Genomic DNA, 109,783 nt, shown 5'->3' with positions numbered 1-109,783 from the left:
CGATGCGCTTCGTCGCCGAGTACTTCCGCGAGCCCGACGACTTCCTCGGCCTGCTGGCGCTCGACATGAGCATGGGCCAGTGGCTGTGCGTGCCGATGATCGCCTTCGGCATCTGGCTGTACGCGAGCGCGCCGCGGCGGCGCACGACGACGGCGGCCGGCTCAGGCGACGGCTCGGCGCTCCCGCTCGGCCGCTAGCCAGGCGGCGAGGGCGTCGCCGTCCATGGGACGCGCGAAGTGGAAGCCCTGGAGTTCGTCGCAGCGCGCCTCGCGCAGGACCTGCGCCGCCTGCGCCGACTCCACGCCCTCGGCCACCACGCGCAGCCCCAGCGTGTGGCCCAGCCCGACGACCGCGCGCACGATGGCCAGGTGCGTCGGATCGTCGAGCATCCGGTGCACGAACGAGCGGTCGATCTTGAGCATGTCGATCGGAAAGCGGTGCAGGTAGGCGAGGCTCGAATAGCCGGTGCCGAAGTCGTCGATCGACAGCCGCACGCCCAGGTCCTTGAGCGCGCGCAGGGGCGCCAGGGTGCGCTCGGACGTGTCCATCAGGGTCGACTCGGTCAGTTCGACCTCCAGCTGCGCCGGGGCGACGCCATGGCGCCGCAGCGCGCCTCGCAGCAGGTCGATCAGATCGGGGTCGCGCAGCTGCAGCGCCGACACGTTGATCGACACCGGCACCTCGCCCAGGCCCTCGCGGCGCCACGCCGCGTGCTGGGCGCAGGCCTGCTCGATGACCCAGGCACCGATGCCCACGATCTGCCCGGACTCTTCCGCCACGGCGACGAACTCGGCCGGCGGCACGGCGCCGAGCTCGCCGTCGTGCCAGCGCAGCAGCGCCTCCACGCCCACCGCCCGGCCGGTGACGGCGTCGACGCGCGGCTGGAACGCCAGGCGCAGGGCCCCGCGCTCGACGGCGTGGCGCAGGTTCGCCTCGATGCGCTGGCGCCGCCGCGCGCGCTCGTTCATCTCCGGCGTGAAGAAGCGCGACATGTCGCGCCCGCCGGCTTTGCTCTGGTACATGGCGACGTCGGCGTGGCGCATCAATTCGTCGATGTCGCCGCCGTCCTCCGGATAGAGCGCGATGCCCACGCTGCACGAGACGTTCAGCTCGACGCCGTCGACGTCGTGCGCGCGGCGCACCGCCGGCACCAGCCGCTCGACCAGCGCCAGCACCTCGTCGCCGTCGGCGACGTCGCGCAGCACGACCACGAACTCGTCGCCGCCCAGGCGGCTGACCGTGTCGTCCGGCCGCACGGATTCCAGCAGCCGGCGCGCCACCGACTTGAGCAGCGCGTCGCCCACGTGATGGCCCAGCGAGTCGTTGATGACCTTGAAGCGGTCCAGGTCCAGGAACAGCACGCCCACGCGCCGCCCGGCGTGCCGCGCCTCGCGGATCGCGCGGCCCAGGCGCTCGATGCACAGGTAGCGGTTGGGCAGCTCGGTGAGCACGTCGTGCAGCGCGAGGTAGCGGATGCGTTCCTCGCTGCGCTTCCGGTCGCTGATGTCGATCGACGTGAAGATGTAGTGCGAGACGCGGTCCGGTCCGTCGCGCACCACGCTGGCCACCACCCAGGCGGGGTAGGTCGTGCCGTTGCGGCGGCGCACGTCGGCCTCGCCCTGCCAGGCGCCGCGCCGGTCGAGCGTGCGCCAGAAGCCGGGGTCGTCGAGCGTGGCGTCGGCCAGCAGGTGGTCCGGCGTGGCGCCGACGAGCTCGCGCGCCTCGTGGCCGGTGTGACGGGTCAGGGCCCGGTTCACGGTCAGGATGGCGTGCCGCGCGTCGATGATCATGATGCCTTCGGATGAGGCCTCGAACACCTTGGCCCACAGCTCCAGGCGCTGCTCCAGCTGCTTGAGATGGTTGATCGGCGTGAAGGCGGTCAGCACCGCGTCGCGGCCCTGGTAGGTGAAGCGGCGCGCCGACAGCACCGCCCACGACGGCTCCCGGCCGCCGTTCCAGCGCACCTCGAACTCGTCAACGGCGTCGCGGTCGGCCAGCTGCTGGAAGAAGCGGGCGCGCACCGCGGGCTCCAGGCCCCCGGCCCACGGGTCGCCCTCGCGCCCGCCGAGCCAGGCCCGCGCGGGCGGGTTGGCGTCGAGCACCTCGTGGCCGGGGACGGCCGTGACCACGATCGGGATCGGGATGGCGGCGACGAAGTCGCGCTGCGCCTCGGCCGCCCGCGCGCTGGCGGCGAGCTCCTGCTGGATGCGGCGCTCGCGGTCGAGCTGCGCGAGCATGTCGTTGAAGCCCACCACCAGCCGGCCGATCTCGTCGCCGCTGTCCCAGTGCGCGCGCAGACCGTGGTCGCCGGTGCGGCGCACGGTGTCGACCACGCCGGAGAGGTGCGCGAGCGGCCGCGCGATCTGCCGCGCGACGTGGTAGACCGCGCTCAGGATCAGCAGCAGCAGGAACAGGGCGGTGCCCAGGTGCAGCCACATCCGCATGAAGAAGCCGCGTTCGCGCGTCGCGAGCAGCACGTCGAGGTCGGCGCTGGCGTCGGCCCAGGCGCGGTCGAGGTCGCCCAGGAGCGACTGGCGCGCCGCCTCGAAGCCGCCCGCGCGAGGGCCGTCGCGATCGTCGAGCGCCGTCCGCGCGGCCCGCACGAAGCCCGCGATGCCCGTGCGCAGGCGTTCGCGCGAGCCCTCCAGGTGTTCCCGCAGGGGGCCGGCGGTGGCGGCGAAGGCTTCGGCGTAGTCGCTCTGGATGGCCGCGGCGACGGCGTCGACGCGGCCTTCGAGGACGAAGTAGCGCATGCGCGATTCGGCCTCGTCGGCGGACGTGCCGGGCGACCGGTCCAGGTGCGCGTCCAGTGCCGAGACCAGCTCCAGCAGCTCCGGGAATCGCAGCAGCACCAGCGACATCGTGTAGTAGCTGTCGAGGTCGGGGTCGAGGATCAGGTTGGACTGGTTGCCCACGCGCGTGACCAGGGCGCGCCCGCGCTCCAGCGCGGCGCGCTCGAGCGCCGTGCGTTCCGGACCGGTCGCGTCCGACCGCGCCACGCGCTCGACGGCCTGGCGGAACGCCGCGCTGGGTCCGGCGCTGCGCAGGTCGACGCCGTGGCGGCGCTCCGTCTCGTCGAGCCGTGCGTCCGAGGCCGGTGCCGCCCCTTGCCAGCCCGCGAGCGCGAGCAGCGAGGGCCGCAGTTCGTCGATGTAGGCGATGCCCGCCATCTCCTTGCGACCGAAATCGATGGCGATAAACTTTTCGTTGATCAGGATGCCGCTGATGAAGATGACGGCACTCAGGTCCAGCAGGTAGATGACGAGCAGCTTGCGGCCGACGCTGAGCCGGCCGAGCCGGCGGGTGAGGAAGTTCGACATGCGCTTGGGGTGGGTCCGCCCTCGTCCAAGCAAGCGTCGTGCCTTCATCGATGACGCATGTAAACCTAAAGTACGCCTAAATGTTTTTATTTGAGGTCTTGAGGCGTTATTTCTCAATCTCGAGGCCGTCTTGAGTTCGGACGTCGCGTCGGTGTGGACGGCTTGGTCCGATGGCAGCGCGTTGCCCAATCCCGGCCGCATGGGCTGGGGCGCGGTGCTCGCCGGCCCGGACGGCGAGCGCCGCACGCTGTCGCTGTCGGGCGGTGCGGCGTCGGGATGCAACAACGAGGCCGAATTGCGCGGCGTGATGGCCGCGCTGGCCGAATTGCGCACGCTCGGCGCGCGGGCGGCGCGGGTGCATTGCGACAACAGCGTCGTGGTGGCCCAGCTCGGGTCCGTCGACGGCGGGGCGGTCCGGCCGATCGTCCGGCTGGCGGCCTTGTTCGACGAGGCGCGCGCGCTGCTGCGCGCGTTCGACGATGTCCGCGTGGTCTGGGTGCCGGCGCATCGCAACGCGGAGGCCGATGCGCTGGCGCGCGCGGCGCTGGGCCTGGTGGCGCCGCGCCGGGTCGCGCCGCCGGGCGGAAAAAGGAAGAGGCGCTGAACCGGCCCCCGACTCAGCCGGCTAAGCCGACGTACACGTTCTGCACGTCGTCGTTGGCGTCGATGGCGGCCAGGAAGGTCTCGACCTCCTCCAGGTCCTCGGCGCTCAGCGAGGCCGGATCGATTGGGTTCTTCGCCCGGTAGCCCAGCTTGGAGGCGACGACGCGGAAGCCGTGCGCCGGCAGGGCGCGGCCGACCAGGTCGAGGTCGGCCGGCGCGGTCAGGAAGCGCGCGACGCCCTCGTCGTCGCCGGGCTCGAAGTCCTGCGCGCCGGCCTCGATGGCGGCGAGCTCGGCATCGGCGCCGGGGGCCGACGGCTCGGCCTCGATCAGGCCCAGGTGGTCGAAGTCCCAGGACACCGAGCCGGAGGTGCCGAGCTGGCCCTTGCGGAACAGCACGCGCATCTCGGGCGCGGTGCGGTTCACGTTGTCGGTCAGGCACTCGACCATCACCGGCACGCGGTGCGGCGCGAAGCCTTCGTAGATCACGTGCTCGAAGTGCACCGCCTCGCCGCCGAGGCCGGCGCCCTTGCGGATGGCGCGGTCGAGCGTGTCCTTGGGCATCGACACCTTGCGCGCCTGCTCGACCACCAGCCGCAGCCGGGCGTTGGAGGCCGGGTCGGCGCCGCCGCGCGCGGCCACCATGATTTCCTTGGCCAGTTTGCCGAACAGCCGGCCCTTGGCGTTGGCGGCCACGTCCTTGTGCTTTGCTTTCCACTGCGCGCCCATGTCGATTGGTCCTTGGTGTCGTTTCGAAGGTGGGTGGTTATAAGCCCTGGACGTCGTCGTCGAGCGAGCGGCGGCTGCGGAACTCGCGCGCCTCGCCCGTCACCGGGTCGGTGAAGGCGAGCGAGCGGGCCAGCAGCCGCAGGGGTCGCGCGAAGTCCTCGCGGTCGGTCTCGGGCCGCAGCACCGGGTAGATCGGGTCGTCCACGATCGGGATGCCGAGCGCGGCGCAGTGCACGCGCAGCTGGTGGCGGCGGCCCGTGACCGGAGACAGGCGCAGCCGCGCGACGGTGGCGCCCGGCCGCGGGACGGAGGGGTCGGCCAGGGAGGGCGTCGCCAAGGCGAGGGCGCCGGCCGATGCGGGAGAGCGCGCGAGGTCGATCGTTTCGATCAGCTCGAAGTGCGTCTCCGAATTCGGCTCGCCGTCGACCTCGCGCGTCTTCATGAAGGCCCGGTCGTCCACCGCCAGACGGCTGCGCCGCACGGCCGGCAGCACCGTGCCGTCCGGCCAATGGACGAGCGCCTCGTAGGTCTTGCGCACGCGGCGTTCGGCGAACAGGCCCTGGTAGGCCCCGCGCGTGGCCGGGTCGACGGCGAACAGCACCAGTCCGGCGGTGCCGCGGTCGATGCGGTGGACGGGCACCAGGTCGTCGAGGCCCAGGCTTCGCTTGAGGCGCACCAGCAAGGTCTCCCGCAGGTACTTGCCGGTCGGGGCCACGGGCAGGAAATGCGGCTTGTCGACGACCAGCAGCCGCTCGTCGCGCCACAGCACCGCGTGCTCGAAGGGCACGCGCGGCTCGTCGGGGAGCGAGCGGTAGTAGTAGACGCGCCGGTGCGGCGCGTAGGGGCGGTCGGCCGTCACGCGGTGGCCGTGCTCGTCGACGACCTCGGCGGCCTCGAAGCGCGCCAGCCAGGTCTCGCGCGCGACGCCGGGGAAGCGGTGGAGGAAGAAGTCGAGGAAGGTCGGCCAGTCGCCCGCCGGCAGGCCGACGCAACTGGGGCCGACGCCGTCGCGGGTGGGCAGGGGGAGGGGCGGGCGCAGCGGCGGTGAAGGGGCGGTCGGAGCGGCCAAGGACGAGATCGGGAAGGAGGGCGGGGCCGTCGAATCTACTCCGCACGCGAGACGGCGCGACGCCCTCTTTTTCCTCTCCCTCCGGAAGAGGGCAGGGTGAGGGCCGCGGCGGTCGCTCAGGCAGGAGGGTGATTCGAGGCCCGGACCCTCACCCCCGCCCTCTCCCGGAAGGAGAGGGAGCGAGACCGGGAGCGCCGCGTCCTGCCGGGGAAAACGACGCGACTCAATCGTGCAGCGACGACAGGAACTGCTTCAGTTCCGCCGTCTGCGGATTGCCGAACAGCTCGGCGGGCGGGCCCATCTCGTGGACGCGGCCCTGGTGCATGAAGATCACGCGGTCGCCGACCTTGCGCGCGAAGCTCATCTCGTGCGTGACCATCAGCAGCGTCATGCCTTCGTCGGCCAGCGACTCGACCACGCGCAGCACCTCGCCGACCAGTTCGGGGTCGAGCGCCGAGGTGATCTCGTCGCACAGCAGCACGGCCGGCTCCATCGCCAATGCGCGCGCGATGGCCACGCGCTGCTGCTGGCCGCCGGAGAGCTGGTCGGGCATGGCGTCGAACTTCTCGGCCAGGCCCACGCGCGTGAGCAGCCGGCGCGCCTGCGAGGCGGCCTCGGCCTGCGCCCGGCGCTTGACCAGGGTCGGCGCCAGCATCACGTTCTTGCCGACCGTCAGGTGCGGGAAGAGGTTGAAGCCCTGGAAGATCATCCCCACGCGCTGGCGCAGCTCGCGCATGGCCATCGCGCTCTCGTGCAGCAGCGGCTTGCCGTCGACCGTGAGCGCGCCTTCCTGGAACGCCTCCAGGCCGTTGATGCAGCGCAGCAGCGTGCTCTTGCCCGAGCCGCTCTTGCCGATGATGGCGATGACCTCGCCGCGCTTGACGGTCAGGTCGATGCCCTTCAGCACCTCGTGAGTGCCGTAGGACTTGCGCAGCGCGGTGATCTGGACGATAGGCGCGCCCGAGGCGGTCTGGCGGGTCGGGTGGACGACCGGGGTGGATTCAGCGACGGTTGACATGGGTTCTTCTCTCCAGATGTTTGGCAAACAGGCTGATCGGGAAACACAGGGCGAAGTACAGCAGCGCGACGCAGCTGAAGACGACGAAGGGCTTGAAGGTGGCGTTGGAGATCATTCCGCCGGCCTTCGTGAGTTCGACGAATCCGATGACCGATGCAAGGGCCGTGCCCTTGACCACCTGGACCAGGAAACCGACGGTCGGGGCGGTGGCGATCTTCACGGCCTGCGGCAGGACGACGTGGCGCATCTGCTCGCCGAAGCTCAGGGCCAGGCTGGCGGACGCTTCCCACTGGCCCTTGGGGATGGAGGCCACGCAGCCGCGCCAGATCTCGGCGAGGAAGGCGCTGGTGTAGAGCGTGAGCGCCACGCTCGCGGCGGTCCAGGCCGAGACGTCGATGCCGAACAGCGCGATGCCGAAGTAGGCCAGGAACAGCTGCATGAGCAGCGGCGTGCCCTGGAACAGCTGCACGTACGCGCCGATGGCGCGCTGCACGCCGCGCCCGCCGCGCAGTCGCGCCATCAGCAGCAGGCCGCCGACCACGCCGCCGCCGACGAAGGCGATGGCCGACAGCGCCACCGTCCAGCGCAATGCGAGCAGCAGGTTGCGCAGGATGTCCCACAGGGAGAACTCGACCATGTGCGGCTTTCTTTCTTCTTTGGATGGCTTCTTGGGAGAGCGGGGATCAGCGGCCGAAGAAGTACTTCGGCCCGGCCCAGTCGAGCAGCCGCCGCAGCATCAGCGACAGCGCCAGGTAGATCAGCGTGGCGACGATGAAGGACTCGAAGGCGCGGAAGTTGCGGCTCTGGATCAGGTTGGCCGCGTAGCTGAGTTCTTCCGTGGAGATCTGGCCGCAGACCGCCGAGCCGAGCATCACGATGACGATCTGGCTGACCATCGAGGGCCACACCTTCTTGAGCGCCGGTGGCAGCACGACGCGGAAGAAGACCTGGACGCGGTCGAGCGCCAGGCTCACGGCGGCCTCGATCTGGCCCCTGGGCGTGGCCTCGATGCCGGCGCGGATGATCTCGGTCGCGTAGGCGCCCAGGTTGAGCGTCATGGCGATGACCGAGGCCATCTCGGCCGACAGCTTGAAGCCCGCCGCCGGCAAGCCGAAGAAGATGAAGAACAGCTGCACGATGAAGGGCGTGTTGCGGATCAGCTCCACGTAGGCGCCGACCACCCAGCGCAGCCACGTCGGGCCGCTGGCGCGCGCCCAGGCGCAGAAGGTGCCCACCGCCATGCCGACGACGGTGGCGATCGCGGTGAGCCCGACGGTCCACGCCACGCCCTTGAGCAGCAGCGGCCACTGGACGAGGACCGCCAGGAAATCGAAGGTGATGCGCATGGCCGGGGCGTTCCGTCGGGTTCGGCGCGATCAGCTCGGCAGGTCGCCGGACGGGCGACCGAGCCACTTCTTCGACAGGGCGTCGAGCTCGCCGGCCTTCTTGGCCTCGGCCAGGATGTCGTTGACCTTCAGGCGCAGCTTGTCCTCGCCCTTGGCCACACCGATGAAGTTGGGGCTGTCCTTGAGCAGCAGCTTGAACTCGGCGCCCACGCCGGGGTTCTTGGCCATCATGTTGCCCGCGACCGAGGCGCTGGTGGCGACCAGCTGCGTCTGGCCGGCGACGAAGGCGGCGATGGTGGCGTTGTTGTCCTCGAAACGCTTGACGTCCACGCCCGCGGGCGCGACCTTGGCCAGTTCCTGGTCCTCCATCGCGCCGCGCGTGACGGCCACGCTCTTGCCGGCGAGGTCGCCCCAGCCCTTGATCGCCATCGTCTTGGGCGCGAACACGGCCTGGAAGAAGGGCGAATAGGCGCTGGTGAAGTCGATGACCTTCTCGCGGTCGGGGTTCTTGCCGAGCGTGGAGACGACCAGGTCGGCCTTGCGCGTCTGCAGGTAGGGCACGCGGTTGGCGCTGGTCACGGGCACCAGTTCGACCTTCACGCCGAGCTTGGCGGCGATCAGCTTCGCCACGTCGACGTCCAGGCCCTGGGGCGCCATGTCGGTGCCGACGAAGCCGTAGGGCGGGTAGTCGGTCGGGATGGCGATCTTGATCGACTTGGCCTTCATGACGTCGTCGAGCGCGGTCTGCGCCTGGACGCCGGCCGAGGCGAGGAGGGTGGCGGCCGCGAGGCCGAGCGCGAAGGCGCGTTTGGTGATGATGAAGGTCATAGCAGGGCTCCCAGGTAGGTGGATGAATCGTCGAAGGCGGGGTCGCCGATGGCGGCGGTGGTCGTCGGTGCGGCGGCGCCGGCCGCGGCGCTGGCGCCGGGCACGGGCGCCAGCGCGTCGCGCAGCTGCGCCAGCGGGTCGTGGCTGGCCTGCGCGCGCAGGGTGGAATGCACGGCGCCGATGTGCTCGGCCATCAGCGCCTCGGCGGCGGCGGCGTCGCCGCGCGCGAGGGCGTCGACGATGCGCACGTGGTCGGCGCACGACTGCGCGGCGTCGTGGGTGGATTGGTAGAGCATGGCGATCAGCGTGGTGCGCGCGGTGAAGTCGCGCAGCGTGTCGGCCAGCAGCGAGTTGCCCAGGCACTCGGCCAGGCAGACGTGGAAGTCGCCCAGCAGGAAGCTGCGCGTGCCGACGTCGGTGTCGGCGACGGCGGCCTGCTCGCGCGCCAAGTGGGCGCGCAGGCGGCCGAGCGCCGGCGCGCCGATGCCGCCGGCCGCGCCGACGCTGCGGATCAGGCCGACCTCGATCACGCGGCGCGCCTCGAAGGCCTCGCGCGCCTCGTCCTGCGAGGGCTCGATGACGAACCAGCCGCGCCGGGCGCTGACGGTGACGATGCCGCGCGCGGCCAGCCGGGTCAGCGCCTCGCGCACGATGGTGCGGCTGCAGCCGAACAGCATCGCGAGCTGCTGCTCGCCCAGCCGCGAGCCGGGCGCGAGCTTGCGCGCCATCACGGCTTCGATGATGCGGGCACTGATTTCGGCGGCGGAGATCGACATGTTGCAGTGCATCAGCAGCTTCCGTGCCAACTGGTATGCAAGATGTGCGCACCAGGACGGCGCAGAAATGCAGTTCTTTCGCGCTACTTTTGGGCGATAGACTTTTCCTGCCCACCCATTCCGACGCCCTCCGCCCGCATGACCGACACCCCACCGCCTTCCACGTCGCCACCGCCCCGCACCCTGACCGAGCGCCTCGGCGTCACGCTGCGCCGCCACGGCGAGGCGATGGCGCCGCGCACGCTGCGCCGGGTCCTGGGCGAGCTGCAGGCGGTGGTCGATCCGAGCCTGAGCGAGGTCGAGGCCGCCCGCCACGCGCGGGCCGTGATGGACGACTACGCGGCGCGCGACGCGGCCGAGCGCCGGGACGTCTGGCTGCTGCTGAGCGAGCGTTTCGGCCCCGACGCCCAGGCCCTGCGCGCCGCCCGCGCGCGCCACGAGGCGGCCGCGGGCACGCCCGACGAGGGCCCGGCCGAGGCGCAGCTGCGCCGGGCGCTGGCCTCGCCGCGCGCGCGGCTGCTCCAGCGCGTCACCATCGATCCCGACGGCATGCGCTTCCTGGTCGACCTGCGCGCCGAGCTGCTGCCGCACGTGCGCGGCGACCATCGCCTGGTGCCGCTCGACGCCGAACTGGAGCACCTGTTCTCGACCTGGTTCGACGTCGCCTTCCTGGAGCTGCGCCGCATCGACTGGGACTCGCCGGCCTCGCTGATCGAGAAGCTCATCGCCTACGAGGCGGTGCACGACATCCAGGGCTGGGCCGACGTCAAGAACCGGCTCGACAGCGACCGGCGCTGCTACGGCTTCTTCCACCCGCGCCTGCCGGGCGTGCCGCTGATCTTCGTCGAGGTGGCGCTGGTCGAGCGCATCAGCGCCGGCATCGAGCCGCTGCTCGACGAGGCCGCCGCCCCGCTGGCCGCGGCGAAGGCGACGACGGCGATCTTCTATTCCATCAGCAACACGCAGGACGGCCTGCGCGGCGTGAGCTTCGGCGACTCGCTCATCAAGCGCGTGGTGGAGACGCTGCAGGCGGAGTTCCCGCGCCTGAAGACCTTCGCGACCCTCTCGCCGATGCCGGGCTTCCGCGCCTGGCTCGGGCGCAACGCGGGCGAGCTGCTCGACCGCCTCGACGCGCGCTCGGCCGCCGCGCTCGGCCACGCGCTCGGCTCGCTGCCGCCGACGCCCGAGCGCCTGCTCGCCGCGGCCGACGCGGGGCCCTCGCTCGACCCGAAGTCGCCGGTGCGGCAGGTGCTGATGCGGTGCGCGGCGGAGTACCTCGGCCGCGCGACGCACGACGGCCGGCCGGTCGATCCGGTGGCGCGCTTCCACCTGGGCAACGGCGCGCGCGTGGAGCGGCTGAACTGGGCCGGCGACCCGTCGCCGAAAGGCATGAGGCAATCCTTCGGAGTCATGGTCAACTATCTCTACGATCCGAGGCGGCTCGACCGGCATCGCGCGCTCCTGGCGCAGGGGCAGGTGGCCGTCTCGGGCGAGGTCGACCGGCTGTTCCTGAACGACTGAGACATCGCGCGACCGGCCGGGACCACGGGACGAAGAAGACGACAACGACGACGACTGGAGACGACCCATGAACCGAGACTTCCACCGGCGCGACCTGCTGCGCCTGGCCACCACCACGGCCGCCACCGCCGCCACGGCGACCACCTTCGGCCTGCTCGGCGCGCCGTCCCCGGCCCGCGCGCAGACGCCGGCGGCCTGGCCGACGCGGCCGGTGACGATGGTCGTGCCGTTCCCGGCCGGCGGCGGCACCGACGCCTTCGCCCGGCCGTTCTCGGCCCAGTTCGCGCGCGCGACCGGCCAGACGCTGGTGATCGACAACCGGGGCGGCGCCGGCGGCACGCTCGGCGCCAGCATCGCCGCCAAGGCCCAGCCCGACGGCTACACGCTCTTCATGGGCGCCGTGCATCACGCCATCGCGCCGGCGGTCTACCCGCGCCTGGACTACGACATCGAGCGCGACTTCGTCCCCCTCATGCTGCTGGCCGACGTGCCGCAGGTGCTGGTGGTCAATCCCCAGCGCGTGAAGGCCGCGAACTACCGCGAGTTCCTGGAGCTGGCGAAGAAGAACCCCGGCCGGCTCAACTACGCCTCGGCCGGCGCCGGCACCTCGCACCACCTGGCCGGCGAACTGTTCAAGCTGCAGACCGGCGTCTTCATCACCCACATCCCCTACCGCGGCGCCGGACCGGCGCTGCAGGACCTCATCGCCGGCAACGTCGACCTCATGTTCGACGGCCTGGGCTCGTCGGCCCAGCACATCAAGGCCGGGCGCATCAAGGCGCTGATGGTCTCGGGCGCCAAGCGCAATCCCGCCTTCCCCGACGTGCCCTGCGCCGCCGAGGTGGGCCTGCCCGACTACACCGTGACCACCTGGTACGGCCTGTGGGCGCCCAAGGGCGCGCCGGCCGAGGTGCAGACGCGCGTCATCGAGAGCGCGAGGAAGGCGCTCGCGGCCGACGACCTGCGCGCCATCTGGGCGGCCAACGGCTCGGAGATCCCGGACGTCACGACGGCGGCGTTCGGCCGCTTCGTGAACGCCGAGGTCCGGCGCTGGGCCGCCGTGGTCAAGGCCTCCGGCACCAAGCTCGACTGATACCCGATGCCCGGCGAGATCCGCATCGAGCACCCGGCCGGACACGGTGGCCGCGTCGCCCTCGTCACGCTCGCGCATCCGGGGCGGCTCAACGCCATGTCGCGCGGCATGTGGGGCGCCCTGCGTGCGGCCTTCGGAAGCCTCGGCGCCGACCCGGCGCTGCGTTGCGTCGTCGTGCGCGGGGAGGGCGGCGCCTTCTGCGCCGGCGGCGACATCTCCGAGTACCCGGCCTTCCGCTTCGAGCCGGAGAGCCTGCGCGACTTCCACGAGAACGACGTCTGGGGCGGCCTGGGCGCGATGCTCGACTGCGAGGTGCCGCTGGTGGCGCAGATCGAGGGCCCGTGCATGGGCGCCGGCCTGGAGATCGCGAGCTGCTGCGACATCCGCCTGGCCGGCGCCTCGGCGAGCTTCGGCGCGCCGATCGCGAAGCTGGGTTTTCCGATGGCGCCGCGCGAGGCCGCGCTGGTGCACGGCGCGGTCGGCGACACCCTCGCGCGCGACATGCTGCTGGCCGCCGGCGTACACGGCGCGCAGCGCCTGTGCGAGGCGGGCTTCCTGCTGCGCGTCGTGGCCGACGACGCCGTGGCCGACGCGGCGCTGGCGCACGCCGCGCGCATCGCCGCGCTGGCGCCGGGCGCGGCGCGGCTGAACAAGCGCATGCTGGCGGGCCTGCGGCGCGACGCCGTGCCCGACGCCGCGACCTACGACCATGCCGGCGCCGCCGAGCACCGGGAAGGCATCGCCGCCTTCATCGCCCGGCGCGCGCCGGTCTTCTGATGCGACGGATCCGACGTCCGCCATCGATTCCGTCCCTTTCCCCTTCCATTTCCTCGAACGTCCCTTTCCCCCTCCGGGCCTTCTCCGCCAGACGAACCATGAACGCTCCATCGACTTCCTCGCCCGCCGTCAACGCCAATCTCTTCGTGACGCTGCGCGCGGGCTTCCCGGCCGACCTCGACGCCATCGCCATCGAGACCGACGGGGGCCCGACCTGCTCGTGGCGCGACCTCGACCGGGCCAGCGCGCGCATCGCCAACGTGCTCGACGCGCTGGCGCTACCACCGGGCTCGCGCATCGCCGTGCAGGTCGAGAAATCGGTCGAGGCCGTGGCGCTGTACCTGGCGACCTTGCGCGCCGGCCATGTCTTCCTGCCGCTGAACACCGCCTACCGCAGCGCCGAGATCGCCTACTTCATCGGCAACGCCGAGCCCGCCGTGATGGTGTGCAGCAGCGCCAACGCCGACTGGGTGGCGCCGATCGCCGTGGCAGCCGGCACGCGCCACGTCTTCACGCTCGACGACGACCGCAGCGGCAGCCTGCTCGACGTCGCCGCGCAGTGCCCGGACCGGCACGCGCCGGCGCACAAGGCCGACGACGACCTCGCCGCCATCCTCTACACCAGCGGCACCACCGGGCGCAGCAAGGGCGCGATGCTCACGCACCGCAACCTGCGCTCCAACGCCGAGGTGCTCAAGGACTACTGGGGCTGGGTCGAGGGCGACGTGCTGATCCACGCGCTGCCGATCTTCCACGTCCACGGCCTGTTCGTCGCCCTGCACGGCGCCCTGCTCAACGGCAGCCGGATGATCTGGTTCGACCGCTTCGACCCGAAGCGGGCGGTGGCGCGCCTGGCCGACGCCACCGTCTTCATGGGCGTGCCGACGCTCTACGTGCGCATGCTGGTCGAGTCCGGCCTGACGCGGGAGGCCTGCGCGCGCATGCGGCTGTTCATCTCCGGCTCGGCGCCGCTGCTCATCGAGACCTTCGAGACCTGGCGCGAGCGCACCGGCCACACCATCCTGGAGCGCTACGGCATGAGCGAGACGGCGATGCTGACCTCCAACCCCTACCGCCCGGTGCAGGGCGAGCGGCGCGGCGGCACGGTGGGCTTTCCCCTGCCGGGCGTGAGCCTGCGGGTGCGCACGGCCGACGACGGCGGCGGCGGCGAGTTCCGCGACTGCGTCACCGACGAGATCGGCGGCATCGAGGTGGCCGGACCCAACGTCTTCGCCGGCTACTGGCGCATGCCGGAGAAGACGCGCGAGGAGTTCACGGCCGACGGCTTCTTCAAGACCGGCGACGTCGGCCGCATCGACGGCCTGGGCTACGTCACCATCGTCGGACGCAGCAAGGACCTCATCATCAGCGGCGGCTACAACGTCTATCCGGCCGAGATCGAGGGCGCCATCAACGAGCTGCCGGGCGTGGCCGAGAGCGCCATCGTCGGCGTGCCGCATCCGGACTTCGGCGAGGTGGGCGTGGCGCTGGTGGTGGGCCGCCAGGGCGAGCGGCCCGACGCGGAGGCGATCCTGGCGGCGCTGAGCAAGCAGCTGGCGAACTTCAAGATCCCCAAGCGCTGCTTCGTGGTCGACGAGCTGCCGCGCAACACCATGGGCAAGGTGCAGAAGGCCGCGTTGCGCGAGCAGCACAAGGGCCTGTTCGCCGGCAGCACGGCGGCCGCCGGCGCGGGCAACGCCCGCTCCGAGCCGATCAGGCCGGCAACGAGGTGAGCGTGTTCGGTTCGTCCACCGACACGCCGTTGGCGTTGCTGCGGAACTGCGCCGCCATGTCGTAGACCGCCTTGCGCACGCGCATGATCGAGCCGATCGGGCGGTGCGCGGCCAGCGCGTGCCAGGGCGAGAACGACATGCCGTCGTCCACCGCCGCCGAGCGCGCCGGGCTCCAGGCGACCTGCGGCTGCGCGCTCAGGCGGGCCACGGTGACGAAGGGGCTGCGGTCCTCCGGCCATTCGACCGAGGCGTCCTCGATCGGCATGGCCTCGATGTCGGTGCACAGCTGCACGCGCAGTTCCCACTCGCCGCCGTTGTGGGCGAAGTGCCGCAGCACGGCCTCGCGGATGACGTCGGGTCCGTCGCCGAGGTCCAGCAGCGTGCCCGTCAGCGCCACCAGTTCGGCCGACACCGGCGCCAGCGACAGCTTGGCCATGTAGGGGCCGTGGAGCAGCGGCACCTGCGTGTAGAAGGTCTCGCCGAGGATGTGGGTCGCCGGATGGCCGCCCATGGTCTTGAACGTGGCGACCTCGCCGCCGGCCTTCTCGACCAGCGTCTCCAGTCCGCGCAGGGCGGCCGACAGCACCTTCTTCAAACCCGGCGCCTTGTCGGTGGTCGCGGCCAGCAGCTTGAGCGGACGCAGGAAGGCCTTGGCCGTGGGCGCGCTGAACACCGGGCCGTTGACCAGCACGAAGTCCTGCGTGACGTCGCCCTCGGAGCCCGAGACGCGGTCGCCCTCGACGCCGACGACCTTCAGCGCGACCCCGCGCGGCGTGGAGACGGCGTCGTCGAGCAGGTCGCCCGGCGTGGTGGAGAAGCGCATGGCCACGGGATAGGTGCCGGGCTTGGCGAACAGGCCCTGCGCCAACCGTTCCGGCAGGCCGTCGAGCACCTTCAATTCGGCCAGCAGCAGGCCGTGGCTCTTGGCGTGCACGCTGCGGTAGGCATGGCCCTCGTCCCTGTGCACGATCTCGCTGATCCGGTGCAGCGCCTCCTTGAGTTCCTGCGTGGTCTTCGATTCGTCGTCCTCGAGCGATTCGTGGGACGGCTGGTAGCGCAGCGGCTCGGCGGCGTGGGGCAGGGGAGCGGACATGGTGTTGTTTTCCTTCGTGGGTGGACGCGGCGCGGACGGCCTTCGGGCGGCGCGGCCCGCGGGGGCGCCGGTCAGTATTCGAAGGAGGGGAAGCGGGAATCGTCAGCGGCGCCGACGAGGCCGTGTCGGACGACGTGGCGTCGACCGGAAGGGAAGAAGGTGTCTGCGAATGTGCACCGGACCCGCATCCTGAACCAGGGTTCAGGTGGGCGAGGGCAGCCACGACTTCGGGTTCATCTGACGCGAGATGATCACGCCCGTCGAGCGATGTACCAAGCCCGGCTCCGGAGAGCATTGGAACAAGGAAATATTAAGCCCGGCGCGCACCGCAGACGGGGACGATTCTATGCGCCGGAGTCCGGCGTACGTGCCGGTTCAAGGCAAATGAGGGTCGCCGGCAAGGGCTTGATCGAGGCGCTTGACGAGGTCGTCGAGACGGTCCCGCGGCGCGGCCGGAGGGGATGGCGGCGGCAGCGCCGCCCGGCGTGCCTCGGCGTCGGCCTGCGCGCGGGCCGCGGCCTCGGCCTGCAGCCGGGCGTCGGCCTCCGCGCGGGCGCGCGCCATGGCGGCGGCCTCGATGTCCGCCTTGAGGCGGGCCGCCGCGGCCGCTTCGAGCTGGGCGTGGGCCTGGGCGGCGAGGTGGGCGGCGGCGGTGGCCTCCGCCGCGCTCGCCTCGGCCGCGGCCGTCTGCTGCCCGAGGTCGTAGGCCAGGTGGAGCGAGGCCAGCACGGCGATGCGGTCGCGCGCGCGCACCTTGCCGGCATCGCGGATGCGGCACATGGTGAGGTCGACGCGCTCGACGGCGTCGCGCAGTCGCGCCTCCCCGCCCTCGGGGCAGCCGAGCAGGTAGCTCTGGCCCATGATCTGGACTTCGATCTGCTTCATCGAACGGCCGCGAAGGCGGCGGGGGAAGGGGGAGCGGGCGGTGCCGGCGTGGTGGCGCCGTCGTGCGACGGGTCGGCCGGCAGGCGCTGCAGCACGGCGTCCAGGCGCACGCGGGCTTCGGCGAAGCGGGCGAGGAGCGCATCGCGCTCGTGCGCCAGGGCGGCCACCTGGTCCTGCAGCTGCGCGTTGGCGCGCAGGACTTCCTCGTGGCGCGCCAGCAGGCGCTCGACGCGCTCGGCGATCTGGTCGATGGGGCTCGGGTCGGACATGGAAACGATTGTATGAGCGCGATTCCGAAAAGGGCCTCCCGTAGAATCCGCCGCGTTGGTGCTCGCGCCGCGGTTCACGCGGCGCAGTTCAACGGGAAGCAGGAGCCACACGCCCCCCGGGCCGCGGCCAGCCTGCGCTGCCCCCGCAACGGTCCAGCAGACGGCGTCCTCACCGGCGCCACCTCCGCCAAGTCGCCACTGGGCGCCCTGAAACAGGTGCCTGGGAAGGCGGTGGAGGATGCGCTGCAAGCCCGGATACCGGCCAACGAGGTGACGGCGCCCTGTGCGCCGTCGTGACACCCAGACGTCCGGCGGGGAAGCCGGACAGGGTCTTGATTCCGAGCCTTCCGTTCCATGACGAATCCCGTTTTCCCCGCCGGCGCGCGCCGGTCCGCACCCGCACGTCCCCTGCCCCTGGCGCTGGCGCTCGCCGCCGCCTGGCCCGTCCTCGCGACGGCCCAGGCCCTGCCCGCCGACGCCACGCTGCGCGAGACCGTGGTCACCGCCACGCGCGTCGAGCAGCCGCTGGCCGACCTGGTGGGCGACGTCTCCATCGTCGACCGCGCCGCCATCGAGCGCAGCGGCGCGACCGGCGTGGCCGACGTGCTCGCGCGCCTGCCGGGCATCGAGATCGCGCGCAACGGCGGCATCGCCGGCACGAGCAGCGTCTTCGTCCGCGGTGCCGAGTCGCGCTTCACGGCGGTCTACCTCGACGGCGTGCGCATCGACTCGCAGTCCACCGGCGGCGCCGCGTGGGAGGCGATCCCGCTGGCGCAGATCGACCGCATCGAGGTGCTGCGCGGTCCGGCGGCGGCGGTCTACGGCTCCGACGCCATCGGCGGCGTGGTGCAGCTCTTCACCCGGCGCGGCGAGGGCGCGGCCCGGCCCTACGTGGGCGTGGGCATCGGCAGCCACGACCTGCGCCGTATCGAGGCCGGCGTGAGCGGCTCGGCCGGCGTCGACGGCGCGGTCGACTATTCGCTCGGCGCCGCCCGCGAGCGCAGCCGGGGCTTCGACGTGCAGCCGCTCGCGCTGCGCGTGCCGTCCGCCGACGGCTTCACCAGCCCGGACCGCGACGGCTATCGCATCGACTCGGCCAACGCGCGGCTGGGCCTTCGCATCAGCCCGACGCAGCGCATCGAGGCCACGCTGCTGGCCAGCGAGAACCGCGCCAGGTACGACGATCCGGCCTTCGCCGCGCGCGCGCCGGCCGCGTTCGACGACGACGTCAGCACCACCCGGCTGCGCACCGTCGGCGCGGCCTGGATCGCCCGCTGGAGCGACAGCTACAGCACGCGCGTGCAGGTCACCGACAGCCGCAGCACCTACGAGACGCAGCCCTCGTTCTACCGCACCGAGACGCGGCTGCGCGGCTACCTGTTCCAGAACGAGCTGCGCCTCGGCGCGCACCGGGTGACGGCCGCGCTGGAGCGGCGCGAGGACGCGCTCGACAACGCCGCGACGGCCTTCGGCGCGCGCCTCGCGGGCGACCGCGCGCAGAACGCACTGGCGCTGGGCTACGGCTTCGTGCAGGGGCCGCACTCGGTGCAGCTGCATGCGCGCCACGACGACGACAGCGAGTTCGGCGGCAAGTCCACCGGCAGCGCCGCCTACGGCTTCGCGATCACGCCGCAGTGGCGGGCCACCGCCTCGGTGGGCAGCTCGTTCCGCGCGCCGACGCTCTATCAGCGCTTCAGCCAGTACGGCGTCGCCGGCCTGCAGCCGGAAGAAGGAAAGAACGTCGAGGTCGGCCTGCGCTACACGCAGGGCGCGACCACCGCCGGCGTCGTCGCCTACCGCAACCGGATCACCAACCTGATCGCCTTCGGCGCGCCGGGACCGTGCCTGGACGACTTCGGCTGCTACGGCAACACGGCGCGCGCGCGGTACGAGGGCGTGACGCTGTCGGCCGGCCACCGCATCGGCGACGTGACGCTGCGCGCCTCGGCCGACTTCCAGGACCCGCGCGACCTCGACACCGACCGCCAGCTCGCGCGCCGCTCGCGCCGCCACGCGACGGTGGGCGCCGACTGGCGCCTGGCCGGTTGGACCCTGGGCGCCGAGGTGCAGGCCTCGGCCCTGCGCTACGACGACGCCGCCAACACGCGCTCCTTGGGCGGCTACGCGCTGCTGAACCTGTCGGCGACGACGCAGCTCACGCGCGAACTCGGCCTGGTCGCGCGCATCGACAACGTCGGCGACAAGGACTACCAGCTGGCCCGCACCTACGCGACGGGTGGCCGCCGCGGCTACGTCGGTGTGAAGTGGACGCCGCAGTAGGCGTGACGACGGTGCCGGCGCCGGGGGCGGACGGCGTGATCCGTCGCGCCGCCGTGCTGGTGGCCGCGCCGGCCTCGGGCCAGGGCAAGACGACCGTCGCGGCGGCGCTGGCGCGGCTGCACGCGCGCGCCGGGCGGCGCGTGCGGGTCTTCAAGTGCGGGCCGGACTTCCTCGATCCGCAGTGGCTGGCGCTGGCCTCCGGCGCGCCGGTGCATTCGCTGGACCTGTGGATCAACGGCGAGGCCGACTGCCGCGCGCGCCTGCACGCGGCCGCCATGTCGGCCGACCTGCTGATCGTCGAGGGCGTGATGGGGCTGTTCGACGGCCGTCCGTGCGCGGCCGACCTGGCCGAACGCTTCGGCCTGCCGGTGCTGGCGGTGATCGACGCGCGGGCGATGGCCGGCACCTTCGGCGCGCTGGCCTTCGGCCTGCGGAACTTCCGCCCCGGCCTGCCGTGGCTGGGCGTGCTGGCCAATCGCGTCGCGGGCGAGCGCCACGCCGACATGCTGCGCGAGGCGCTGCGGGAACCGGCGCAGTGGCTGGGCGGACTGCCGCGCGGCCCGGCGTTCACGCTGCCGGAACGCCACCTGGGCCTGGTGACGACCTGCGACACCGCCGACGCGCTCGCGCGCCTGGACGCCGCCGCCGATGCGCTGGCCGCGACGCCGCTGGGGGCGCTGCCGGTCGAGGCGCTGCCTCGGGTGCGCTTCGACGCGCCGCGTCCTGCCGAACCGGCGACGGCGACGACAACCGCGGCCGCGACCGCCCGCCCGCTGGCCGGCCGCACCGTCGCGGTGGCGCGCGACGCGGCCTTCGCCTTCATCTATCCGGCCAACGTCGACGTGCTGGAAATGCTCGGCGCGCGGGTCGTCTTCTTCGCGCCGCTGGCGGGCGACACGCTGCCGGCCTGCGACGCCGTCTGGTTGCCGGGCGGCTATCCGGAGCTGCACGCCGCCGCGCTCTCGGCCTGCGCGCCGCTGCGCAAGGCGCTGGCCGCGCACGCCGCCGCCGGCAAACCGGTGTGGGCCGAATGCGGCGGGATGATGGCGCTGTTCGACACCCTGGTCGCAGCCGACGGCACCGCGCACGCGATGTGGGGCCTGCTGCCGGGTGCCTCGACGATGGGGAAGCGCCTCGCCGGGCTCGGCCCGCAGGTGCTGCGCCTGGCCGACGGCGGCACGTTGCGCGGCCATACCTTCCACTATTCGACCAGCGACACGCCATGCCCGGCGGCGGCGCGCACGTCGCCGCCGCCGGGCCAGCCCGGGGCGACGGCGCGGTCCGGCGAGGCCGTCCTCGTGCACGGGGGCGTGCGGGCGAGCTACTTCCACGCCTGGTTCGCTTCCGACCCGCGCGCGACGGCGCGGCTCTTCGACGCCGCGCCGATCGCCTTCGCGGAAGATGCCGCCACCGCCACCGCTGCCGCCACCGCCACCGCCGACGTGATCGACGCGGCATTCCACGGACCCTCGCGCGATGCCTGAACGCGAACTCATCCTCGGCGGCCAGAAGAGCGGCAAGTCGCGCCGTGCCGAACTGCGGGCGAAGGCCTGGCTGGACGGCGATCCGGCGCGCCGGGCGGTGCTGATCGCCACCGCGCAGCCCTGGGACGACGAGATGCGCGCGCGCATCGCGCGCCACCGCCGCGAGCGCGCCGCGCGCGTGCCGGGCCTGCGCACGGTGGAGGAACCGCTGCGGCTGGCCGAGGCCGTCGCCGCCCACGGCGCGCCCGAGACGCTGGTGCTGGTCGACTGCCTGACGCTGTGGCTGACCGCGCACCTGATGCCGATGACGCCCACGGACCGCGATGCCGGCATCGCGATCCGCGACCTGCTCGCCGCCATCGGCGCCGCGCGCGGCCCGCTGGTGCTGGTGGGCAACGAGATCGGCCTGGGCGTGATCCCGCTGGGGCGCGAGGTGCGCGCCTTCGTCGACGCGCTCGGCCGCCTCAACCAGGACGTGGCCGCCGTCTGCGACCGCGTCACGCTGATGGCGGCCGGACTGCCGCTGACCCTGAAGGACCCCGCATGACACGCACCGCGATCCGGCGCCCGATCGCCCTCGCCATGGCGGTGGCGGCCGCGCTGGCCGGGCCGGCCACGGGCGCCCGCGCCGCCGAGGTGCGCGACGAGCGCGGCGCGACCGTGTCACTGCCGAGTCCGCCACGGCGCATCGTCAGCCTGCTGCCGTCGCTGACCGAATCGGTCTGCGCGCTGGGCGCCTGCGACCGGCTGGTGGGGGTCGACCGCTACTCGAACTCGCCGGCGTCGGTGCGCGCGCTGCCGCAGTTGGGCGGCGGGCTGGACCCGAACGTCGAGGCCATCGTCGCGCTGCGGCCGGACGTGGTGCTGCTGTCGCAGGCCTCGCGCGTGACGCAGCGGCTGGAGGCGCTGGGCGTGAAGGTGATCGCGCTGGAGCCGCGCACCAGCGCCGACGTGCGCCGCGTGCTCGACACCCTGGGCACCGTGCTGGGCGTGGACGACGCGCAGCGCGTCTGGCGCGCGATCGACGCCGGCGTGGCGGCGGCGGCGCAGTCGCTGCCGGCCGCCGCGCGCGGGACACGGGTGTACTTCGAGGTCAACAACGCGCCCTACGCGGCCGGCGAGACCTCGTTCATCGGCGAGACGCTGATCCGCCTGGGCGCGCGCAACGTCGTGCCGGCGGCGCTGGGGCCGTTCCCCAAGCTCAATCCCGAGTACGTGGTGCGCGCCGATCCCGAGCTGATCATGGTCGGCGCGCGCAGCGCCGCCGGGCTGGAGCAGCGCCCGGGCTGGGGCGGCATCCGCGCCGTGCGCGCGCAGCGCATCTGCCGCTTCACGGCCGAGGAGTCCGACGTGCTGGTGCGCCCGGGTCCGCGCATGGCCGAGGCGGCGCGGCTGATGGCGCGCTGCCTGGCGGAGAAGGCGCCCGGCGCCGGCGTCTCCGCGACGGCCGGTGGTGCCGGCACGTCCGCCGCCGCGGCGTCTCCTGCCGCCGGTGCCGCGCCGGCGAAGGCCACGCCATGAGCGATCCGCGGCGGCGGCGCGTGCTCGTCGTCGGCGGCGTGCTGATGGGCCTGGGGCTCGCGTCGCTCGTCGTCGGCCTGGGCATCGGCAGCACCGGCTTCACGAGCGTCTTCTCGCTGCGGGACGATCCGGTCGCGCTGCAGATCGTCCGCGACATCCGCCTGCCGCGCACGCTGGGCGCCTGGCTCGCGGGCGCGCTGCTGGGCCTCTCCGGCGCGGTGGCGCAGGGACTGTTCCGCAACCCGCTGGCCGATCCGTACCTGCTGGGCAGCGCCTCGGGCGCCCTGCTGGGCGTGGCGTTCGCGCTGCTGCTGTTCGGCGGCGACGCGGCCGGCGCGTCGGTGGGGGCGCAGTGGGCATTGCGCCTCGGGCTGACCGGCGCGGCCTTCGTCGGCGCGACGGCGGCGGTGCTGCTGACGCTGGCGCTGGCGCGCGGGGTGCAGCAGACCCTGCGCCTGCTGCTGGCCGGCGTGATCGTCGGCGTGGTGCTGGGGGCGACGAAGGACCTGGTCACCCTGCAGCAGGCCGACATCCTGGTCGCGCTGACGGGCTTCATGCTCGGCAACACCGGGCTGGTCGGCTGGAGCGCCTGCGCGACGATGGCCGGCTGCGCGCTGGTCTGCGTCGTGGCCGGCCGGGTGCTGGCGCCGGTGCTCGACGGCCTGGCGCTGGGCGAGGCGACGGCCGCCAGCCTGGGCCTGCCGCTGCCCGCGATGCGCGCGGCGCTGGTCGCGGTGCTGGCCCTGGCCACCGGGGCGGCCGTGGCGCAGACCGGGCTGATCGCCTTCGTCGGGCTGGCCGCGCCGCACCTGGTGCGCTCGGTGGTCAAGACCACGCACGCCGGGTTGATCGTGCTGTCGGCGGCGATGGGCGGATTGCTGCTGATGGCGGCCGACCTGCTGGCGCGCTGGCTGATCGCGCCGCAGGAGCTGCCCGTGGGCGTGCTGACGGCGCTGCTCGGCGGCGGCTACCTGCTGTGGCTGATGCGCGGCGGCACGCTGCGCGGGGGCGCGCGGTGACGGCGCGGCGCGACGGACCGGTGGGGGCGGCCGGCATCGATGCCGGCGCCGGCGCCCGGGTCGGCGGCGGCGCCGTGGCGATCGAGGCGCGCGGCGTCGGCGTCGCGCTGGGCGGCGTCGAGGTGCTGCACGACGTCGACCTGGCCTTGGCGGCGGGCCGCTGGAGCGCCGTCGTCGGGCCCAACGGCGCGGGCAAGTCGACCCTGCTGCGGGTGCTGGCGGGGCTGCAGGCCGGCCATCGCGGCGAGGTGCGGCTCGGCGGCGCGCCGCTGGCCGCGCTGCCGGGCCGCGAGCGGGCGCGGCGCCTGTCGTGGCTGGGGCAGGGCGGGGCGGGCGACGCCGGCGCCGACGACCTGCGCGTGCACGACGTCGCCATGCTCGGCCGCCTGCCGCACCAGCGCTGGCTGGCCGCGCCGAACGATGCCGACCGCGCGGCCGTCGAGCGCGCCCTGCGCGAGACCCAGGCCTGGGACTGGCGCGACCGGCCCTTGGGCGAACTCTCCGGCGGCGAGCGCCAGCGCGTGCTGCTCGCGCGCGCGCTGGCGGTCGAGGCCGAGGTCGTGCTGATGGACGAGCCGCTGACCAACCTTGACCCGCCGCACCAGGCCGACTGGATGCGCACCGCGCGCGCCCTGGCCGGCCGGGGCCGCACGGTGGTCAGCGTGCTGCACGAGCTGTCGGTGGCGCTGGCGGCCGACGACCTGGTGGTCATGGCCGCCGGCCGCGTCGTGCACCACGGCGGCTGCGACGACCCGGCCACGCACGCCGCGCTGGAGGCGGTGTTCGACCGGCGCGTCGCCGTGCACCGCGTGGCCGGCCAGTGGATCGCGCTGCCGCGATGACGACGACCGCCGTCCCGGCTCGGTCAGCTCAGTCCGGTCACCGGCAGCGCCGCGCCGTGGATGGCGCGCGCCGCCTTCGAGGCCAGGAACACGATCGCCTCGGCCAGGTCGGCCGGCGCGACCCAGCGCGCCGGATCGGCATCGGGCATGGCGGCGCGGTTCTCGGGCGTGTCGATGACGGTGGGCAGCACGCAGTTGACGTTGACGCCGCGCTCGCGCAGCTCGGCCGCCATCGATTCGGTCAGGCGGATCACGGCGCTCTTGGCCGCGACGTAGGCGCCCATCTGCGCCACGCCCTTCTGCGCCGCGAAGGCGCCGACGTTGACGATGCGCCCGCCGCCGGCCGCCAGCATGCCGGGCACCACGGCGTGTGCCATGTGCAGCACCGTGCGCGCGTTGAGGTCCAGCAGGAAGTCCCAGGTCCGCGCCGAGGTCTCGTGCACCGCCTCGCCCATGCGGAAGCCGCCGGCGAGGTTGCACAGCACGTCGATGCGCCCGAAGCGTTCGACGGCGCGCGCGGCCGCCGCGTCGGCCTCGGCCGGTTGCAGCAGGTCGGCGGCGACGTACAGGCGATCGTCGCCGGCGTCGCCGAAGGTCCGCTGCAGTGCGGCCTCGTTCAGGTCCAGCAGCGCCAGCCGGGCGCCGCGCGCCGCGAAGGCTCGCGCGACGGCGGCGCCGAGGTTGCCGGCCGCGCCGGTGATCAGCACCGTGGTGCCGTCGAAATCCTGGGTCGTGTCCATGTCCCGTGTCCTCGAAGAAGCGATTCGGAGTCCGAAGCCTAACCCCCCCCATGCCCATGCAGATCGAAACACCTCCCGCCGTCAAGCCCTACGAGAAACCCGAGGGCGAGCGCCGCGGCCTCGTCATCGTCCACACCGGCGAGGGCAAGGGCAAGAGCACGGCCGCCTTCGGCCTCGCCCTGCGCGCCCACGGCCGCCACCACATCCACGGCAGGACCGTGAAGATCTGGCGCTTCACGCCGGCGCCGGCCGCGCGCCTGGGCGAGCAGCGGTTGTTCGAGCGGATCGGCATCGCGATCGAGGACGTGGGCGACGGCGGCATCGGCCTCGCGCGCGACGGCTGGGCACGCGCCCGGGCGTCGATCCTGTCGGGCGCGCATTTCCTGGTGGTGCTCGACGGGATCGCCGATTCGCTGGCCGAGGACCGGCTGCCGCTGGACGACGTGCTGGCCACCCTGCGCGCGCGGCCGTCGGACGCGCACGTGGTGCTGACCGGCCGGCGCTGCCCGCCGGCGTTGATCGAACTGGCCGACACGGTCACCAAGATGACCGTGCTCAAGCAGGCCGCCGGCGCCGGCGCTCCCGCCCGGCCCGGCAGCGGGGAATGACGCGCCGATGACCGCATGGCAGACGGCGCTGGCGATCGGCATCGCGCTGGGCGTTGACCGGGTCTTCGGCGAGCCGCCGGCGCGCTGGCACCCGGTGGTGGGGATGGGGCGCTACCTGGGCGCGACGGGGCGGCGGATCGCGCCGTGGGCGTCGGAGGGGTCGCCGGCGCGCTGGCGGCCGTTCGGGCTCGGCGCGGCGGCGTGGTGCCTGGGCGCGGCCGGCGTCGGCGCCGTCGCATTGGGGCTGCAATGGGCCGTGGGGCAGGGGCCGGCGTGGCTGGCGGCGGCGCTGCTGGGCCTGCTGCTCAAGCCGCTGCTGGCTTGGCGGATGCTGCGCGACGAGGTGCTGGCGGTGGAGGCGGCGCTGGGCGAATCGCTCGACGCCGGCCGCGCGCGCCTCTCGCGCCTGGTGAGCCGCGACGTCGCGATGCTCGACGCGACCGGGGTGCGCGAGAGCGCCATCGAATCGCTGGCGGAGAACCTCAACGACTCGGTGGTGGCGCCGCTGTTCTGGTTCGCCGTCGCGGGGCTGCCCGGCGCGGCGGTCTATCGCTTCGCCAACACGGCCGACGCCATGTGGGGCTACCTCGGAGAACGCAACGGCCGCGACTGGACCTGGGCCGGCAAGTGGGCCGCGCGGGCCGACGACGTGCTGTCGTGGCTGCCCGCGCGCGCGACGGCGCTGCTGCTGCACGGCCATTTCGCCGGTCGTCGTGGCGACGCGGGTTCGGTCTCGGCGTCGGTCGGAGGAGCTGCGCCCCGCGCCACCCTGGCGGCCCTGCGCCGCGAGGCCGGCCGCACGCCGTCGCCCAACAGCGGCTGGCCGATGGCGGCGATGGCGCTCGGCCTGGGCGTGCGGCTGGGCAAGCCGGGTGTCTACGCGCTCCACGCGTCGGCACCGGCGCCGCTCGCGGGCGACGTGGCGCGGGCGGCGCGGGCGGGCGCGCGCGCGGTGCGGCTGCTGGTCGTCGGCGCCGCGCTGATGGCGCTCGTGCCGACGCTCGCGGCGAGGTTCGCATGACCGACGACGCGGCGTTCCTGCACGGCGGCCCGGACGACGGCGCGCCGGTGCGCCACGACTTCTCCACCAACGCCAACGCCTGCGGGCCGTGCCCCGAGGTCCTGGCCGCCGTGCGGCGGGCCGACGCGGCGCGCTATCCCGATCCGCGCTATACCGCCTTGCGCGAGCGGCTGGCCGGCTTCCACGGCGTGGAGGCAGAGCGCATCGTGATCGCCGCCAGCGCCAGTGAATTCATCTTCCGCATCACGGCGGCCGTCGCGCGTCGCGGTGGTCGCGGCGTGGCGCTGCCGACGCACGGCTACGGCGACTACGCGCGCGCGGCCCAGGTCTGGGGGCTCGCCGCCATCGGAGCGTCCGACGGTCGCGACGCCGCCGGTCCCGCCGGCGACCCGCCGGCCCTGGTCTGGCATTGCGACCCGTCGAGTCCGCTCGGCCAAGCGGTGCCGGGGCTGGGCGGACGCATCGACGCCCTCGCGCCGTCGACGACCGGCGTGCTCGACCTGGCCTACGAGCCGCTCCGGCTGGACGGCGGCCTCGGTCTGACACGCACGCAGGCGGACCGCGTCTGGCGCCTCTGGACGCCGAACAAGGCCCTGGGACTGACGGGGGTGCGGGCGGCCTATGCGATCGCGCCGTCGGACGGATCGGAACTCGCGGACGACCTGCAGCGCATGGCCCCTTCGTGGGCCGCGGGGTCGCACGGCGTGGCGATGCTCGACGGCTGGTGCGCCGCCGCCGTGCAGGACTGGCTGGCATCGAGCCGGGACGTGCTGCGTGGATGGAGGAAACGCCAGCGAGCGCTTTGCGACGACCTGGGTTGGCGGATGCGGGCCACCGCCACGAACTTCCTGTGCGTCGATCCCGGCGTGGACGACCTGGCGGGCTGGGTCGCGGCCTTGCGCGTCGAGGGGATCAAGGTGCGGGACGCGGCGTCCTTCGGCCTGCCCGGCCATTGCCGCGTCGCGGTGCTGCCTCCGGTCGCGCAGGAGGCCCTGCGCGACGCGGTGCTCAGGCCTTCTTTTCCTCGCCGGGCTTCTCTTCCAGCTTGTCGTTCGAGACCTCTTTCATGAGCTTCTCTCCCTCGACATCGCGGCCGTCGTTCGGCACCGCCTCTTCCTGGGTGATCTCGGGTTCCTCGTGGGTCTTGCCGGCGGGGTGGGAGGTGGAATCGTTGGCCTGGGTCACGGTGTGCTCCTTGTTGAAAGAGGCTTCACCATGAAGCGCGAGCCCGGGCTTGCGATGCGGGGAATCGCCCCTGCGGTCGTCAGCCGATCTCCACAGTCAGGCGCAGCGCTCGATGTCGGTGGCCGCCGTGGCGGTCTCCACCGTCCGGCGCAGCTCGGCCATGCCCAGCACCATCGCATCCCAGTAGGTGGACTGCGGAGTCGCGGCCGTCCGCAGGACCCGGTAGTGGAAGACGTCCGAGCCCTGCATCTCGCAGGCCTCCAGCAGGACCCAGCGGAATTCGCCCGCCGCCCGTTCTTCGACCTTCAAGGCCAGTTCTCGTCTCGATGCCATCGTGTGTCTTTGTCGGAAGGAATCCGCCCAACGGCTTTGCATGACGATGTGATGACAGGGTGTCCGGGTGTTTCATCTGCTTGCCAGTCTTTCGCTTTCCGTCTCAGTACAAACCCCGAAAGGAGCTTCCGTCGATGAATCCTTCGTCTACAGGGCGGCCGCCCGCCGCGCGCTGCGTCATGGTCCTGGGCACCACCAGCGGCGCCGGCAAGAGCTGGCTGGCGACGGCCCTGTGCCGCTGGTACGCACGCCAGGGGCTGCGGGTGGCGCCGTTCAAGGCGCAGAACATGAGCAACAACGCGCGCGTCGTCGCCGGCGGCGAGATCGGCAGCGCGCAGTACTTCCAGGCCCTGGCCGCGCGCGCCGAGCCGGAGGTGCGCATGAACCCGCTGCTGCTCAAGCCCGAGCGCGACACCCACAGCCAGGTCGTGCTGATGGGCCGGGTGAGCCCGGAACTCACCGCGCTGCCGTGGCGCGGTCGCAGCGAGCGTGTCTGGCCGCAGATAGCCGCCGCGCTCGACGGACTGCGCGCGGAGAACGACATCGTCGTCGTCGAGGGCGCGGGCTCGCCGGCCGAGATCAACCTGATGGCCAGCGACATCGTCAACCTGCGCGTCGCGCGCCATGCCGACGCGCGCTGCATGCTGGTGAGCGACATCGACCGCGGCGGCGCCTTCGCGCACCTCTACGGCACCTGGGCGCTGCTGCCCGAGGCCGACCGCGCACTGCTGCGCGGCTTCGTGCTCAACCGCTTCCGGGGCGACGCGTCGCTGCTCGCGCCCGCGCCCGAGCGCCTGCGGGAACTGACCGGCGTGCCCACCGTGGCGACGTTGCCGATGTGGTGGCAGCACGGCCTGCCGGAGGAGGACGGCGTGTTCGACGCCCGCGCCACGTCGGCCGGCGAGGTGCGCCTGACCGTCGCCGTGATCGCGACGCCGCGCATCAGCAACCTCGACGAGTTCCAGCCGCTGAAGAACCTCGACGGCGTGCGGCTGCGCTGGGTGCGCGGTCCGGCTGAGCTGGCCGACCTGGCGCCCGCCGACTGGATCGTGCTGCCCGGCTCCAAGCACACCAGCGGCGACCTCGCCTGGCTGCGCGCGCAGGGCCTGGACCGCGCCGTGACGGCGCACGCCGCGCGGGGCGGGGCGGTGCTGGGCGTCTGCGGCGGCCTGCAGATGCTGGGGGAGGCATTGATCGACCCGCACGGCATCGACGGCAACGCGCCCGGCCTGGGCCTGCTGCCGCTGGTCACGGTGTTCGAGCCCGAGAAGACGGTGCGGCAGCGCGAGGCCGCCTTCGGCGCGATCGACGGCGGGCCGTGGCGCGCGCTGTCGGGGCTGGACGTGCGCGGCTACGAGATCCATCACGGCGCCACCGCCGAGCATCCCGCCATGGCCGCCGCCGGCGAGCGCGCGCACGCAGTGCTGCCCGACGGACTGGGCTGGCGCAACGCGGCGGGCAACGTGCTCGGCGTCTACCTCCACGGCCTGTTCGAGGACCCCGGCGTGCTGCGCGCGCTGTTCGGCGCCGCCGCGCCGACGCTGGACTCGGTCTTCGACGGCCTGGCCGATTTCATCGACGCGCACTTCCAGCCGGGCGTGCTGCGGTCCCTCATCGACTGACTTCCTTCGACACCTTCCATGAACTCCTTTCCTTCTTCTGCTAACGGCCTCGCGGACACGTCCGGAACAGCCGTCCCCAAGGCCGGATGCGCCAGCGCCATCGACAACGCCGAGACCCGCGCCATCGTCGACATCGCCGATCCCGCGCTCGCGCGCCGCCTGCAGGCCGCGCTCGACGACAAGACCAAGCCGTTGGGCGCGCTCGGCCGCATCGAGGGCCTGGCGCTGCGCATCGGCGGCATCCTGGGCACCGAGACGCCCGTGCTGGACCGGCCGCAGATGCTGGTCTGCGCCGCCGACCACGGCCTGGCCGCGCGGGGCGTGTCGGCCTATCCGAGCGAGGTGACGCGGCAGATGGTCGAGAACTTCCTCGGCGGCGGGGCGGCCGTCAGCGTGCTCGCGCGCCAGCACGGGCTGGCGCTCACGGTGGTCGACTGCGGCGTGCGCGGCGAGATCACGCCGCGTCCGGGCCTGGTGACGCGCAAGGTCGCGCACGGCACCGCCGACGCCTCGGCCGGCCCGGCGATGAACGCGGCGCAGTGCGCGCAGGCCATCGCCGACGGACGCGGCGTGGTGCGCGCCTTGCCCGGCAACGCGTTGCTGCTCGGCGAGATGGGCATCGGCAACACCTCGGCGGCGTCGATGCTGCTGGCGCGCCTGGCCGGGCACGACATCGAGGCCTGCACCGGCGCCGGTACCGGCCTCGACGCGGCCGGGCGCGTGCGCAAGGCCCGGGTGCTGGGCGAGGTGCTGGCCCTGCATGCCGATGCCGTGGCGCCGCTCGACGCGCTGGCGGCCTTCGGCGGCTTCGAGATCGCGACGCTGGTGGGTGCCGTGCTGCAGGCGGCCGCGGAGCGGCGCGTGATCGTGCTCGACGGCTTCATCGCCAGCGCGGCGGTGCTGGTGGCGCAGGCGCTGGCGCCGCACGTCGCGCAGCGCTGCGTGGCGGCGCACGTCTCGGCCGAGCCGGGGCACGCGCTGCTGCTGGCGCGGCTGGGCCTGGAGCCCTTGCTGGCGCTCGACCTGCGCCTGGGCGAGGGCTCGGGCGCGGCGCTGGCGTGGCCGCTGCTCGAATCGGCCTGCCGCATCCTGCGCGAGATGGCGAGCTTCGAGGCCGCCGGCGTCTCGCGCGGCGACGCCGTCGCCGCCTGACGCGGGCCGTTCCATGCCGTCGAAGACCGTCGCGTCCGGCGTGCGCCACTTCCTGCTGGCGATCCAGTTCTTCACGCGCATCCCCGTGACCGGCCGGCTCGCGCGGTGGGTCGGCTACAGCCCGGCGATGCTGCGCGCGAGCGCGGCGCACTTCCCGGCGGTGGGGTGGGTGGTCGGGGCGATCGGCGCGCTGGCGTTCGCGCTCGCGTCGGCGCCCTGGCCGCCGGCCGTGGCGGCGGTGTTGGCCACGGTCGCCACGGTGCTCGCGACCGGCGCCTTCCACGAGGACGGCCTGGCCGACGTCGCCGACGGCCTGGGCGGCACGCAGGACCGGGCGCGGGCGCTGGAGATCATGCGCGACTCGCGCATCGGCGCGTTCGGCGCCCTCGCAGTGGTGCTGGCGCTGGGGCTGAAGCTCGCGCTGCTGGCGACGCTGGGCGCGGTGGGCACCGCATCGGCCTGTGCGGCGCTGGCCGGGGCGCACGTGCTCTCGCGCCTGATGCCGCTCGCGCCGATGCGCTGGCTGCCGCACGTGAGCGGCGAGGCCGCCAAGTCCAAGCCGCTGGCCGACGCGGTGGGCGGTCGCGCGCTGGGCGTCGCGCTGCTGTGGTCGGCACCGGCCGCGCTGGGGCTGGCCTTCGTGTTCGGCGTGCCGGCGGCGCTCGGCGCGCTGGCGGCGGCGGGGCTGCTCACCTTCGCACTGGCGCGCTGGTTCCGGCGCCGTCTCGGCGGCTTCACGGGCGACTGCCTGGGCGCGACGCAGCAGGTCGCCGAGATCGCGATCTACCTCGCGCTGGCGGCGCGGTGGTGAGGCCGTCGCCGATGCCGACGCCTGTTCCTGTGTCATCGGAGAGGCCTGACGCGCCGAGGCTCTGGCTGCTGCGCCACGCGGCGGTGGAGGGCGCGCCGGGCCTGTGCTACGGCGCGAGCGACCTGGCGGCCCAGCCGGCGGCGACGCGCGCGGCGGCGGACGCTTTCGCGCGGCGATGGCCGACCGCGATGGAATCGTACGGAACGGCCGCCTCCCGGGCCGCAGACGACATCCGGCTCTGGTGTTCACCCCTGCGGCGCTGCACGGCGCTGGCGTCGGCGGTCGTCGAACGAATGCCGCGACTCGGCCCGGTCCGCATCGACCCGCGGCTGGCCGAGATGGATTTCGGCGCCTGGGAGGGCCGGCCGTGGGACGCCATCGGCCGCGACGCCTTCGACGCCTGGACGGCCGACTTCGCCGATGCGCGCGCGGGCGAACACGGCGAGAGCACGCGGATGTTCATGGCCCGCGTCGGCGCGGCCTGGGACGCGTGGCGTGCATCGGGGCGCGATGCCGTGTGGGTCACGCACGCGGGAGTGATGCGGGCGGTGATGCTGCTGCAGCGGGACATCCGCTGTCCCGTAGAAGCATCCGAATGGCCGCAGCGATCGATTTCGTTCGGGGCGTGGATCTGCGTCAAGGCTTCCATTTGACAAGCAATCTGTATTTTTGCTTGTCCGTCAAGCACGGACTCGGGAAATTCAGTTGCTCTTGGGAAGCATGGCCCAACCGCCGCCCTTTTTAGGGCAAAAGACAGGAGCTAATGCAAAGACCGGATCCTTGGCGTCACGCCATATCCACTCTTCCTCTTCCAGAAAATAACACTCGTCTCCGACTTCCAGCTGGAAAATCTTGATCATTTTCTCGATCGACTCGTAGACGGCAAGATCCGAAGCATTGGATGCTCCCGATTTTCTTATCTCCATCTTTTTCCAATGAAAAGAGCCCTGGAAGCGAGGTGAATTTTTCGACATCGTATGAAAGAGAAGAATGATGGCTACAACGCAAAAAATCGCGATTACCGTTTTTCTAAACGTCATGGTGATTTTGAGTAGTGGTTCCTTTTCGTCATCCTCTTGGATCGAGAAACGACGATCAGAATTTCTTTGGGAGACACCAGGTCGGTCGATTTGGGGTCCATTTTGAAACGAGGGTCGTGAGAAAGTATCCCGATGCTTTCCAGTACATCTGCAATGTTCGTCGAACAGCTGTTATTGACGATGCTGTAGGGAGCATCGATTTCGACTCGGCGTTGGAGTTCGTTTTCGATCTTGGTTTTTTCTGTTTGAGAAACGCGAAGGACCAATCCTTCGAAATCCCGGATTTTCAGATTGGACTGACGGTAGCTCGCGCCATCGAGAATGCGGGCATATTTGCTGTGTGCTCTGCTATAAATAACGCCGTCGATGGCCACATGGCCAAATTGAGAACCCATCGCGGGCCAGTTCGGCGAGGTCTGTTTTGCTGATCTTCCTAAAAAATTCTTGATACGCAAGTCAAACGCATGTCTCTCGCTTTCCCTTTGTGCAGTCTTCAAGCACCGGGCGCCGGCGTCTTCGGCCTGAAGTCGCAATACGCCGCCACCGCGCACTCCCAGCACTTCGGCTTGCGCGCCACGCAGACGTAGCGTCCGTGGAGGATCAGCCAGTGGTGCGCGTGCAGGCGGTAGGCCGGCGGCACGCGCTTCTCCAGCTTGAGTTCGACCTCCAGGGGCGTCTTGCCGGGCGCCAGGCCGGTGCGGTTGCCGACGCGGAAGATGTGCGTGTCGACCGCCATCGTCGGTTCGCCGAAGGCGACGTTGAGCACCACGTTGGCGGTCTTGCGGCCCACGCCCGGCAAGGCTTCCAGCTCGGCGCGCGTGCGCGGCACCTCGCCGCCGTGCCGGTCGACCAGCATCCGGCAGGTCGCCATCAGGTGCTTCGCCTTGCTGCGGTAGAGGCCGATGGTCCTGATGTGGTCCTCCAGTTTCTCCAGCCCGAGGTCGAGGATGGCCTGCGGCGTGTTCGCCACCGGGTAGAGCCGGCGCGTCGCCTTGTTGACGCTGACGTCGGTGGCCTGCGCCGACAACAGCACGGCGGCCAGCAGCTCGAAGGGCGAGTCGTAGAGCAGCTCGGTCTCGGGCGTCGGGTTGGCCGCCTGCAGCGCGGCGAAGAAGGCTTCGATGGATTCTTTTTTCATGGCGTGGCTTGGGAGGGGTGCGATGTCGAGGTCGATGTCGATCGGCCGGCGTCGTGCAGCCGCGGCGCCAGGGTCCTGATGCCGCCCAGGACGGCATCGGCCAGCGGCGCCGGGAAGTCCGGCGGCAGTTCGGCCTCGACCCGGCGCAGCACGTCGGGCAGCCGGTCGGCGACCTCGTCGCGCAGCGCGCGGGCATCAACGAGGCCGGCCAGCCGGGCGACGTCGTCCCAGTGCCGGGCGCCGATGTCGCTCAGGCCCCAGTGCGCGCTCTTCTCGCGCAAGGCCAGCGCGAGCCGGGTCTTCTTCTGCAGCTCGATCGCGCGGAGCCCGCCGCCGCCGACGACCGGCCAGGCCGACTGCACGTCGTAGAAGGGCGCAAGGCGGTGGCCGCCGCCGGGCGCCAGGAGGATCGAGTGGTTCTTGGCATGGCCGCCGGTCGCGGCCAGCAGCCAGAAGACCATCTGCGCCTTCACCAGCGCGGCCTTGTCGGCGGCAGCGTTGGTGCCGGCGTCGAGCACGCGCAGGAGGTCGCGCAGGCCGGGGCCGCCGTCGGCCTCGTAGCGCCGCGCGCCCGGCACGCCGAGCGCCTGGCACAGGTCCTCCTGCGGCCGGCGGACGATGCGGTCGCCGTCGGCATCGGCGCCGGCCTGGAAGGCGCGGTCGAAGCGCTCGACCACCAGCGCTTCATGACGGCCGAAGCGGGCGATGTCGCACGCCGCCACGTCCAGGCCGAAGGCGGCCATCACGCGCGAACACAGCCATTCGTTCGATACCGCATCGCCCGGGTCGCCCTGCGGCGGGCCAGTGCGCCCGAGCGGCAGCTTGAGCAGGTGCGTGGTCGGTGTGGCGCCGCGCGGACGGAACCACCGGCCGTCGCGCCGCAGCAGGGCGATCTTCTCCTGCGCGCCGGGCAGGGCGACGGGGACGAAGCCGTCCCCGTCGTCGTCGCGCCGGCGCCGGCCGCCCGCCAGCGCGGCGTCGATGGCGCGCTCGACACCGGCCTCGTCGAGCGGGGTGGCGTCGATGCGGTCGAAATCCTCGGGCGACGCGCCCGGCGGCAGCAGCTGCACCGCGCCGACGCAGTCGCGGCCGAGCGCGCCCAGCAGGTCGAAGGCATCGGCGGCGCCGAGGTCGAGCCGTCCGCTCAGGCGGGGACGGATCGCGTCGCCGTCGGGCAGCAGGTTGTCGAACCAGTCGCCCACGACCGCGCCGCGCAGGGCAGCGTGGTCGGGCGGGAAGGGCAGCGACAGGGAGAGCGGGCACGCGTCCGGGTCGGCGACCCACGCCTCGTCGTAGCGGAAGCGGTGCTCGCCTTCGCGAACCGACCATTCGCCGACGACCCGGCCGTGCATCCACGCCACCAGCGGCGCCGGGTGGCGCGGGCCGCGACCGCGTTTCTTGACGGCCGCCATCACGACGGGATGCCGGCGATGGCGATCGATGCGCCGGCGACGCGCCGTGGCGCGGTCCGATCCCGGCATGGCGCGGATGGCGTGGCGCCCGAGGTTCGGCGGGTCTCGCGGCGGGTGTCGGGAAGGGCGTGCGTGGAGGCGGGCATGGGTGGTCGTTCGGCGGTCGTGGGGTTGGCGGATGGAGCCCGGTGGGGTCCGGCCGGCTTCGCTCGACAATAACGCCCCCAGAAAGGTCCAAGGTCCATCGCCATGCAATTCGCCTCCCGCCTCGACAACGTCGAAACCTCCGCCATCCGCGAACTCTTCAAGCTGCTGGGCACGCCCGGCATCATCAGCTTCGCGGGCGGCTTCCCGGACAGCGCCATGTTCGACGTCGAGGGACTGAAGGCGGCCAGCGCGCGCGCGCTCGACGAGGAGCCCGGCGGCGCGCTGCAGTACGGCGCCACCGAGGGTTACGAATCCCTGCGCGCGCAGCTCTCGGCCTTCATGGGGACCAAGGGCGTGGCGGTCGACCCGAGCGGCCTGATCGTCACCACCGGCAGCCAGCAGGCGCTCGACCTGCTGGGCAAGACCCTGATCTCGCCCGGCGACAAGGTGATCGTCGAGGGGCCGACCTTCCTCGCCACCATCCAGTGCTTCCGGCTCTACGGCGCGCAGCTCATCAGCGCGCCGGTCGACGCCCACGGCGTCGACACCGAGGCACTGGAGGCGCTCATCGCCGAGCACCGGCCCAAGTTCGTCTACCTGATCCCGACCTTCGGCAACCCCAGCGGCGCGCTGCTGCCGCTGGAGCGTCGCCGCAAGGTGCTGGAACTGGCCGTCGAGTACCGGACGCCGATCGTCGAGGACGACCCGTACGGCGACCTGTACTTCGGCGAGGCCCCGCCGCCGTCGATCCTGGCCCTGTCGCCGGAGGTGCCCGGCAGCCGCGAGCTGATCGTCCATTGCGGCAGCCTGAGCAAGGTGCTCAGCCCGGGCCTGCGCATCGGCTGGATGATCGCGCCGCCGGAACTGCTGGCCAAGGCGACGATGTGCAAGCAGTTCAGCGACGCCCACACCAGCACTTTCGCCCAGGCCACCGCCGCGCAGTACCTGAGGAGCGGCCGGATGCCCGCGACGCTCGCCAACGTGCGCCGCGTCTACGGCGAGCGCGCCCGGGCGATGGGCGCGGCCCTGCAGCGCGAGCTGGGCGACGCCATCGAATTCACGCAGCCGCAGGGCGGCCTGTTCTTCTGGGCCCGCCTGACGGGTGCGAACGGCAGGCTCGCCGACGCCAACGTGCTGGCCAAACGCGCCATCGAGCAGCTGGTGGCCTTCGTCCCCGGCGCACCGTTCTTCGCCGAGCACCCCGACCTCGCGACCCTGCGCCTGAGCTTCGCCACCGCCAACGTCGAAAAGATCGAGGAAGGCATCGCCCGCCTCGCGAAGGCGCTCTGACTCAGGGGGATCGGTGCAGGCGCGGCGACGACAGGGCGGCCAGGCTGTCGTCGATCGCCGAGTCCAGGTCCTTCCACTTGCCCGACAGGCGCGAGAGCGTCATCACGGTCTTGAGCGCCGTCAGGTCCTTGACGCTCGGCGCGACCTTGATCTGCGCGATGGCCGCCGCCCGGTTGCCGCCGTTCACCAGGGCCATCACCTTGCCCGTCCAGTCGTTCGCGCGTGCCATTCGTTCACCTCGTCGTCGTTGAGGGGCGCACTGTAGACGACGCGCCTTTTCCTTGCGGCGCCAACAATTTCACGCTTTCTACAATCACCCATGAACAATCACCCCCACGCTCCTCATCTCGTGCATCGCTGCCCTCCGAAGGGGCCGCTTTTCATCTCGGGAGCGGCCCAGCGATGAAGAAGACATTTCCCCTCCACGTCGAGGGCAAGCACCCCGACCGCCTCCTCGAAGCCACCAAGCACGAGATCCGCAAGTACATCCGGCGCGAGCGCCGGCGCGAACTGCCCAAGGGCGCCGACCGTTGGGAATTCGACTGCCGCTTCGGCGCCAGCGAGGCCACCGCGGTGCCGGTGGAAGAGTCCGCGTTGACGGCCTCGATCGACGCCGTCGTCGCGGCCGCCGGCACGCAGTTCTACGTCGAGATCCTGGCCAAGCCGGGCCAGCGCGGAGCACGCCCGCCGAGGACCGGCGACGCCGGCACCGAGGGCACGCCGACGCCGACCGCATGATCGGCCCGCCGGATCCCACCGGCGGACGCGCCGCGTCGCACGGCCACGGCCGGTTCGCCGTGCGGGTGCTGATCGCCGTGGGCATCGCCGCCCTGGCGCTGGCGGCCTGGGAGCTGTCGTCGGTGCTGATGCTGGTGTTCGGCGCGTTGATCGTGTCGACCCTGCTGCGCGCCGTGGCCGGTGCCCTGGAGCGCTGGGCACGCGTGCCCCCGGCCTGGGCGCCGGCGCTGGCGGTGGTGGCCATCGCGATGCTGCTGGGACTGGCCGGCTGGCTGATCGGCGACCGGCTGGCACGACAGTTCGCCGACCTGCGCGAGACCTTGCCCTCGGCCCTGGCGGCGGCCGAGCGCTGGCTCGACGGCCACGCGCTCGGCGCCCAGGTCTTCGACGCCATCCAGCGCCTGCAAGACGACGGCATGCCGTGGTCGCGCCTCGCCGGCATCGCCGGCAGCACGGTCAGCGCATTGGGCAACACCGTGCTGGTGATCCTGATGGGCATCTACCTGGCGCTCAATCCCGGGCTGTACCGGCGCGGGCTGCTGCGGCTGGTGCCGCTGCGCCAGCGCCAGCCGGTCTCCGAGGCGCTGGCCGCCGCGGGCGAGGGCCTGTCGCGCTGGCTGATGGGGCAGGGCCTGTCGATGCTGTTCGTCGGCCTGGCCACGGGCATCGGCCTGTGGGCGCTGGGCCTGCCGATGGCCCTGACGCTGGGCGTCATCGCCGCGCTGCTGGACTTCGTGCCGCTGCTCGGCCCGATCGCCGCCGGCGTGCTGGCCGTGCTGTTCGCCTTCCTGCACGGGCCGGAGCAGGCGCTCTACGTCGCCATCCTGTGCTTCGCCATCCAGCAGGTCGAGAGCTACGTGCTGATGCCGGTGCTCCAGCGCTGGGCGGTGTCGCTGCCGCCGATGCTGGGGCTGGTGGCGGTGGTGGTCTTCGGCCTGCTGTTCGGTGTCGCCGGCATCGTCTTCGCCACGCCGCTCATCGTGGTGCTGATGGTGCTGGTGCGGAAGCTCTACGTCGAAGGCGTGATCGAGCGGGACATCGACGGGGACAGCGGCGACGGCCCGATCGGCTGAACGGGGGCGTCGCGCGACGCCCCGGCCTCAGCGCAGCACTTCCAGCAGCCGGTCGAGTCCGCCCGAATCGATCGCCACCATGGCCTGCTCGCGCACCTTCGGCTTGGCGTGGAAGGCGACCGACAGGCCGGCCGCGCCCATCATCGGCAGGTCGTTGGCGCCGTCGCCCACGGCGATGGTCCGCTCGGGCGGCAGGCCCAGCAGCGAGGCCACCTCCAGCAGCGTGCGGCGCTTCTCGGCGCCGTCGCAGATGTCGCCCCAGCATTGCGGCACCACGCGGCCGGTGAGATGGCCGTCGGCCTCCTCCAGCAGGTTGGAACGCGCGAAGTCGATGCCCAGGCGCGCCTTCACACGGTCGGCGAAGAAGGTGAAGCCGCCCGAGACCAGCAGCACCTTCAGGCCGGCCGCCCGGCAGGCCGCGACCAGCGTCTCGGCGCCCGGGTTGAGGTGCAGCCGCTCGTCGTGGACCCGCTGCAGCGCCGCCACCGGCACGCCCTCGAGCAGCGCCACGCGGCGCGTCAGGCTCTCCTTGAAGTCCTTGATCTCGCCGCGCATCGTGGCCTCGGTGATGGCCGCGACCTCGGCCTTCTTGCCCACCGCGTCGGCGATCTCGTCGATGCACTCGATGTCGATGAGGGTCGAGTCCATGTCGAAGGCGATCAGGCCGAAGTCGGCCAGGCGCAGGGGCGGGGTGAAGCGTTGGAGGACGAGGCCGGGGGCGAAGGCGGAAGAGGTCATGCGGGAAGGGCTTCCTGTGTGCGGGGTTGTCCGAGGCTGCGCAGCACGTCGCGCACCATCTGCGCGCGGTCCTTGGGCTCCTTGAGTTCGCGCTCGATGCGCAGCTTCTCGTTGCCCGCGAGCTTGATGTGCCGGTTCTTCTGGATCAGGTGGATGATCGCCATCGAGTCGATCGGCGGGTCCTTCCTGAAGGTGATGTTGATGACGCCCGGGGCGGCGTCGACCTTCACCACGCCGTAGGGCCGGGCCAGCACGCGCAGGCGGTGCACGTCGATCAGGGTCTGGGCCTGCGGCGGCAGCTTGCCGAAGCGGTCGACGATCTCCTCGAGCAGGTGGTCGATCTGGTCGGATGTCTTCGCCGTGGCGAGCTTCTTGTAGAACGACAGGCGCAGGTGCACGTCGCCGCAGTAGTCGTCGGGCAGCAGGGCGGGGGCGTGCAGGTTGATCTCGGTGGTGACCGACAGCGGCGCGAGCAGGTCGGGCTCCTGGCCGGCCTTGAGCGCGCGCACGGCCTCGCCGAGCATCTCGTTGTAGAGCTGGAAGCCGATCTCCATCATGTTGCCGCTCTGGTTCTCGCCCAGCACCTCGCCGGTGCCGCGGATCTCCAGGTCGTGCATCGCCAGGTAGAAGCCGCTGCCGAGTTCCTCCATCTGCTGGATGGCCTCCAGCCGCTGGGAGGCGTGCTTGGTCAGGCCCTCGATGTCCGGCACCATGAGGTAGGCGTAGGCCTGGTGGTGGCTGCGCCCGACGCGTCCGCGCAGCTGGTGCAGCTGCGCCAGGCCGAACTTGTCGGCGCGGCTCATGACGATGGTGTTGGCCGTGGGCACGTCGATGCCGGTCTCGATGATGGTCGAGCACAGCAACATGTTGTAGCGCTGGGCCACGAAGTCGCGCATCACGCGCTCGAGCTCGCGCTCGGGCATCTGGCCGTGCGCCACGGCGATGCGCGCCTCCGGCAGGATCTCCTCGAGCTTCTGGCGCCGGTTCTGGATCGTCTCGACCTCGTTGTGCAGGAAGTAGACCTGCCCGCCGCGCTTGAGCTCGCGCAGCACGGCCTCGCGGATGACGCCGTTGCCCTCGGTGCGCACGAAGGTCTTGATCGCCAGGCGCCGCTGCGGCGCTGTGGCGATGACGCTCAGGTCGCGCAGGCCTTCCAGCGCCATGCCCAGCGTGCGCGGGATCGGCGTGGCGGTCAGCGTGAGCACGTCGACCTCGGCGCGCATCGCCTTCATGGCCTCCTTGTGGCGCACGCCGAAGCGATGCTCCTCGTCGATGATGAGCAGGCCCAGGTTCTTGAACTGCACCGTCTGCGACAGCAGCTTGTGCGTGCCCACGACGATGTCGATGGTGCCGTCGGCCAGCCCCCTGGCGGCGGCCGCGATCTCCTTGGCCGAGCGGAAGCGGCTCATCTCGGCCACGCGCACCGGCCACTTGGCGAAGCGGTCGACCAGCGTCTGGTAGTGCTGCTCGGCCAGCAGCGTGGTGGGCGCCAGGAAGGCGACCTGCTTGCCGCCCGTCACGGCGATGAAGGCGGCGCGCAGGGCGACCTCGGTCTTGCCGAAGCCGACGTCGCCGCACACCAGCCGGTCCATCGGCTGGGGCGAGATCATGTCCTGCACCACGGCGTGGATGGCCGCCTTCTGGTCGGGCGTCTCCTGGAAGCCGAAGTCGTTGGCGAAGACCTCGTAGTCGGCGCCGGAATAGCGGAAGGCGTGGCCCTCGCGCGCCGCGCGCCGGGCGTAGATGTTCAGCAGCTCGGCGGCCGAGTCGCGCACCTGCTCGGCGGCCTTGCGCTTGGCCTTGTCCCACTGGCCCGAGCCCAGCTTGTGCAGCGGCGCCTCGTCCGCGCTCACGCCGGTGTAGCGGCTGATCTGGTGCAGCTGGCTGACCGGCACGTAGAGCGTGGCCTTGTCGGCGTACTCCAGGTGCAGCATCTCCTGCATCAGCGGCTTGCCCTCGGCGTCGGTGCCCTGGCCGAGGTCCATGTTGACCAGCCCGCGGTAGCGGCCGATGCCGTGCGCGGTGTGCACCACCGGGTCGCCGATGTTGAGTTCGGCGAGGTCCTTGATCAGCGCCTCGACGTCGCTGACCTGCTCCTGGCGCTTGTTGCGCCGGCGCGTGGTCGGCGCGGCGGCGAACAGCTCGGTCTCGGTGACGAAGTCGATGCCGCGTTCGCCCCAGGCGAAGCCCGAGGCCAGCGCCGCCGTGGCGATGCCGATCTTCTCGCCCTCGTCGGCCTCGAAGCCGGCGAGCGAGTCGAACACCGGCGGACCGACCCCGCTCGCGCGCAGGAAGTCCAGCAGGCTCTCGCGCCGGCCGTCGCTCTCGGCGAGCAGCAGCACGCGGTGCGGCGTCGTGCGGATGTGTTCCTTCAGGCGCAGCAGGGGGTCGTCGGCGCCGCGCACCACGGCGAAGGCCGGCAGGGGCTCGAACTCGGCGTAGGCGGGCGTGCCAGACTCGGCCTCGCCGCGCAGGGCGAGCTGCGGATGCGGCTTGGCGCGCTGGTAGAACTGCTCGGCGCCGAGGAACAGCGCCTCGGGCGGCAGGGCCGGGCGCTCGGGGTCGCCGCGCACCAGGCGGTAGCGCTCGGCCGTGTCCTGCCAGAAGTGCTGGAAGGCCGGCTCCAGGTCGCCGTGCAGCACCACCGTGGCGTCGTCGCCCAGGTAGTCGAAGACGGTCGCCGTCTCCTCGAAGAACAGCGGCAGGTAGTACTCGATGCCGGCGGTGGCGACGCCGTTGCCCATGTCCTTGTAGATACGGCTCTTGGTCGGGTCGCCTTCGAGCAGTTCGCGCCAGCGGCCGCGGAAGCGCGCGCGGGCGTCGTCGTCCATCGGGAACTCGCGCCCGGGCAGCAGGCGCACCTCGGGCACGGGGTAGAGGCTGCGCTGGGTGTCGGGGTCGAAGGTGCGGATCGAGTCGATCTCGTCGTCGAACAGGTCGACGCGGAAGGGCACCGGCGAGCCCATCGGGAACAGGTCGATCAGGCCGCCGCGCACCGCGTACTCGCCCGGGCTGACCACCTGCGTCACGTGGCTGTAGCCCGCCAGCGTGAGCTGCGCCTTGAGCTTGGACTCCTCCAGCTTCTGCCGGGTCTTGAAGTGGAAGGTGTAGCCGGCCAGGAAGGACGGCGGCGCCAGCCGGTAGAGCGCGGTGGTGGCCGGCACCAGGATCACGTCGGCCTCGCGCCGGCCACCGTGCGGCAGGATGCGCCAGAGCGTCGCCAGCCGTTCGCTGATCAGGTCCTGGTGCGGCGAGAAGCTGTCGTAGGGCAGCGTCTCCCAGTCGGGGAAGAGGGCGCAGCGCAGGTCGGGCGCGAAGAAGGCCAGCTCGTCGATCAGGCGCTGCGCGTCGTTGGCGTCGGCGGTGAAGATCGCCGTGGCCCGGCCGGCCTGGGTCTCGCGCGTGGCGAGCTGGGCCAGCAGCAGCGCGTCGGCCGACAGGGGCGGGCGCGGGAGGGTGAAACGCTTGCCGGCGGGGAGCTGAGGGAGATCCATGAGAGGTGACATGCCCGGATGAGGATGCAAATGCGCGGTGCGCATGCAGAACACCCCGCGCCGGGTGGCGAGGGGTGCGATGCGACGGATTCTAGAATGGCGACCCCTCCGCTGCCGGCCCTCTCCCGGGCGTCCCTCATCCCATGTTGGCCTTGCCGGCGCCCCGTTGCTTCGTCCTGATTCCGTGCGCCGGAACCGGCTCCCGCGCGGGCGGCGGCCGGGTGCCCAAGCAGTACCGGCGCATCGCCGGGCGGCCGATGGTGGCGCACACGATCGAGGTCTTCCGCGCGCTGCCGGGGCGCTTCGCCGCGCTCGCGCTGGTGGTTTCGCCGGGGGATGCCGAGGTCGCCGCCGCGCTGCCGGACTTCCCCGGGCCGGGCGAGCACCTGCTGGGCGTCGGCGGCGCGACCCGGGCCGCCACCGTGCTCGCCGGCCTGAACGCGCTGTGCGACCGGGCCGGCGCCCGCGCGCACGACTGGGTGCTGGTGCACGACGCCGCCCGTTGCCTGGTCACGCCGGCGCAGGTCGACGCGCTGATCGCCGCCTGCGCGCACGACGCCGTCGGCGGCTTGCTGGCGCACCGGCTGGCCGACACGCTCAAGGCCGCGTCGGCCGACGGCCGCGTCGCCGCCACCCTGCCGCGCGCCGACAAGTGGCTGGCCCAGACGCCGCAGATGTTCCGCATCGGCCTGCTGTGCGAGGCGCTGGCGCTCGCGGGCGACGGCGTCACCGACGAGGCGGGCGCCATCGAGGCGATGGGCCTGGCGCCGCTGCTGGTGGCCGGCAGCGCGCGCAACTTCAAGCTCACCTACGCCGAGGACTTCGAGCTGGCCGAGGCGCTGCTCGCGCCGCGCCGGCCGGACCTCGATCCGCCCACCGACTTTTCCTGATCGCTCTCCGAGCGCTCCCTGATCGCCCCGCCATGACGACGACGCCTTCCTCCCCCGATGCCACCTCGCCCGCCTCCGGCCCCGCCGCCACGCCCTTCGACCTCCGCGTGGGCGAGGGCTGGGACGTGCACCAGCTCGTGGCCGGCCGCAAGCTGATCCTCGGCGGCGTCGAGGTGCCGCACACCACCGGGCTGCTCGGCCACTCCGATGCCGACGTGCTGCTCCACGCCATCACCGACGCCCTGCTCGGCGCCGCCGGCCTGGGCGACATCGGCCGTCATTTCCCCGACACCGACGCCCGGTTCCGCGGCGCCGACTCGGCCGTGCTGCTGGCCGAGGCGATGCGCCGCGTGGGCGCCGAGGGCTGGCGCGTCGGCAACCTCGACACCACCGTGATCGCGCAGGCGCCCAAGCTGGCGCCGCACATCCCGGCCATGCGCGAGCGCATCGCGGCGGTGCTGGGGCTCGCGCCGGCACAGGTGAACGTGAAGGCCAAGACGGCCGAGAAGCTCGGGCCGGTGGGCGAGGGACGGGCGATGGAGGCGCGCGCGGTCGTGCTGCTGCACCGCCAGGGCGCGGCGGCACAGCGCTGACGCGCCGGGCCGCCGAACGTCATTTCCCCGGTCGACGGTCGTCCGGTTTCAGGCCCTGGCGCGGTGGCTCCGCCCGCGGCGGGAACGCGCGCGGCAGCCGGATGTGCGCCGCGAAGCCGCGTCCCGGCGTGCTGGTCAGGGCGAAGGTGCCGCCCATGCGGTCGATGTTCTTGGCCACGATCGACAGGCCCAGCCCGGCGCCGGCGGCCGAGGTGCGCGCCGCGTCGCCGCGGAAGAAGGGCTTGGTCAGCTGGGGCAGGGTGTCGGCCGGCACGCCCGCGCCGTGGTCGCGCACCTTGATGAGCACCGCCTCGTCGTGCGCCTGGGCCTGGATCGTCACGTTGGCCACGCCCGTGCCGGGCGTCTGGCCGTAGCGGCGTGCGTTCTCCACCAGGTTGGAGAGCACGCGCGTGATCTCGACCTCGTCGGCCGTCACGCGCAGGTCCGCCGGCACCTCGACCTTGATGCGGATGTCGTCGTGGTCCTGCACGGCGTAGGTGCAGGCGTCGACCACGTCGCGCAGCAGCACGGCCGTGACGTCGACGTGGTCGGGCCGCGCATAGTCGAGGAACTTGTCGATGATCGAGTCGAGCTGGGCGATGTCGGCGGCCATGTGGTCGCGCGCGTCCTCGTCGGCCACGCTCATCTCGGTCTCCAGGCGCAGTCGCGCGAGCGGCGTGCGCAGGTCGTGCGAGATGCCCGCGAGCATCACGGCGCGGTCCTGCTCGATCTTGGCGAGCTGGTCGGCCATGCGGTTGAAGCCGATGTTGACGGCGCGGATCTCGTTGGTGCGCGCGCTCTCGTCGAGCCGGTGGGCCTCGTACTCGCCCTCGCGCACCTGCAGCGTCGCGCGCGAGAGGTGCTTGAGCGGGCGGTTGATGAAGCCGGCGATGAGCGCGGCGCCGGCCAGCGACAGCATGATGCCGGTGATCAGCCACACCGCCCAGGTGCGCCCGCCGACGTGGGTGAAGCGCGTGGGGTCGAGCAGCAGCCAGTAGGCGTCGCTCTCGATCGTGAAGCCGACCCACAGGCCGGCCTCCTCGTTGACGCGGCTGGCCACCGTCGTGCCGGCACCCAGCCGGGCGATCAGCTCGTCGGTCACGCGATGGTCCAGCGTGGCGCTGGAGTAGGGTTCGTAGCGGTCGTTGGCCTCGCGCGGCAGGATGCGCACGCCCTCCTGGTCGGCCAGCGTCTTGATCAGCGAGACCCGCGTGACGGCGTCCGAGTACACCAGCGCCGCCCGCGTCAGGTTGACCAGCGAGGCGATCTGGTGCGCCGTCTGCAGGGCGCGCGGCTCGTACTCGAGGGCGCGGAAGGTTTGCAGCCAGGCCACCGTGCAGCCCAGCAGCAGCAGGGCCAGCAGGAAGAAGGTGCGCCAGAACAGGCTGAACCCCAGCCGCAGCCCGAAGCCGCGTCGACGCACCCGGCCACCGCTCTCCAGCGGGCTGGGCATCGTCACCTGGGCCGCGTCCTCGCCGAAGTTCGGCAGGGTGGGGGGAGGGGCCTGAGCGCGCATCGGCCGGCGTCGCTCCGGCGGGCTCAGGACGTGCCGTCCGGAACGAACACGTAGCCCACGCCCCAGACCGTCTGGATGTAGCGCGGCGCGGCGGCATCGGCCTCCACCAGCTTGCGCAGGCGCGAGATCTGCACGTCCAGGCTGCGGTCGAAGGGTTCGAACTCGCGGCCGCGGGCGAGCTGCGCGAGCTTCTCGCGCGACAGCGGCTGGCGCGGGTGGCGCACCAGCGCCTTGAGCATGGCGAACTCGCCGGTGGTCAGCGAGAGCTCCTCGCCGTCCTTCCTGAGCGTGCGCGAGCCGAGGTCGAAGCTGAAGGGACCGAAGGTCACCGTCTCGTTCTCGGCCGACGGCGCACCCGGCGCCTCCAGCGGCGGCCGGCGACGCAGCACGGCGTGCACGCGCGCGAGCAGTTCGCGCGGGTTGAAGGGCTTGCCCAGGTAGTCGTCGGCGCCCACTTCGAGGCCGACGATGCGGTCCACGTCCTCGCCCTTGGCGGTGAGCATGATGATCGGCGTGCGGTCGTTGGCCGCGCGCAGGCGGCGGCACACCGAGAGTCCGTCCTCGCCCGGCATCATCAGGTCCAGCACGATCAGGTCGACCGTGTCGCGCAGCAGGATGCGGTTGAGTGCCTTGCCATCCTCGGCCACGATGACCTCGAAACCTTCCTGCGTGAGGTAGCGGCGCAGCAGGTCTCGGATGCGTGCGTCGTCGTCGACGATCACGACCTTGTCGGTGCGGGAGAGGGTTTGATTCATTATTTCTACAACACTGAATTTGTAACAGGCGCGATTTTGACGGCGTTGCCATGCCGTCGCCGCTTTTAACTAGTGCTTTGACACTAAGTTACACAACTTGCGACCATTCGCCCGGAAGCGCTCCGCGGGCGCCGGGCGCTGGCAAAGTAGGCCTTTTGCCCCACGGTGTCCGATCCGCTTCCGATGAACCACAAGAGAACCCGAACCCTGCATCTCCTGCTGATGTGCGCCAGTCCGTCGCTCTGGGCCGCGTCGCAGGCACCGGGGCCGCTGGGCGTGGTGCAGGTGGGCAGCGCGCACCGCGACGACATCCGCCGCACGGTGGAGCGCCATCGCGACGCCCAGCGCGAGGAGGTGCGGCGCGGCGAGCTGGCCGCCGGCCGGCGTCTGACGCCCGCCGAGCTGCTGGAGCTGCGCGCCCAGGTCCGCCAGCATTCGCAGACGGTGGCCGAAGGCGACGTCGAGGCGCAGCAGGGCGGCACCCGCACGGCGACCGAGGCCCGGCCGGCCGCACCGATGCTGCCGACCTCCGCCCGTTCGCTGACAATGCCGCGCAGCCAGCGCCAGCCGTAGACGGTGCCGTCGATGCGACGGGCCGCGGTACGGCCGGCCTTCCTCCGTCGCCTTCATCCAGGATCTCCGCCTTGACCTTCCCACGCCCGCGATCGATCGCCGCCGCTACCGCCGCCGCCGCACTCTGTCTCCTGACCGCCATCCCGGGCGTCGCGTCGGCCCAGGGCATGACGCCGCCGCAGAACGTGCTGCAGCTCTCCGCCGCCGGCACGGTCGAGGTCCAGCAGGACCTGCTGAGCATCACCCTCAACACCACGCGCGACGCGGCCGACGCCGCCACCGTGCAGACCCAGCTGCGCACCGCCCTGGAGGCCGCCCTGGCCGAGGCGAAGAAGAACGCGCTGCCCGGCCAGCTCGACGTGCGCACCGGCAACTTCAGCCTGTCGCCGCGCTACACGCGCGAGGGCAAGATCAGCGGCTGGCAGGGCACGACCGAGCTGGTGCTCGAAGGCCGCGACTTCGCCCGCATCACGCAGACCGCCGGGCGCATCACCACGCTGAGCATGGGCAACGTCGGCTTCGGGCTCAGCCGCGAGGAGCGCGCGAAGGTCGAGACCCGGGCGCAGACCCTGGCCATCGAGAATTTCAGGCAGAAGGCCGACGAGCTCGCGCGCGGCTTCGGCTTCGGCGGCTACACGCTGCGCGAGGTGGCGGTCAACGCCAACGAGGGCGGCCCCGAGCGCCCGCGCATGATGGCCATGCAGGCCAAGTCGATGGCCGCCGCCGACGCGCCGGTCCCGGTGGAGGCCGGCAAGGCCAGCGTCGTGGTCACCGTCTCCGGTTCGATACAGCTCAAGGAGTAAGTCGCGGCGATGCCTCACAGGCATGAGACACATCGGGCGGCGGGCATCATTTACGATGCCGCACGACCTTCGTTGACCTCTCTTCGCGCCGCCCGGCGCGCGCTGCCATGACCTCACCCGACCTCTCCTTCGTGACCTGCGCCGACGCCCAGGGCGGCCACCGCATGGCGTACTGGCAATGGGGCGATGCGCGGAGCGCGCACGTCGTGCTGTGCGTGCACGGGCTGACCCGGCAGGGCCGCGATTTCGACGCGCTGGCACGGGCCATCGTGGAGCGCGCCGGCGGCGACGTGCGGGTCGTCTGCCCCGACGTCGCCGGCCGCGGCCACAGCGACTGGCTGCGCGACCCGACCGGCTACCAGGTGCCGTTCTACGCCGCCGACATGGTCGCGCTGATCGCCCGGCTGCACGGCGAGCGGCCCATCGCGACGCTCGACTACGTCGGCACCAGCATGGGCGGCCTGATCGGCCTCGTGGTCGCTGGTCACAGGGACCTGCCGCTGCCCACGCCCGTGCACCGCTTCGTGATCAACGACGTCGGTCCGACGCTCGACCCGGCCGCGCTGCAGCGCATCGGCAGCTACGTGGGGCAGAGCGGGCGCTACGCCACGCTGCAGGAGGCCGCCGATGCGATGTGGACGCTGTCGAGCGGCTTCGGCCCGCACACGGGCGAGCAGTGGCTGGCGCTGTCGCGCCACATGGTCGCCGCGGCGTCGCGGCGCACGGCCGACGGCAGCGCCAAGGTCGACGACGCGTCGGGAGCCGATCCCCTGGCCGAGCCCGAAGGCCCGCTGCTGCTGCACTACGACCCCGCCATCGCGGTGCCGTTCCGCGCCGCGACGCCCGAGGCCGCCGCCCAGGGCGAGGCCATGCTGTGGGCGCTCTACGACGCCATCACCGCGCCGACGCTGCTGGTGCGCGGCGCGCAGTCCGACCTGATCACGCCCGAGACGGCGCGGCGGATGACGCAGCGCGGACCGCGCGCGACGCTGGTCGAATTCGACGGCGTCGGCCATGCGCCGACCTTCGTCGACCCGGCCCAGAGCGCGGCCGTGACCGCGTTCCTGTTCGATTGAGCGCGCCGGACTCCACCACGGGAGCGAACCGGATGAAGCGCGGTCCCGTCAGTCCGCCGGCGGCGCCGGCCCTGCCCGACGGCCTCGACGCGAGCGCGGCGGACTACCCGCTGTCGGTCGCGACGGCCGACCACGCGCCGCCCATCGACCACATGCTGGTGCGCGCGCGCTCCTTCGCCGAGCCGCTGATCGCCGACGAGACGCTCGACACCGGCGAGAACACCCTCGCGCACGCCGACGCGGTCGCGGCCATCGTCGCGGCCATGGGCGGCTCCGAGGCGATGCAGGCGGCGAGCTACCTGGTCTACACCTGCCAGCACCTCAACCGGCCGCAGGAGGTGATCGCCAAGGTCTTCGGCGAAAACTTCGCCGCGTTGGCCGTCGAGACCACCAAGCTGGTCAACGTGCAGAAGCAGGCCCGCAGCGCGACGGCCGGCGCGCATTCGGCCGACGGCGGCGCCCAGACCGAGAACGTGCGCAAGATGCTGCTGGCGTTCTCGCGCGACCTGCGCGTGGTCATGCTGCGCCTGGCCTCGCGGCTGCAGACACTGCGCCACGCCGCGGCCAGCCGCCGGCCGGTGCCCGAGGCGGTGGCGCGCGAGTCGCTGGAGGTGTTCGCGCCGCTGTCGAGCCGGCTGGGCATCTGGCAGGTCAAGTGGGAGATCGAGGACCTGTCGTTCCGCTTCCTGGAACCCGAGACCTACAAGCTCATCGCCCGCCTGCTCGACGAGAAGCGCGTCGAGCGCGAGGGCTACGTCGAGCAGCTGCGCAGCCGGCTCGAGCACGAGCTCCACGGCCAGGGCATCGGCGCGACCGTGCAGGGGCGGCCCAAGAACATCTACAGCATCGTCAAGAAGATGCGCGGCAAGTCGCTCGACTTCAACCAGGTCTTCGACATCCTAGCGCTGCGCGTGGTGGTGCCCGAGGTGCGCGACTGCTATGCCGCGCTGGACTGGGTGCATACGCACTTCGAGCCCATCCACGAGGAGTTCGACGACTACATCGCGCGCCCCAAGGCCAACGGCTACCAGTCGCTGCACACGGTGGTGCGCAAGGTGCAAGACGGCAAGGTGGGCAAGCCCATCGAGATCCAGATCCGCACCGAGCGCATGCACGACCACGCCGAGCACGGCGTGGCCGCGCACTGGGCCTACAAGGAGGCCGGACCGCGCGGCTACGCGGGCGTGTGGGCGGGCGGCGAGTACGACGCCAAGATTGCCGTGCTGCGCCAGCTGCTGGCGTGGGAGCGCGACCTCTCCGACGGCCGGCAGGGCCAGGGCCTGTTCGACGACCGCATCTACGTGCTCACGCCCGACGCCTCCATCGTCGAGCTGCCCCAGGGCGCGACGGCGGTCGACTTCGCCTACACCGTGCACACCAGCCTGGGCCACCGCTGCCGCGGCGCGCGTATCGACGGCGTCATGCTGCCGCTGAACACGCCGCTGCAGAACGGCCAGACGGTGGAGGTCATCGCGGCGAAGGAGGGCGGTCCCTCGCGCGACTGGCTCAACGCGGAGCTGGGCTACCTGGCGAGCCATCGCGCGCGCGCCAAGGTGCGCGCCTGGTTCAACGCCCAGGTGACCCACGAGACGGTGGCGCGCGGACGCGAGGCGGTCGAGAAGCTGCTGCAGCGCGAAGGCCGCACCGCCTTCAAGCTGGAAGACCTGGCGTCGCAGCTGGGCTTCAAGTCCGCCGACCACCTGTTCGAGGTCGTCGGCAAGGACGAGTTCTCGCTGCGCAACATCGAGATGCTGCTGCGTCCGCCCAGCCCGGCGCCGGGCCCGGACGACGGCGTGCTCATCCGCAAGTCCCGCGGCAGCGAGAAGTCGGGCAAGGGCGGCGTGCTGGTGGTGGGCGTGTCCTCGCTGATGACGCAGCTGGCCAAGTGCTGCCGGCCGGCACCGCCCGACGCCATCGGCGGCTTCGTCACGCGCGGCCACGGCGTGAGCGTGCACCGCGCCGACTGCAGCAATTTCCGCACGATGGCCGCGCACAGCGCCGAGCGGGTGATCGACGTCGAGTGGGGCACGCCCAAGGCCTCGGCCGAGCAGCCGGTCTACGCCGTCGACGTGGCGGTCGAGGCCGCCGACCGCCAGGGCCTGCTGCGCGACATCTCCGACGTGCTGGCGCGCGAGAAGATGAACGTGATCGGCGTGCAGACGCAGTCGGTCAAGGGCACGGCATGGATGACCTTCACCGTCGAGATCGCCAGCGCCGCTCGGCTGCAGCACGTGCTGGGCATCGTCGCGACGGTGCCGGGCGTGCGTTCCGCGCGTCGGCGTTGACCATGGCCGAATTTTCGTGCCATAATCGCGCTCTCGAATAAACGCAGGCGCGTAGCTCAGTTGGTTAGAGCACCACCTTGACATGGTGGGGGTCGTTGGTTCGAATCCAATCGCGCCTACCAACTCACACTTGGTAGAAAAACAAAGCCTTCCAGACCCACGGTCCGGAAGGCTTTTTGTTTGGCCGCTCAGGCCGCCCCGCCCACGGTGCGGTCGTACGTCTCCCCGTCGATCACCCCCAGTTCCAGCGCCGCCGCGCGCGGCGTGCCGCCGGTCGCCAGCGCGTGGGCGGTGATGCGCGCCACGGCGTCGTAGCCCAGCAGCGGGTTGAGCGCGGTCACCTGCAGCAACGCGTTTTCGACGTTCGCGGCCAGCCGCGCGCGGTCGACGTCGATGTCCTTCACCAGCCGCGATGCGAAGACGCGCGATGCGTCGGCGAGCACGCGCAGCGACTGCAGCAGGTTGTGGATCAGCACCGGCTTGGCCACGTTGAGTTCGAACAGGCCCGACGCGTTGGCCATGGTGATGGTGGCGTGATTGCCCATGGCCTGCAGGCACGCCTGCACCAGTGCCTCGGCGATGGTCGGGTTGCGCTTGCCCGGCATGATCGAGCTGGTCAGGCCGTCGTCGGGGATGCGCAGCTCGCCCAAGCCGCAGCGCGGCCCGGAGCCCAGCAGGCGCACGTCGTTGGCGATCTTGACCAGCGACGAGGCCAGCACGTTGAGCGCGCCCGACAGCTCCACCAGGGCGTCGTGCGCCGACATGCCCTCGAACTTGCTCGGGTTGGGCGTGAAGGCGATGCCGGTCAGCGCGGAGAGCTCCTCGCAGAACATCGCGTCGAAGCCGGCCGGCGCGTTCAGGCCGGTGCCGGCGGCGGTGCCGCCCTGGGGCAGCGCGCGCAGGCGCGGCGCGCAGGCGTCGAGCCGGTCGATGCCGTGGCCGACCTGGCGCGCGAAGGTGTCGAAGGTCTGGCCGACCTTCATCGGCACGGCGTCCATCAGGTGCGTGCGGGCGATCTTCGGCACGTCGGCGAAGGCGACGGCGCGCTCGGCCAGCGTGTCGCGCAGCAGCGCCAGCGCGGGCTTCAGGCGTTGCTCGACCTCCAGCACGGCAACGAGGTGCATGACGGTCGGAAAGCTGTCGTTGGACGACTGCGAGGCGTTGACGTGGTCGTTCGGGTGCACCGGCGCCTTGGTGCCCAATGGCTGGCCGAGCCGCTCGTTGGCGCGGTTGGCGACGATCTCGTTGGCGTTCATGTTGGTCTGCGTGCCGGAGCCGGTCTGCCACACGGTCAACGGGAAGTGGTCGTCGAAGCGGCCGTCGCGCAGTTCGGCCGCCGCCGCGACGATGGCCTCGGCGCGCGCGGCGTCGAGCGCTCCGCAGCGCAGGTTGGCGCGCGCGGCGGCCATCTTCTGCAGCCCGAAGGCGCGCACCAGGCCGGCCGGGAAGCGCTCCTCGCCGATGTCGAACACCGCCAGCGCGCGCTGCGTCTGCGCGCCCCAGTAGCGGTCCGCCGGGATCTCGACGGGGCCGAAGGCGTCGCGTTCGACGCGCGTGGCGGTCATCGGGCTCAGTCCAGCGAGATGTGGGTCTTGGACGCGACCGACTTCCAGCGCGCCACCTCGGCCTCGGTGTGGCGGCCCAGCGCCGCGCCGGTGGTCTGCTCCGGCGGCAGCATCTGGATCGCCTGCTCGGCCATCCTGTCGGTGAAGGCCTTGTCGGTCATGACCTTCAGGTAGGCCGCCTGCACCTTGTCGATCACCGGCTGCGGCGTGCCCTTGGGCGCGTAGATGCCGTACCAGGTCGAGGCCTCGAAGTTCGGCAGCACGGTCTCGGCCAGCGTCGGCACGTCCTTGAGCTGCGGCAGGCGCACCTTCGAGGTCACGGCCAGCGGGCGCACCTTGGCTTCCCTGATCTGCGGCAGGGCGGTGTTGGTCTGGTCGAAGATGCCGTCGACCTGGCCGCCGATGACGTCGATGAGCGCCGGCCCGGCGCCCTTGTAGGGCACCTGCGAGACCTTGATGCCGGCCGAGGCGGCGAACAGCGCGGCGATCAGGTGCGAGCTGGAGCCGACGCCGGCGTTGCTGATGAAGAGCTTGTCCGGATTGGCCTTGCCGTAGGCGACGAAGGCCTGGATGTCCTTGGCGGGATGCTCCTTGCGCACCATCAGCACCAGCGGCGTGTCGGGGAAGCGGAACACCGGCGCGAAGTCCTTGACCGGGTCGTAGCTGAGCTTCTTGTAGAGCGCCGGCGCGGCGCCCATGTAGCCCATGTGGCCGACCAGCATGCTGTAGCCGTCGGCCGGCGCGCGCGCCGCCTTGGCCGCGCCCACCGTGCCGCCGGCGCCGGGCGAGTTGTCGATGACGATGGGCTGGCCGAGCTCGCGGCCCACGCGCTCGGCGATGCCGCGCGCCAGCGCGTCGGTGGGCCCGCCGGCGGCGAAGGGCACGATCCAGGTCACGGGCCGGGCGGGGTAGGTCTGGGCCGCGGCCGCATGGGCCGTCAGGGCCGCCGCGATGGCCAGCAGGCCGCGCACGGCGATCTTCTCGAATGCGTTCATGGAAGTCTCCTCAGGTGATGGAAGGCGGAAGGCGGAAGGCGGAAGGCGGGTCCGGTCCGGTCCGGCCCGGCCCGGCGGGCGCGATGCCGGCGGGCGGGGTCGCGGCCGCGGTCTCCGGCACGGGGCCGGCCGGCGGCCGCGACGGCGGCGGATGCGCGCGGCGCTCAGGCCGGGATTTCGGCCGACAGCGCGATCGCGCGGTCGACCATCTGTGGCGCGAGGCCGAGATAGTTCGCGGGATCGGTGAGGCGGTCGATGGTCGCGCGGTCGAAGTGCTTCGTGACCTCGGGCAGCGCCGCGAGCGCCTCGGCCAGCGTGCCGCCGTGCTCGTTGACGGTGCGGCAGGCGTCGTAGACCACGTCGTGCGCCTGCTGGCGGCCGATGTGCGGCGCCATGCCCATCATCACGGCCTCGGCCACGATCAGCCCGCGGCTGATGCCCAGGTTGTGCTTCATGCGCGCGGCGTCGACGATCAGCCCGCCGAGGGCGAACTTGGCCTGGTGCAGCGCGCCGGAGGTCAGGATGAAGCTCTCGGGGATGGCGATCCACTCGGCGTGCCACGGGCCGGTGGCGCGCTCGAAGTCCTGCACCATCGCGTCCACCATCAGCCCGGCGTGCTGGCGCACCGCCTTGGAGGCCGCCAGCATCAGCTCGCTGGAGATCGGGTTGCGCTTCTGCGGCATCGTGCTCGACGCGCCCCGGCCCTTGACGAAGGGCTCGTAGACCTCGGCGAACTCGGTCGACGCCATGATCATGATGTCCAGCGCGATCTTGCCGAGCGAGCCGGTGACCAGCGCCAGCAGGTTGACGGCCTCGGCGAAGCCGTCGCGCGCCACGTGCCAGGTCGTCGCCGGCACGCCCAGGTCGAGCTCCTCGGCCATGGCCTTCTGCACCTCGAAGCCCTTGTCGCCCAGCGACGCCAGCGTGCCGGCGGCGCCCGCGAACTCGACCACCGCGACGCGCGGGCGCAGCTCGGCGATGCGCTGCTGGTGGCGGTCGAACATCGCCAGCCAGATCGCGACCTTGTAGCCGAAGGTCACAGGCAGCGCCTGCTGCAGGTGGGTGCGCCCGGCCATCGGCGTGTCGCGGTGCTTCTTGGCCAAGGCGGCGAGGATGCCGCGCAGCTCGCGGATGTCGGCGTCGATGTCGTCAAGCGCGTCGCGCACCTGCAGCGCCACGGCGGTGTCCATGATGTCCTGCGTGGTCGCGCCCCAGTGCACGTAGCGGCCGGACTCGCCGCACATCGCCACCAGCTGGTGCACCAGCGGCAGGATCGGGTAGCCGACGATGTCGGTCTCGTGGCGCATGTGGTCGAAGTCGATGCGCTCGATCTTCGATTCGCGCGCGATCGCCTCGGCCGCCTCGGCCGGGATCACGCCGCAGCGCGCCTCGGCCTTCGCCAGCGCCACCTCGGCGTCGATGTAGCGCTGGATCAGCGCGCCGTCGGAGAAAATCCGGCGCATCTTCTGCGTGCCGAAGGCATCGCGGAACAGGATGGAATCGACGACCGTGCTGGCCATCGGAAGGGAAGGGGTCGACATGGGTTGCCTCTTGTCTGCGAACGGTGGGTGGAGGACGGATCTCTCGATGGACCTATATATGTCCGAACATATTGGACTCTAATATGTTCGGACATAACTACAACTCGGGGTTAACCCGCAATCAATGAACGACTCGTCCGCACCCGCGACCCCCAAGGCCAATGCCACCAACATCGCCCGCCACCTGACCGACGCCATCACCTCGGGGCATTTCCAGGTCGGCGCGCTGCTGCCGACCGAGCTCGCGCTGTGCCGGCACTACGACACCAGCCGCCACACCGTGCGCGCCGCGCTCGCCGAACTGCAGCGCGTGGGCCTGGTGTCGCGGCGCAAGAACGTTGGCACGCGCGTGGTGGCGTCGCGCCCGCGCGCGGGCTTCCGGCCGTCGCTGGCCTCGGTCGACGACCTGGTGCAGTTCGGCGCCGAGCACCTGCGCGTGGTGCAGTCCATCGGTCCCGTGACGGCCACCGGCGATCTGGCGCGCGAGCTGGGCTGCGCCGACGGCACGGCTTGGCTGCGCTTCTCCACGCTGCGCCAGGTCGGCGACGGCGACGAGGCGCCGATCGGCTGGAGCGACGTCTACGTCGACCCGGCCTACGCCGACCTGGTCGAGGTCGTGCGCGCCTCGCCGGACGTGCTCATCAGCACCCTGATCGAGGAGCGCCACGACCGCCACATCGCCGAGATCCACCAGGACGTGCGCGCCTGCGCCGTCGACGACATCGCGCTGGCGCGGGCGCTGCGGCTGGCGGTCGGCACGCCCGCGCTGAGGATCGTGCGGCGCTACTTCGACGCGGCGGGCGAGCTGTTCGAGGTGTCGGTGTCGGTGCACCCGGCCGACCGGTTCTCGGTCTCGATGCGGCTGCAGCGCTCGGCGTCCTGAAGAGCGGCTTTGGTCTCCCTCTCCTTTCGGGAAAGGGCGGGGATGAGGGCCGCGGCGGTGGTTCGGATGTGGCTGTGCCGACGGCCCGTGCCCCTCACCCCGGCCCTCTCCCCGGTGGGGAGAGGGAGCAAACGCGGAGCCGCCGCGCAGCTTGTGATGGGCATTGCTGGCGCGGCGGTCGGGTTTGACTCCCTCTCCCTCCGGGAGAGGGCGGGGGTGAGGGCCGCGGCGGTGGTTCGGGTGTGACGGTGACGACGGCCCGTGCCCCTCACCCCAGCCCTCTCCCCGGTGGGGAGAGGGAGTAAACGCGGAGCCGCCGCGCAGCTTGTGATGGGCATTGCTGGCGCGGCGTTCGGGCTTGACTCCCTCTCCCTCCGGGAGAGGGCTGGGGTGAGGGCCGCGGCGGTGGTTCGGATGTGGCGGTGATGACGGCCCGTGCCCCTCACCCCAGCCCTCTCCCCGGCGGGGAGAGGGAGTAACGCGGGACCGCCTTTCAGCGTCCGGCGGGCGCGATCGGCAGTGGCAGCCCGCGCTCGCGCATCACGTCGCGCAGCACGTCGGGCCGGTCCGTGATCAGGCCGTCGACGCCCAGGTCGATCAGGCGGGCCATCTGCGCGGGGTCGTTCACGGTCCAGGGCACCACGCCCAGGCCCAGCGCGTGCGCCTCGCGCACGTCGGCGGCCGTGACGTCGCCGGCGGCGGGCGACCACGTCACGGCGCCAGCGCTGGCGGACCGCTTCCCATTCGAGCCCGAGCCGGTGTTCGAATCCCCACCCGGATCGATGCCGGCGCCCGAGCCGGGTCCGGCCGCCGCCTGCACCAGCGCGGGCGTGGACGCGAAGTCGGCCGCGTCGAGCCCGGCGGTCCAGCGGCGGTCGCGCAGGTTGCCGCGCGTGCTGGTGAGGTAGGCGCGCGGCAGCATCGGCATCAGGGCGCCGGCCAGTGACAGCGTGCGCCAGTCGAAGCTCTGCAGCGTCACGCGCCGCGCCATGCCGGCGCGTTCGATCTCGGCGAGCAGGGCGCGCACCATGGCCTCGGGCGGCGCGGTGGCGTCGGGCCGCGTGGGGTCGATCTTGGTCTCGATGTTGAAGCGCACGCGGTCGGCGCCGCGCGCGGCCACGAGGGCGAACACGGCCGCGAGCGTCGGCACGCGCTCGCCGTCCCGCGCCGCCTGGTCGGGGAACTGGCGCGCGTACGCGGTGCCCGGCCGGATGCGACCGACGTCGTGGCGCTGCAGCTGCGCCAGCGTCATCGAGCGGATCGACGGGCCGTCCCCGGCCAGCCAAGCGCCCTCGGCATCGCGCGTGTGCGCGGCGTTGAGCGCGGTGTCGTGCGACACCACCACCACGCCGTCGGCCGTCAGCGCGACGTCGAGTTCCAACGTGTCGACACCCAGCCGCAACGCGCCGTCGAAGGCCGCCAGCGTGTTCTCCGGCCACAGCCCGCGCCCGCCGCGATGCGCCTGCAGCTCCAGCGCCGGCGCGCCGCTCGCGCCCAGGGCGAGCAGCGCCGCCATCGCCAGGCCGAGGACGCCGCGGCAACGGCTTCGCCGGGCCGCTGGTGTCGTGCCTTGGAGGGGGTGGGTGCCGCTACTCACAGCGAGCGAGCCTGGGAGTGAGTCGAGGACACCGCGGAACTGGCCTCGCCAGGCCGCCGGTGTCGCCCCCTGGAAGGGGGTGGGCGCTGCCACACGAAGTGGTCAAGCCTGGGGGTCATTTGAGTTCTACCTTGATGTCGTCTTCCTGGACCGTGATCGCGCCGATCTCGTAGGTCTTGCGCCCGACCGTCAGGTCCTCGGGCTTGAAGGTCAGCAGCGGGTAGTCGCGCAGCAGTTCCTGCGCGACCAGGCCGCCGATGCGCTGCAGGCGCTGGGCGTCGGCGCCGCTGATGCCCTGGAGCTCGATGCGGTCGGCCTTGGGCTGGTCGAGCCGCACGGCGCGCGCGGCGGCGTCGTAGCGCAGGGCGCTGCTGAGGGTCACCACGCCGTCGATGCTCGAAGGCTGCATCAGCGGGCTGCCGATGGTCATGCGCGCGGTGATGGCGGCGCGGTTGCTGGGTGCGTCCAGACCCAGCTGCGGGTCGCGCAGGTCGACGGTGAACAGCTCGGCGTAGCGCTGGCGCACCGGAAAGCGCCTGGCGATCTGCGCCTGCATCTCGGCGCGCGTGGCCGTGTACTCGCTCAGGAAGAAATTGAAGCCCGCGAGGGCCGGCAGCGCGGGCAGGGCCACACCGCCGGCGGCGAGCCGGACCAGGAAGCGGCGACGGGAAGCGGCGAGGGAGGAGGGGATGGAAGCGGAGTGGGTGCGTGGATGCATGGCGGGTCGGAGCTTGCCACGGCGCGGCGAGTTCCGGCCGCCGCGCCCGGCGTCGCGCACGCCCGCAAGGCGCGTCGCCTGCGCGACGGTGGTCGGGGCTTGCCCGGTGCCCGACGCCGGCCGGGCGTCGTAGTCTTCCCGGTTCTCTGGAGACTTCATGGACCGTCCGCACCTCAAGTTCTGGCCCCGGCGCGTGCCGCACGCGATCACCGTGCCGGCGACCTCGCTCTGGCACAACCTCGCCACCTCGGCCGCGCGCTATCCCGACAAGGACGCGCTGGTGTTCTTCGGCCGCGCCGTCAGCTACCGCGACTTCGCCGACCAGGCCGAGCGCCTGGCCGGCACGCTGCACGCGCTGGGCGTGCGGCGCGGCGACCGCGTGGTGCTCGACATGCAGAACTGCCCGCAGCTGGTGATCGCGCATTTCGCGATCCTGCGCGCCAACGCGGTGGTCGTGCCGGTCAACCCGATGAACCGCGCCGAGGAGCTCAAGCACTACATCGTCGACCCCGACGCCAAGGTCGCGATCACCACCGGCGACCTGGCGGGCGAATTGGCCAAGGCCAGCAACGAGCTGCCGCCGGCGCAGCGCCTCGCGCACCTGATCGTCACGCAGTTCACCGACGCCTTCGACCGCGACGTCGTCGGCGAGGAGGCCCCGGCGCCGGCCTGGCGCGACTGGCTCACGAAGGACTACCCGCTGCCCGCGCTCGACGGCGGCGAGTGCCTGCACTGGCGCGACGCGCTGGCCGCCGGCCACGCGCCGCCCGCGCACGTCGTGGGCGCGGCCGACATGGCGCTGCTGCCCTACACCAGCGGCACCACCGGCCTGCCCAAGGGCTGCGTCCACCCGCATTCGAGCCTGATGGTCAACGCCGTCGCCAGCCAGCTGTGGGGCGCCGTGTCGGCCGAGGTCGTGGTGCTGGCGGTGGTGCCCATGTTCCACATCACCGGCATCGTCAGCATGATGCACACCGCCATCTACGCCGGCGGCACGCTGGTCGTCATGCCGCGCTGGGACCGCGAGGTGGCCGGCCGGCTGATCTCGGTGCGCCGCATCACCAACTGGACCAACATCCCCACGATGGTGATCGACCTCATGTCGAGCCCCAATCTGGACAGCTTCGACCTGGGCAGCCTGACCTACATCGGCGGCGGCGGCGCGGCCATGCCGCAGGCCGTGGCCCAGCGGCTGTTCGAGCGCTACGGCCTGCGCTACCAGGAGGGCTACGGCCTGACCGAGACCGCCGCGCCCTCGCACGCCAACCCGTTCGAGCATCCCAAGCAGCAGTGCCTGGGCATCCCGTTCGTGGGCGTCGACTCGCGCGTGGTCGATCCGGACACGCTCGCCGAGATGCCCGTGGGCGAGTCCGGCGAGGTCGTCACGCGCGGCCCGCAGGTGTTCCAGGGCTACTGGAAGCGGCCCGACGCCACGGCGGCCGCCTTCGTCGAGATCGACGGCCAGCGCTTCTTCCGCACCGGCGACATGGCCCGGGTCGACGAGGACGGCTACTTCTTCATGACCGATCGCTTGAAGCGGATGATCAACGCCAGCGGTTTCAAGATCTGGCCGGCCGAGGTCGAACTGCTCATGTTCAGGAACCCGGCGATCCAGGAGGCCTGCGTGATCTCGATGAAGGACGCCTACCGCGGCGAGTCGGTCAAGGCGGTCGTCGTGCTGCGGCCGACGCACCGCGACACCACCGAGCAGCAGGTCATCGACTGGTGCCGCGAGCACATGGCGGTCTACAAGATCCCGCGCGAGGTGCAGTTCGTCGACGCGCTGCCCAAGAGCGGTGCCGGCAAGGTGATGTGGCGTCTGCTGCAGGAGAGCGAGACGGCCAAGGGTACGTAACTTGCTTGCCCCGGGGCTTCAATCACAGGAGCCTTTTTCCCCATGAGCCGCAACGACGTCACCGAGAAGATCATCACCGCCAAGGTCCTCAAAGGCATCAGCTGGGCCACCGTCGCCGAGAAGGTCGGCCTATCCAAGGAATGGACCACGGCCGCGTGCCTGGGCCAGATGACCTTCACGGCCGAGCAGGCCGACGTCGTCGCCGAGCTGTTCGACCTCGACGCCGACGACCGGAAGTGGCTGCAGGCCGTGCCGTACAAGGGCTCGCTGCCCACCGCCGTGCCGACCGATCCGCTGATCTACCGCTGGTACGAGATGGTCAACGTCTACGGCACCACCATCAAGGCGCTGATCCACGAGGAGTTCGGCGACGGCATCATGAGCGCGATCGACTTCTCGATGGACATCCAGCGCCAGGCCGACCCCAAGGGCGACCGCGTGCAGGTCGTGCTGTCGGGCAAGTTCCTGCCGTACAAGACCTACTGAGCGGCGTCCGCCACCGGGAAGCCCTGCGCGCGGCAGGGCTGCGGGCTTGTCCTACGGAGCCGGCGGGGTGCCGTCGATGACACTCGGGCGGACCCACGGAGACCCGGAGAACTTATGACGTACCCCCGGCCTCAGGCGCCGACCGCCAGCGCGCTGCGCGATGCCTTCCGCGACGTGCGCGCCGAAAGCCTGGCCCGCGCCGCGCCGCTCTCGCCCGAAGACCAGTGCATCCAGTCGATGCCCGATGCGAGTCCCACCAAGTGGCACCTCGCGCACACCACCTGGTTCTTCGAGACGGTGCTGCTGCAGCCCCACCTGCGCGACCATCGCGCCTTCGACGAGCGCTTCAACTTCCTCTTCAACTCGTATTACGAGGCCCTCGGCCCGCGTCATCCGCGGCCGCAGCGCGGCCTGCTGACGCGCCCCTCGCGCGACGAGGTGCTGGCGTACCGGGCGCATGTCGACGAGGCCGTCGAGCGATTGTTCGACCAGGCGCAGCACGACGCCGCGCTGTGGAACGCCATCGAGCCGATCGTCTCGCTCGGTCTGCAGCACGAGCAGCAGCACCAGGAGCTGCTGGTCACCGACATCCTGCACGCCTTCTCCTGCAACCCGCTGCTGCCGGCCTACCAGCCGGCTTCGGCGCCCGTGCTGCGGCTCGCCTCGGCGGCGCCGTCGACGCGCTGGCTGGCGCACGCCGGCGGCCAGGTGCCGATCGGCCATGCCGGCGACGGCTTCGCCTTCGACAACGAGACGCCGCGCCATACCGCCTTGCTGCAGCCGCACGCCATCGCCGACCGGCTGGTGACCTGCGGCGACTACGCCCGCTTCGTCGCCGACGGCGGCTACCGCAATCCCGCCCTGTGGCTGTCCGACGGCTGGGCCATGGTGCGCGCGCAGGGCTGGCAGGCGCCGGTCTACTGGATCGAGGCCGGCGACCCGCGACTGGCCGGCCACGCGCAGGGCGGTCCGGCCGACTGGCACGTCTTCGGCCTGCACGGCGTGCGCCCGCTCGACCCGCACGAGCCGGTCTCGCAGCTGAGCCTGTACGAGGCGGCCGCCTATGCCGAGTGGGCCGGTGCCCGCCTGCCGACCGAGTTCGAGTGGGAGGCGGCCAGCGCCGATCCGGCGTTCCGGCAGGCCACCGGCCACGTCTGGCAGTGGACGCGCTCCTCCTACGACCCGTACCCCGGCTTCCGTCCGGCGCCGGGCATCGCGGCCGAATACAACGGCAAGTTCATGATCGGCCAGCTGGTGCTGCGCGGCGGCAGCGTCGCCACGCCGGAGGGCCACACGCGGCCGAGCTATCGCAATTTCTTTCCGCCCGCGGCACGCTGGCAGTTCACGGGGCTGCGGCTCGCCAAGGATCTCTGAATGCGAGGAACTCCTCATCACGCCGCAGCCACCGCCGCGGCCCAGACGCTCGCCGCGCCGGCGTCCGCCGAAGCCACCACGCCGACGTCGTCCGAGTTCGCGCGCGACCTGCGCGCCGGCCTGTCGCGCCCGGTGCGCGGCATCTCGCCCAAGTTCTTCTACGACGCCCGGGGCTCGGCGCTGTTCGACGGCATCTGCGACCTGCCCGAGTACTACCCGACGCGCACCGAATTGCGCATCCTGGCCGACTCGGCCCCGGAGATCGCCGCGCACATCGGGCCGCACGCCGAGATCATCGAGTTCGGCGCCGGTTCGCTGACCAAGGTGCGCCTGCTGCTCGACGCGCTGGACGCGCCGCGTCGCTACGTGCCCATCGACATCTCCGGCGACCACCTCGAAGGCGCCGTGGCGCGCCTGCGGGCCGACTACCCCGGCCTCGTGGTGCAGCCCGTGGCGGCCGACTACACGATGCCCCTGGTGCTGCCCGCGCCGGGCGAGGGCACCGGCCGGCGCGTCGGCTTCTTCCCGGGTTCCACGCTGGGCAACTTCACGCCCGACGAGGCGCTGTCGTTCCTGCAGCTGGCCGCGCGGCTGCTGCGCGGCGGCGGTCTGCTGCTGGGCGTCGACCTGGTCAAGGACCCGGCCGTGCTGCACGCGGCCTACAACGACGCCCGGGGCGTGACGGCCGCCTTCAACCTCAACCTGCTGCACCGCGCCAACGCCGAGCTGGGCACCGACTTCGACGTCGAGGGCTTCACGCACGCCGCGTTCTACAACGCGCCGCACCGGCGCATCGAGATGCACCTGGTCAGCCGCCGCCGGCAGACCGTGACGCTCGACGGCGAGCGCTTCGAGTTCGCCGAGGGCGAAACCCTGCACACCGAGAACTCGCACAAGTTCACCGTCGACGACCTGCGCGCCCTGGCGGTCAAGGCCGGCTTCACGCCGCGCGCGGTCTGGACCGACGCGGACCGGCTGTTCAGCGTCCACTGGCTGCAGGCGCCCGTCGCGGCACAATAGAAGCAGTCAACACGCACCCGATGCACGCACCCGCGCCGCGCTCCGCGGCGCCCTGGAGATCCCCATGAAAGCAACCTGGAACGGCGCCACCATCGCCGAGAGCGACGACATCGTCGTGCTCGAAGGCAACCACTACTTCCCGATCGACTCGCTCAACCGCGAGCACGTCACCTTCAGCAACCACCGCACCACCTGCCCCTGGAAGGGCGCGGCGAACTACTACTCGCTGCTGGTGAACGGCGAACTCAACGCCGACGCGGCCTGGTACTACGCCGACCCCAAGCCCGAAGCCGACGAGATCAGGAACCGCGTCGCCTTCTGGAAGGGCGTGAAGGTCGAGGCGTGAGTCCACGGGGCGTCCGCCCGGCACGGCCATGACCGCCGCCTTCGCGCCACCTGCCGTCGCGCCCGCCGAGGTCGCCGGGCTGCTCCGGACCCAGGGCTACGCGGTGCTCGACCCGCAAGGCGTCGCCGAGTGGCTGGGCCTGCCGCTCGATGCGCTCGACCCGCTGCGCGCCGACTGGGATGACCTGCCGCCCGACGCCTACCTGAAGGACGGCGGCCGCTACCGGCAACGCCGCCACGCCTGCTTCACGGTCGAAGGCGACGTCGTCGCGCCGGTCGCGCAGCGGGCGCACTGGCAGCCGGTCGAATACAACGCCCTGCACGGCGGCATGCACCGCTGGTTCGCGCCCATGAAGGCCGAGAGCGTGGCGCTGCCGGCCTGGCGGCGCCTGATGACCCGCCTCGCCGACGTCGCCAGCGAGCTCTACGGCGTGCGGCGCTGGTTCGTCGAGGCGCACCAGTTCCGCATCGACACCGCCGGCGGCATCGGTCGCCCGACGCCCGAGGGCGCGCACCGCGACGGCGTCGACCTGGTCGCCGTGATGCTGGTGGCGCGCGAGGGCATCCGCGGCGGCGAGACGCGCGTCTTCGAGGCCGACGGCCCGCGCGGCGAGCGCTTCACGCTGACCGCCCCCTGGAGCCTGCTGCTGCTCGACGACGCCCGCGTCATCCACGAATCGACGCCGATCCAGCCATTGGCCGACCGCGACGGCAACCACCACGCCGGGGGCCACCGCGACACGCTGGTCGTCACCTGCCGCCGGGACGGGTTCCAGGGCGCCACGCAGGCAGGGTAAATTGCGGCTTTTGGCTCTAGTTCCGGAGGTCCGTCCATGTTCAATCACATCCTGGTTCCCATCGATGGCTCCGAGACCTCCATGCTGGCGGTCAGCAAGGCCTCCGGCCTGGCATTGGCTTTCGGCAGCCGCATCACGCTGATCCACGTCATCGACAACTACCCGTTCATCGGCGTCGGCGCGGACTACGCGCTGGGCCAGAACGAGTACCTCGCCGCCGCCACGGCCGGCGCCCGCACGGCGCTCGCCCACGGCGTGCAGGCGCTAGCGGCCGAAGGCCTGCACAGCGACCAGCGCGTGGTCGACGGCCACGTCGTGCACGAAGGCATCGTCGACACCGCCGTCGGCCTGGGCGCCGACCTCATCGTGATGGGCTCGCACGGCCGCACCGGGATCGAGAAGCTGCTGCTGGGCAGCGTCACGCAGCGCGTGCTGCAGGACGCGCCGATGCCGGTGCTGGTGGTCAAGGGCCATTGAGGCCATGCCGGCGACGGACCCCGCGCCGGCGGATCAGAAGGGCACCGGGCTCTCGAAACGCAGCGACTCGCCCGTGGCCGGATGCCGCAACGCCAGCACGCTCGCATGCAGCAGCAGGCGCGGCGAGCGACCGCGCACGGCGGCGTCGCCGTAGAGCGCGTCGCCCAGGATCGGGTGGCCGATCGACGCCAGGTGGACCCGCAGCTGGTGCGTGCGGCCGGTGAGCGGCTTCAGCAGCAGCCGGCTCGCACGGCGCTCGGGCCATGCTTCCAGGACGCGCCAGCGCGTGAGGCTGGGCTTGCCGGCGGCGTCGATCACGCGCAGCGGGCGACGCGGCCAATCGGGCGCGATCGGCGCGTCGATCGTCGACCAGCCCGCCGCGTCCGGCGCGGTCGCGACCGGCACGCCGTCGACGATGGCCTCGTAGTGCTTGTCGACCTCCCGGTCGGCGAAGGCGTCGCCCAGTGCGCGCTGCGTGGCCGCGTCGCGCGCCATCAGCACCAGGCCGCTGGTGGCCATGTCGAGCCGGTGCACGATCCGCGCCTCGGGCCAGCGGGCGAGGGCGCGCGCGCTCAGGCAGTCCTGCTTGTCGACGCCGCGCCCGGGCACGCACAGCAGGCCGGCGGGCTTCTCCAGCACCAGCAGGTGGGCGTCCTCGTGGTGGGCGAACGGAGCGGTCATGGGCTATTCTCGATCGGATGTCCGACGCCGCTCCCGCTTCCGGTTCCGCCTCCACGGTCCCATTGCCTCCCACCTTCACCGACCTGACCCGCGAGCGTCCCTTCATGCGCATGTGGATGGCGCGGCTGTTCGGCACCGCGGCCAGCCAGATGCTGCTGGTGGCGATCGGCTGGCACATGTACGACCTCACGGCCAGCGCCTGGGACCTGGGGCTGGTCGGGCTCTACCAGTTCGTGCCGGCGCTGGTGCTGGCGCTCTACGCCGGCCACATCGTCGACCGCCACCATCGCGGACGCATCGTGGCGGTGTGCTTCGCGGTGCAGGGGCTGGTCGCGCTGGCGCTGCTGCTGGCGCACGTGGAGGGCCACGATTCGCGCGCCCTGCTGCTGGGGTTGTCGGTGGTGCTGGGGGCGGTGCGCGCCTTCCAGATGCCGGCCCAGCAGGCGCTCACGCCGATGCTGGTGCCGCCGGTGATGCTGCCGCGCGCGATGGCCTTCAGCTCGGCGGGCATGCAGGGCGCGATCATCGGCGGCCCGGCGCTCGGCGGGCTGCTGTTCGCCGCCGGCACCGGCGTGGTCTACGGCGCGAGCGTGGCGCTGTTCGCGGTCGGCGGGGTGCTGGTGGCGGGATTGCGCTACGTGCAGCCGGCGCGCGTGCGCGAGCCGGTGACGCTGGCGACGGTCTTCGCCGGCGTCGACTTCATCTGGCGCCGCAAGCCCGTGCTGGGCGCGATCTCGCTGGACCTCTTCGCCGTGCTGCTGGGCGGCGCGGTGGCGCTGCTGCCGATCTACGCGCGCGACATCCTGCACACCGGCGCCTGGGGCATGGGCCTGCTGCGCAGCGCGCCGGCCGTGGGAGCGCTGGTGGCGTCGGTCTGGCTGACGCGCCGGCCGATCGAGCGCCGGGTCGGGCGCACCCTGCTGATCGCGGTGGCGGCCTTCGGCGTGTGCATGGTGGTGTTCGGCCTCTCGCGCAGCTTCATGATCTCGCTGGTGGCGCTGGCGGTCTCGGGCGCGGCCGACATGGTCAACGTCGTCATCCGCCAGACATTGGTGCAGCTGGAGACGCCCGACGCCATGCGCGGCCGCGTCAGCGCGGTCAACTCGATCTTCATCGGGGCGAGCAACCAGTTGGGCGAGTTCGAGTCCGGCGCCACGGCGGCGCTGCTGGGACCGGTGGGCTCGGTGGTGCTGGGCGGCTTGGGGACGGTGGGCGTGGCGCTGGCGTGGTTCAAGCTGTTCCCGTCGCTGGCCCGGCGCGACCGCCTGGTGTCCTAGGCCGAGGACCTCACAGCAGCGGCGACGTGATCTCGATGTCGCCGAGGGGTTCCGCCACGCAGGGCAGGAACCAGCCCTCGACCTTCTCCTCGGCGCTGAGGCCGGGCCATTCGATGGTGTGGCGCACCCGGCCGGCCGTCAGCAGGCAGATGCAGGTGCGGCAGGTGCCGTTGCGGCACGAGCTGGGCAGTTCGATGCCGGCGGCCTCGGCGGCGCGCAGCACGGTCTGCGCCGGCTGGACGGTGAATTCCCGGTCGAGCGGCGACAGGCGCACCCTCATCGGCCGCCGCCCCGGCGCTGCTCGCGCAGCATGAACAGGTACAGGCCCTCGACCTTCTCGCGCGCCCAGGGGGTCTTGCGCAGCAGTTTCAGGCTCGACGCGACGCTGGGGTCGCTGGTGAAGCAGCGCAGCGGGATGCGCTCGCCCAGGCCCTGCCAGCCGTAGTGCGCCTGCAGCGCCGTGACGATGGCCTCCAGCGTCAGGCCGTGCAGCGGATTGCGCGGCTGGGATGCCGGGGCCGCCGCGGTGGCGGCGTCCGGGCGTGGCGGGGTGTCGGCGCTCACCGGATGTCGGTCCGCGGTCCGCTCACTTGTCCTTGAGCTTGCCGCGCGGGATGACGGCGGTGGTCATCGTGCGCACGACGGGTTCGCCGTTGGAGGAGGGCAGCTTGGGCGGCGAGGTGTCCTTCTTCGGTTTCTTGGCTTCCTTGTTGCTGCGTTGCTGACTTTTGGCCATGGAGGTCTCCGGGAGTGCGATGGGGAAAAACGGGAAGGGCAGTTTAGCGGCGCGGCGACAATGGCCGGTCCGCGACGGCGTCCATTCCCCGGGCGCCGTCGCGGAATGCGCCGTGCGCAGCGAACGGGTGCAACGTGCCCCGGGCCGGCCTCGCCGGCCGTTCGCGATCTCGCCGGCCCACGGACCCCGCGTCCGTGTCCCGTCTCACCGTCCTTCCTCTTTTTTTCTGTCTGTCCGCCATGTCCGATTACGAAGTTCGCCCCGCCACGATGCGCGATGCCAGGGCCATCGCCGAAGTCCACGCCGCCGCCGCGGCGGCTGCCTATGCCGGCATCCTCCCCGACGACGAACTGCGCGCCCTGGCCCCCGCCACGCGCGAATCCAAGTGGCGCGAGGCGATCGAGTTCAGCGAGCCGCAGGTGCAGGTCGCCGTCGCGGGCGCCGAGGTCGTCGGCTTCGTCGGCTTCGACCGCTCGCGCGATCCCAAGACGCCCTCGACCACCGGCGAGATCTGGGCGCTCCACATCAAGCCCGAGCACTGGGGCAAGGGCGTGGGCGTGGCGCTCTGGGACGCCGCGCGCGAGGGCCTGGAGGACGAGGGCTGCACCACCGTCACGCTGTGGGTGCCGCTGCGCAACGACCGCGCCATGCGCTTCTTCGAGCTCGCCGGCTTCAAGCGCGAGATGAAGACCGCCAAGACCACCGCGCTGGGCAGCGTCAAGATCGAGGAGATCCGGCTCAAGCGCGGCGTCGTCTGAGTCGGCCGGCCCTGCATCGCGCGCGGCCGTAGGACGGTCGCGGGTCTTCGCCGGGAGGCTGCCGGGCCGCGCTAAGCTGCGCCGCTCTTTTCCTTCCGGTGCTCCCCCTCCATGGCTTCCAGCCTCTTCCTCCTGATCGACGACATCGCGGCCGTCCTCGACGACGTCGCCGTGCTCACCAAGCTCGCGGCCAAGAAGACCGCCGGCGTGCTGGGCGACGACCTCGCGCTCAACGCGCAGCAGGTCTCGGGCGTCAAGGCCGACCGCGAACTGCCAGTGGTGTGGGCGGTGTGCAAGGGCTCCTTCGTCAACAAGGCGATCCTGGTGCCGGCGGCCCTCCTCATCGGCAGCTTCGCCAACTGGGCGATCACGCCGCTGCTGATGATCGGCGGCGCCTTCCTGTGCTTCGAGGGCGTCGAGAAGCTGGCCCACAGGTTCCTGCACCCCAAGGCGCGCGCGGACGACGAGGCGCGCCTGGCGCGCGCCGTGGCCGACGAGAAGGTCGACGTCGTCGCGCTGGAGAAGGACAAGGTCAAGGGCGCCATCCGCACCGACTTCATCCTGTCGGCCGAGATCATCGTCATCACGCTCGGCACCGTGGCCGGGCAGGCCTTCGGCACCCAGGTGACGGTGCTGGTGGGCATCGCGCTGGCGATGACCGTCGGCGTCTACGGGCTGGTCGCGGGCATCGTGAAGCTCGACGACGCCGGCCTCTATCTCAGCCAGCGCCCCGGCGCCGGCGCGCGCGCCCTGGGCCGCGGCATCCTGACCGCGGCGCCGTGGCTCATGAAGGCGCTGTCGGTGGTGGGCACGGCCGCCATGTTCCTGGTCGGCGGCGGCATCCTGGTGCACGGCGTGCCGGCGGTGGGACACGCGGTCGAGGCCTGGGCGGCCGGCGCGGGCGGTCTGGTCGGCGGAGTGGGGTCGATGCTCGCCAACGCCCTCGTGGGCATCGCGGCCGGTGCCGTGGTGCTGGCGGTGGTGGAAGGGGCCAAGCGCCTCTTCGGCAAGCATTGAGAAGGGCCGATCCGACCGTGCCGTCGTCCTGCCCTCCGCGCCGCGGCCCCGGTCAGCGCTGGCGCTTCTTCAACCGCTGCAGCAGTTCGCCCGCGACGAGCGCGAGGCCCAGCACCAGCGCGAACCAGCCGACCAGGTACGCGCCGCCGACCATGTCGCGCCACGTCGGGGATTGCAGGAAGCGCGGGCCGAGGAGGACGGCGATGCCGATGATCACGCACAGGATGCCGCGCTCGAGCATGCGCGGCGGTCGGGAGGGTTTCGATGCCATGGCGTGGAGTTTAGGTGCGGCCCCGGCGTGGCGACGCAATCGCGACGGGGTCGCGGAAGGCGACAGGAGGAACGTGCGATGACATCCATCATGGGCAAGACGTCGGCATCACCGCGCGGTCTCCCGCACCGGTACGGCCTTCGCGTCTGGCGGCGTCTGCGGATCGCCGCCGGCCTCGCGACCGCGCTCGCCACGCTGGCCCTGCAGCCGGCGCACGCCCAGCTGCCGCCGCAGGACCCGGCGCTGTTTCCGTCCGCCGCCATGCGCTTCCTCGACGACGAGATGCCGAGGATGGAAGCCGCCGTCCGCGCCGGCGACCGCGACTTCTTCGAAGGCGCCACCGAGCGCATGGTCGCCTTCTCCGAGGACTGGGACTTCAAGGCGCACACCAACCCGGACCTGGCGCCCTACGCGGCCTGCACGGCCGCCGTGTCCGACCTCGTGGTGGTCGGCCTGTGCCGCCTCGTGCCCGGCAGCCCGGTGTGCGAACCCGGCCTGGCGACCCAGTTCACGCGCAACGTCGCGCAGTGCCGGCAGGCCGCCGCGCGCTGAATCCGGACGTCGCATCCCCGGGCGCTCAGAGCGCCGACAGGCGATAACTCAGCTGCAGGCTCACCCGCGTCTTGCGCAGCGGGTTGGTCAGCGACGCGTCGCCGGTCGGCTTGGCCAGGGCCACGTCGATGCTGTAGTGGCGCGCGTCGGACACGCGCAGGCCGAGCGCCACCGAGCGCAGGTCGCGCGGCAGGGGCTCTCCGAGGCGCGTCGAGACGCGGGCCGCCTCCAGCAGCACGTAGGGCTCGACCTGCCGCAGCCATTTCATGTCGAGGCCGAACTGCCGGTTGAGCTCCACGCCCACGCCCCAGCCGGTGTCGCCCGTGCCGTCACCCGACGCGTAGCCGCGGGCGAAGCGCGGGCCGCCGAAGGCGATGCGCTCCGAGGCGGCGAGCGATTGCCCGCTGTACTGCCCGCCGAAGGCCACGCCCGTGCCCCAGCCGCCGGAGAAGCGGTCGCGCTGGCTGGCGTCGAAGGTCACGCGCGTGAAGTCGGTCTGCGCCAGGCCGTCGCCGTTGAGGGCGGCGATGTTGCTGCTCACCGCCGCCCGGGCGCCCAGGCCGTCGATGCCGTGCGCGACCAGGGCGCTGGCGCTGCGGCTGCGCGCCGGCGTCGCGTCGACGTACGCCAGCTGCGCGAACAGGGCGCGCACGCGGGTGTCCTCCCGCAGCGTGACGCCGTTGGCCGGCACCCGGTAGTCGTCGGTGTTGTCGACGGCGTAGAAGCCGCCGTTGACCGTCAGGCTGCCGCGCGTGTCCAGGCGCAGCGGATAACTCGCCGAGAGTTCGGCGCGCTGGTTCGTGTTGTGCCGCTCGAGCGCGGCGCCCGGGCCGAGCCGGGAGTCCGGATAGCCGCTGTAGCGCGTCAGGCTGGTGCGCCAGGCCAGCCCGTCGGCGCCGACCAGCTGCGTGTAGCCGAGCGTGACGAGCTTCTCGCGCGAGAAGTCGCCCACCAGCGTCGAGGCGCTGAGCTGGCCGCCGGCGACGAAGGGGTCGTTCCACACGCCGTTGAGCACGGCGCGCGAGCGTGGCTGGCGCAGGTCGGCGCCGAGCGAGACGTCGTAGGGCTGGCGCTTGACCTTGAGCACCAGTTCGGTCGCGCCGTCGGTGGTGCCGGGCATCGACGCCGTGGCCGCCACCGTCAGGCCCGGCATGCGCGCGAGCAGCTGGGTCACGCGATCGAAGGTGGCCTGCTTCAGGGGCCGCTCGGCCAGCAGCGGCGCGGCGATCTGGCGCAGCTTGGCCTCGGCCGGGCCGGCATCGCCCTCGATGCGCAGGCCGGAGAGGTAGCCCTCGACCGCCACCACGCGCACCACGCCGCCGGCGAAGGTCTGGTCGGGCACGAAGACGAAGGACAGCGGATGGCCGGCGTCCCGGTAGAGCGCGCTGGCCTCGGTGGCGCGCTGCACCAGCTGCGCCGGCGTCGTCGGTTGGCCGGCCAGCGGCGCGAAGAGCGCGGCGACGCGCTCGAAGGGCAGGGCGCGCACGCCCTCGATGTCGAAGCGCGTGGCGGTGAAGGGCTGCTCGAGCCGGCTGCCGGCCGGCCCGGCCGGCGCGCGCAGCTCGACCCGGGGCGCCGGGTCGCGCGGCGTCGGCACGGGGGCCGGTGCCGGCAGCTGGTCGAGCGGATTGCCCGGCCGCGCGTTCTGCGCCTGCAGCGCGGCGGCACCGCCGGCCAGCGCGAGCGCCACGCCGACACGAAGGAGGGTCATCGGCATGGCGACGTCGCTCACTTACTTCGCGACCGTGCGGCCGCCCAGGCCCAGCACCGCGCCGACGCCGACCAGCACGCCGCTGCCGGCGGCATTGCCGCCCGTGGCCGTACCGCCGGTCAGGCCGCCGACCGTGCTGCCGACGGCGCCCACCGTCTGGCCGACCGCCGCGTCGACGCCGCCGACGACGTTGGAGACCGTCGCCGCGACCGGCACCGCCGTCACGGTCGCCACCACCGGCGACACCACGGTCGGCACCACCGACACCACCGCCGGCACGGCCGCGCCGACACCGGAGGCGACGCCGGAGACGAGGCCCGAGGTGATCTGCGTCACCGGCGCCGTCAGGCCGGCCACCGCCCCGCCTGCGCCCGCGCCGCCCGAAAGGACGCCGCCGGCGACACCGCCGACCGTCGACAGCGCGCCGCCGACGACGCCCGAGGTCAGGCCGACGCCGGCACCCACGCCCGCCGATCCCACCAGCGCGCCCACGCCCACGCCGACGCCGGTCACCGGGCTCGCGCCGCCGCCGCCGATGCCCGCGACGTTGCCGATCGCCGTCGGCAGTCCGGCCACGGCGCCGCCGGCGAGGCCGCCCACCGCGCCCGTCACGCCATTGGCGATGCCGGCCACCGTGCCCGGCAGGCCGCCGGCGACGCCGCCGCCCGTGCCGTTCGCGCCCGTCGCCGTGACGAGGCCGCCGACGCTGGCGACCGTCGCGCCCAGGGGCTGCGTGACGGTCGCCAGCCCGCCCGCGGGCAGTTGCTGGAGCCGGGTGCCCACGCCGTCGAGCAGCGCGTTCACCGGCTGGCCGACGCCCGTGCCGTCGCCGATCTGCTGGGTCAGCGTCGGCAGGCTGTCGATGCGCGCGACGACCTGGCTGACGCCGCCCGTGACCTGGCGCACCACGTCCGAGCTGGCCACGGTGTCGAGCTTGTCGGCGAGGAGGCCGACGCCGCCGCCGACCCGGCCCAGCACGTTGCCAGCCGCGTCGGTGACGCCGCCCAGGGGCGTGCCGTCGGCGATCGAGGCGACGAGCACGCCGGTGCTCGACACCGTCGCGCCCGCGCCGTCGACCACGGCCGGCAGGCCGGCGAGCGTCTTGCCGATCGTGTCCTGGCCGGTGCCGAGCTGTCCGAGGCCGCTGCTGATGGCGCTGCCGGCGCTGCCGACCGTCGTGCCGGCGTTGGCCAGCACGCCGCCGAGCGCGTTCTGCGTGCCCGTGCCCGCGCCGCCGAGGACCTGGCCGACGCCGCCGACGACCTGGCCGGCCTTGTCGAGCACCTGGCCGGTGGCCGACGCCACGACGGGGTCGACGCCCGTGCCGTCGCCTGGCACGGTGGTGCCCGGGACGCCGCCCGGAACGCCACCCGGGACGCCGCCCGGAATGTCGATCGAGCCACCGATCGAGCCACCGACCGTGCCGCCCGCACCGCCGACCGTGCCGCCGGCAGTGCCACCGGCGACGTTGGTGCCTTCGGTGTCCTTGTCGCTGGCGGTGCCGCCCATGCCGCCGAAGTTGTCGGCGACGCCGTCCTTGTTGCCGTTGCCCAGGCCGCCCGGCGTGGCACTGCTCGTGCCGCCGGCCGTCGCGCCCAGCTGGCCGCTCGAGGAGCAGCCGGCCAGCGCGGCCAAGGCGGTGGCCACGGCTGCTGCGCAAGCCAGGGACCTGAATCGGGGTTGAGAGAAAACCTTCATGTCCATCTCCTGAACGTGACCTTGAAACTGCCGACGGATGGAACTGTCGTCCCGGCCGTCGGCCCCGGTGCGGATCGGTGCGGCACATGCCGATGTCGAAAACCGCTGTCCTGTTTTTACGGCTCAAGTCACATTTGTTAAAGATTGGATTCCCTCGGGACGCTCGATTCGGGCTGTTTTGGGTGTGAGAAAAGTCACACGCCACAGACTGCCGTGGCGTGGTGAATACTGAAGGATTCGACAGTTTCGGCCAGGGAAACGGTCCGTCGAGCCCGTCGTCCGACGGGGTGCCACGGGCCCGTGTCAGATGCCTCGGCGAGGGTCGGCCAGGCGCGCGGCCACGGCCTTCAGGTCGCGTTCGTTGCGCACTTCGGCGAGCACCGACGGCGCGCCCTGGGCCGCGCCGGCGACGGCGATCGACTTCTTCGGGCACAGGCCCAGGCACGACGACTCCACGATGCGCATCCGCGTGCGCTGGGCGCCGAGCGCGCGCTTGAGCGACTTGCGGGCGTCCTTCGCGGTGAGCTTGGACGGGCCGCTGCCGCGCTTCTCGCACTGGCCGCAGACCAGCACCAGGCCGTCGAACTTGGCCTTGACGAAGGGGGCTTCCAACGCATCGCGCGGGCGCTCCGGCGCGGCGATGGGTGCGGCGGGGACATCCGGTCCGGCGCCCGGCAGGTCGGAGGGGGCTGGCAGGGAAGAGATCTGTGGACCGTCGAGGGGAGTGGGGGTCGATGCGGCGGCGTGGGGTTTGCTCGGGATGGTCATGGCTGTTTCCGGATGGTTCGGGTGGTTGTCTGCGACCACCCTAGTCCCCGGTGGGTCCTCGCATCGAGGCGGTAGGCTAAGGTTCGGGTCGTACTTTTTCCCCTTCGAGGTCCGCCATGTCCACCGCCACCCTGCCTCCCATCGAACTCCTGACCGCGCCCGACCCGGTCGCTTCCATCATCGTCATCCACGGCCTGGGCGCCGACGGCAACGATTTCGTGCCGATCGCGCGCGAGCTGGACCTGTCGCCGGTCGGCCCGGTGCGCTTCGTGTTCCCGAACGCGCCGGTCATGAAGGTCACGATCAACGGCGGCTACCCGATGCCGGCCTGGTACGACATCGCCGGTCCCGGACAGCCCGAGGACGCCGCCGGCCTGCACGCCTCGCGCGCGGCCATCGAGGCGCTCATCGCCGGCGAGGTCGCGCGCGGCATCCCGGCCGAGCGCATCGTCGTCGCCGGCTTCTCGCAGGGCTGCGCGATGGCCCTGCTGACCGGGCTGCGCCACGGCGCGCGGCTCGCGGCGATCGTCGGCCTGTCGGGCTACCTGCCGCTGGCGTCGACCACCGAGGCCGAGCGCGGCGACGCCAACCGCGACACGCCGATCTTCCTGGCCCACGGCTCGCGCGACGGCGTGGTCGCGCCCGCGCGCGCGGCGGCGACGCGCGAGCTACTGGTGAAACTGGGCCACGCGGTCGAATGGCACGAATACCCGATGGAGCATTCGGTGTCGATGGAGGAGATCGCCGACCTGGAGGCCTTCCTGCAGCGCGTCCTGGCCCGTCCCTGACACCGCGCACCGCCGTCGCCGAGGGCTGCTTCAGGTAGGGATGACCTCCGGCAGCGGCCCGTACGCATAAATGCTACCTTCCAGCCCCATCACGTTCGACGGGCGATCCACACAATGAGCAAACTACAGGAGAGGCTGGCGGCGCTTGCGCCCGACCGGCTCACAGGCATGCGCCGCGGCATCGAGAAGGAGAGCCTGCGCGCGCAGCCCGACGGCCTGCTGGCGCTCACGCCGCATCCAGCCGCGCTGGGCTCGGCCCTGACCCATCCGCACATCACGACCGACTTCAGCGAGTCGCAGGTCGAGCTCATCACCGGCGTCCACGGCAGCGTCGAGGCCGCGCTCGACGAGCTGACCGACGTGCATCGCTTCACCTACGCCGTGATGGATGCCGCCGGCGACGAGCGCCTGTGGGTGTCGAGCATGCCCTGCGGGCTGCCGGCCGACGAGACCATCCCGATCGGGCGCTACGGCAATTCCAACGTCGGGCGCGCCAAGAGCGTCTACCGCATGGGCCTGGGCCACCGCTACGGGCGGCGCATGCAGACCATCTCGGGCATCCACTACAACTGGTCGCTGCCGGGCGTGTCGAGCGAACAGTACTTCGCGCTGATCCGCAACTTCCGTCGCCACGCCTTCCTGCTGCTCTACCTCTTCGGCGCCTCGCCGGCGCTGTGCAAGAGCTTCGTCGAGGGCCGGCCGCACGAGCTGCAGCCCATCGGCGAGGGCACCATGCACATGCCCCACGGCACCTCGCTGCGCATGGGGCGCCTGGGCTACCAGAGCGAGGCGCAGGCGTCGCTCGAGGTGAGCTACAACGGCCTGGAAGGCTATGCCGCTTCGCTGCAGGACGCGCTCACGCGGCCCTGGCCGGCTTACGAGTCGATCGGCGTGCAGAACCCCGGCGGCGAGTACAACCAGCTCGCCACCAGCCTGCTGCAGATCGAGAACGAGTTCTACGGCACGATCCGGCCCAAGCGCGTGATCCACCCGGGCGAGCGTCCGCTGCATGCCCTGCGCGAGCGCGGCGTGGAGTACGTCGAGGTGCGGCTGATGGACCTCGACCCGTTCGAGACCGTGGGCATCGCGGCGCCGACGATCCGCTTCCTCGACGTCTTCCTGCTGCACTGCCTGCTCGACGACAGCCCGCAGGACACGCCCCGGGAGATCGCCGAACTCGCGCACAACCAGAACCTGACGGCCGCGCGCGGCCGCGAACCGGGCCTGCGGCTGCTGCGCGACGGCCAGGAGATCCGGCTGGTCGACTGGGGGCGCGAACTGGTCGCGCAGTGCGCGCCCATCGCCGCGGCCATGGACGCGGCGCACGGCGGCCGGCTGCACGCCGAGGCGCTCGAGTCGGCGCTCGCGGCGTTGGACGACGCGAGCCTGCTGCCGTCGGCGCGGGTGCTCGAGGCCATGGCCGCGCGGCACGGCGACTCCTTCACCGCCTTCGTGCGCGAGCGTTCCGAGGCCACCCGCGTGGCGCTGCTGGCGACGCCGCTGCCGGGCGAGACGCAGGCGCTCTTCGAGCAGGCGAGCCAGGAATCGGTCGAGGCCCAGAAGCGGGTCGAGGCCGGCGACACCATGCCGTTCGAGATCTACCGCCAGCAGTACGTCTCGCCCTCCCGTCTGGGCCGGGGCGTGGGCAGCGGCCGGCCGCTGCGCAGCGTCGCCGCGGTGTGAGGACCTTCGGCGGTAGGCCACGGCCTACCCCGATGGGGCGGGCCGGCCCACCGGCCTTCGGGCGGCGGGCTCCCCATCATGGTGCCTTGCCTTCATCCAGCGCTCCGGCGCGATCACCTTGTCCCATCCATCCATGGCTTTCCGGACCTATCTGGTCGAAGACAACCCGGTGATCCGGGAGAACTTGGTCGGCTTCCTCGAGGACGTGGCCGACACCACCGTCGTCGCCCATGCCGCCTCCGAGGACGAGGCCGTCGACTGGCTGCACGGCCACCGCGACGGCTGGGACCTGGCCATCGTCGACCTGTTCCTGCAGCAGGGCAACGGCCTGGGCGTCGTCGGTGCCTGCCGCGACCGGGCGGCCCACCAGAAGGTGGTCGTGCTCAGCAACTACGCCACCCACGACATGCGCGAGCGCTCGCGCGCGCTGGGCGCCGACGCCTTCTTCGACAAATCGGCCGAGATCGACCAGCTGCTGGCCTACTGCGAGGCCGCGCACCGCGCCGACTGACCCGAGGCCGGATGGCCGAACCGGCCGGCCGATGTCGCCTGCGCAGCGAATCGGCGCGACGCTTTGCGTTAAAACCGCAGCCTTCCTTTCATCCGACTCCGAGAAGGCAGGTTTCCCATGAGCAGCATCGATTTCTCCGGCCGTGTCGCCATCGTCACCGGCGCGGGCGGCGGCCTCGGCCGCGCCCACGCGCTGGCGCTGGCACGGCGCGGCGCCAGGGTGGTGGTCAACGACCTGGGCGGCGCGCGCGACGGGTCGGGCGGATCGGTCGGCGCCGCGCAGGCCGTGGTCGACGAGATCCGCGCCGCCGGCGGCGAGGCGATCGCCGACGGCGCCTCGGTCACCGACTTCGACGCCGTGCAGGCCATGGTCCGCACCGCCGTCGACACCTGGGGCCGCGTCGACATCCTGGTCAACAACGCCGGCATCCTGCGCGACAAGAGCTTCGCGAAGATGGAGATGGCCGACTTCCGGTCGGTGGTCGACGTGCACCTGATGGGCGCGGTGAACTGCACCAAGGCCGTCTGGCCGCACATGACCGAGCGGAAGTACGGCCGCATCGTCATGACGACCTCGTCGTCGGGCCTCTACGGCAACTTCGGCCAGAGCAACTACGGCGCGGCCAAGATGGCCCTGGTCGGCCTGATGCAGACCCTGAGCATCGAGGGCGCCAAGCACGACATCCGCGTCAACTGCCTCGCGCCGACGGCCGCTACGCGCATGACCGAGGACCTGATGCCGCCGGAGGTGCTGGCCGCGCTCAAGCCCGAGGCGGTGGTGCCGGCGATGCTGGTGCTGGCCTCGCAGGACGCGCCCAACCGCACGGTGCTGTGCGCCGGCGCCGGCGGCTTCGAAGCGGCGCACGTCACGCTGACCAAGGGCGTGTTCATCGGCATCGGGGACGACGCGCCCGAACGCCTGGCGGCGCGGCTCGACGAGGTGCTCGAGCGCGGCGGCGGCGAGACCGTGCCGCAGAGCGGCGCCGCGCAGGGCACCGTCGAGGTCGGCAAGGCGATGGCCGCGGCGTCGCGGCGCTGAGTCGGCCCGTGGCCCGACCCGGGCCGGTGCGACCCGTCAGGCCGGGCGGACCACCACCACCGGCTGGCCGCGCTGCAGGCCTGCCGGCAGCAGCGAGTCGAGCCAGCCGAAGCGCCACGCCACGGCGGCCAGCGCGAGGAGCACGACCACCACCGCCACGGTGCGGGCCACGCCGTGCTTCTCGGCGTACGGGTCGCGCAGGCTGCGCCGCGAGTTCGCCGGCAGATGGGGCGTCTGCGAGAGCGAGCCGCCCAGGCGCACGTTCACGCGCATACGGCCGTTGATGGCCCACCCGCTCGCGTCCAGGATCGGTCCCAGGCTGCGCTGGCGCAGCTTGAGCCAGGCGATCAGCATGCTCGGCCCCGAGATCGCCAGGACGATGCCCACCACCGCCACCGGGATCCATTGCCCCAGATCGACGAACTTGGCGAAGATGCCCACCAGCACGGCGCTGATGCTGCCCAGCGCCACGCCCAGGGCGGCCACGGTGCCGACGTCGATGCGCGCGGGCAGCTTGACGGCGCCCGCGGCGGCGTTGGCCGCGGCGGTGGCGCCGGCGGGCGTCGTCGCGGCCTTGTCGGCCGTGGTCAGCGTGGTCGCCAGGGTGTTGAGCGAGCCCTGCGCGAGCGTGTCGCTGGCGGCGGCGCGCTTGGCGACCTGCTCCTCGATCAGGCGCAGGAACTTCTTGTAGGGCGACATGAAGGCCTGCCGCACGCTGGTCGGGTTCTCGATCACCTTGGTGATGGTCGCGTCCCAGTCGTTGCCCTGGCGGTCGTAGAAGACGCCGTTGCGCCCGGCGAACAGGAAGTCGACGTCGCCCGCCGTGAAGGCCGAGACGATGGTCATGGTCTTGCCCTGGCGCGTGCACTGGCAATAGGCGAGGTAGGCCTTGGCCAGCCCGGCCAGCGCCGCGTGCTTGGCGGCGTCGGCCACCTCCACGCTGAGCTCGCAGCTGCGGCCGTCGAGGTAGAGCGTGCCGGCCTGGAAGATTGCGCCCTCGCGCTGGTAGAAGGCCTTGAAGGAGACGAAATTGGTCAGCAGCGCGAGCAGGTCGCGCTTGAAGCGCAGCAGCTTCTCCAGGTCGGCCAGGCGCGCGTTGTGCGGCTCGATGCGCTCGTCCTCCTCGATCAGCGCCAGCACGGCGTCGCGTTGGGCGAGCGCGTCCTCGACCTCCTGCGCGCTCAGGGCGCCCAGCTTGGTCTCGGGCTTGGCGGCGAGCCAGTTGCGCGAGGACTTCACGCGCTCCTGCAGCATCGTCCACTCGGCTTCCTCGAGCATGTCGGCCTCGGCGCGGACGAAGGGGCGCACGGCGTCGCGCTGGAGCTTGCGCAGGGCCTCGGCCCAGGCCGGGTTCACGCCCTGGCGCAGCGGCAGCGCGCGGCCGGCCTCGATCGGCGCGAGCGGCAGCCGGGCGATGCCCTCGGCGCGCAGGGCGGTGTCCTGCAGGGCCAGCGCCTCGTAGGTCTCGATCGACGGGTTGAGCGCCGCCACCGAGCGCGGGTCGTAGGCGGCCACGCGGCACAGCGCGAAGAAGTCGTCGACCTTCGCGCGCACCGCGTCCACGGCCTGCGCGGCGGCCAGCGCGGATTCGCCGGGCGACGGCGCGTCGGGGGCGTCGCCCGTGGCGCCGGCGAACCAGTCGCGCAGCGACTGCGCCTCCTCGAAGAAGGCCTCGGCCCGCGCGCGGTCGGCGCCGTCGAGCCCGTTGAGGTCCTTGGCGTGGCCCTGGGTCTTCATGACCAGGCGCAGCACGTCGCGCACGGCCTCGTCGTCGGCGCTCTCGGGCGGGACGATGCCGTCGCCGTTGAAGCGCATGGCGTCGAGCAGCTGGGCGCGGTCGGTGACGTCGGCCAGGGCCAGCGTGGTCGCGCCTTCCTTGCCGCGCAATTGCAGGATGCGCCGCGCCTCGTCGGCCAGCGAGGTGGCGACCTCGCCGTCGGTCTCGCCGCGCACGTCGGCGATGGCGTCCAGCGCGATCTCGTCGCCGCCGCGGATCAGCTCGTCGGGGTCCTTCAGGTGGGCGCAGGCCCATTCGCAGGCGGCGATCAGCTCGGGCGGGCGGATGCGGCCGTCGCGGTCGGTGTCGATCAGGTCGAGCGTGCGGGGGTCGAACTCGATGCCGCGCGTCGGGCAGGCCAGCGCGACCCAGAGCTTCTGGTCGAGCTGACCGATGCGCGCGATGTCCTCGCCGGTGCGGATGACGACCTGGTCGACGCCGCCCGCGCGGAAGAACTGCCAGGTGTGGGGGGTGCTGCTCATGGGGATTCCTCCGTGCCGCGCACCGCGGTGCGGGCTCGCTGGGGGTGGGCTGGGGACGGACCGGCGCGGCGCTCGTTCGCCGCGCGCGACGCTCAGGTCTGGATGTAGGTGCGCAGCTGGTCGATGGTCTGCTCGTGGTCGGCGATCAGGTCGTCCATCAGGTCGCGGATCGACAGCATGCCCACCACCTTCGCGCCGTCGACCACCGGGAGGTGGCGGATGCGCTTCTGGCTCATCAGCGCCATGCACTCCTGCGTGGGCGTGTCCGGCGCCACCGTGAAGACGTCGGCGGTCATGATGTCGGCCACCTTCACGTCGCGCGAATTGCGCCCCTGCAGGGCCACCTTGCGCGTGTAGTCGCGTTCCGAGAACACGCCCGCGAGCACGTCGCCCCGCAGGACGACCAGCGCCCCGACCTCGTGGTCGGCCAGCACGTGCAGGGCGTCGAAGACGGTGGCGTCGGGGCTGGTGCTGTAGAGACCGCCGTTGGAACGGCGCTGCAGCAGGGCGGATACGGGCTTCATGAACGACTCCGGCAAGAGAGGGGAAGACTGGCGCCGACGCCGGCGGGGCGCGTTGCCAGGGAAGAGCCTTCATCATAGGGGGCGCCCTGTGCATTCCTTCACAATCGCGACCCCCCGACGACCAAAAACGAAAGCAGACCCTCCGATGGCGATCCAGTGGTTCCCCGGTCACATGCACCTGACGCGCAAGGCGATCGGCGAGCGCATCAAGGACATCGACGTCGTCATCGAGTTGCTCGACGCGCGGCTGCCCGGCTCCAGCGCGAACCCGATGCTGGCCGAGCTCACCGGCCACAAGCCCGGCGTCAAGGTGCTCAACAAGCAGGACGTCGCCGACCCGGCGCGCACCGCGCGGTGGCTCGCCCACTACAACGCCGTGCCCGACACGCGCGCCATCGGCCTGGACGCGAGCCAGACCAACGCGGCGCAGCAGCTCGTGGGTGCCTGCCACGCGCTGGCGCCCAACCGCGGCGGCATGGCCAAGCCGATGCGCGTGCTGATCTGCGGTATCCCCAACGTGGGCAAGTCGACCCTGGTCAACACGCTCGCGGGCGGCCGCAAGAAGGCCAAGACGGGCGACGAGGCCGGCATCACCAAGCTCGAGCAGCGCATCACGCTGGCCGACGACTTCTACCTGTGGGACACGCCCGGCATGCTGTGGCCGCGCATCGTCGCGGCCAAGGCGGGCTACAACCTGGCCGCGAGCGGCGCCATCGGGCGCAACGCCTACGACGAGGAGGAGGTGGCGCTGGAACTGCTCGACGTCCTCAAGCGCTCCTACGCCGGCGCGCTGGCCAGGCGCTTCGGGCTCGACGGCGACGCCGGGGCGATCGCGTCGATGAAGGACGAGGAGATCCTGGAGGCCATCGGCCGCAAGCGCGGGGCCCTGCTGGGCAAGGGCCGCGTCAACCTGCAGAAGGCGGCCGAACTGGCGATGCAGGCCTTCCGCGACGGCAGCTTGGGCGGCGTCACGCTGGAGACGCCCGAGGAGTTCGCCGTGTGGATGGAGGAGGGCCGGAAGCTGGACGAGGCCCGGACGGCGAAGAAGGCCGCGCGCGGCCGCAAGGCACCGCCGCGGTCCGACGAATGAGTCCGGTCGGGCGCGGCGGGAGGATCAGGCTTCCATGACGATCTTGCCGGCCTCGACGTACTCCTCGAACTGGGTGCGCGGCATGGCGGTCGAGCCGACCACGCCCTGGGCCTCCTCCCAGCCGAGCGTCATGCTGTCGGGCGCCTCGATCACCTCGATGCGGCCTTCGGGGATCGGAATGGGCAGGCCGTCGCCGGGGGTGTAGGTGACGAGGCCCTTGATGGTGGCGAACTGGGTCATGGAAAGCTCCTGGAACGAATGGATGGACGGATGACGGAAGGCGGGGTGGTTTTCCCGCGCACACGGACCATGATTGCACGACTGTGATGACGTCACGAATCCCCCGGTAGGACGGCCGAAGGCCGGACGGCGGCGTCGAAAGGAAGAAACCATGTCGGACAGCCCCCCATCCTCCGTTCCGCTCGGCAAGGTCCGCGTGGTCGGCATCGCCTTCGTCTTCCTGTGGTTCGCCATCGGCGGCGTCGCGCACTTCGCCTTCACGCAGACCGAGATGCGCATCGTGCCGCCCTGGGTGCCGTGGCCGCGCGCGGCGGTGCTGGTCAGCGGCGTCTTCGAGTTGCTGGGCGCGGCGGGCCTGCTGTGGCGGCCGACGCGCCGGTGGGCCGGCATCGGTCTGTTCGCGCTGACCATCGCCGTGACGCCGGCGCACTTCCACATGCTGCAGCGTCCGGAGTTGTTCCCGTCGATCCCGTACTGGGCGCTGGTCGTGCGCCTGCCGGTGCAGGTCGCGCTGCTGGCGCTGATCGCGTGGTCGACCTTCGCATGGCGGCCGACGGACCGCGCCCGCGCGGCGTCGCCGACGTAGCGCACGGTGCCAGGCCCGGCGCTGCCTTGTTCCTGTCACGGTCGGTGCGCAGACTCGGCGCACCATGCTCGACGTCATCACCTCCCACGAAGCGACCTACGTCCCCTACGCCCGGCAGCGCAAGTCCGGCGGATTCTGGGAGGGCGTGGTCGACATCCTGTTCGTCGACAGCAAGACGATCCACGTCTGCGACCGCTGCCACGACGATTCCGCCGACGCCTTCATGGACGCGAGCATCGACGCCATGCGTCTCGCCGGGGCCTGCTAGCCAAGTTCGGTTTCAGATGAACAGGGCCGGGTCGACCATGGCGCGGTTGAGCTGCACGCTCCAGTGCAGATGAGGACCGGTGACGCGGCCGGTGGCGCCGACGGCGCCGAGGCGCTCGCCGGTGGCGAGGACGTCGCCGGGGCGGCAGTCGGTCGCGCTGAGGTGGCAGTACATCGTCAACAGGCCGGCGCCGTGGTCGAGCCAGACGGTGCCGCCGTTGAAGAAGTAGTCGCCCGTGTCGATCACGCGGCCGGGCAGCGGGGCCACGACCGGCGTGCCGGTGGGCGCGGCGATGTCCATGCCGCTGTGCGGATTGCGCGACTGGCCGTTGAAGACGCGGCGCAGTCCGAAGGAACTAGAGCGCCGGCCCGGCACCGGCACGCGCATGCGCAGGTCCTGCGGCAGGGCGCCCGGTGACGGCTCGGTGAAGGTCGCCATCACCGTGGCGACGTGCGTCCGCTCGCGCTCGTAGCGGGCCTGGTCGGCGGCCGACAGGTCGACCGTGCCCGGCGCCACCTTCAGGCGCTGCTCGCTGTACTGCTTCGACGCCACCCGGTAGGTCAGGCGCCGTTCGCGCTCGTTGGCGACCCGCACCACGAGGGTCCGCACGCCCACCGCCGCCGACAGCGGGATGCCCACGACCGCCGTCCACTCGATGGGATCGCCGGTCACCAGCAAGGGAATGTCGTTCTCCAGCGCGACCGGCCGCGTCGCCGCCGGCCCGAGCGACAGCCGCGCCACGCCGCCGGGCACCGGCAGCGCCTGGGGCCAGACCTCCGTGGCGGGCGTGGATTCCGACGACGACGGCGCGGCGTTCGAAGGCAGGGCCGACAGCGCCAGCAGGCCGCCGGCACCGGTCAGGAGCGCGCGTCGCGACGACGAGGAAGGGATGATCGAATCGGGGTGGAGGCGAGGCAGGTGGCGCATGCGAGGCAGTCTATCGAGGCCGGCCCGTCGTCCCTTACCGATGGAAAAATGTAACTTTGTCTTACGATAGAGCGTCTTTTGTTTCAAAGGAGTCGGCATGGCTCGACGCAGACAGGGTGCCGCGTTCGATTTTCTGGACTTGGTAGCGATGCTGCCGTGGTGGGGCGGCATCGGTCTGGCGCTCGCCAGCCACGTGCTGCTCGATCGCCTGTCGGTGCCTTCGTCGACGCCGATGCAGGCGGGCCAGATGGGCACCTTCGTGCAGCAGGCGCTGATCGCCGGCTTCGCTTCCATCGGCCGCTGGCTGGTGCCGCTGCTGTGCCTGCTGGGAGCCGCGGTGTCCTTCATGCGCCGCCACAGGCGCCGGGCGCTGGTCGACACGGTCACCGGATCCGACGCCGCGGCGGCGCTCGACGGCATGTCCTGGCGCGAGTTCGAACTGCTCGTGGGCGAGTCGTTCCGGCGGCAGGGCTGGCAGGTCGCGGAGCAGGGCGGCGCGCAGGCCGACGGCGGGGTCGACCTGATCCTGCGCAGGGACCGCGAGACCTTCGTCGTGCAGTGCAAGCAGTGGAAGGCGTTCAAGGTCGGCGTCGGCGTGGTGCGCGACCTCTACGGCGTGATGGCCGCGCGCGGCGCGGCGGGCGGCTTCGTCGTCACCTCGGGCCGCTTCACGGCCGAGGCGCGGCGCTTCGCCGAGGGTCGCAACGTGCGCCTGATCGACGGCCCGGCGCTGCTGGCGCTGATCCGGCCGGCGAGGGGGGCGGGTGCGGCGTCGTCGGCTTCCTCGTCCGCGCGTGCGAGGCCCACGACCGGCGGCGCGGCAACAGGTGTCCAGCCGCCGCCGTCATCAGCTTCAGGATCAGGATCGGCAACTGCGTCCACAAACACGTTCACGTCCGCGTCGGTGCCACCGCGCGACGGCGCTCCCGCACCGTCGGCGCCGATGCACGTCGGGCCGGCGCCGGGCGGCGATGTCGCGGCGCCCGCCTGTCCGACCTGCGAGGCGGCGATGGTGCGGCGCATGGCCCGCACGGGCGCGCGGGCCGGCTCCTCGTTCTGGGGCTGCTCGCGCTTCCCAGCCTGCAGGGGCACGCGATGAAGCGCGCCGCGACGAGCGTCCCGAGCCGCATCCGGCTCCGCCTCGCCTGTGCCGTCGTCTGCGCCCTGGCGGCTTCGGGCGCGGGTGCCCAGCGGGTCTACAAGTGCACGTCCGGCCGCTCGGTGTCGTACTCGCACGAGCCGTGCCTCGACGCGCAGGTCGTCGACGTCGTGCCGACGCAGGGCATGGACCGCGCCAGCGGCGTCAGCCGCAAGGGTGCCGACGTGCGGCGCATCGAGCAGCGCGCGATGCTCGCCCATGCCCTCAAGCCGCTGACCGGGATGGACGAGAAACAGTTCGGCAAGCTCGGCGATCGCCAGCGGCTGGACCCGCAGGCGCGCGAGGCCTGCGACCAGCTCGACGCCCGGCTGGCGCAGCAGGAGGCCCAGGCCGCTCAACCCGGGAGCGATGCGGAGCGCAAGGCCGATGCGACGCTGCTGTTCGAGAGCCGGCAGCGCTACCGGCGGCTGCGCTACTGAGCTGGAAAGGCGCGAACCGGTCGCTCGCCTCAGGCCCGCCCACCGACGGTGGTTGCGGACGTTTCGGGTCGTCGATGAACCCGCCTGCGGCCCGTCAGGCCGGCCGCCACGTCCCCGGCGCCAGCCCGTCGAGCGCGTACGGCCCGATGGCCGCGCGGACCAGCCGCAACGTCGGATGCCCGACCGCCGCCGTCATCCGCCGCACCTGCCGGTTGCGGCCCTCGCGGATGGCCAGCTCGATCCAGGTCGTGGGGATGGCGGCGCGCACGCGGATCGGCGGATCGCGCGGGCCGATGGCGGGCGCCGCGTCCAGGCGCCGCGCGCGCGCCGGGCGCGTCGGGCCGTCGTTGAGCCGCACGCCGTCGCGCAAGGCCGCGAGCGCCGCGTCGTCCGGCTCGCCCTCGACCTGCACCCAGTAGACCTTCTCCATCTTGAAGCGCGGATCGGCGATGCGCGCCTGCAGCCGGCCGTCGCCGGTCAGCAACAGCAGCCCCTCGCTGTCGGCGTCCAGCCGGCCGGCGACGTACACGCCGGGCAGGTCGATGAAGTCCTTCAGTCCGCGCCAGCGGCCCTCGGGCGTGAACTGGCTGAGGACGCCGTAGGGCTTGTGGAAGCGGACGAGGGGAGGAGGGGCGATCGGTCCAGACGATGAGCCGCAAATCGACGGAATCGGCTCACTGCCGAGTCGCGGGTTGCGTCGACGATCGCCTTTGTCCATGGACTCGACTCAGGCCCCGCGAAAGCACGACAACCCCCAGGGCGTCAGCTTGACCGGCAGGTGATGGTGCTGCGACGCGTCGGCGATGCCGAAGCGGAACACCTGCACGTCCATGAAGGCCGGCTCGGGCAGTACCGCGCCGCGCGCGCGGAAGTAGTCGCCGACGTGCAGGCGCAACTCGTAGACGCCGACGCCGAACAGCGGCTCGGGACCGTCGAGGCCGTCGACCACGCCCTGCGGGCCGACCTGCCCGGCGGCAACCGGCACCCAGCGCTCGGCGCCGTCGACGGACGCATGGCGCACGACATCGACGCGCATGCCGCGGGCGACGACGCCGTTGGCGACATCGACGACGTGGATGGAAACGGCTTGCATGGAGAGTTTTTCCCGTTGGATGTTCAGAGGGTCACGTCACCTGATCACGCCGCACCCAACTCATCGAGAAGCGTGCGGGTCTCGTCGATCGGTACCGGAAGCGCCGTCTGCACCACGGTCCAGACTGTGCCGACATTGACATTCGCATGGCCATGAATGAGTTGGTTTCGGAAGGGCACGATCTTTGGCAGATCCGAAATGCGGCACGCCAGCCTTGCATCCAGTTTGGACAATTGATTCAACGCTTCACCAATGACTTCGAATTTCCGTTCTACCGCCGCCTGCGCCATGACGTTGGCCGCATAGGCAGAAGCATCCATGCCTTCAACAAAGCTTTGGATCGTCAGAGCCGATTCCTTCACATCCCAAAGGAAGGCGCGTGGATCACGCCGCATAGACCAACTCACGACTCCGATCGATGTCCGCAAGCACGAAGGGATTGCGGATCGCTTCGGCTTCCACGAGATCGACGTCGCGTCCCAGCAGTTGTTCCAGATCGGCCTTGGCACCGAAGAAGGTGTCGAGATCGACGCCGACGTCCGGTGCGAATTCCACGAGGAAATCCACGTCGCTGCGCGTGAGATCGAAATCGTCGATGCGCGCGGCGGAGCCGAAGACGTCGAGCCGGCGGATGCGATACCGCCGGCAGATGACGGAGATTTCGGTGCGATGCCGCGCGATGGAGGGGTGCATGACCGAAGTCTACCGAGGCGACCTACTTGCCCCACCCGTCCCGCATCCCCGCCGCGCGGTTGAACACGGGACCGCCGCCGGCGCCGCCCGCCTTGGCGTCGGCGACGAAGTAGCCGTGCCGCTCGAACTGGAAGCCGGTGCCGTCCGCCGCGTCGGCGAGCGAGGGCTCGACGAAGGCCGACGTCGTCACCAGGCTGTGCGGGTTGAGTTCGTCGAGCAACTCGCCGCCGCCGGGCTTCTCGGCCGCGAACAGGCGCTCGTAGAGCCGCACCTCGGCCGCCACGGCGTCGGCCGCCGCCACCCAGGTGATGTTGCCCTTGACCTTGACGGCGTCGGCGCCGGGCGTGCCGCTCTTGGTGTCGGCCACCAGCAGGGCGTGCACCTCGACCAGGCGGCCGTCGGCGTCGCGCGTGGCGCCGGTGCACTCGATCGTGTGGCCGTACTTCAGGCGCACCTTGTTGCCGGGGAAGAGGCGGAAGAAGCCCTTGGGCTGGACGTCCTCGTAGTCGGTGCGCTCGATCCAGAGTTCGCGGCCGATCTGGAAATGGCGCAGGCCGCGCTCCGGGTGGTGCGGATGCACGGGCGCCGTGCAGGCGTCGAGCGCGTCGTCGCCGCCCATGAGCTCGCCCCAGTTGGTGATGACCAGCTTCACGGGATCGAGCACGGCCATGGCGCGCGGCGCGACCGGGTCGAGCGTCTCGCGCAGCGCGGCCTCGAGGGCGGCGTAGTCGGTCCAGCCGCCGCCGGACTTGGTGGTGCCGCTGCGCTCGCAGAACAGGCGCAGGGCCTCGGGCGTGTAGCCGCGCCGGCGCAGGCCGGCGAGGGTGGGCATGCGCGGATCGTCCCAGCCCTCGACGTGGCCGTCCTCGACCAGCTGGCGCAGGCGGCGCTTGCTGGTCATCACGTGGGTGATGTTCAGGCGCGCGAACTCGTACTGGCGCGGGTGCGGGCTGGCGATCAGGCCGCCCTCGGCCAGGCGGTCGAGCAGCCAGTCGTAGAACGGGCGCTGGTCCTCGAACTCCAGCGTGCAGATCGAGTGCGTGATCTGTTCCAGCGCGTCCTCGATCGGATGCGCGAAGGTGTACATCGGGTAGATGCACCAGCGGTCGCCGGTGTTGTGGTGCGTGGCGCGGCGGATGCGGTAGAGGGCCGGGTCGCGCATGTTGATGTTGGGGCTCGCCATGTCGATCTTGGCGCGCAGCACGGCGGCGCCGTCCTCGAGCCGGCCGTCGCGCATCTCGCGGAAGCGCGCGAGGTTGTCGGCCGGCGAGCGGGCGCGGAACGGGCTGTCGGTGCCGGGCGTGTTGAAGTCGCCGCGCCTCGCGCGCATCTCGTCGGGCGTCTGCTCGTCGACGTAGGCGAGGTCCTGGCCGATGAGGTACTCGGCCGCGCGGTACATGAAGTCGAAGTAGTCGCTCGCGAAGTACTCGTGCGGCTGCAGGATGCCGGGGTGGGCGGGACGGTCGGCCAGCAGGGTCTCGTAGCCCATCCAGTCGATGGCGTCGCGGATGGCGTCGACGTACTCCTGCTCTTCCTTCTCGGGGTTGGTGTCGTCGAAGCGCAGGTGGCACACGCCGCCGTACTCGCGCGCCATCTCGAAGTTCAGCCAGATGCTCTTGGCGTGGCCGATGTGCAGGTAGCCGTTGGGCTCGGGCGGGAAGCGCATGCGCACTTTCGCGGGATCGGGCATGCCCTGGGCGTGGTGGTCGGCGTCGCCGGGGGCGCCGCCCCACCGGCGGCCCTCGTAGGCGTTGCGGGCGAGGTCGTCCTCGATGACGTGGCGCAGGAAATTGCTGGGAGCGGGGGCGGTTTTCGGGACGTTCTTGTCGGCGGGGGAGGTCATCGACGGATTTTAGGGAGTTACTTTCCGCAACGAACTTCACGTGCCAGCGTTAACCTGATCGGGAGCTGACGCGTTGTGGTCAGACCCGGGCGTTTTCAGTTCTCGCCCCCCTTCCGGATCCCCGGATTTCCCCTCAAGGAGACCCTCATGCGTTTCATCCGTTCGACCCTCGCCAGGTTCGCCGCCGCCGGCGCGCTGGCCGCCGTGGCCCTGCTCGGCGCGGCCTCGGCCCAGGCCTCGAGCTGGTCGGTGGGCATCAGCACCCCCGGCATCGTCGTCAACGGCGGCGCGGCACCGCTCTACTACTCGCCGCCGCCCGTCTACTACGCGCCGCCGCCGGTGTACTACCGCCCGCCGCCGCCGCCCCCGCCGGTGTACTACCAGCCGGCGGCACCGGTCTACTACGGTCCGCCGCAGGGCTACTACGGCCCGCCCCGGGGCTATTACCGCGATGGCCATCGCGGCGACGGCTGGCGCGGCGACGGCGGCTGGCGGGGCGACGGCCGCCGCGACTGGCGCTGATCCCGGCACGGCGCGCCGCCCCCGCGGTGGCGGTGCCGGCGACCGATCGAACCGGCCTTTCCACGAGGCCGGTTTTTTTATGCGCGGCCGCTTTACCGTGCCTTTACGACGGCATCGACTGACCGTCGCAAAGCGCGAAGGGTCGCAGGCTACGATTTGACACGCCGACGCGACCCGTCGGCGTTTCGATGTCTCGCCCGGCCCGTTGCCGGCGACCGGTGCCCCTCCCGTCAGGATCTTCCGCATGGACCCCCGTCCCCACGACCCCCCGCCTTCCCGCGCCGACGATGCCGTCGCGCCCCCGTTCCGGCGCCGGCGCTGGTTGGGCGCGGTCGTGGCGCTGCTGGCGCTGGCGGCGTTGATCGGCGCGGCGTGGTACCTCGTCAACCGGCCGGCCGCCGCACCGCCGGGCGCCGGCGGGCGGCCGCCCGGGGCGGGAGCGGGCGGACCGGGCCGACCCGGCGGCCCGGGCGGCCCGCCCGGCGCGGCCTCCGGCGCGTTCGTGGTCACGGTCGGCTCGGCCGTCGCCCGGCGCGGCGACGTGCCGGTCTACCTCGACGCGCTGGGCACCGTCACGCCGGTGACCACCGTCACGCTGCGCCCGCAGGTCTCGGGCGTCATGACCGACGTCTACTTCACCGAGGGCCAGACGGTGCGCAAGGGCGAACTGCTCGCGCGCATCGACCCGCGCCCGTTCGAGCAGGCGCTGATGCAGGCCCAGGGCACGCGGTTGCGCGACGAGGCGCAGCTGCGCGCCGCGCGCGTGACGCTGGAGCGCTACCGCACGCTGCTCGGCCAGGACTCGATCGCCCGCCAGGAGGTCGATACGCAGACCGCGCTGGTCGGCCAGCTCGAAGGCACCGTGACGACCGACCGGGCCGCCGAGGCCGGCGCACGCCTGAACCTGGGCTTCACGCGCCTGACGGCGCCCGTGAGCGGCCGCGTCGGCTTGCGCACGGTCGACCCCGGCAACTACGTGGCGGCGGGCGCGACCACCGGCGTCGCCGTCATCACGCAGATGGACCCGATCGACGTGCAGTTCTCCGTCCCGCAGGACCGCGTGCCCGAGATCGAGGCCCGCGCCCGCGCCGGCACCGGCAAGCTGGCCGTGACCGCGCTCGACCGCACCCGCGCGACGACCCTGGGCACCGGCGCCTTCTCCACGCTCGACAACGTGATCGACACGACCACCGGCACCGTCAAGGCCAAGGCGCGCTTCTCCAACGCCGCCTCGACGCTGTTCCCGAGCCAGTTCGTCAACGTGCGGCTGCTGCTGCGCACGATCGAGGGCGCGGTGGTGGTGCCGGTGACGGCGCTGCGCACGGCGGGCACCGGCAACTACGTCTACGTCGTCAACGCCGACCGCACGGTGTCGATGCGCAACGTCAGGCGCGGCGAGTCGACCGTCGAGTCGGTGGTCATCACCGAGGGTCTCCAGGAGGGCGAGCGCGTCGTCACCGAGGGCGGCGACCGCCTGAAGGACGGCTCCACCGTGCAGCTGCCCACCGACGACGTGGCCGCGCGCCCGCACGGCGGCGCCTCGGGCGCGCGGGGCGGGGCCTCGGGGCCGCGCGGCGGTGCGTCCGGATCTCGTCGGCAGCGACCCGAATGAGCGCCGCGCCGGGCCGCCCCAAGCAAGCTCGCACCGCAGTGCGCAGCACGGAGGTTTTCCGATGAGCCCGTCGCGCCCCTTCATCGAGCGGCCGGTCGCGACGGCGCTGCTGATGGTGGCCATCGTGCTGGCCGGCCTGGTAGGCTTCCGCTTCCTGCCGCTGTCGGCGCTGCCGCAGGTCGACTACCCGACGATCCAAGTCCAGACGCTCTACCCCGGCGCCAGCCCGGAGGTCATGAGCCGCACCGTCACGGCGCCGCTGGAGCGCCAGTTCGGCCAGATGCCGGGGTTGAACCGCATGAGCTCGACCAGCGCGGCGGGGGTGTCGATCGTCACCCTGCAGTTCGGCCTGGGCGAGAAGCTCGACGTCTCGGAACAGGAGGTGCAGGCGGCCATCAACGCCGCCAACGCCCTGCTGCCGGCCGACCTGCCCGCGCCGCCGGTCTACGCCAAGGTGAATCCGGCCGACGCGCCGGTGCTCACGCTGGCGATCAGCTCCACCACCATGCCGCTGACCGAGGTGCAGAACCTGGTCAACACGCGCCTGGCGCAGAAGATCAGCCAGGTCTCCGGCGTCGGGCTGGTCACGCTCTCGGGCGGGCAGCGCCCGGCCGTGCGCATCCAGGCTGACACGCGCGCGCTGGCGGCCTACGGCATCGGCCTGGACACGCTGCGCACGGCGATCTCGGCGGCCAACGCCAACAGCGCCAAGGGCAGCTTCGACGGCCCGCAGCGCTCCTACACCATCAACGCCAACGACCAGCTGGTCACGGCCGCCGACTACCGCAACCTGATCGTCGCCTGGCGCAACACCGCGCCGGTGCGCATGAGCGACGTGGCGCAGGTGGTCGACAGCGCCGAGAACACGCGCCTGGGCGCCTGGGCCGGCCTGGCGGCGGCCCTGCCGGGCGTCGAGCCGGGCACGGCAGCGCCAGGCGGTGCGTCGGGCACGCGGCCGGCGAACGGCGGCGCCGCGTCGACATCGTCCACGGAAGGCGTGCTGTACCCGGCCGTCATCCTGAACGTGCAGCGCCAGCCCGGCGCCAACGTCATCGCCACCGTCGACGCCATCCGGCGCCAGCTGCCGGAGCTGCAGGCGGGCCTGCCGGGCTCGCTCGACGTCAAGGTGCTGTCCGACCGCACGACCGGCATCCGCGCCTCGGTCGAGCACGTGGAGATCGAGCTGCTGCTGGCGGTCGTGATGGTGGTGCTGGTGATCTTCCTGTTCCTGCACAGCGTGCGCGCCACGCTCATCGCCAGCCTGGCGGTGCCGATCTCGCTCGTCGGCAGCTGCGGCGTGATGTACCTGATGGGCTACAGCCTCAACAACCTCAGCCTGATGGCCCTGACCATCGCCACCGGCTTCGTGGTGGACGACGCCATCGTGATGATCGAGAACATCGCGCGCTACCTGGAGGAGGGCGAGGCGCCCTTCGCCGCCGCGCTCAAGGGCGCGGCGCAGATCGGCTTCACGATCATCTCGCTGACGGTGTCGCTCATCGCCGTGCTGATCCCGCTGCTGTTCATGGGCGACGTCGTGGGGCGGCTGTTCCGCGAGTTCGCGGTCACGCTGGCCATTACCATCCTGATCTCCGCCGTGGTGTCGCTCACGCTGGTGCCGATGATGTCGGCGCGCATGTTGAAGAGCGAGCCGCACAACGCGTCGCGGGGCTTCGCGGGTCGCGTGCAGGCCTTCTTCGACCGCGTGATCGCGCGCTACGACGTCTGGCTGCAGTGGGTGTTCCGCCGCCAGGGCCTGACATTGGTCGTGGCGCTGGCGACCATGGCATTGACGGTGCTGCTCTACGTGGCGATCCCCAAGGGCCTGTTCCCGACGCAGGACACCGGCCAGCTCCAGGGCCGCATCGAGGCGGCGCAGGACGTGTCGTACGAGCGCATGGCCGAGCTGCAGCAGGCCGCGGCGCGCGCCATCCTGGCCGACCCGGAGGTGGCGAGCCTGAGCTCCGTCACCGGCGTGGACGCGGCCAACAACACCATGCTCAACACCGGCCGCGTGCTGATCAACCTCAAGGCCGATCGCGGCGCTCAGGAGGCGACCATGCAGCGCCTGCGCGAGCGCGTGGCGCAGGTCGCGGGCGTGCGGCTCTACCTGCAGCCGACGCAGGACCTGACCATCGACGCCGAGACCGGTCCGACCGAGTACCGCTTCTCGATCGAGGGCGTGGATTCGGCCACCGTCACCGAGTGGGTGAACAAGCTGCGCGCCCGCCTGCAGGACGTGCCCCAGGTGCGCAACGTGACCAGCGACGCCGGCGCGCAGGGCCTGTCGGCCTTCGTCGACATCGACCGCGCGACGGCCTCGCGGCTGGCGGTGACGGCCAGCGCGGTGGACGACGTGCTCTACAGCGCCTTCGGCCAGCGCATCGTCTCGACCATCTTCACCGAGACCAACCAGTACCGCGTGATCCTGGAGGCGAAGAACGACTCGATCGAGACGCCGCAGCAGCTGGGCACTCTCAACCTCAAGACCGGCTCGGGCGCGGCCACGCCGCTGTCGGCCATCGCCACCATCCGCGAGCAGCTCGCACCGCTGCAGATCACGCACGTGGCGCAGTACCCGGCCGCGACGGTGGGCTTCGACACCGCCCCGGGCGTGTCGCTCGGCCGCGCGGTCGACGCCATCCGGCAGGCGGCGAAGGAGGTCGGCCTGCCTGTGGGCGTGTCGATGACCTTCCTGGGCGCGGCGGGCGCCTACGAGAACTCGCTGTCCAACCAACTGTGGCTGATCCTGGCGGCGGTGGTGTGCGTCTACATCGTGCTGGGCGTGCTCTACGAGAGCTACGTCCATCCGCTGACGATCCTCTCGACGCTGCCTTCGGCCGGCGTGGGCGCGCTGCTGGCGCTGATGGTGACGGGCAACGACCTCGGCGTGATCGGGATCATCGGCATCATCCTGCTGATCGGCATCGTGAAGAAGAACGCCATCATGATGATCGACTTCGCCATCGAGGCCGAGCGCCGCCAGGGCATGACGCCCCTGCAGGCGATCCACCAGGCCGCGCTGCTGCGCTTCCGCCCGATCCTGATGACGACGCTGGCCGCGCTGTTCGCCGCCGTGCCGCTGATGCTGGGCTTCGGCGAGGGCGCCGAGCTGCGCCGGCCGCTGGGCCTGGCGATCTTCGGCGGACTGATCGTGAGCCAGGTGCTGACGCTGTTCACGACGCCGGTGATCTACCTGGCGTTCGACCGGGTGGGGCGGCGCTTCGGCGGGCGGCGGGAGGTCGCAGCGTGAAGGCCGTCGCGGCCGGTGTCGGGTTTTTTCCCTCTCCCGGAGGGAGAGGGAGCGGATGCGAGGCTCCGGCGCCATGAACCTCTCGCGCCCCTTCGTCGAGCGCCCGATCGCGACCATCCTGCTGACCATCGGGATCGCGCTGGCGGGCATCGCGGCGTTCTTCGCGCTGCCGGTGTCGCCGTTGCCGAAGGTCGACTTCCCCGTCATCTCGGTCAGCGCCAGCCTGGCCGGCGCCAGTCCGGACACCATGGCCAGCAGCGTCGCGACGCCGCTGGAGCGGCGGCTGGGCACCATCGCCGGCGTCAACGAGATGACGTCGACCAGCTCCACCGGCTCGGCGCGCGTCACGCTGCAGTTCGACCTCAACCGCGACATCAACGGCGCCGCGCGCGAGGTGCAGGCGGCCATCAACGCCGCGCGCGTCGACCTGCCCGCCACGCTGCGCAGCAACCCGACCTACCGCAAGATCAACCCGGCCTCGTCGCCGGTCATCATCCTGGCGCTGACCTCCAGGACCAAGACGCCGGGCCAGATCTATGACGCCGTCTCCAACATCGTCAGCCAGCGGCTGTCGCAGGTGCAGGGCGTGGGCGACGTGGAGATCGGCGGCGGCTCGCTGCCGGCGGTGCGGGTGGAGCTGCTGCCCTACGCGCTCAACCAGTACGGCATCAGCACCGAGGACGTGCGCGCCGCCATCCAGGCCACCAACGCCAACCGGCCCAAGGGCGCCATTGAGGGCGAGGGCCGCCGCCTGCAGATCTACACGCCGCAGCCGGCGCGGCGCGCGGCCGAGTACCGCTCGATGATCGTCGCCTGGCGCAACAACGCGGCGGTGCGGCTGGCCGACGTGGCCAACGTGGTCGACGGCGTGGAGAACCGGCGCACGCTGGGCCTCTTCAACGGCCAGCCGGCCATCATCGTGCTGGTCACGCGCCAGCCCAGCGCCAACATCATCGAGACCGTCGACCGCGTGCGCGACCTCATCCCCGAGCTGCGCGCCCAGCTGCCGCAGGACATCGACGTCCAGGTGGCCTCCGACAGCACCAACTCCATCCGCTCGTCGCTCCACGAGATCGAGCTGACGCTGATGGTGTCGATCGTGCTGGTGGTGCTGGTGGTGGGGCTGTTCCTGCGCAAGGCGCGCGCGACGGTGGTGCCGGCGGTGGCGACGGTGGTGTCGCTGCTGGGCACGTTCGGCGTGATGTACCTGCTGGACTTCAGCCTCAACAACCTCAGCCTCATGGCGCTCACGGTGGCCACCGGTTTCGTCGTCGACGACGCCATCGTCGTGCTGGAGAACACCATGCGCCACGTCGAGGCCGGCATGGACCGCGTCGAGGCGGCGCTGCGGGGCGCGCGCGAGGTCGGCTTCACGGTGCTGTCGATCAGCCTGTCGCTGGTGGCGGTGTTCATCCCGCTGCTGTTCATGGACGGGCAGGTCGGCCGGCTGTTCCGCGAGTTCGCCGTCACGCTGTCGGTGGCGGTGATGATCTCGCTGGTCATCTCGCTGACCACCACGCCGATGATGTGCGCGCTGCTGCTGCGGCCGGAGAAGGACGGCGCCGCCGCCACGCCCGCGAGGCGCCCGTCCTGGCCCGCGCGCTGGGCCGAGCGCGGCTACGACGCGCTGCTGCGCACCTACGGCCGCAGCCTCGACTGGGCGCTGGCGAGCAAGGCGCTGGTGATGTTCATCCTGCTGGCGGTCATCGGCCTGAACGTCTACCTGTTCGCGAAGGTGCCCAAGGGCTTCTTCCCGCAACAGGACAACGGCCAGTTGAACGGCGGCCTGCGCGCCGACCAGAGCATCTCCTCGGCCGCGCTGGGCGAGAAGCTCAAGCAGGCGGTCGACATCATCCGTGCCGACCCGGCGGTGGACACGGTGGTGGGCTTCTCCGGCGGCAGCCGCGCGGGCGGCGGCTTCATGTTCGTCAACCTCAAGCCGCTGGCCGAGCGCAAGGTGTCCAGCGACGTCGTCATCAACCGGCTGCGGCCGCAGTTGAATCGCCTGACCGGCCTGCGCGTGTTCCTCGGCCAGGTGCAGGACCTGCGCGGCGGCAGCCGGCAGAGCAACTCGACCTACGAGTACACGCTCAAGGGCGACAACATCGCCGACCTGCGCACCTGGAGCGGCAGGCTCGTCGAGCGCCTGAAGCAGGAGAGCGCATTGACCGACATCGACGGCGACCAGGCCGACAACGGCGTCGAGACCTTCGTCACGGTGGACCGCGAGAGCGCCTCGCGCCTGGGCGTCACCGCCGCCGCCGTCGACGCCGCGCTCTACAACGCCTTCGGCCAGCGTTCGGTCGCCACCATCTACGACGAACTCAACCAGTACGCCGTGATCATGGAATGGGCGCCGCGCTTCATGCAGGGCCCGCCCGCGCTCGCGGACCTGTACGTGCCCGCGTCCACCGCCGCCGCGACCGGCACCACGGTCGTCACCACCTCCGCCAACCCCGGCCAGCGCGGCGCCTCCGTGGGCACGCCACTGAGCACCGCGCCGACCACGATGGTGCCGCTGTCCGCCATCGCGAGGCTCTCCGAGCGCGCCATCCCGACGTCGATCTCGCACGAGGGCGGCGAGCTCTCCAGCACCGTCTCCTTCAGCCTCGCGCCCGGCGTGGCGCTGGGCGACGCGCAGCGCATCGTCGCCCAGGCCAGCGCCGACATCGCCATGCCGATCAACGTGCGCGGCAGCTTCGGCGGCTCGGCCGGCGTCTTCTCGCAGTCGCAGAACCAGCAGTGGCTGCTGATCGTGGCGGCGCTGGTGGTGATCTACATCGTGCTGGGCGTGCTCTACGAGAGCCTGATCCATCCGATCACGGTGCTGACCACGCTGCCCTCGGCCGGCGTCGGCGCGGTGCTGGCGCTGCTGCTGTTCCGCATGGACTTCTCGCTGATCGCCCTGATCGGGGTGTTCCTGCTGATCGGCATCGTCAAGAAGAACGCCATCCTGATCATCGATTTCGCGCTCGACGCCGAGCGCGCGCGCGGCCTCACCGCGACCGAGGCCGTACGCGAGGCCTGCATGCTGCGCTTCCGCCCGATCCTGATGACGACGATGGCCGCCGCGCTGGGCGCGCTGCCGCTGGCGATCGGCTTCGGCCAGGGCTCCGAGCTGCGCCAGCCGCTGGGCGTGGCCATCGTCGGCGGCCTCATCGCCAGCCAGTTGCTGACCCTGCTGACCACGCCCGTCGTCTACGTGCTGATGGACAGGCTGCGCCGCCGCTCGGGCGACGAGCGCCATCTAGCGCGCGCGGCCGACGCGTCGCCGCCCCACGGCCTCACCCCGAATTCCCCATGACCGTCATGCCGCCCCCGCCGTCCACCTCCGCATCCGCCGTTCCGGCCGCAGCCACGGCCGCCGTCCACCGGCGCGCGCCGCCGGCCGGATGGCCGCGCGCCGCGCTGGCGCTGGCGCTCGCGGCCGCGCTCGCCGGCTGCGCGGTCGGACCGGCCTACCGGCCGCCGGTCGTCGACGCGCCCAGCGCCTGGAAGGAGGCGCCGGCCGTCGACGGCTGGCTGCCCGCCGCGCCGGCCGACGACCTGGAGCGCGGCCCCTGGTGGCAGCGCTTCGGCGACGCCGGCCTCGACGCGCTGGCCGAGCGCGTGCGCATCGACAACCCCGGCATCGCCGTGGCGGTGGCCAACTACGCGCAGGCCCAGGCGCTGGTGCGCGAGCAGCAGGCCACGCTGTTCCCGTCCGTGTCGCTCTCCGGCGCCGAGTCGCGCACCGGCACGCGGGGCGAGTCGAACGCCCGTGGCGTCGCCAGCGCCACCCTGGGCGCCTCCTGGGCGCCCGACGTCTGGGGCCGGCTGCGCCTGGCCGTGGGCAGCGCGCGGGCGCAGGCCCAGGCCAGCGCCGCCGACCTGGCGGCGGCGCGGCTGTCGGCGCTGGGCAGCCTGGCGTCGAACTACTTCCAGTTGCGCGAGGCCGATGCCGAACTGGCGCTGCTGGCCGCCACGCTGGAGGGCTACGAGCGCTCGCTGACCATCGCGCGCAACCGCTACGAGGCCGGCATCGCCGCGCAAAGCGATGTGCTGCAGGCGCAGACCCTGCTGGTGAACACGCGCGCCGACCGCGTCGCGTTGCAGCGCTCGCGCGACACGCTCGAGCACGCCATCGCGGTGCTGGTGGGCGCGGCGCCGGCGTCCTTCCGCCTGCCGGTGGCCGAATCGTGGACGCCGACGGTGCCGGCCGTGCCGCTGGGTGTGCCGTCCACGCTGCTGCAGCGCCGCCCCGACATCGCCGCCGCCGAGCGCGACATGGCCGCGGCCAACGCGCAGATCGGCATCCAGCGCGCGGCGTACTTCCCGAACATCGGCCTGAGCGCCTCGCTCGGGCGCTCGTCGACCAGCGTGGGCGACCTGTTCAGCGCCGCCGGCACGTTGTGGTCGCTCGGCCTGTCGGCCACGCAGGTGATCTTCGACGCCGGCGCCATCGCCGCGCGCGTGGACGCCGCGCGGGCGTCGTACGACGCCGTGACCGCCAGCTACCGGCGCACCGTGCTGGCCGCGTTCCAGGGCGTCGAGGACCAGCTCACCGCCACCGCCAGCCTGGCCCGGCAGGAGGCGCTGCGCCGCGAGGCCTCGGCCGCGGCCGACCGCACCGAGCAGCAGATCCTCAACCGCTACCGCGCCGGCCAGGTGAGCTACACCGAGGTCGTGACGGCGCAGGCCTCGGCGCTCAACGCGCGGCGCACGGTGCTGCAGGTGCAGGTCGCGCGGCAGGTCGCGGCGGTCGGGCTGATCCAGGGCCTGGGCGGCGGCTGGGACGTGGCGGAGCTGGTCACGCCCCCGTCACCCTGAGGCTCGAAGCTGAACGCGGTCTGAGCCGGCACCTTGCAATAATTGGTGCCATTTCAAGGAGAGCGCGTGGATATCGTTTTGTTGGTCAAGGCCGCCATCATGGGCATCGTCGAGGGTCTGACGGAGTTCCTGCCCATCTCGTCGACCGGCCACCTGATCCTGGCCGGGGCGTTGCTGGGTTTCGACGACGAGCGGGCCAAGGTGTTCGACATCGCCATCCAGACCGGCGCGATCTTCGCGGTGATCCTGGTGTACTGGCACAAGATCAGCGACACCGTGGTGGCGCTGCCGCGCCAGGCCAAGGCCCGGCGCTTCGCCTTCAACGTGTTCCTGGGCTTCCTGCCGGCGGTGGTGCTGGGCCTGGCGATCGGTTCGATGGTCAAGGCGCACCTGTTCACGCCGATCGTGGTGGCTACGACCTTCATCGTCGGCGGCTTCATCATCCTGTGGGCCGAGCGCCGCGCGCCGGGTTCGGTGCGGGTCGAGAACGTCGACGACATGACGGCCATGGACGCGCTCAAGGTCGGCTTCGTGCAGTGCCTGGCGATGGTGCCGGGCACCAGCCGCAGCGGCGCGACCATCATCGGCGGCATGCTGCTGGGCCTGTCGCGCAAGGCGGCGACGGACTTCTCGTTCTTCGTCGGCATCCCCACGCTGGTGGGCGCCGGGGCGTACAGCCTCTACAAGGCGCGCGCGCTGCTCTCGTGGGCCGACCTGCCCATGTTCATGGTCGGACTGGTGTTCTCGTTCGTCAGCGCCTGGCTGTGCGTGCGCTGGCTGCTGCGCTACATCAGCTCGCACGACTTCGTGCCCTTCGCGTACTACCGCATCGTCTTCGGGATCGTGGTGCTGGCGACGTCCTGGAGCGGGCTGGTGACCTGGGCCGAGTAGGTCCCGGAAACGCGACCGGCCGCTCGCGGCGGCCGGTCGCGTTCGGATCGGATCCGGTCGGACCGGGTCAGATCAGCTTTTCCTCGGGCGTCGCGATCTTGCGCAAGGCGCTGTGGCGCGCGGCGGGCATCTTCAACGGGTGCGCGGTGACGGCGTCGTCCCAGACCGGGTCCTCGATGCTGTCGAAGACCTCGCGCAGCTTCTGGCCCCAGCTGTTGTGCATCATCTGGTAGTAGGGGTTGTTGGCGTCCAGGCAGACGATCTTGTCGGTCTGCAGCCGGCCGGCCTCGTACACCACCAGGTCGAGCGGCAGGCCCACCGAGAGGTTCGATTTCATGGTCGAGTCCATCGACACCAGCGCGCACTTGGCGGCCTCGTCGAGCGGGGTGTCGGGCGTGAGCACGCGGTCGAGCACGGGCTTGCCGTACTTCGATTCGCCGACCTGGAAGTAGGGCGTCTCGTTGGTCGCCTCGATGAAGTTGCCGGCCGAATAGACCAGGAACAGCCGCATGCCCTCGCCGGCGACCTGGCCGCCGAAGATGAACGAGACGTTGAAGTCGAGCCCGGCGTGCTTGAGCGCGGCGGCGTCGCGGTCGTAGACGTGGCGCACCGCCGAGCCCAGCACGCGCGCGGCGTCGAACATGCTCTTGGCGTTCCAGATCGTGATGGGCGGACCGGGCTCGCCGTCGGGGTCGGTCTCGCGCAGTTCCTCGATCTGCAGGATCTCGCGCACCGACTGCGAGATGCTCAGGTTGCCCGCCGACAGCAGCACCATGACGCGGTCGCCCGGCTGCTCGTAGACGATCATCTTGCGGAAGGTGCTGATGTGGTCGACGCCCGCGTTGGTGCGCGAGTCGGACAGGAACACCAGCCCGGCGTTGAGTTTGATGCCTACGCAGTAAGTCATTGGATTCGTTTCGTGGGCACCGGGCCGGTCAGTGGGAGCCGGTGTCGCGCACGTTCAGTTTTTGAAGGGTGTAAAGCGCTTCGAGCGCCTCCCGGGGGCTTAGGGCGTCGAGGTCGAGCGCGGCCAGGGCGGATTCTACGGGGCTGGCCACGGGCGCCTCGGCCATCGGCGGCGCCGCGAACAGGTCGACCTGCGCGCGCGCGCTCGTCTGCTGCGCCTCCAGCGCCTCCAGCGCCTGCCGCGCGTGGTTCACCACCGGCGCGGGCATGCCGGCCAGCCGCGCGACCTGGATGCCGTAGCTCTTGCTGGCCGGGCCGGGCTGCATCTCGTGCAGGAAGACGATGTCGCGCCCGCCGCGGCCGGCGGTCTCGGTCGCGCTCACGTGCATGTTGATGGCGCCGTGGTGCGTGGCCGGGAACTCGGTCAGTTCGAAGTAGTGCGTCGCGAAGAGCGTGAACGAGCGGCTGCGGTCGTGCAGGTGCGCGGCGATGCCGGCGGCCAGCGCCAGGCCGTCGAAGGTGCTGGTGCCGCGGCCGATCTCGTCCATCAGCACCAGCGACTGCGCCGTGGCGGCGTGCAGGATCTGCGCCGCCTCGGTCATCTCCAGCATGAAGGTCGACTGCGCGTTGGCGAGATCGTCGGCCGCGCCGATGCGGGTGTGGATGGCGTCGATCGGCCCCAGCCGGCAGGCCTCGGCCGGCACGTGCGAGCCGATCGAGGCCAGCAGCACGACGATCGCGATCTGGCGCATGTAGGTCGACTTGCCGCCCATGTTCGGCCCGGTGATGACCTGCATGCGCTGCTGCGGGCCGAGCCGCGTGTCGTTGGCGATGAAGGCGCCGGCCGACTTCTCCGCCAGCCGGGCCTCGACCACCGGATGGCGCCCGCGCACGATCTCGATGCAGGGATGCGCGACGAAGGCGGGCGCGTTCCAGTGCAGCGTGTGCGAGCGCTCGGCCAGCGCACACAGGGCGTCGAGCGTGGCGAGGCCGCCGGCCAGCCGCGTGAGCGCGTGGACGTGCGGCTGCAGGGCGTCGAGCAGCTGTTCGTAGAGCCACTTCTCGCGCGCCAGCGCCCGATCCTGCGCCGACAGGGCCTTGTCCTCGAAGGCCTTGAGCTCGGGCGTGATGAAGCGCTCGGCGTTCTTGAGCGTCTGGCGGCGACGGTAGTCGTCGGGCACCTTGCCCAGCGCGCCCTGCGAGACCTCGATGTAGAAGCCGTGCACGCGGTTGAACTGCACCCGCAGGTTGGGGATGCCGGTGCGCTCGCGCTCGGCGATCTCCAGCGTCAGCAGGAAGGCGTCGCAGTTCTCGCCGATGGCGCGCAGCTCGTCGAGCTCGGCGTCGTGCCCGGTCGCGATCACGCCGCCGTCGCGCACCAGCGCGGCCGGCTCGGCCTGGATCGCGCGCGCCAGCAGTCCGGCGCAGTCCGGCGGCGACGCCAGGTCGCCCGCGATGCGCGCGAGCAGGGCGGCCGCGCCGGGCAGGGCGGGGCCGAGGCCGGCGGCCTTGTCCAGCGCCAGCCGCAGCGCCACGAGTTCGCGCGGACGCACTTGGCGCAGCGCGATGCGCGCGGCGATGCGCTCGACGTCGCTGGTGTTTTTCAGCGACTCGCGCAGGGTGCGCCACGGCGCGGCGGTGGCGCCGGCCGGCGCCGTCTGCAGCACGCCGATGGCGTCGAGCCGCGCCTGCGCGTCGGCGCGGTCGCGGCGCGGCGCCAGCAGCCAGCGCCGCAGCAGCCGGCTGCCCATGCCGGTCATGCAGGTGTCGAGCAGGGAGAACAGGGTCGGCGCGGCCTCGCCGCGCAGGGTCTGCACGAGTTCGAGGTTGCGGCGCGTGGCCGGCGGCAGCTCGATCAGGTCGCCGTCGCGCTCGACCGCGAGGCGCGTCACGTGCGTCAGCGCGCGGCCCTGGGTGTGCTCCGCATAGCCGAGCAGGGCGGACGCGGCGGCGTGCGCGTGGGGCAGGCCCTCGGCGTTCCAGGCCGCGAGGCTGGCGCTGCCGAGCTGCTCGCGCAGCTTGCGCTCGCCCAGCGCGCCGTCGAACTGCCAGGCCGGGCGCACCGACAGCGTGAAGGGCGTCGTCGCGCGTGCAGCCACGAGGCGGGCCTCGAAGGCGGTCGTGACCTCGGCGCCGTAGAGCAGTTCGCTCGGCGCGATGCGGGCGATCCAGGCCTCCAGCGCGTCGGCGGCGCATTCGGCCAGCCGCAGCTCGTCGCCCGTCACGCTCAGCCATGCCAGCCCGCAGACGCCGCGCGCGCCGGCGTGCACGGCCAGCAGCAGCGACTCGACGCGGTCGTCGAGCAGTTCCGCGTCGGTCAGCGTGCCCGGCGTGACCACGCGCATCACCTTGCGCTCCACCGGCCCCTTGCCCAGCCCCACCTCGCCGACCTGCTCGCAGATCGCGACCGACTCGCCCAGCTTGATCAGCCGCGCCAGGTAGGCGTCGACCGCGTGGAACGGCACGCCGCACATCGGGATCGGCTGCCCGGCGGACTGGCCGCGCTGGGTGAGCGTGATGTCGAGCAGGCGCGCGGCCTTCTCGGCGTCGGCGTAGAAGAGTTCGTAGAAGTCACCCATCCGGTAGAAGAGGAGGGTGTCGGGGTGGGCGGACTTGAGGCCGAGGTACTGGGCCATCATGGGGGTGTGGTTGCCATCCCCGCTCTTCGTGGATCGCTGATCTTTGACGTCTTGGTTCATTCGGGCTTCGGTGCGGCGGGCATCCAGTGTCGACGGCCGGGCCTGCATCGGCGGCCGGGCGATCCCTGGAAAACATGGCGTTCGATTCTCATCGAAGCGCCTCAGGGCAGCAGGTCCAGCAGCCGCCCGATCAGCACCGCGATGGCGACCAGCGCCTGCCACAGCGCCTGGAGGAGGTGCAGGAAGTCCATCGGTCTCGACGCGAAGCGAGAGGGATCGCCTCAGCGCTGCAGCAGCGCCAGCGCGAACGGCAGGCTCGCCACCCCCAACAATGTCGACAGCGTCACCAGCCCGGCCACGAACGGTCCGTTGTAGCCCATGCGCGCGGCCAGCACGTAGGCGCTCGATGCGGTCGGCACGGCCGAGAACGCCATCAGCACGCCGGCCTGCACCGGGTCGAGCCGCAGCGCTCGCGCGAGGGCGAGGCCCACCAGCGGGAGGAGCAGGTGGCGGATCGCCAGCACCGACGCGGCCAGCACCTTGCCGCGCGCGAGCGACGCGAACTGCATGCCCGCGCCGGCCGCCATCAGCCCCAGCGCCAGCGAGGCGGCGCCGATGCGCGAGAGTGTGGGCTCCAGCCACGGCGGCACCGTGAGGCCCAGCAGGTTGACCACCAACCCGCTGGCCGTGGCGACGATCAGCGGATTGCGTACCAGTTGGCGCGCGAAGCCGGTGTTGGCGTGGCGCGCCATCGGCCAGACCGCCGCCACGTTCATGAGCGGTACGCACACGCCGATCAGTACCGCGATCAGCAGCAGGCCCTGCGCGCCGCCGAGCCGGTCGGCCATCGCCAGGCAGATGAAGGAGTTGAAGCGGAACGCCACCTGGGCGCCGGCGGCGTGGTCGCGCCGGTCGATGTGGCGGCCGATCCAGGGGAGGCGGGGCAGGGCGTAGGCCATCGCGATGCCGCTCAGGCCGACGCCCACGCCGGCGAGCAGCAGGCCGGAGGTGGCGCCGAAGTCGATCGGGCTGCGCACGATCGAATGGAACAGCAGCACGGGGAAGAGGAAGTAGTAGACCAGGCTCTCGACCTGGTCCCAGACGCGCCGGTCGAGCGCGGTGTGGCGGCACAGGAGCCAGCCGCACAGGATGAGCGAGAAGTCGGGGAAGAGCAGCTGGGCGTAATTCACCGTGGCGAGGATAAACCGCACCTTTCGGCGGGTAATCCGCAGGCCCGAGGGCCGTGGCACGACGCTAGCATGCGCGGTTGTCTTCCGCAGCGGCCCGACGTCCGTGCCGCCGTCGGATCCTTTTCACCCAGACCCCGAGGAGATCGTCGATGTCGCATCGTCATTGGAAACACATCGCCGGCGCGTTCACGCTGGCCGCGCTGGCCGGCCCCGTGCTGGCGCAGGGCTATCCGAACAAGCCGATCGAGCTGCAGGTGCCGTTCGCGCCCGGCGGTACCACCGACATCGTCGCGCGGGTCATCGCCGAGCCGCTGGGCAAGAACCTCGGCCAGAGCGTGATCGTGGTCAACAAGCCCGGCGGCGGCGGCATCGTCGGCGCGGCCGAGACCGCGCGCGCGGCACCCGACGGCTACAAGCTGGGCGTCGCCACGGTGTCGAGCACGGCGGCCAATCCGGCCATCAATCCCAAGGTGCCCTACGACCCGATCACCGACTTCACGCCGATCATCAACATCGCCGCGACGCCCAACATCATCGCGGTCAACCCGAACTTCCCGGCCAAGAACTACGCCGAGTTCGTCGCCGAGCTGAAGAAGAACCCGGGCAAGTATTCCTATTCGACCTCCGGCACGGGTGGCATCGGCCACATGCTGATGGAGCTCTACAAGAGCCTGACGACGACCTTCGTCACGCACATCCCCTACCGCGGCGCCGGCCCGGCGCTCAATGACACGGTGGCCGGTCAGGTGCCGATCATCTTCGACAACCTGCCCTCGGCGTTGCCCTTCATCAAGGCCGGCCGGCTGGTGCCGATCGTGGTGAGCGCGCCGCAGCGCGTCGCCGCGCTGCCCAACGTGCCGACCTTCAAGGAAGTCGGTCTGGAGCCGGTCAACCGCATGGCGTACTACGGCATCCTGGGCCCGAAGGACCTGCCGCGCGAGATCGTCGACAAGATCAGCGAGGCCACGCGCAAGGCCCTGGCCGACCCGGCCGTGCGCGCGCGCATCGAGGCGACCGACTCCGTGGTGGTGGCCAACACGCCCGAGCAGTTCGCCGCCCAGATCAAGGCCGAGTACGCGGTCTACAAGCAGGTGGTGGCCAAGCAGAAGCTCAAGCTGGACTGATCTCCCGGCGCCCGGCGACGCCGGGCCGCCGTCCTCGAAAGGCCGTCCGATCCCGGGCGGCCTTTTCGTTTGGTATCTTGCTCGCCGTGCCTTCCACCTCCACCGCCTCCACCCCCGCCCCGCGCGCGCCCGACACGCCCGAGATCGACGAGTTCATCGACGCCCTCTGGCTGGAGGACGGCCTGTCCAAGAACACCCTGGCGGCCTACCGGCGTGACCTCGCGGTGTTCACGCAATGGCTCGCGGCCGAGCGCGGCACCACGCTGGCCGCGGCCGGGGAGGGCGACCTGCAGGCCTACATGGGCGCGCGCCTGCTCGACAAGGAGCGCAACGGCAAGCCCGGCAAGGCCACCTCCGCCAACCGGCGCCTGACGGTCTTCAAGCGCTACTACCGCTGGGCCCTGCGCGAGCGCCGCATCGCGGCCGATCCGACGCTGCGCCTGATGCCCGCCAAGCAGGCCGCGCGCTCGGTCAAGACCATGACCGAGAATCAGGTCGTCGACCTGCTGGAGGCGCCCGACACCGACACCACGCTGGGCCTGCGCGACCGCGCCATGCTGGAGCTGATGTACGCGAGCGGCCTGCGCGTGAGCGAGCTGGTCGCGCTGCGGGTCTTCGAGCTGAGCCTGAACGACGGCGTGCTGCGCGTCACCGGCAAGGGCGACAAGGAACGCCTGGTGCCCTTCGGCGGCGAGGCGCGGCGCTGGATCGAGCGCTACATGGCCGACGCCCGCCCGGCGATCCTCGGCGAGCGCCAGACTTCCGACCTGTTCGTGACCTCGCGCGGCGCGGGCATGACGCGCGTCATGTTCTGGATGATCGTCAAGAAGTACGCGACCGTCGCCGGCATCCACTCGCACCTGTCGCCCCACACCCTGCGCCACGCCTTCGCGACGCACCTGCTCAACCACGGCGTCGACCTGCGCGCCGTGCAATTGCTGCTGGGGCACGCCGACATCTCGACCACCACGATCTACACGCACGTGGCGCGCGAGCGGTTGAAGCAGATCCACGGGCAGCACCATCCCAGGGGTTAGTACGCAAGGGATCCAGGGCCGACGTGCCCACAATCGCGGCTTCGATCGAGGGAGCAACGCAGTGAGACACCACAGGTTCTGGAGCGCCTTGGCGCTGGTCGCGGCGGCCGGTCTGGCAGCCGCGCAGGGCTATCCGGCCAAGCCCATCCGCATGATCGTCGGCTTTCCACCGGGCGGTGGCATCGACTTCGCGGCACGCACCGTCCAGGTGCCGATGCAGGAAGCGCTCAAGGGCACGATCGTGATCGACTACAAGCCCGGCGCGAGCGGCATGATCGCCGCGACCGAGCTCACGCGTCAGCCGGCGGACGGCTACACGCTGCTGCTGGCCAACACCGGACCCTTCGCCATCGCGCCGTACCTGCAGTCGAAGCCCCCGTACGATCCGGTCCGACAGTTCACCTACATCGGCCAGATCAGCCAGGGCAGCTACATCGCGGTGACCCGGCCGGACCATCCGGCACGCAACCTCGGAGAGTTCGTCGCCTGGGCCAGGGGACAGTCGGGCAAGGTCAACTTCGCGTCCGGCGGCAACGGGACCTCGACCCATCTCAACGGCGAGCTGATGAACCAGGTGACGGGGCTCGACATGACGCACGTGCCCTACAAGGGCAGCGCCCCCGCCGTGCAGGACCTGATCGGCGGCCAGACCCAGATCCTGATCGATGCGGGCAGCGTGCTGCTGCCGCAAGTCAAGGGCGGCAAGCTCAAAGCGCTGGCCGTGACCGGTCCGACGCGGGACCCCGAGCTGCCGAACGTGCCGACCGTGGCGGAACTGGGTCTGGCGGGCATGCAGTCCGTCGGTTTCCAGGGCATCGTCGGTCCGGCCGGCATGCCCAAGGAACTCGTCGACCGCCTGGCCGGTGAACTGGCGAAGGCGCTGGCGCAGCCCGACATCAAGGCCCGGTTCGCCGCCGCGGGCGCGGCGGTGCATCCGCTGGGTCCGGTCGAGTTCGCCGCCTTCGTGAAGGCGGACAGCGAGAAGTGGTCCCGGCTGATCCGGGAGCGGAAACTGCAGCTGGACTGAAGGCCGTCCCGGCCCGTGCGCCGACGGTCTCCGGAGCCCGCCGCGTCGCTACCCGCCCGGCCGGCGACCTCAGGGACGCGGCGGCGAGTCCGCCGGTTCCAGATCGCGCAGTTCCTCGTCGGTGAATCCCGCCAGCGCCCGCGCCTCGAGGTTGAACGGCGCCCTCAACCGCGGCGCGTCGTGAAGGCGGTAGAGCACCCGGTAGTGCGCCACCGGATCGATTGCTTCGCGCTCGCACAGCCAGCGGTACCACCGGTTGCCGATGGCGACGTGGCCGACCTCGTCGCGCAGGATGACGTCGAGGATGGCGACGGCGGCCAGCGCGTCGGGTGCGTTCGCGCGGCGCAGCTTGGCCTGGATCAGCGGTGTCGCGTCGAGCCCGCGCGCCTCCAGCGTGCGTGGCACCAGCGCCATGCGGGCGATCGCGTCGTCCTTCGTCTTCTCGCACATCGACCACAGGCCGTCGTGGCCGGGAAAGTCGCCGTACGCGGCGCCCAGGGTGCGCAGGTGGTCGCGCAGCATCGTGAAGTGTTGCGCTTCCTCGTCGGCGACGCGCAGCCAGTCGCGGTAGTAGGCCTCGGGCAGGCCGTCGTAGCGCCAGGCCGCGTCCAGGGCCAGGTTGACGGCGTTGAACTCGATGTGGCAGATGGCGTGGACCAGCGCGGCGCGGCCGTCGGTGGTGAAGGGCGAGCGCCGCTCCACGGCGGTGGCCGACACGCGCAGCGGGCGCTCGGGCCGGCCGGGCACGCCGAGGTCGTCGCCCGGCGCGCGCACCGGCGTCGCCAGTGGAACGGAACTGTCGGAAAGGACCCGCGCGGCCAGTTCGCGCGTGGCGGCCATCTTGGCGTCGGGATCGGTCAGGCGCAGGGCGGCGAGGGCGGCGAGGCGGGGGTGCATCCCTACAATTCTATTTTTTGACGATTGGAGACGATGATGGCTCTCTACGAACTCGACGGCGTCGCCCCGCAGGTCGCCGACGGCGCCTGGGTCGCGGACAGCGCGCAGGTGATCGGCCACGTGGTGCTCGGCGAGAACGCCAGCGTCTGGTTCGGCGCCGTGCTGCGCGGCGACAACGAGGCGCTCACCATCGGCCGCGACACCAACGTGCAGGACGGCTCGGTGCTGCATTCGGACATGGGCAGCCCGCTGACCCTGGGCGAAGGCGTGACCGTCGGCCACCAGGTCATGCTGCACGGCTGCACCGTCGGCGACAACTCGCTGATCGGCATCCAGGCGGTGATCTTGAACAACGCACGCATCGGCCGCAATTCGATCGTGGGCGCCGGCGCGGT

107 protein-coding genes, 1 tRNA gene, 1 pseudogene and 1 riboswitch (2 of these 110 cut by a window edge) are annotated in these 109,783 nt (G+C 71.9%); of the genes and pseudogenes, 60 read left to right on the top strand and 49 right to left on the bottom strand.

The window, feature by feature from the left end; translation table 11 throughout:
* A protein-coding gene (gene lgt / locus ABID77_RS05110) for a prolipoprotein diacylglyceryl transferase (protein WP_429591786.1) crosses the window boundary here: on the top strand, positions 1-197 show its 3' portion. Its footprint begins 661 nt before the window's first position; only the last 197 of its 858 coding nucleotides appear in the window; its start codon lies off the left edge, out of view; it ends in the stop codon at positions 195-197.
* Here the strand turns inward: lgt and ABID77_RS05105 are convergent.
* Complete coding sequence (locus tag ABID77_RS05105) at positions 162-3,320, bottom strand: EAL domain-containing protein (protein WP_429591783.1); 3,159 nt, start codon at positions 3,318-3,320, stop codon at positions 162-164. The two genes, lgt and ABID77_RS05105, sit on opposite strands and share 36 nt — an antisense overlap.
* Positions 3,321-3,450: 130 nt before the next feature.
* Here ABID77_RS05105 and ABID77_RS05100 point away from each other — a divergent pair, with 130 nt between their 5' ends.
* Positions 3,451-3,924 (top strand): reverse transcriptase-like protein, encoded by a 474-nt coding sequence (locus ABID77_RS05100; protein ID WP_429591780.1) that lies wholly within the window; start codon positions 3,451-3,453, stop codon positions 3,922-3,924.
* A gap of 13 nt (positions 3,925-3,937) precedes the next feature.
* Here ABID77_RS05100 and ABID77_RS05095 read toward each other — a convergent pair whose 3' ends face one another.
* The 7 genes from ABID77_RS05095 to ABID77_RS05065 form a co-directional block, all read right to left on the bottom strand.
* Positions 3,938-4,651, bottom strand: a complete 714-nt coding sequence (locus tag ABID77_RS05095; protein WP_429591778.1) for a YebC/PmpR family DNA-binding transcriptional regulator — start codon at positions 4,649-4,651, stop codon at positions 3,938-3,940.
* A 37-nt stretch (positions 4,652-4,688) separates the two neighbouring features.
* On the bottom strand, positions 4,689-5,720 hold the full coding sequence (locus ABID77_RS05090; protein WP_429591775.1) for a pseudouridine synthase: 1,032 nt from the start codon (positions 5,718-5,720) through the stop codon (positions 4,689-4,691).
* 223 nt (positions 5,721-5,943) lie between these two features.
* Entirely contained in the window at positions 5,944-6,738 is a 795-nt protein-coding gene (locus tag ABID77_RS05085; protein ID WP_429591773.1) for an amino acid ABC transporter ATP-binding protein, read from the bottom strand.
* Complete coding sequence (locus tag ABID77_RS05080) at positions 6,722-7,375, bottom strand: amino acid ABC transporter permease (RefSeq protein WP_429591770.1); 654 nt, start codon at positions 7,373-7,375, stop codon at positions 6,722-6,724. The genes ABID77_RS05085 and ABID77_RS05080 overlap by 17 nt, the downstream gene beginning before the upstream one ends.
* 46 nt (positions 7,376-7,421) lie before the next feature.
* Entirely contained in the window at positions 7,422-8,084 is a 663-nt protein-coding gene (locus tag ABID77_RS05075; RefSeq protein WP_429591767.1) for an amino acid ABC transporter permease, read from the bottom strand.
* A gap of 30 nt (positions 8,085-8,114) precedes the next feature.
* Positions 8,115-8,912, bottom strand: coding sequence for a transporter substrate-binding domain-containing protein (locus ABID77_RS05070; RefSeq protein WP_429591764.1), 798 nt, complete (start codon positions 8,910-8,912; stop codon positions 8,115-8,117).
* Entirely contained in the window at positions 8,909-9,688 is a 780-nt protein-coding gene (locus ABID77_RS05065) for a GntR family transcriptional regulator (protein ID WP_429593300.1), read from the bottom strand. Before ABID77_RS05065 ends, ABID77_RS05070 begins: the two co-directional genes overlap by 4 nt.
* A 138-nt stretch (positions 9,689-9,826) precedes the next feature.
* Here ABID77_RS05065 and ABID77_RS05060 point away from each other — a divergent pair, with 138 nt between their 5' ends.
* The 4 genes from ABID77_RS05060 to ABID77_RS05045 all read left to right on the top strand — a co-directional run bounded on the left by ABID77_RS05060 (position 9,827) and on the right by ABID77_RS05045 (position 14,812).
* A complete protein-coding gene (locus tag ABID77_RS05060) occupies positions 9,827-11,209 on the top strand; it encodes a malonyl-CoA decarboxylase (RefSeq protein WP_429591761.1) in 1,383 nt (460 codons plus the stop codon).
* A gap of 67 nt (positions 11,210-11,276) precedes the next feature.
* Positions 11,277-12,302: a Bug family tripartite tricarboxylate transporter substrate binding protein gene (locus tag ABID77_RS05055; RefSeq protein WP_429591758.1), complete on the top strand. Its 1,026-nt coding sequence runs from the start codon at positions 11,277-11,279 to the stop codon at positions 12,300-12,302.
* 6 nt (positions 12,303-12,308) lie between these two features.
* Positions 12,309-13,079, top strand: coding sequence for an enoyl-CoA hydratase/isomerase family protein (locus ABID77_RS05050; RefSeq protein ID WP_429591756.1), 771 nt, complete (start codon positions 12,309-12,311; stop codon positions 13,077-13,079).
* A 98-nt stretch (positions 13,080-13,177) separates the two neighbouring features.
* Positions 13,178-14,812, top strand: a complete 1,635-nt coding sequence (locus ABID77_RS05045) for a malonate--CoA ligase (protein WP_429591753.1) — start codon at positions 13,178-13,180, stop codon at positions 14,810-14,812.
* Here ABID77_RS05045 and ABID77_RS05040 read toward each other — a convergent pair.
* The 3 genes and pseudogenes from ABID77_RS05040 to ABID77_RS05030 form a co-directional block, all read right to left on the bottom strand.
* Positions 14,793-15,905, bottom strand: a complete 1,113-nt coding sequence (locus tag ABID77_RS05040; protein WP_429591750.1) for a catalase family protein — start codon at positions 15,903-15,905, stop codon at positions 14,793-14,795. The genes ABID77_RS05045 and ABID77_RS05040 overlap by 20 nt on opposite strands.
* A 645-nt stretch (positions 15,906-16,550) precedes the next feature.
* Positions 16,551-16,790 (bottom strand): annotated as a pseudogene (locus ABID77_RS05035) (cell division protein ZapA); the annotation flags it as partial.
* Positions 16,787-17,059, bottom strand: a complete 273-nt coding sequence (locus ABID77_RS05030; protein ID WP_429591747.1) for a DUF904 domain-containing protein — start codon at positions 17,057-17,059, stop codon at positions 16,787-16,789. The gene ABID77_RS05030 and the pseudogene ABID77_RS05035, both read right to left, overlap by 4 nt.
* A 39-nt stretch (positions 17,060-17,098) precedes the next feature.
* Positions 17,099-17,340, top strand: a riboswitch (cobalamin riboswitch).
* Positions 17,341-17,413: 73 nt separating this feature from the next.
* On the opposite strand from ABID77_RS05030, the gene ABID77_RS05025 reads away from it, so the two are divergent.
* From ABID77_RS05025 to ABID77_RS05000, 6 genes are all read left to right on the top strand, one after another.
* The gene (locus ABID77_RS05025) at positions 17,414-19,339 is read left to right on the top strand and encodes a TonB-dependent receptor domain-containing protein (RefSeq protein WP_429591744.1); all 1,926 of its coding nucleotides are present in this window, start codon (positions 17,414-17,416) and stop codon (positions 19,337-19,339) included.
* A gap of 11 nt (positions 19,340-19,350) precedes the next feature.
* Positions 19,351-20,823 (top strand): cobyrinate a,c-diamide synthase, encoded by a 1,473-nt coding sequence (locus ABID77_RS05020; protein ID WP_429593297.1) that lies wholly within the window; start codon positions 19,351-19,353, stop codon positions 20,821-20,823.
* Positions 20,816-21,370 (top strand): bifunctional adenosylcobinamide kinase/adenosylcobinamide-phosphate guanylyltransferase, encoded by a 555-nt coding sequence (locus ABID77_RS05015; RefSeq protein ID WP_429591742.1) that lies wholly within the window; start codon positions 20,816-20,818, stop codon positions 21,368-21,370. The genes ABID77_RS05020 and ABID77_RS05015 overlap by 8 nt, the downstream gene beginning before the upstream one ends.
* Positions 21,367-22,344, top strand: coding sequence for an ABC transporter substrate-binding protein (locus ABID77_RS05010; RefSeq protein WP_429591739.1), 978 nt, complete (start codon positions 21,367-21,369; stop codon positions 22,342-22,344). The genes ABID77_RS05015 and ABID77_RS05010 overlap by 4 nt, the downstream gene beginning before the upstream one ends.
* Positions 22,341-23,363 (top strand): FecCD family ABC transporter permease, encoded by a 1,023-nt coding sequence (locus ABID77_RS05005; protein ID WP_429591736.1) that lies wholly within the window; start codon positions 22,341-22,343, stop codon positions 23,361-23,363. The genes ABID77_RS05010 and ABID77_RS05005 overlap by 4 nt, the downstream gene beginning before the upstream one ends.
* A 74-nt stretch (positions 23,364-23,437) precedes the next feature.
* Positions 23,438-24,205, top strand: coding sequence for an ABC transporter ATP-binding protein (locus ABID77_RS05000; protein WP_429593294.1), 768 nt, complete (start codon positions 23,438-23,440; stop codon positions 24,203-24,205).
* Positions 24,206-24,228: 23 nt separating this feature from the next.
* On the opposite strand, the gene ABID77_RS04995 is transcribed toward ABID77_RS05000, so the two are convergent.
* The gene (locus tag ABID77_RS04995) at positions 24,229-24,945 is read right to left on the bottom strand and encodes an SDR family NAD(P)-dependent oxidoreductase (RefSeq protein ID WP_429591733.1); all 717 of its coding nucleotides are present in this window, start codon (positions 24,943-24,945) and stop codon (positions 24,229-24,231) included.
* Positions 24,946-25,001: 56 nt separating this feature from the next.
* Between ABID77_RS04995 and ABID77_RS04990 the strand changes: the two genes are divergently transcribed.
* From ABID77_RS04990 to ABID77_RS04980, 3 genes are read left to right on the top strand one after another with little or no spacing between them, the layout of a single operon-like run.
* A complete protein-coding gene (locus ABID77_RS04990) occupies positions 25,002-25,553 on the top strand; it encodes a cob(I)yrinic acid a,c-diamide adenosyltransferase (RefSeq protein ID WP_429591730.1) in 552 nt (183 codons plus the stop codon).
* A 7-nt stretch (positions 25,554-25,560) separates the two neighbouring features.
* Positions 25,561-26,574, top strand: a complete 1,014-nt coding sequence (gene cbiB, locus ABID77_RS04985) for an adenosylcobinamide-phosphate synthase CbiB (protein ID WP_429591727.1) — start codon at positions 25,561-25,563, stop codon at positions 26,572-26,574.
* Positions 26,571-27,644 carry an aminotransferase class I/II-fold pyridoxal phosphate-dependent enzyme gene (locus tag ABID77_RS04980; protein WP_429591724.1) on the top strand — a complete coding sequence of 358 codons (1,074 nt, stop codon included), beginning with the start codon at positions 26,571-26,573 and terminating at the stop codon, positions 27,642-27,644. The genes cbiB and ABID77_RS04980 overlap by 4 nt, the downstream gene beginning before the upstream one ends.
* Here ABID77_RS04980 and ABID77_RS04975 read toward each other — a convergent pair.
* Positions 27,583-27,759, bottom strand: a complete 177-nt coding sequence (locus ABID77_RS04975) for a hypothetical protein (RefSeq protein ID WP_429591721.1) — start codon at positions 27,757-27,759, stop codon at positions 27,583-27,585. The genes ABID77_RS04980 and ABID77_RS04975 overlap by 62 nt on opposite strands.
* Before the next feature lie 96 nt (positions 27,760-27,855).
* On the bottom strand, positions 27,856-28,092 hold the full coding sequence (locus ABID77_RS04970) for a hypothetical protein (protein WP_429591718.1): 237 nt from the start codon (positions 28,090-28,092) through the stop codon (positions 27,856-27,858).
* Positions 28,093-28,226: 134 nt separating this feature from the next.
* On the opposite strand from ABID77_RS04970, the gene ABID77_RS04965 reads away from it, so the two are divergent.
* The 4 genes from ABID77_RS04965 to ABID77_RS04950 are packed head-to-tail and all read left to right on the top strand — an operon-like array spanning position 28,227 to position 32,330.
* Entirely contained in the window at positions 28,227-29,714 is a 1,488-nt protein-coding gene (locus ABID77_RS04965; protein WP_429591716.1) for a cobyric acid synthase, read from the top strand.
* An 18-nt stretch (positions 29,715-29,732) separates the two neighbouring features.
* Complete coding sequence (gene cobT / locus ABID77_RS04960; RefSeq protein ID WP_429591713.1) at positions 29,733-30,866, top strand: nicotinate-nucleotide--dimethylbenzimidazole phosphoribosyltransferase; 1,134 nt, start codon at positions 29,733-29,735, stop codon at positions 30,864-30,866.
* A gap of 13 nt (positions 30,867-30,879) precedes the next feature.
* Entirely contained in the window at positions 30,880-31,677 is a 798-nt protein-coding gene (gene cobS / locus ABID77_RS04955) for an adenosylcobinamide-GDP ribazoletransferase (protein ID WP_429591710.1), read from the top strand.
* 11 nt (positions 31,678-31,688) lie between these two features.
* A complete protein-coding gene (locus ABID77_RS04950) occupies positions 31,689-32,330 on the top strand; it encodes a histidine phosphatase family protein (protein WP_429591707.1) in 642 nt (213 codons plus the stop codon).
* Positions 32,331-32,378: 48 nt separating this feature from the next.
* On the opposite strand, the gene ABID77_RS04945 is transcribed toward ABID77_RS04950, so the two are convergent.
* The 4 genes from ABID77_RS04945 to ABID77_RS04930 are packed head-to-tail and all read right to left on the bottom strand — an operon-like array spanning position 32,379 to position 35,336.
* The gene (locus tag ABID77_RS04945) at positions 32,379-32,717 is read right to left on the bottom strand and encodes a hypothetical protein (RefSeq protein ID WP_429591704.1); all 339 of its coding nucleotides are present in this window, start codon (positions 32,715-32,717) and stop codon (positions 32,379-32,381) included.
* Positions 32,714-33,214, bottom strand: a complete 501-nt coding sequence (locus ABID77_RS04940) for a hypothetical protein (RefSeq protein ID WP_429591702.1) — start codon at positions 33,212-33,214, stop codon at positions 32,714-32,716. The genes ABID77_RS04945 and ABID77_RS04940 overlap by 4 nt, the downstream gene beginning before the upstream one ends.
* Positions 33,211-33,855, bottom strand: a complete 645-nt coding sequence (gene nth, locus ABID77_RS04935) for an endonuclease III (protein ID WP_429591700.1) — start codon at positions 33,853-33,855, stop codon at positions 33,211-33,213. Before nth ends, ABID77_RS04940 begins: the two co-directional genes overlap by 4 nt.
* Positions 33,852-35,336: a HipA domain-containing protein gene (locus ABID77_RS04930; protein ID WP_429591698.1), complete on the bottom strand. Its 1,485-nt coding sequence runs from the start codon at positions 35,334-35,336 to the stop codon at positions 33,852-33,854. Before ABID77_RS04930 ends, nth begins: the two co-directional genes overlap by 4 nt.
* Positions 35,337-35,516: 180 nt before the next feature.
* Here ABID77_RS04930 and ABID77_RS04925 point away from each other — a divergent pair, with 180 nt between their 5' ends.
* Positions 35,517-36,704 carry a PLP-dependent aminotransferase family protein gene (locus ABID77_RS04925; RefSeq protein ID WP_429591695.1) on the top strand — a complete coding sequence of 396 codons (1,188 nt, stop codon included), beginning with the start codon at positions 35,517-35,519 and terminating at the stop codon, positions 36,702-36,704.
* 1 nt (position 36,705) lies between these two features.
* Here ABID77_RS04925 and ABID77_RS04920 read toward each other — a convergent pair whose 3' ends face one another.
* A complete protein-coding gene (locus ABID77_RS04920; RefSeq protein WP_429591692.1) occupies positions 36,706-36,933 on the bottom strand; it encodes a hypothetical protein in 228 nt (75 codons plus the stop codon).
* Positions 36,934-37,106: 173 nt separating this feature from the next.
* On the opposite strand from ABID77_RS04920, the gene ABID77_RS04915 reads away from it, so the two are divergent.
* Together ABID77_RS04915 and ABID77_RS04910 are read left to right on the top strand one after the other, a co-directional pair.
* Complete coding sequence (locus ABID77_RS04915; RefSeq protein ID WP_429591689.1) at positions 37,107-37,442, top strand: DUF6172 family protein; 336 nt, start codon at positions 37,107-37,109, stop codon at positions 37,440-37,442.
* Complete coding sequence (locus ABID77_RS04910) at positions 37,439-38,515, top strand: AI-2E family transporter (RefSeq protein ID WP_429591686.1); 1,077 nt, start codon at positions 37,439-37,441, stop codon at positions 38,513-38,515. Before ABID77_RS04915 ends, ABID77_RS04910 begins: the two co-directional genes overlap by 4 nt.
* Before the next feature lie 27 nt (positions 38,516-38,542).
* Here the strand turns inward: ABID77_RS04910 and serB are convergent, their stop codons facing one another.
* On the bottom strand, positions 38,543-39,253 hold the full coding sequence (gene serB, locus ABID77_RS04905; protein WP_429591683.1) for a phosphoserine phosphatase SerB: 711 nt from the start codon (positions 39,251-39,253) through the stop codon (positions 38,543-38,545).
* On the bottom strand, positions 39,250-42,747 hold the full coding sequence (gene mfd / locus ABID77_RS04900) for a transcription-repair coupling factor (RefSeq protein ID WP_429591681.1): 3,498 nt from the start codon (positions 42,745-42,747) through the stop codon (positions 39,250-39,252). Before mfd ends, serB begins: the two co-directional genes overlap by 4 nt.
* A 143-nt stretch (positions 42,748-42,890) precedes the next feature.
* Here mfd and ispD point away from each other — a divergent pair, with 143 nt between their 5' ends.
* Positions 42,891-43,637, top strand: coding sequence for a 2-C-methyl-D-erythritol 4-phosphate cytidylyltransferase (gene ispD, locus ABID77_RS04895; protein ID WP_429591678.1), 747 nt, complete (start codon positions 42,891-42,893; stop codon positions 43,635-43,637).
* A 32-nt stretch (positions 43,638-43,669) separates the two neighbouring features.
* Positions 43,670-44,230, top strand: a complete 561-nt coding sequence (gene ispF / locus ABID77_RS04890; RefSeq protein WP_429591675.1) for a 2-C-methyl-D-erythritol 2,4-cyclodiphosphate synthase — start codon at positions 43,670-43,672, stop codon at positions 44,228-44,230.
* A gap of 19 nt (positions 44,231-44,249) precedes the next feature.
* On the opposite strand, the gene ABID77_RS04885 is transcribed toward ispF, so the two are convergent.
* Together ABID77_RS04885 and ompR are read right to left on the bottom strand one after the other, a co-directional pair.
* On the bottom strand, positions 44,250-45,683 hold the full coding sequence (locus ABID77_RS04885) for an ATP-binding protein (RefSeq protein ID WP_429593291.1): 1,434 nt from the start codon (positions 45,681-45,683) through the stop codon (positions 44,250-44,252).
* An 86-nt stretch (positions 45,684-45,769) separates the two neighbouring features.
* Positions 45,770-46,501 carry a two-component system response regulator OmpR gene (gene ompR, locus ABID77_RS04880; protein ID WP_429591673.1) on the bottom strand — a complete coding sequence of 244 codons (732 nt, stop codon included), beginning with the start codon at positions 46,499-46,501 and terminating at the stop codon, positions 45,770-45,772.
* Positions 46,502-46,684: 183 nt separating this feature from the next.
* Here ompR and ABID77_RS04875 point away from each other — a divergent pair, with 183 nt between their 5' ends.
* The 5 genes from ABID77_RS04875 to ABID77_RS04855 all read left to right on the top strand — a co-directional run bounded on the left by ABID77_RS04875 (position 46,685) and on the right by ABID77_RS04855 (position 51,360).
* Positions 46,685-47,074, top strand: coding sequence for a hypothetical protein (locus ABID77_RS04875; RefSeq protein WP_429591670.1), 390 nt, complete (start codon positions 46,685-46,687; stop codon positions 47,072-47,074).
* Between the two features lie 167 nt (positions 47,075-47,241).
* Positions 47,242-47,877, top strand: coding sequence for an SIMPL domain-containing protein (locus ABID77_RS04870; protein ID WP_429593287.1), 636 nt, complete (start codon positions 47,242-47,244; stop codon positions 47,875-47,877).
* 107 nt (positions 47,878-47,984) lie between these two features.
* On the top strand, positions 47,985-48,953 hold the full coding sequence (locus tag ABID77_RS04865) for an alpha/beta fold hydrolase (RefSeq protein WP_429591667.1): 969 nt from the start codon (positions 47,985-47,987) through the stop codon (positions 48,951-48,953).
* A 32-nt stretch (positions 48,954-48,985) separates the two neighbouring features.
* Positions 48,986-51,238, top strand: coding sequence for a RelA/SpoT family protein (locus ABID77_RS04860; protein WP_429591664.1), 2,253 nt, complete (start codon positions 48,986-48,988; stop codon positions 51,236-51,238).
* 45 nt (positions 51,239-51,283) lie between these two features.
* Positions 51,284-51,360 (top strand) — tRNA-Val (locus tag ABID77_RS04855).
* A 66-nt stretch (positions 51,361-51,426) separates the two neighbouring features.
* On the opposite strand, the gene ABID77_RS04850 is transcribed toward ABID77_RS04855, so the two are convergent.
* From ABID77_RS04850 to pcaB, 3 genes are all read right to left on the bottom strand, one after another.
* Positions 51,427-52,803: a class II fumarate hydratase gene (locus ABID77_RS04850; protein ID WP_429591662.1), complete on the bottom strand. Its 1,377-nt coding sequence runs from the start codon at positions 52,801-52,803 to the stop codon at positions 51,427-51,429.
* A gap of 5 nt (positions 52,804-52,808) precedes the next feature.
* A complete protein-coding gene (locus ABID77_RS04845) occupies positions 52,809-53,798 on the bottom strand; it encodes a tripartite tricarboxylate transporter substrate binding protein BugD (protein WP_429591659.1) in 990 nt (329 codons plus the stop codon).
* A gap of 164 nt (positions 53,799-53,962) precedes the next feature.
* Entirely contained in the window at positions 53,963-55,339 is a 1,377-nt protein-coding gene (pcaB, locus tag ABID77_RS04840; protein WP_429591656.1) for a 3-carboxy-cis,cis-muconate cycloisomerase, read from the bottom strand.
* Between the two features lie 124 nt (positions 55,340-55,463).
* Here pcaB and ABID77_RS04835 point away from each other — a divergent pair, with 124 nt between their 5' ends.
* Positions 55,464-56,222, top strand: coding sequence for a GntR family transcriptional regulator (locus tag ABID77_RS04835; RefSeq protein ID WP_429591653.1), 759 nt, complete (start codon positions 55,464-55,466; stop codon positions 56,220-56,222).
* 493 nt (positions 56,223-56,715) lie between these two features.
* Here ABID77_RS04835 and ABID77_RS04830 read toward each other — a convergent pair whose 3' ends face one another.
* Both ABID77_RS04830 and ABID77_RS04825 read right to left on the bottom strand, forming a co-directional pair.
* Positions 56,716-57,738: a glycerophosphodiester phosphodiesterase gene (locus ABID77_RS04830; RefSeq protein WP_429593284.1), complete on the bottom strand. Its 1,023-nt coding sequence runs from the start codon at positions 57,736-57,738 to the stop codon at positions 56,716-56,718.
* Positions 57,739-57,934: 196 nt separating this feature from the next.
* Positions 57,935-58,696, bottom strand: a complete 762-nt coding sequence (locus ABID77_RS04825; RefSeq protein WP_429591650.1) for a DUF1439 domain-containing protein — start codon at positions 58,694-58,696, stop codon at positions 57,935-57,937.
* Here ABID77_RS04825 and ABID77_RS04820 point away from each other — a divergent pair.
* From ABID77_RS04820 to ABID77_RS04790, 7 genes are all read left to right on the top strand, one after another.
* Positions 58,695-60,392 carry a long-chain fatty acid--CoA ligase gene (locus ABID77_RS04820; RefSeq protein WP_429591647.1) on the top strand — a complete coding sequence of 566 codons (1,698 nt, stop codon included), beginning with the start codon at positions 58,695-58,697 and terminating at the stop codon, positions 60,390-60,392. The genes ABID77_RS04825 and ABID77_RS04820 overlap by 2 nt on opposite strands.
* Before the next feature lie 42 nt (positions 60,393-60,434).
* A complete protein-coding gene (gene cynS, locus ABID77_RS04815) occupies positions 60,435-60,878 on the top strand; it encodes a cyanase (protein WP_429591645.1) in 444 nt (147 codons plus the stop codon).
* A 114-nt stretch (positions 60,879-60,992) separates the two neighbouring features.
* The gene (gene egtB, locus ABID77_RS04810; protein WP_429591642.1) at positions 60,993-62,252 is read left to right on the top strand and encodes an ergothioneine biosynthesis protein EgtB; all 1,260 of its coding nucleotides are present in this window, start codon (positions 60,993-60,995) and stop codon (positions 62,250-62,252) included.
* On the top strand, positions 62,253-63,272 hold the full coding sequence (gene egtD, locus ABID77_RS04805) for an L-histidine N(alpha)-methyltransferase (RefSeq protein ID WP_429591639.1): 1,020 nt from the start codon (positions 62,253-62,255) through the stop codon (positions 63,270-63,272).
* Positions 63,273-63,336: 64 nt separating this feature from the next.
* Positions 63,337-63,618, top strand: a complete 282-nt coding sequence (locus tag ABID77_RS04800) for a DUF427 domain-containing protein (RefSeq protein ID WP_429591637.1) — start codon at positions 63,337-63,339, stop codon at positions 63,616-63,618.
* Positions 63,619-63,646: 28 nt separating this feature from the next.
* On the top strand, positions 63,647-64,414 hold the full coding sequence (locus ABID77_RS04795; RefSeq protein WP_429591634.1) for a 2OG-Fe dioxygenase family protein: 768 nt from the start codon (positions 63,647-63,649) through the stop codon (positions 64,412-64,414).
* Between the two features lie 36 nt (positions 64,415-64,450).
* Positions 64,451-64,891: a universal stress protein gene (locus ABID77_RS04790; protein ID WP_429591631.1), complete on the top strand. Its 441-nt coding sequence runs from the start codon at positions 64,451-64,453 to the stop codon at positions 64,889-64,891.
* 33 nt (positions 64,892-64,924) lie between these two features.
* On the opposite strand, the gene ABID77_RS04785 is transcribed toward ABID77_RS04790, so the two are convergent.
* Positions 64,925-65,572 (bottom strand): RluA family pseudouridine synthase, encoded by a 648-nt coding sequence (locus ABID77_RS04785; protein ID WP_429591627.1) that lies wholly within the window; start codon positions 65,570-65,572, stop codon positions 64,925-64,927.
* 17 nt (positions 65,573-65,589) lie between these two features.
* Between ABID77_RS04785 and ABID77_RS04780 the strand changes: the two genes are divergently transcribed.
* Positions 65,590-66,849 (top strand): MFS transporter, encoded by a 1,260-nt coding sequence (locus ABID77_RS04780; RefSeq protein ID WP_429591625.1) that lies wholly within the window; start codon positions 65,590-65,592, stop codon positions 66,847-66,849.
* Positions 66,850-66,859: 10 nt separating this feature from the next.
* Here ABID77_RS04780 and ABID77_RS04775 read toward each other — a convergent pair whose 3' ends face one another.
* From ABID77_RS04775 to ABID77_RS04765, 3 genes are read right to left on the bottom strand one after another with little or no spacing between them, the layout of a single operon-like run.
* A complete protein-coding gene (locus ABID77_RS04775) occupies positions 66,860-67,129 on the bottom strand; it encodes a 2Fe-2S iron-sulfur cluster-binding protein (RefSeq protein WP_429591621.1) in 270 nt (89 codons plus the stop codon).
* A complete protein-coding gene (locus tag ABID77_RS04770; protein WP_429591619.1) occupies positions 67,126-67,413 on the bottom strand; it encodes a VF530 family DNA-binding protein in 288 nt (95 codons plus the stop codon). The genes ABID77_RS04775 and ABID77_RS04770 overlap by 4 nt, the downstream gene beginning before the upstream one ends.
* A 22-nt stretch (positions 67,414-67,435) precedes the next feature.
* On the bottom strand, positions 67,436-67,585 hold the full coding sequence (locus ABID77_RS04765) for a hypothetical protein (protein WP_429591616.1): 150 nt from the start codon (positions 67,583-67,585) through the stop codon (positions 67,436-67,438).
* Positions 67,586-67,824: 239 nt separating this feature from the next.
* On the opposite strand from ABID77_RS04765, the gene ABID77_RS04760 reads away from it, so the two are divergent.
* A complete protein-coding gene (locus tag ABID77_RS04760) occupies positions 67,825-68,343 on the top strand; it encodes an N-acetyltransferase family protein (protein WP_429591613.1) in 519 nt (172 codons plus the stop codon).
* A 111-nt stretch (positions 68,344-68,454) separates the two neighbouring features.
* On the top strand, positions 68,455-69,360 hold the full coding sequence (locus ABID77_RS04755; RefSeq protein WP_429591610.1) for a DUF808 domain-containing protein: 906 nt from the start codon (positions 68,455-68,457) through the stop codon (positions 69,358-69,360).
* 52 nt (positions 69,361-69,412) lie between these two features.
* On the opposite strand, the gene ABID77_RS04750 is transcribed toward ABID77_RS04755, so the two are convergent.
* Positions 69,413-69,631, bottom strand: a complete 219-nt coding sequence (locus ABID77_RS04750; RefSeq protein WP_429591607.1) for a hypothetical protein — start codon at positions 69,629-69,631, stop codon at positions 69,413-69,415.
* Positions 69,632-69,709: 78 nt separating this feature from the next.
* Between ABID77_RS04750 and ABID77_RS04745 the strand changes: the two genes are divergently transcribed.
* A complete protein-coding gene (locus ABID77_RS04745) occupies positions 69,710-70,183 on the top strand; it encodes a hypothetical protein (protein WP_429591605.1) in 474 nt (157 codons plus the stop codon).
* A 25-nt stretch (positions 70,184-70,208) separates the two neighbouring features.
* On the opposite strand, the gene ABID77_RS04740 is transcribed toward ABID77_RS04745, so the two are convergent.
* From ABID77_RS04740 to ABID77_RS04730, 3 genes are all read right to left on the bottom strand, one after another.
* A complete protein-coding gene (locus ABID77_RS04740) occupies positions 70,209-71,894 on the bottom strand; it encodes a ShlB/FhaC/HecB family hemolysin secretion/activation protein (RefSeq protein WP_429591602.1) in 1,686 nt (561 codons plus the stop codon).
* A gap of 21 nt (positions 71,895-71,915) precedes the next feature.
* Positions 71,916-73,541, bottom strand: coding sequence for a collagen-like triple helix repeat-containing protein (locus ABID77_RS04735; RefSeq protein ID WP_429591599.1), 1,626 nt, complete (start codon positions 73,539-73,541; stop codon positions 71,916-71,918).
* 354 nt (positions 73,542-73,895) lie between these two features.
* Positions 73,896-74,360 (bottom strand): hypothetical protein, encoded by a 465-nt coding sequence (locus ABID77_RS04730; RefSeq protein WP_429591596.1) that lies wholly within the window; start codon positions 74,358-74,360, stop codon positions 73,896-73,898.
* A gap of 116 nt (positions 74,361-74,476) precedes the next feature.
* On the opposite strand from ABID77_RS04730, the gene ABID77_RS04725 reads away from it, so the two are divergent.
* The 4 genes from ABID77_RS04725 (at position 74,477) to ABID77_RS04710 (ending at position 78,380) form a co-directional block, all read left to right on the top strand.
* Positions 74,477-75,148 (top strand): alpha/beta hydrolase, encoded by a 672-nt coding sequence (locus ABID77_RS04725; protein WP_429591593.1) that lies wholly within the window; start codon positions 74,477-74,479, stop codon positions 75,146-75,148.
* A gap of 114 nt (positions 75,149-75,262) precedes the next feature.
* Complete coding sequence (gene gshA / locus ABID77_RS04720) at positions 75,263-76,831, top strand: glutamate--cysteine ligase (RefSeq protein ID WP_429591590.1); 1,569 nt, start codon at positions 75,263-75,265, stop codon at positions 76,829-76,831.
* Between the two features lie 133 nt (positions 76,832-76,964).
* Positions 76,965-77,342, top strand: coding sequence for a response regulator (locus ABID77_RS04715; protein WP_429591588.1), 378 nt, complete (start codon positions 76,965-76,967; stop codon positions 77,340-77,342).
* Between the two features lie 117 nt (positions 77,343-77,459).
* The gene (locus ABID77_RS04710) at positions 77,460-78,380 is read left to right on the top strand and encodes an SDR family oxidoreductase (protein ID WP_429591585.1); all 921 of its coding nucleotides are present in this window, start codon (positions 77,460-77,462) and stop codon (positions 78,378-78,380) included.
* A gap of 36 nt (positions 78,381-78,416) precedes the next feature.
* On the opposite strand, the gene ABID77_RS04705 is transcribed toward ABID77_RS04710, so the two are convergent.
* Both ABID77_RS04705 and ABID77_RS04700 read right to left on the bottom strand, forming a co-directional pair.
* Positions 78,417-80,639 carry a hypothetical protein gene (locus ABID77_RS04705; RefSeq protein ID WP_429591582.1) on the bottom strand — a complete coding sequence of 741 codons (2,223 nt, stop codon included), beginning with the start codon at positions 80,637-80,639 and terminating at the stop codon, positions 78,417-78,419.
* Positions 80,640-80,731: 92 nt separating this feature from the next.
* The gene (locus tag ABID77_RS04700) at positions 80,732-81,163 is read right to left on the bottom strand and encodes a CBS domain-containing protein (protein ID WP_429591580.1); all 432 of its coding nucleotides are present in this window, start codon (positions 81,161-81,163) and stop codon (positions 80,732-80,734) included.
* 145 nt (positions 81,164-81,308) lie between these two features.
* Between ABID77_RS04700 and ylqF the strand changes: the two genes are divergently transcribed.
* Positions 81,309-82,253: a ribosome biogenesis GTPase YlqF gene (gene ylqF / locus ABID77_RS04695; RefSeq protein WP_429591577.1), complete on the top strand. Its 945-nt coding sequence runs from the start codon at positions 81,309-81,311 to the stop codon at positions 82,251-82,253.
* Between the two features lie 24 nt (positions 82,254-82,277).
* Here the strand turns inward: ylqF and ABID77_RS04690 are convergent, their stop codons facing one another.
* A complete protein-coding gene (locus ABID77_RS04690; protein ID WP_429591574.1) occupies positions 82,278-82,493 on the bottom strand; it encodes a hypothetical protein in 216 nt (71 codons plus the stop codon).
* Positions 82,494-82,644: 151 nt separating this feature from the next.
* On the opposite strand from ABID77_RS04690, the gene ABID77_RS04685 reads away from it, so the two are divergent.
* The gene (locus ABID77_RS04685; protein WP_429591571.1) at positions 82,645-83,079 is read left to right on the top strand and encodes a DoxX family protein; all 435 of its coding nucleotides are present in this window, start codon (positions 82,645-82,647) and stop codon (positions 83,077-83,079) included.
* Positions 83,080-83,143: 64 nt separating this feature from the next.
* Complete coding sequence (locus ABID77_RS04680) at positions 83,144-83,347, top strand: hypothetical protein (protein ID WP_429591568.1); 204 nt, start codon at positions 83,144-83,146, stop codon at positions 83,345-83,347.
* 12 nt (positions 83,348-83,359) lie between these two features.
* Here ABID77_RS04680 and ABID77_RS04675 read toward each other — a convergent pair whose 3' ends face one another.
* Positions 83,360-84,274, bottom strand: coding sequence for a peptidoglycan DD-metalloendopeptidase family protein (locus tag ABID77_RS04675; protein ID WP_429591565.1), 915 nt, complete (start codon positions 84,272-84,274; stop codon positions 83,360-83,362).
* A gap of 97 nt (positions 84,275-84,371) precedes the next feature.
* On the opposite strand from ABID77_RS04675, the gene ABID77_RS04670 reads away from it, so the two are divergent.
* Complete coding sequence (locus ABID77_RS04670; protein ID WP_429591563.1) at positions 84,372-85,373, top strand: restriction endonuclease; 1,002 nt, start codon at positions 84,372-84,374, stop codon at positions 85,371-85,373.
* The gene (locus tag ABID77_RS04665; RefSeq protein ID WP_429591560.1) at positions 85,370-85,852 is read left to right on the top strand and encodes a DUF4124 domain-containing protein; all 483 of its coding nucleotides are present in this window, start codon (positions 85,370-85,372) and stop codon (positions 85,850-85,852) included. The genes ABID77_RS04670 and ABID77_RS04665 overlap by 4 nt, the downstream gene beginning before the upstream one ends.
* Positions 85,853-85,946: 94 nt before the next feature.
* Here ABID77_RS04665 and ABID77_RS04660 read toward each other — a convergent pair whose 3' ends face one another.
* From ABID77_RS04660 to ABID77_RS04640, 5 genes are read right to left on the bottom strand one after another with little or no spacing between them, the layout of a single operon-like run.
* Positions 85,947-86,570 carry a pseudouridine synthase gene (locus ABID77_RS04660; RefSeq protein WP_429591557.1) on the bottom strand — a complete coding sequence of 208 codons (624 nt, stop codon included), beginning with the start codon at positions 86,568-86,570 and terminating at the stop codon, positions 85,947-85,949.
* A gap of 9 nt (positions 86,571-86,579) precedes the next feature.
* Positions 86,580-86,945, bottom strand: a complete 366-nt coding sequence (locus ABID77_RS04655; RefSeq protein ID WP_429591554.1) for a hydroxyisourate hydrolase — start codon at positions 86,943-86,945, stop codon at positions 86,580-86,582.
* Positions 86,946-86,989: 44 nt separating this feature from the next.
* Entirely contained in the window at positions 86,990-87,340 is a 351-nt protein-coding gene (locus tag ABID77_RS04650; protein WP_429591551.1) for a HepT-like ribonuclease domain-containing protein, read from the bottom strand.
* Positions 87,330-87,638 carry a nucleotidyltransferase family protein gene (locus ABID77_RS04645; protein ID WP_429591549.1) on the bottom strand — a complete coding sequence of 103 codons (309 nt, stop codon included), beginning with the start codon at positions 87,636-87,638 and terminating at the stop codon, positions 87,330-87,332. The genes ABID77_RS04650 and ABID77_RS04645 overlap by 11 nt, the downstream gene beginning before the upstream one ends.
* A gap of 22 nt (positions 87,639-87,660) precedes the next feature.
* Entirely contained in the window at positions 87,661-89,481 is a 1,821-nt protein-coding gene (locus ABID77_RS04640; RefSeq protein WP_429591546.1) for a glutamine--tRNA ligase/YqeY domain fusion protein, read from the bottom strand.
* 147 nt (positions 89,482-89,628) lie between these two features.
* Here ABID77_RS04640 and ABID77_RS04635 point away from each other — a divergent pair, with 147 nt between their 5' ends.
* From ABID77_RS04635 to ABID77_RS04610, 6 genes are all read left to right on the top strand, one after another.
* Positions 89,629-90,003, top strand: a complete 375-nt coding sequence (locus tag ABID77_RS04635) for a hypothetical protein (RefSeq protein WP_429591544.1) — start codon at positions 89,629-89,631, stop codon at positions 90,001-90,003.
* Between the two features lie 244 nt (positions 90,004-90,247).
* Entirely contained in the window at positions 90,248-91,615 is a 1,368-nt protein-coding gene (locus ABID77_RS04630; RefSeq protein ID WP_429591541.1) for an efflux RND transporter periplasmic adaptor subunit, read from the top strand.
* A gap of 61 nt (positions 91,616-91,676) precedes the next feature.
* Positions 91,677-94,868: an efflux RND transporter permease subunit gene (locus ABID77_RS04625; RefSeq protein WP_429591538.1), complete on the top strand. Its 3,192-nt coding sequence runs from the start codon at positions 91,677-91,679 to the stop codon at positions 94,866-94,868.
* Positions 94,869-94,941: 73 nt separating this feature from the next.
* Positions 94,942-98,172 (top strand): efflux RND transporter permease subunit, encoded by a 3,231-nt coding sequence (locus tag ABID77_RS04620; protein WP_429591535.1) that lies wholly within the window; start codon positions 94,942-94,944, stop codon positions 98,170-98,172.
* Entirely contained in the window at positions 98,169-99,677 is a 1,509-nt protein-coding gene (locus ABID77_RS04615) for an efflux transporter outer membrane subunit (RefSeq protein WP_429591533.1), read from the top strand. The genes ABID77_RS04620 and ABID77_RS04615 overlap by 4 nt, the downstream gene beginning before the upstream one ends.
* 66 nt (positions 99,678-99,743) lie before the next feature.
* On the top strand, positions 99,744-100,568 hold the full coding sequence (locus tag ABID77_RS04610) for an undecaprenyl-diphosphate phosphatase (RefSeq protein ID WP_429591531.1): 825 nt from the start codon (positions 99,744-99,746) through the stop codon (positions 100,566-100,568).
* Positions 100,569-100,635: 67 nt separating this feature from the next.
* On the opposite strand, the gene ABID77_RS04605 is transcribed toward ABID77_RS04610, so the two are convergent.
* The 3 genes from ABID77_RS04605 to ABID77_RS04595 form a co-directional block, all read right to left on the bottom strand.
* Entirely contained in the window at positions 100,636-101,475 is an 840-nt protein-coding gene (locus ABID77_RS04605) for a peptidase (protein ID WP_429591528.1), read from the bottom strand.
* 28 nt (positions 101,476-101,503) lie between these two features.
* Complete coding sequence (gene mutS / locus ABID77_RS04600) at positions 101,504-104,173, bottom strand: DNA mismatch repair protein MutS (protein ID WP_429591526.1); 2,670 nt, start codon at positions 104,171-104,173, stop codon at positions 101,504-101,506.
* 221 nt (positions 104,174-104,394) lie between these two features.
* Positions 104,395-105,303, bottom strand: a complete 909-nt coding sequence (locus ABID77_RS04595; protein WP_429591523.1) for an AEC family transporter — start codon at positions 105,301-105,303, stop codon at positions 104,395-104,397.
* Positions 105,304-105,452: 149 nt separating this feature from the next.
* Between ABID77_RS04595 and ABID77_RS04590 the strand changes: the two genes are divergently transcribed.
* The 3 genes from ABID77_RS04590 (at position 105,453) to ABID77_RS04580 (ending at position 108,491) form a co-directional block, all read left to right on the top strand.
* Complete coding sequence (locus ABID77_RS04590; protein WP_429591521.1) at positions 105,453-106,427, top strand: tripartite tricarboxylate transporter substrate binding protein BugE; 975 nt, start codon at positions 105,453-105,455, stop codon at positions 106,425-106,427.
* An 86-nt stretch (positions 106,428-106,513) separates the two neighbouring features.
* On the top strand, positions 106,514-107,464 hold the full coding sequence (gene xerD, locus ABID77_RS04585) for a site-specific tyrosine recombinase XerD (RefSeq protein ID WP_429591518.1): 951 nt from the start codon (positions 106,514-106,516) through the stop codon (positions 107,462-107,464).
* 61 nt (positions 107,465-107,525) lie between these two features.
* A complete protein-coding gene (locus tag ABID77_RS04580) occupies positions 107,526-108,491 on the top strand; it encodes a Bug family tripartite tricarboxylate transporter substrate binding protein (RefSeq protein WP_429591515.1) in 966 nt (321 codons plus the stop codon).
* A 69-nt stretch (positions 108,492-108,560) separates the two neighbouring features.
* On the opposite strand, the gene ABID77_RS04575 is transcribed toward ABID77_RS04580, so the two are convergent.
* Positions 108,561-109,388: a ferritin-like domain-containing protein gene (locus ABID77_RS04575; RefSeq protein ID WP_429591513.1), complete on the bottom strand. Its 828-nt coding sequence runs from the start codon at positions 109,386-109,388 to the stop codon at positions 108,561-108,563.
* A 36-nt stretch (positions 109,389-109,424) separates the two neighbouring features.
* On the opposite strand from ABID77_RS04575, the gene ABID77_RS04570 reads away from it, so the two are divergent.
* Positions 109,425-109,783 carry the 5' portion of a gamma carbonic anhydrase family protein gene (locus tag ABID77_RS04570; RefSeq protein ID WP_429593281.1) on the top strand. It continues 169 nt past the right edge of the window, so 359 of the gene's 528 nt are visible here — the first part of the coding sequence; its start codon is at positions 109,425-109,427; the stop codon falls past the right edge of the window.

The sequence above is a fragment of the Variovorax sp. PvP013 genome (assembly GCF_050435945.1).
Taxonomy (GTDB): Bacteria; Pseudomonadota; Gammaproteobacteria; order Burkholderiales; family Burkholderiaceae_C; genus Variovorax.
Note: the sequence above shows the minus strand (reverse complement) of the source record. Positions and strands in the feature narration are given on the sequence as shown.

Bases quoted from the DNA above. Each gene is read 5' to 3' on its own strand.
- ABID77_RS04965 (WP_429591716.1), top strand. From the start codon at position 28,227: ATGAATCCTTCGTCTACAGGGCGGCCGCCCGCCGCGCGCTGCGTCATG.
- ABID77_RS04790 (WP_429591631.1), top strand. From the start codon at position 64,451: ATGTTCAATCACATCCTGGTTCCCATCGATGGCTCCGAGACCTCCATG.
- ABID77_RS04850 (WP_429591662.1), bottom strand. From the start codon at position 52,803: ATGACCGCCACGCGCGTCGAACGCGACGCCTTCGGCCCCGTCGAGATC.
- ABID77_RS04640 (WP_429591546.1), bottom strand. From the start codon at position 89,481: ATGACCTCCCCCGCCGACAAGAACGTCCCGAAAACCGCCCCCGCTCCC.
- ABID77_RS04825 (WP_429591650.1), bottom strand. From the start codon at position 58,696: ATGAAGTCTCCAGAGAACCGGGAAGACTACGACGCCCGGCCGGCGTCG.
- ABID77_RS05040 (WP_429591750.1), bottom strand. From the start codon at position 15,905: ATGTCCGCTCCCCTGCCCCACGCCGCCGAGCCGCTGCGCTACCAGCCG.
- ABID77_RS04910 (WP_429591686.1), top strand. From the start codon at position 37,439: ATGATCGGCCCGCCGGATCCCACCGGCGGACGCGCCGCGTCGCACGGC.
- pcaB (WP_429591656.1), bottom strand. From the start codon at position 55,339: ATGTCGACCCCTTCCCTTCCGATGGCCAGCACGGTCGTCGATTCCATC.
- ABID77_RS04795 (WP_429591634.1), top strand. From the start codon at position 63,647: ATGACCGCCGCCTTCGCGCCACCTGCCGTCGCGCCCGCCGAGGTCGCC.
- ABID77_RS04925 (WP_429591695.1), top strand. From the start codon at position 35,517: ATGCAATTCGCCTCCCGCCTCGACAACGTCGAAACCTCCGCCATCCGC.
- ABID77_RS04835 (WP_429591653.1), top strand. From the start codon at position 55,464: ATGAACGACTCGTCCGCACCCGCGACCCCCAAGGCCAATGCCACCAAC.
- ABID77_RS04645 (WP_429591549.1), bottom strand. From the start codon at position 87,638: ATGCACCCCTCCATCGCGCGGCATCGCACCGAAATCTCCGTCATCTGC.
- ABID77_RS05025 (WP_429591744.1), top strand. From the start codon at position 17,414: ATGACGAATCCCGTTTTCCCCGCCGGCGCGCGCCGGTCCGCACCCGCA.
- ABID77_RS04680 (WP_429591568.1), top strand. From the start codon at position 83,144: ATGCTCGACGTCATCACCTCCCACGAAGCGACCTACGTCCCCTACGCC.
- ABID77_RS04990 (WP_429591730.1), top strand. From the start codon at position 25,002: ATGCAGATCGAAACACCTCCCGCCGTCAAGCCCTACGAGAAACCCGAG.
- ABID77_RS05075 (WP_429591767.1), bottom strand. From the start codon at position 8,084: ATGCGCATCACCTTCGATTTCCTGGCGGTCCTCGTCCAGTGGCCGCTG.
- serB (WP_429591683.1), bottom strand. From the start codon at position 39,253: ATGACCTCTTCCGCCTTCGCCCCCGGCCTCGTCCTCCAACGCTTCACC.
- ABID77_RS05080 (WP_429591770.1), bottom strand. From the start codon at position 7,375: ATGGTCGAGTTCTCCCTGTGGGACATCCTGCGCAACCTGCTGCTCGCA.
- ABID77_RS05085 (WP_429591773.1), bottom strand. From the start codon at position 6,738: ATGTCAACCGTCGCTGAATCCACCCCGGTCGTCCACCCGACCCGCCAG.
- ABID77_RS04875 (WP_429591670.1), top strand. From the start codon at position 46,685: ATGAACCACAAGAGAACCCGAACCCTGCATCTCCTGCTGATGTGCGCC.
- ABID77_RS04860 (WP_429591664.1), top strand. From the start codon at position 48,986: ATGAAGCGCGGTCCCGTCAGTCCGCCGGCGGCGCCGGCCCTGCCCGAC.
- ABID77_RS04650 (WP_429591551.1), bottom strand. From the start codon at position 87,340: ATGCGGCGTGATCCACGCGCCTTCCTTTGGGATGTGAAGGAATCGGCT.
- ABID77_RS04930 (WP_429591698.1), bottom strand. From the start codon at position 35,336: ATGCCGGGATCGGACCGCGCCACGGCGCGTCGCCGGCGCATCGATCGC.
- ABID77_RS05010 (WP_429591739.1), top strand. From the start codon at position 21,367: ATGACACGCACCGCGATCCGGCGCCCGATCGCCCTCGCCATGGCGGTG.
- ABID77_RS04920 (WP_429591692.1), bottom strand. From the start codon at position 36,933: ATGGCACGCGCGAACGACTGGACGGGCAAGGTGATGGCCCTGGTGAAC.
- ABID77_RS04745 (WP_429591605.1), top strand. From the start codon at position 69,710: ATGACATCCATCATGGGCAAGACGTCGGCATCACCGCGCGGTCTCCCG.
- ABID77_RS04625 (WP_429591538.1), top strand. From the start codon at position 91,677: ATGAGCCCGTCGCGCCCCTTCATCGAGCGGCCGGTCGCGACGGCGCTG.
- nth (WP_429591700.1), bottom strand. From the start codon at position 33,855: ATGAAAAAAGAATCCATCGAAGCCTTCTTCGCCGCGCTGCAGGCGGCC.
- egtD (WP_429591639.1), top strand. From the start codon at position 62,253: ATGCGAGGAACTCCTCATCACGCCGCAGCCACCGCCGCGGCCCAGACG.
- ABID77_RS04630 (WP_429591541.1), top strand. From the start codon at position 90,248: ATGGACCCCCGTCCCCACGACCCCCCGCCTTCCCGCGCCGACGATGCC.
- ispF (WP_429591675.1), top strand. From the start codon at position 43,670: ATGACGACGACGCCTTCCTCCCCCGATGCCACCTCGCCCGCCTCCGGC.
- ABID77_RS04670 (WP_429591563.1), top strand. From the start codon at position 84,372: ATGGCTCGACGCAGACAGGGTGCCGCGTTCGATTTTCTGGACTTGGTA.
- cobT (WP_429591713.1), top strand. From the start codon at position 29,733: ATGAACTCCTTTCCTTCTTCTGCTAACGGCCTCGCGGACACGTCCGGA.
- egtB (WP_429591642.1), top strand. From the start codon at position 60,993: ATGACGTACCCCCGGCCTCAGGCGCCGACCGCCAGCGCGCTGCGCGAT.
- ABID77_RS04760 (WP_429591613.1), top strand. From the start codon at position 67,825: ATGTCCGATTACGAAGTTCGCCCCGCCACGATGCGCGATGCCAGGGCC.
- ABID77_RS05015 (WP_429591742.1), top strand. From the start codon at position 20,816: ATGCCTGAACGCGAACTCATCCTCGGCGGCCAGAAGAGCGGCAAGTCG.
- ABID77_RS04675 (WP_429591565.1), bottom strand. From the start codon at position 84,274: ATGCGCCACCTGCCTCGCCTCCACCCCGATTCGATCATCCCTTCCTCG.
- ABID77_RS04780 (WP_429591625.1), top strand. From the start codon at position 65,590: ATGTCCGACGCCGCTCCCGCTTCCGGTTCCGCCTCCACGGTCCCATTG.
- cbiB (WP_429591727.1), top strand. From the start codon at position 25,561: ATGACCGCATGGCAGACGGCGCTGGCGATCGGCATCGCGCTGGGCGTT.
- ABID77_RS04725 (WP_429591593.1), top strand. From the start codon at position 74,477: ATGTCCACCGCCACCCTGCCTCCCATCGAACTCCTGACCGCGCCCGAC.
- ABID77_RS04845 (WP_429591659.1), bottom strand. From the start codon at position 53,798: ATGAACGCATTCGAGAAGATCGCCGTGCGCGGCCTGCTGGCCATCGCG.
- ylqF (WP_429591577.1), top strand. From the start codon at position 81,309: ATGGCGATCCAGTGGTTCCCCGGTCACATGCACCTGACGCGCAAGGCG.
- ABID77_RS05005 (WP_429591736.1), top strand. From the start codon at position 22,341: ATGAGCGATCCGCGGCGGCGGCGCGTGCTCGTCGTCGGCGGCGTGCTG.
- ABID77_RS04775 (WP_429591621.1), bottom strand. From the start codon at position 67,129: ATGAGGGTGCGCCTGTCGCCGCTCGACCGGGAATTCACCGTCCAGCCG.
- ABID77_RS04615 (WP_429591533.1), top strand. From the start codon at position 98,169: ATGACCGTCATGCCGCCCCCGCCGTCCACCTCCGCATCCGCCGTTCCG.
- ABID77_RS04865 (WP_429591667.1), top strand. From the start codon at position 47,985: ATGACCTCACCCGACCTCTCCTTCGTGACCTGCGCCGACGCCCAGGGC.
- cynS (WP_429591645.1), top strand. From the start codon at position 60,435: ATGAGCCGCAACGACGTCACCGAGAAGATCATCACCGCCAAGGTCCTC.
- ABID77_RS05050 (WP_429591756.1), top strand. From the start codon at position 12,309: ATGCCCGGCGAGATCCGCATCGAGCACCCGGCCGGACACGGTGGCCGC.
- ABID77_RS04980 (WP_429591724.1), top strand. From the start codon at position 26,571: ATGACCGACGACGCGGCGTTCCTGCACGGCGGCCCGGACGACGGCGCG.
- ABID77_RS04820 (WP_429591647.1), top strand. From the start codon at position 58,695: ATGGACCGTCCGCACCTCAAGTTCTGGCCCCGGCGCGTGCCGCACGCG.
- ABID77_RS04655 (WP_429591554.1), bottom strand. From the start codon at position 86,945: ATGCAAGCCGTTTCCATCCACGTCGTCGATGTCGCCAACGGCGTCGTC.
- ABID77_RS04915 (WP_429591689.1), top strand. From the start codon at position 37,107: ATGAAGAAGACATTTCCCCTCCACGTCGAGGGCAAGCACCCCGACCGC.
- ABID77_RS05045 (WP_429591753.1), top strand. From the start codon at position 13,178: ATGAACGCTCCATCGACTTCCTCGCCCGCCGTCAACGCCAATCTCTTC.
- ABID77_RS04750 (WP_429591607.1), bottom strand. From the start codon at position 69,631: ATGGCATCGAAACCCTCCCGACCGCCGCGCATGCTCGAGCGCGGCATC.
- ABID77_RS04950 (WP_429591707.1), top strand. From the start codon at position 31,689: ATGCCGACGCCTGTTCCTGTGTCATCGGAGAGGCCTGACGCGCCGAGG.
- ABID77_RS05060 (WP_429591761.1), top strand. From the start codon at position 9,827: ATGACCGACACCCCACCGCCTTCCACGTCGCCACCGCCCCGCACCCTG.
- ABID77_RS04605 (WP_429591528.1), bottom strand. From the start codon at position 101,475: ATGACTTACTGCGTAGGCATCAAACTCAACGCCGGGCTGGTGTTCCTG.
- ABID77_RS04690 (WP_429591574.1), bottom strand. From the start codon at position 82,493: ATGACCCAGTTCGCCACCATCAAGGGCCTCGTCACCTACACCCCCGGC.
- ABID77_RS04800 (WP_429591637.1), top strand. From the start codon at position 63,337: ATGAAAGCAACCTGGAACGGCGCCACCATCGCCGAGAGCGACGACATC.
- ABID77_RS04665 (WP_429591560.1), top strand. From the start codon at position 85,370: ATGAAGCGCGCCGCGACGAGCGTCCCGAGCCGCATCCGGCTCCGCCTC.
- ABID77_RS04730 (WP_429591596.1), bottom strand. From the start codon at position 74,360: ATGACCATCCCGAGCAAACCCCACGCCGCCGCATCGACCCCCACTCCC.
- ABID77_RS04885 (WP_429593291.1), bottom strand. From the start codon at position 45,683: ATGCCCAGCCCGCTGGAGAGCGGTGGCCGGGTGCGTCGACGCGGCTTC.
- ABID77_RS04710 (WP_429591585.1), top strand. From the start codon at position 77,460: ATGAGCAGCATCGATTTCTCCGGCCGTGTCGCCATCGTCACCGGCGCG.
- ABID77_RS04740 (WP_429591602.1), bottom strand. From the start codon at position 71,894: ATGACCCTCCTTCGTGTCGGCGTGGCGCTCGCGCTGGCCGGCGGTGCC.
- gshA (WP_429591590.1), top strand. From the start codon at position 75,263: ATGAGCAAACTACAGGAGAGGCTGGCGGCGCTTGCGCCCGACCGGCTC.
- ABID77_RS04620 (WP_429591535.1), top strand. From the start codon at position 94,942: ATGAACCTCTCGCGCCCCTTCGTCGAGCGCCCGATCGCGACCATCCTG.
- ABID77_RS04765 (WP_429591616.1), bottom strand. From the start codon at position 67,585: ATGGCCAAAAGTCAGCAACGCAGCAACAAGGAAGCCAAGAAACCGAAG.
- ispD (WP_429591678.1), top strand. From the start codon at position 42,891: ATGTTGGCCTTGCCGGCGCCCCGTTGCTTCGTCCTGATTCCGTGCGCC.
- ABID77_RS05055 (WP_429591758.1), top strand. From the start codon at position 11,277: ATGAACCGAGACTTCCACCGGCGCGACCTGCTGCGCCTGGCCACCACC.
- ABID77_RS05095 (WP_429591778.1), bottom strand. From the start codon at position 4,651: ATGGGCGCGCAGTGGAAAGCAAAGCACAAGGACGTGGCCGCCAACGCC.
- ABID77_RS05105 (WP_429591783.1), bottom strand. From the start codon at position 3,320: ATGTCGAACTTCCTCACCCGCCGGCTCGGCCGGCTCAGCGTCGGCCGC.
- ABID77_RS04870 (WP_429593287.1), top strand. From the start codon at position 47,242: ATGACGCCGCCGCAGAACGTGCTGCAGCTCTCCGCCGCCGGCACGGTC.
- ABID77_RS04590 (WP_429591521.1), top strand. From the start codon at position 105,453: ATGTCGCATCGTCATTGGAAACACATCGCCGGCGCGTTCACGCTGGCC.
- ABID77_RS04945 (WP_429591704.1), bottom strand. From the start codon at position 32,717: ATGACGTTTAGAAAAACGGTAATCGCGATTTTTTGCGTTGTAGCCATC.
- ABID77_RS04830 (WP_429593284.1), bottom strand. From the start codon at position 57,738: ATGGCGGCGCTGCTCGCCCTGGGCGCGAGCGGCGCGCCGGCGCTGGAG.
- ABID77_RS04575 (WP_429591513.1), bottom strand. From the start codon at position 109,388: ATGCACCCCCGCCTCGCCGCCCTCGCCGCCCTGCGCCTGACCGATCCC.
- ABID77_RS04700 (WP_429591580.1), bottom strand. From the start codon at position 81,163: ATGAAGCCCGTATCCGCCCTGCTGCAGCGCCGTTCCAACGGCGGTCTC.
- ABID77_RS04970 (WP_429591718.1), bottom strand. From the start codon at position 28,092: ATGGCATCGAGACGAGAACTGGCCTTGAAGGTCGAAGAACGGGCGGCG.
- ABID77_RS04705 (WP_429591582.1), bottom strand. From the start codon at position 80,639: ATGAGCAGCACCCCCCACACCTGGCAGTTCTTCCGCGCGGGCGGCGTC.
- mutS (WP_429591526.1), bottom strand. From the start codon at position 104,173: ATGAACCAAGACGTCAAAGATCAGCGATCCACGAAGAGCGGGGATGGC.
- ABID77_RS04785 (WP_429591627.1), bottom strand. From the start codon at position 65,572: ATGACCGCTCCGTTCGCCCACCACGAGGACGCCCACCTGCTGGTGCTG.
- ABID77_RS05030 (WP_429591747.1), bottom strand. From the start codon at position 17,059: ATGTCCGACCCGAGCCCCATCGACCAGATCGCCGAGCGCGTCGAGCGC.
- ABID77_RS04685 (WP_429591571.1), top strand. From the start codon at position 82,645: ATGTCGGACAGCCCCCCATCCTCCGTTCCGCTCGGCAAGGTCCGCGTG.
- ompR (WP_429591673.1), bottom strand. From the start codon at position 46,501: ATGAATCAAACCCTCTCCCGCACCGACAAGGTCGTGATCGTCGACGAC.
- ABID77_RS05070 (WP_429591764.1), bottom strand. From the start codon at position 8,912: ATGACCTTCATCATCACCAAACGCGCCTTCGCGCTCGGCCTCGCGGCC.
- cobS (WP_429591710.1), top strand. From the start codon at position 30,880: ATGCCGTCGAAGACCGTCGCGTCCGGCGTGCGCCACTTCCTGCTGGCG.
- ABID77_RS04755 (WP_429591610.1), top strand. From the start codon at position 68,455: ATGGCTTCCAGCCTCTTCCTCCTGATCGACGACATCGCGGCCGTCCTC.
- ABID77_RS04715 (WP_429591588.1), top strand. From the start codon at position 76,965: ATGGCTTTCCGGACCTATCTGGTCGAAGACAACCCGGTGATCCGGGAG.
- mfd (WP_429591681.1), bottom strand. From the start codon at position 42,747: ATGGATCTCCCTCAGCTCCCCGCCGGCAAGCGTTTCACCCTCCCGCGC.
- ABID77_RS05065 (WP_429593300.1), bottom strand. From the start codon at position 9,688: ATGTCGATCTCCGCCGCCGAAATCAGTGCCCGCATCATCGAAGCCGTG.
- ABID77_RS04995 (WP_429591733.1), bottom strand. From the start codon at position 24,945: ATGGACACGACCCAGGATTTCGACGGCACCACGGTGCTGATCACCGGC.
- ABID77_RS04660 (WP_429591557.1), bottom strand. From the start codon at position 86,570: ATGGACAAAGGCGATCGTCGACGCAACCCGCGACTCGGCAGTGAGCCG.
- ABID77_RS04635 (WP_429591544.1), top strand. From the start codon at position 89,629: ATGCGTTTCATCCGTTCGACCCTCGCCAGGTTCGCCGCCGCCGGCGCG.